This window comes from Arthrobacter liuii (genome assembly GCF_014639275.1).
GTDB lineage: Bacteria > Actinomycetota > Actinomycetes > Actinomycetales > Micrococcaceae > Arthrobacter > Arthrobacter liuii.
Window position 1 is genome coordinate 54,503 of record NZ_BMFW01000008.1, and the last position, 87,922, is coordinate 142,424.

An 87,922-nucleotide genomic window follows, 5' to 3' on the forward strand; every position below is an offset into this window, starting at 1 on the left:
CCGGAGGAACGGGGCGGCTGAAGTAGTAGCCCTGGGCGCTGCTGCAGCCCAGGGCGCGCAGGATTTCCGCCTGCTCCGCCGTTTCAACGCCCTCCCACACTGCTTCCAGGCCGCACGCCCGCACCAGCTGCAGCACCGCCGCCACCAGGGCCGGCTGGCTGGGGTCTGTCTCAAGCCCGGTGATCAGCGACCTGTCCACCTTCACCCGGTCCACCGGCAGCCGCCGCAGGTAGCTGATGGAGGAGTACCCGGTGCCGAAGTCATCAATTTCGATGCCCACGCCCAGGCCGCGGAGGCCACCGAGCGAATACCGGTCCAGCTCGTTGCCTTTGACGATTGCCACTTCCGTCAGTTCCAGGACAACCTGTTCGGGTTTGACGCCGGTCTCCTGGAGCGTGTTCCGCACGTCCTCGATGAACTGCAGGCTCTGCAGGTCGGTGGCGGAGATGTTGATGCGTACGGAGAACCTGCTGTCCACCAGGGACGCATCGATCCAGGCCCGCAGCTGCCCCACGGCCGTCCTGAGCACCCACAGGCCCAGCTCCGAGATCAGCCCCGCCTCTTCTGCAAGGGGAATGAACTCGTCCGGCATGATGAAGCCGCGGGTTGGATGGTTCCAGCGGACCAGTGCCTCCACGCCCTCGATCCGCCCCGTGCTGAGTTCCACCACCGGCTGATAGTGCAGCGTCAGCGCGTCATCCTTGATGGCAGCCCGCAGGTCGTCCACCAGTTGGCTTCGGAGCCTCCTCATCAGCAGCAGTGCGGGCTCGAACCGGTGCAGCCTGTTCTGCCCTTCGGCCTTGGAGGCGTACATGGCAACGTCCGCCTCCATCAGCATGTCTTCGGGGCTTTGGCCTTCACTGCCCACGCTGAGTCCGATGCTGGCACCGCAGCGCACGCTGCGGCCGGGGAGCTCGATGGGTTCGTTGAGGGAGGCCAGGATGCGGTGCGCCACGATGGCTGCCTGGTCCGCCGACGCCGACGGCATGACGATCGCAAATTCGTCGCCACCCAGGCGGGCGACGACGTCGGACACGCGCACGGCGTTCCGGAGCCTTTCGCCCACGGTCACCAGGACCTGGTCGCCGGCCGTGTGCCCGAGGCTGTCGTTGATGGATTTGAACGCGTCCAGGTCGATCAGCAGGATCGCCGGGCCTTCTTCCGTCGGCTCACCGTCCGCTCCGGCGCGGGCGTCCAGGGCGGTGCGAAGGGCCTCCAGCAGTGCGGAACGGTTGGCCAGTCCCGTCAGCGGGTCCTGCATGGCCATTTTCTGCATCTCGAGGTGAGCCTTATGCAGGAGTTGGGTCCGGACCTGGACCCGCTGCTCGAGTTCTTCATAAATGATCTGCAGGTCCTCGGCCAACAAATTGGTGCCCATGATGATCGCGTCGAGCTCGTCCCGCGCGGGTGAGACCTCTATCCGGGAGGTGAGGTCGCCGGAGGCAAGCCGGACAATGCCTTCCAGCAGCTGCGAAAGCCGGGGGTCGTCGTCGGCAAACATGGCCAGTCCTCCTTCGGCGCCTAGTTAACCTGGATGCGGTCAGTGCCGAGGGGAAGGCTGACGGTGACCGTAGTCCCGGCACCCAGGGTGGAGGCGACGTCGATCCGGCCGCCGTGTCGCTCCACGATATCCTTCGAAATGGCAAGGCCCAGGCCTGTCCCGGGGATTGCTCCGGCCATGGCGTTGGAGGCCCGGTAGAACCGGGTGAAGACATGGTCCACCTCGTCGCTCGAGATGCCGATGCCGGTATCGGCAACCCGCACGGTGGCCCACTTGGAGCCGTCCGCCGCTGCGTGGGATTCGCTGCCCACCTCGATCCGTCCGCCGCTGGGAGTGAACTTGATGGCGTTGGACACGAGGTTGGTGAACACCTGCTGCAGCTGCACCTCATCGGCAAGGATCTCCGGATCCTCCGGAACCGGGTCCACGTCGATGGTGACGTTTTGCAGCGTGGCCAGCGGGCGCAGCGCCGCGGCCACCAGGTCCAGGGTGCGTCCCAGGCGCACCGGAGCCAGCTGCATCCCGGCATTGTCCAGGCCGCCGCGCGAGACACTCAGCATGTCCTCGATGAGCGTCCTGAGCCGTTCGGTGTTGCGGACCACGATGTCCAGCATCTGGTGGACCTCCCGGGACACCGGGTGCTCGGTGCTTTCCTGGATCATGTCCAGGTACGCCATGATCGAGGTCAGCGGAGTGCGCAGCTCGTGGTTCACGGTGGCCAGGAAGTCGGTCTTCGCCTTGTCGAGTTCCCGCAGCTGCTTCACCACCTGCTGCTGGCTGCTGATCAGGTGGCTTTGGATGAGCCCGTACGCGGCGTTGCCTGCCACGTGCTGGATGAGGCCCAGTTCAGCGCTGGACCAGGTCCGTGGCCGGTCCATCATGGCGATCCAGATGATGCCAAGGGAGGAATTTCCTTCGCCGATGGGCACCGCCAGCGTCGAAGCCGCCCCCGCGACGGCAGGGGCCGGCTTATCGGTCGCCCGCGCCTCGGCTTCGTTTCCCTCGGCCGACAGCGTCTCCGTCCCCGCCCAGAGTGCGTCGGCCGTGGCGCGGGCTTCTTCCTCGCCGGGAAGGGCGTCCGGGGGCAGCTCCGCCAGGCCCGGCCCGTGCCATTCCGCCGTGATCGCCGGGACCCGGTGGTCCTCAAAGGTGATCAGGACAACGTGGTCGGCCCTGAAGGTCCTGCCGAACCCGGAAACGACGTGGTTGGCGATCTCCTGGGGATCGTTGGTGGCGCGCACCGCGGCAGAAACCTCACGCAGCTGCTCGCGGAGCCCCTCCGCCTCCTGGCGCGAGGCGCGGCGCCGGGACACCTGCTCGATGAGGACGGACGCGCGATGGACCAGCTCTTTGGGCGCCGAGGGTTTGGTGATGCAGTCGTGGACGCCGGGCGGGTTGGCGGCGGCGATCTCCGCTGGGTTGTCCAGGTCCAGCACCACCAGGACGGGCGCCGTGGATTGGACCCCGGACAGAGTGGACTGGACGCCGGACAGGGAGGCGTCGGCGACGACGACGGAGGGCTCGCCGGCGCCCAGCAACGCTGCCAGGTGGTCGGCGTCGGCCGCTTCCAGGACGGTGTACCCGGCGTCCCGCAGGGCCTGTGCGTTGCGGGCCAGCCGTCCGGGCTGGGGGTCGGCAACGACGGCGGTGCGGGGCAGGCGCGCGTCACTCGGCACAGCCGTCACAGTGCTCCCTTCCCTCCCAGTTGAGTACATTCTAGGGGGACGCAGGCCGCGCGGGTCCACAGCGGGTGCGCGTGCAGTAACACCGCTCCGTTCGGGTTCCGCCTCCGCGCCGACATGGGCGTCGGCGCGCCGTAATGTAGCCCAAGGTGCAACGGGTGCCGGGGAGGGAACATATATTTGAGCCGTGCCCTCTCCAACAACGCCGCCGCGGTCCACCTGGCAGAAGTACCTGATGATCCCCAGGCTTGTCAGGCTGTCACGGAGAGCGCCGAAGGACCGGCACCAGGCATGGGACACGTACTGGGCCGGTATCACCGCCACGGGACCTGGCGGCGAAGTCCTGTGGGACTCCGGCAGCGACCACGAGTTCCTGGGCTACAAGGACAGCCTCCTGCGCCATCTGGACCCGGCCCTTCCCGTAGTGGACACCGGCTGCGGCCATGGCAGCTTCACCCGCGCGCTCGCCGGGATTTTTCCCCGTGTCATTGGCGTGGACGTCTCACCACACGCAGTTGCCAGGGCACGGGCGGAGTCCGCGGTAAGCGGCAACGCAGCTTTTGCCGCACGCGACATGACGGCTGAGGGTGCCGGTGCAGCCCTGGCAGAATCCATCAACGCGGGTGTTGACGGGGCCAACGTTTTCATCCGCGGCGTACTGCATGTCCTCGACCCGGCCCACCAGATAGCGCTCGTCGAAAACCTGCGTCTCCTCGCCGGCCGCCGGGGCACCGTCTTCATGGCGGAAACCAACTTCCAGGGCAACCCGGTGGAGTATGTGTCCCACCTCGGCGCAACCACCCGAGGCATCCCCGCGCCGTTGGAACTGGCCATCCGAGGGCTCCCCATGCCGGGTCACTTCGGCCCCGAAGAACGCGAACGTGCCTTCCCGGCGTCGGCCTGGGACCTCCTTGAAGACGGCCACGTGGCCATCGAAACCAACCCCGTGACGGGCGTGCCGGGGCAGGACCGCGTGCCCGGGTATTACGCGGTGGTCCGCCCGCGCCGGTAGGTTGCCGCAAGCTACTGTATGGTCCCACAGGCTTTTCCCCTAAAGCCCGCAGGCTGTCCGCAGAGTACCCTCCCTTCTCCTTGACAGCGGCCCGATCCAGAGGCTCCATGGTACGTAGACTTAGGAGTCAGGAGGGCTGCCGTGGCAGAAGGCAAAGGCAACAAGACCAGCGAAGCGGACGACATCAGGGGCAGGAACTTCATTTACCAGGAACAGCGCAGCGACGGCACCCAATCGGATTTCTTCCGGTTGGAGAATCCCAACCGGCAAGACGCCTAAGCCGCACCCGCGCCACGTTCGGCCGCCACCGGATCACCCCCGGTGCCGATGCAGCGACCGCCGGCGCAAGACCTACAGGAACTATCATGAGCAACCTCATTCCATCCGGCGCACTCCGCCGGATGCTGCTTCCCCCCACCTACGGGCGGCACGTAACCCCGGACACTGAATTCACCATTCTGTCCGTGGAAGTCTGGGCATCAGGGCTGGTGGTCAACGTCCACCTTCCCTCAGATGACGCTCCCGAGCCCCGGCTGAAGCTCCAGGACCACTTCGGCACCGAATACACCCTGCAGGAATCGGCCACTGTCGGTTCGCGCAACCTGCAGGTGTTCACCCCGTCGGTGCCGCCGGGCACCAGGAGCCTGACCATCAGGTCGGCGCACGACTCCGACGGCCGGCCTGTAGTTACCTTCGCGGTACCGCTGATGGCAGTGGAGGGCGACGAAGGCGCGAATGCGCCCCGCCGGCAGGCCCCTGCAGCCGCGAACGACAAGCCGTACCAGCCGGAGCTCCGCCGTCCAGCCTGAACTGCAGCCAGCCTGGCCCACCACTCCAGCCTGGCCCACCACTCCAGCCCGACCTGCCAGCCAAGCCTGAACTACCTGACCGCCTGACCTACCGAAAGGCCCGCCATGCCGGACACCAGCGACTTCAAGCCCACCACTGCCATCGTCACCGCCTCCGATTCCGGGATCGGCAAGGCCACCGCCGTGGCGCTCGCCCGCGCCGGGATGGACGTGGGCGTCACGTGGCATTCCGATAAGGAGGGCGCGGAAGGGACTGCCGAAGAGGTCCGTGGCCTGGGACGCAAGGCAGTGGTCCGGCAGTTGGACACCACCGAACTCGGCGCCGCGGCGGCGGTCATCGACGACCTCGCCGAGGAGCTGGGCGGGCTGGATGTGTTCGTCAACAATGCGGGCACGGGTGCCAGCACCAGGTTCCTGGACATGGGCATCGACGACTGGATGCGGATCCTGGATACAAACCTGAACGGCGCGTTCGTCTGCCTGCAGGCAGCGGCAAGGCGCATGGTCAAGGGCGGCAGGGGCGGCCGGCTGGTGGCGGTGTCCAGCGTGCACGAGTTCCAGCCCCGCGTCGGCTCCTCCGCCTATGACGCTTCAAAGCACGGGCTGGGCGGCCTGATGAAAACCCTCGCCCTGGAGCTGGGCCAGTATGGCATCACCGCCAACACCGTGGCCCCCGGCGAGATTGCCACGCCAATGACCGGGCAGGAGGACCAGGATCCGACGACGACGGAACGGCCTGGGGTGCCGCTTGGACGGCCGGGCCACGCGCGGGAGATTGCGGACGTCATCGCGTTCCTCGCGTCGCCCGCCTCCAGCTATGTGACGGGCGCGGCCTGGGTGGTTGACGGCGGGATGCTGCAGATGGGCCCGCAGGCGGGTTCGCACATCACCGGCAACGACTGGCGCGAGGCTTAGGCGTCAAGCCCTGAACCGGGCTCATGCCGGTGAGGGTGCCGGTCATACGGTCCGCATTCCGGATTTGGCAAGCGCTTTCCCCAGCCGTGCTGGCATGATGGAGCGCATGCGCATTCTTATCGCTCCGGATAAATTCAAGGGGTCCCTCACGGCAGCCGAGGCTGCCGCCGCCATCGCCGAAGGGGCGCTGCGGGTGTACCCGGACGCCGTTGCCACCCAGTTCCCCATCGCCGACGGCGGGGAGGGCACCCTGGAGGCGGCCGTGGCGGCAGGCTACGACGAGCGGCTGAACGCTGTTGTGGGGCCAATCCTCGCGCCACTCGGCGCCGCCTGGGCCATCCATAAGGCCGGTAGCGGCAAGGTCACGGCGGTGATCGAGACGGCGCAGGCATCCGGCCTGGCTGAGATGGAGCCCACCCCCGCAAACGCCCTGCGCGCCCACAGCTACGGTTGCGGCCAGCTCATCGCCGCTGCCCTGGATGCCGGCGCCACCGAGATTGTCCTGGGCCTGGGCGGATCAGCCATGACGGACGGCGGCAGCGGCGCGCTGCGTGCCCTCGGCCTGAAGCCCCTGGACTCGGCAGGCAACGTGGTGCCCCTTGGCGGGGGTTCCCTGGCTGACGTTGTCGCTTTGGACACCAGCGGGCTGGACCCGCGGCTCTCCGCCACCAGATTCCGCATCGCCGTCGACGTGCGCAACCCGCTTTACGGGCCGTCCGGCGCCGCGCACGTTTTCGGCCCGCAAAAAGGAGCGGACCAGGACAGTGTGGACATGCTCGACGCCGGGCTGCGCAACTGGGCCTCGGTGCTGCGGGAGGCAACGGGCCGGGACGTGAATGTCCCCGGTGCCGGCGCCGCCGGCGGCTTCCCGGCGTCGTTCCTTGCCTTCACCGGCGCCACGCTGGAAGGGGGTTTCGCGCTGGTGGCCGGGCTGACGGGCCTGGCTGACCAGCTGGACCAGGCGGACCTGGTGATCACCGGCGAAGGATCCATGGACTCGCAGTCGCTCACCGGCAAGGCGCCCATCGCGCTGGCGGACGCGGCCCGCGAACGCGGCATTCCTGTCATTGTGGTGGCCGGCAGGATCCTGGTGAGCCTTGAAGACCTCGCCGGGCACGGCGTGGTTGCCGCGGCGCAGCTGCTTGATGTGGCATCGAGTCCGGAGGACGCCCTGGCGAACGCCGGCAAGTACCTGGCCTGGGCAACAAGCCAGGTACTCGAAGGGGCCTAGCCGACGATCGTGGTGTTGCGGGCCATCCGCGCCTGGCCTGCTGGATTGGACTGCGCCTTCAAGCGCCGGTTTCGTAGTGGGGTTCTGCAACAGGCTTTGATTCCGGGGACCCCTTCTCGCGGAGGTAGACCGACGCGCCCACCAGGACCCCGACGGCCAGGAACTCGCTCTGCCAGTTCTGGAAGGACTCGAACCAGAAGCGGCTGGTGCCCAGGTACTGCAGGAAACTGATGGTGGGCTGGTTGTGGCCTTGCTGGTCCTGGTTGTACTCGCCCCACGCCACCGGCAGCATGCAGCATGAACGATCCAAGGAACAGTGCGAACAGCAGGATCGAGAGCGAGTGTTCGTACACTTTGAGCACCACGCCGCCCCGCCGTAGCGGCCAGGGCGTGGCCCTGCTGAGGTTGGCTTCGCGCGGGTCTGCGTCCTGCGGCGCCTTCTTGCCCATTTGCGCATGTCTTACTCCTTCTCCGACGCGGGCGGCAGGATCTTCCCGGTGGCCCGCTTGTTCAGCCGAAGCGGAACGAACACCAGCATGACCACCATGACGCCCAGCAGTGCGCCGCCGGCGGTGATCCCGGCCGAACGTCCGGCGGCAACGTCGAACACCAGGGCGGCGGTTCCCGCGCTCAACAGCGCAATGCCACCCAGGGCAATCTTGGTGATGGTGTCGGCGCTGGACACCAGTGTTTCCTTGAGCCGCTTCCGGAAGAGCCGCCGGTGCACACTGACCGGAAGAAGGATGCAAGCAGTGGTCAGGGCTGCGATCACCACGTTGGTGAGGTAGAGGCCAACCTCCCAGTCATCCAGCTTTTCGAACCGCTGCTGGAACGGCAGCGTCAGCAGGAAACCGGCCAGGATCTGCACCCCCGTCTGGAGCACGCGCAGTTCCTGCAGGAGTTCCGCCCAGTTGCGGTCAAGCTGCTCCTCCCGGGTCTCATTCCGTCCCGTCCCGCCCGTGTAGTCCTCAATGTCGGACATCGGCCCTCCTTCCTCTACCGTCGCGGTCCTGGCCTTCTTTCTACTCCTGCCGTGCCCAGAAACAAGGCCGGCCGTTGCGCCGGGTACAACATTTGATAAGTTTACTGATTATTACCCGGAGCGGTGGACTTGGTCCTCCGCCCGGGATAGCTTCGAAGGGCCGGAGCATGACTGAGTTCTTTCCAACCGACACAGGTCAACCGACACAGGCAGGCGGACGATGAGCGACACGGAAAAGCAAACGGACCAGCCAAGGGATCCGCGAGGCGGCTACCACTCCGGTCCGTTCCCGGAGCAGGAACAGAAGCAGCCCGGGCTCACCGCGCCCATGGATCCCAAGCCGGACCACGGGGAGCTCAGCTACGAGGGGCACGGCAAGCTCGAAGGCAAGGCAGCACTAATCACCGGCGGCGACTCCGGGATCGGCAAAGCTGCGGCGATCGCCTTCGCCCGGGAAGGGGCCGACGTCGCCATCTCCTACCTGCCGGAGGAGGAAGACGACGCGCAGGACACCGCAGAGTGGATCCGGAAAACCGGTCGCCGGGCCCTGCTGTTTCCCGGTGACGGGCGGGAAGAGGAGTTCAGTACCCGCATCGTGGAGGAGGCCGTCTCCGAATTCGGCCGTCTCGATGTCCTGGTGCTGAACGCCGCCTACCAGAAGAACCGCGAGAGCCTGGAAACCCTCCCCACCGAGGAGTTCGACCGGGTCTTCCGCACCAACCTGTACTCGCTGCTGTGGTCCGCGCGTGCAGCCGTACCGCACCTCAAAGCCGGCGCCTCGATCATCACCACGGCCTCCATCCAGGCCTTCAACCCTTCGCCGGGGCTCATCGACTACGCTATGACCAAGGCGGCGCAGGTAGCATTCACAAAGGCCCTGGCCCAGGAGCTCGGCCCCAAGGGGATCCGTGTCAATGCGGTGGCACCGGGGCCCATCTGGACCCCATTGATTCCCGCCACCGAGTGGCCGGACAAGCTTCCCTCCTTTGGACAGGACACTCCGCTGGGGCGGGCGGGGCAGCCGGCGGAGCTCGCCGCGGCCTACGTGCTGCTCGCTTCGGAGGACGGCTCGTACATTTCCGGCGCAGTCCTTCCGGTCACCGGCGGCAAGGGGCTTTAGGCGGGGCCGCCTGCGCAGGACAACGCAGGACAGTCAAGGCAGAATCACAAGACCAGCAACATCGGCAACGCACAACAGGAGGAAGCATGACGCAGGAAAACCAGCAGGCTGAACCCGAGACCGCCCCGGGCGGCTACGGCACCCCCACCGCCGAGCAGGAAGCGGCCGGGACCCAGGGCGGCCAGGGCCAGCAGTCCAGCGGCGGCGCGTCGTCGGGTGGCGCCGACACCAACGAACCGCAGTCGGGAACGGGCCAGGACCCGGTCGCCCACGACATGGACCTCCCCTCCAGCGCCGCCGAAATCGATGAGTCCAATGACGATTCCCAGGGGTCGGCGCCGGTTTCCTCGGAGTCAGGCCAGGAAGCCACGGGCATCCCGGACGGCAGCGGAAACGACCTTCCGCAGGAGGAATCGCCCAATGACGACGACGAGAGCTTCGACGCCGGATAAGGCATCCCGACTTACAGGCCCCCGTTTCCACTGCCCGGCCGGCAGCCGAAGCGGGGGCCTTCGCCGTTCCTGGGTCCCCATCCCGTGGACCCACGCCTCCGGACCGCGCAGCCGGCATACATGACGCCCGGCTGGGTACGGAACAAGCGAAACCAAATCGCCGGAACAGGCAGCAGCAAGGGACTTCGTGCTGCCCCGGCGCCGATATCGACACCAGGGAGGCGGGGCTGTGGGCGGCAGATCTTCGGAGCAGTGGGCGCGGCAGCAGGACCGGCCGGACACGGTGGCGGTGGACGTCCTGGTGCCCACGTGCAACCGGCCCGCCGAACTCGCCGTCACTCTTGCGGGACTTGCCGCACAGCATGAACCCGCGTTCGCCGTCGTCATCAGCGACCAGTCAGCGGGGCAGCCCGCGTGGGAGCACCCTGCTGCCACGGCGATGGTGCGCGTACTGGAGGCGCAGGGACGGCCGGTTTCGTTGCTCCGGCACCTGCCGCGGCGGGGACTGGCCGAACACCGGCAGTTCCTGCTGGACCAGTCCACCGCGGACCAGTGCCTCTTCCTGGACGACGACGTCTGGCTGGAGCCGGGTGCCCTGGAGCGGCTGAGCCAGGCCCTCGAGGAGCTGCAGTGCGGTTTTGTGGGAATGGCGCCGCAGGGCCTGTCCTTCCTGGATGACCCCAGGCCGGAACAGACTGCCACTTTCGAGGCCTGGGACGGGCCGGTAACTCCCGAGCGCATCCGTCAGGGAGCCCCGGGTTTCGAGCGCTGGCCGCTGCACAGCGCCGCCAACCTCAGCCACATCAGTGCCGAACTGTCGCTGCGGCCGGGACAGTGGGTGCCCTATCGCGTGGCGTGGCTGGGCGGCTGCGTGCTGTACCGCAGGGAGGCACTTAACGACGCCGGCGGGTTCCGTTTCTGGAGCAGCCTTCCGGCCGACCACGCAGGCGAGGACGTCGTGGCGCAGTGGCAGGTCATGGAGCGGTGCGGCGGGGCGGGCATCCTGCCCTCCGGGGCGGTCCACCTGGAATCACCCACGACGGTCACGGACCGGCAGGTGGAGGCTCGCGACGTGGTCCTGAGTGAGGGCCCTGCCTGACCAGGGCCTCGTGGCGCCCTTAGTGGCCGCGTGCCGTGGGCGCGTCGAGCGGGTACGCCACGTAGGCGAAGCGCTGGGAATCCGGCGACCAGCTGTTGACGTTGAGCGTGCCCTGGCCGCCGAACACGGGCCACGTGTGGAGCGGCGAGGTCCAGTCGCGGGTTGAAACAAGCACGACGTCGACCGGCAGGTCTGCCGGATGGCCCCGTGTTCCCGAGGGAAAGCGGACGTAGCTGGCCAGGCGGCCGTCCGGGGACAGATGCGGGAACCAGTCAACGGTAGTGCTGCTGACGAGCCGCTCGAACTGGCTGCCGTCCGGGCGAACCCGGGCAAGTTGGGCGTGGCCCGGATCCGTGGTGAATGATTCCGTGTTGAGGTACAGCCATATTCCGTCCGGGGAATATTCCGGCCCGTCACAGTGCCCTTCGCCTACAGCCACGACTTCGGGCTGGCCGCCGGCTGCCGGGACGGTCTTGAGCCGGCCGGGTTGGCTGAAGTCGCCGCCTGCAATGTCCACGTAGGCGAGCCGGCGCCCGTCGGGACTGACGCCGTGGAGGAAATGGAACGACCCGTCGTCGCCCGTGATCCTGGTGGCCTGCCCGCCCGCAAGGGGCGCCCGGTAGATATGGCCGTCATCACCCGACAGGAAAATGGCCGTGCCGTCCGGATCCAGGACATGGTCGTTGTTCAGGTCCGGGGCGCCGGCGAGCGGAACCTCGCTGAGGGAACCGCCCGCCAGGTCGAACCTCCACAGCCTGCCATCCCCGTTGAGGATCAGCGCACGGCCGTCGAGCGTCCAGTTAGCCGCTTCCAGGAGCCTACTGCTGGTGGAGTAAACCAGCTCCCGTTCGCCGGTCAACGAGGCGATCCAGACCTCGCATTGCTGGCCCGCTTGAAGGGTGCGCATGCGTGACGGTCAGTCCTTGCTGCTGAACGCGGCGTCGAAGCTGGTCTGGGAGGCGGGGAAGTCGTACTTCTTCAATGCCTCCAGGGCTTCGGGGGCGCCGTGGAGGCGGTCCATGCCGGCGTCTTCCCATTCGATGCTTATGGGGCCGTCGTAGCCGATGGCGGACAGCGCCCGGAAGGACGCTTCCCAGGGGACGTCGCCGCGGCCTGCGGAGACGAAGTCCCAGCCGCGGCGGGGGTCACCCCAGGGCAGGTGGGAGCCCATGACGGTGTTCCGGCCGGTCTGGCGGACCTTGGTGTCCTTGCAGTCCACGTGGTAGATCCGGTCCTTGAAGTCCCAGATGAAGGAGACGGGGTCGATGCCCTGCCACATCATGTGGGACGGGTCCCAGTTCAGGCCGAACGCCTCGCGGTGGCCGATCGCTTCGAGGGTGCGGACGGTGGTCCAGTAGTCGTAGGCGATTTCGGAGGGGTGGACTTCGTGGGCGAAGCGGACGCCGTTTTCGTCGAAGACGTCCAGGATGGGGTTCCAGCGGTCGGCGAAGTCCTGGTAGCCGGCGTCGATGACTTTTTCGGGGACGGGCGGGAACATTGCCACGTACTGCCAGATGGAGGAGCCGGTGAAGCCGACGACGGTGTCCACGCCGAGGGCCTTGGCGAGCCGGGCGGTGTGTTTCATTTCCTCCGCGGCGCGTTGGCGGACGCCTTCGGGGTCGCCGTCGCCCCAGACCTTGGAGCGGACGATGGCCTGGTGGCGGAAGTCGATGGGGTCATCGCAGACGGCCTGGCCGGTGAGGTGGTTGGAGATGGCCCAGACTTTGAGGTTGTACTTGTCCAGGATTGCGAGTTTGGATTCGACGTAGCCGGGTTCGTCCCAGCGCCAGGCGTCCAGATGGTCTCCGGAGACGGCGATTTCCAGGCCGTCGTAGCCCCAGCCGGACGCGAGCTTGGCGACTTCTTCGAAGGGCAGGTCGGCCCACTGGCCGGTGAACAGGGTGAAGGGGCGGGGCATGTGGGGGTCCTTAACTGATGGGCGGCGCCGGTGGCGGATGCTAGTGGCGGACGACGGTGAGGGTGCTCTTGTTGGCAGCGGATTCCTCCACGGCGTCCAGGACATACTGGACGTTGAGTCCTTCTTCGAACGACGGCGAGGGCTGGGTTCCGTCCTTGATGGCCAGCAGGAAGTCGCGGACCTGGTGGGTGAAGGTGTGTTCCCAGCCGATGATGTGGCCCTGCGGCCACCACGCGTCCAGGTACGGGTGCTCGGGTTCGTTCACCAGGATGCGGCGGAAGCCCTGTTCGCGGACGGGAAGGGTGGCGTCCAGGAAGCCCAACTCGTTGAGGTTTTCGAGATCGAACAGGAGGCTGCCCTTATCGCCGTAGACCTCGATCTGGAGGGAGTTCTTCCTGCCGGTGGCCACCCGGGAGACCTCCACCGAGGCGATTGCCCCGGAGGTGAGGGACAGCGTGGCCCAGGCGGCGTCGTCGACCGTTACGTCCTCGATGCTGTCCTGGCCGGGGCGGCGCTCCACGAACGTGTGGAGCCGGCCGCTGACCTCGGTGACCTGGCCGCCCAGGAGGAAGAGGACCTGGTCGATGGCGTGGGAGGCGATGTCACCCAGGGCCCCGGAGCCTGCGGTTTCCTTCCGCAGCCGCCAGGTCATGGGTGCCTGGGCGTCGGCGAGCCAGTCCTGCAGGTATGCCGCGCGGACGTGCCGGACCGTGCCCAAGCGTCCTTCGGCGATCAGTTCCCTTGCCAGAGCCAGGGCCGGGACCCTGCGGTAGTTGAAGCCGATCATGGACTGCACGCCCTTGGCCCGGGCCTTGGCCGCGGCGGCGGTCATGAGTTCGGCCTCGGCAAGGGTGTTGGCCAGCGGCTTTTCCACCAGCACGTGCTTGCCCGCTTCCAGCGCCGCGACGGCGATCTCGGCGTGCATCCAGCCCGGGGCGCAAATGTCCACCACGTCGATGTCATCGCGGGTGATCACCGTGCGCCAGTCCGTTGCTGATTCGGCCCAGCCGTACTTGGCAGCGGCCTCGGCCACGGCACCGGCGTCCCGGCCAACGAGGACCTTCTGCTCGAAGGCCGGGACGTCGAAGAAGCTGGCCACATTCCGCCACGCGTTGGAGTGGGCCTTGCCCATGAAGGCGTAGCCAATGGCGGCTACGCCCAACGGGCGGGAGGCCGGGGGTTCTGACGGGTGTGCGGGTGCGGTCATGATGCGTTCCTGCGTGCTTCCTGCTTGCTGGATTACGTGCTGGATTAGAGGGTGGCGGTTTCCGGCGCCCAGTCCTCGGGGAGGGCATGGGAGGCCGGGGCCGAGCTTTCGACGTCGACGAACGTGCCCGAATCGACGGACTCCGAGATGGAGACCATCGTGTCCAGGACGTGGTAGGCCAGTTCACCCGTGGCACGGTGCGGAAGGCCGGCGCGGATGGAGCGGGCCATGTCCAGGACGCCCATGCCGCGGCCGTTGGCTGGCCCCGTGGCGGGGACGTCGGTCCAGTCCTCGTCGCCGGCACGCCAGAGCTTGATGTCGCCGGTGAAGTAGTTGGGGTCGGGCAGCGAGAGGGTGGCTTCGGTGCCGGTGATTTCCACGAATCCCATGCGGGTGCGCGGGGACTCGAACGAGAAGACGCTGTGCGAGGAGGCCCCGGACTCGAACTGTGCCATCGCCGAGACGTGGGTGGGCACCTCGACGGTGAACTCCTCGCCGGCCTTGGGGCCCGAACCGATCACCCGCACGTCCTTGGCCTTGGATCCGACGGCGGCCACCTTGCGGATGGAGCCGAAGGCCTGGACCAGCGCGGTGAGGTAGTACGGCCCCATGTCGAACAGCGGTCCGGCGCCGTGCTGGAACAGGAACGCAGGGTTCGGGTGCCACGACTCCGGGCCGGGGGTCTGGAACATGGTCATGGCCGTCAGCGGGGTGCCGATGTCGCCGCGCTGGATCAGGCGCAGGGCGGTCTGGATCCCGGCGCCAAGGAAGGTGTCCGGCGCGCAGCCCAGGCGGATGCCGGCTGCGTCGGCGGTCTTGAGCAGGCCCAGCCCGGACTCCCGGTCCAGGGAGAACGGCTTTTCCGTCCAGACGTGCTTGCCCGCGTTGACGGCCGCGGTGGCCACTTCCACGTGGGCGGCGGGGATGGTGAGGTTGACGATGATTTCGACGTCGGGGTGGTTCAGCGCCTTGTCCACCCCGCCCCACTCGGGGATGCCGTACTCCTTGGCACGGGCCTCGGCGGCTTCCTCGAAGAGGTCGGCAATGACGTGGACCTTGAGGTCCGGGAAAGCGGTGAGGTTGTCCAGGTACTGCTTGCTGATTACGCCGGCGCCAATGACGCCGACGCCGACCGGGCCGCTGCGGGACGGCTTGGCTGCGGGGGTGCTCATGCGTTGGCTCCTTCGGCGGCAGTGTTGTTCTCCAGGAAGGCCAGGGACTGGGCGATGCCCTCGAAGATGTCGCCGGCGTAGTCATCGAACTCCACCACGCCCACCTCCAGCGACTTCGCGGCAGCAATAACGTCCATGACCGGGACGCTGCCCTTGCCCGCCGGCTGCTGGGCCTTGTTGTCCTTGTTCAGGGGGCCGTCCTTGATGTGGATGAATTTCACCCGGTCCCCCAGCCTGGCGAGGAGTTCCACGGGGTCCTGGCCGCCGACGGCCGCCCAGTAGGTGTCCACTTCCAGGACCAGTTCGGGATCCAGCAGGGACTCGAAGTACTCCAGGGCGGTGCGGCCCTCGATGGTGGACTCCAGTTCCCACGCGTGGTTGTGGTAGCCGACGCGGATGCCGTACTCCGCACCTTTTTTGGCGGCGGCATTGAGCTTTGCGGCGGTGGCCTGGATGTCTTCGGCCTTCTGCCAGTGCTCGGCAGGCAGGAACGGGTCAATGACCGTGGCGATGCCCAGTTCCTTGGCTGCGGCGAAGATTTCGTCCTGGTCCTGGCTCATCAGGGGCGCGTGGCCGGTCGGCGCGGTGATGCCGTTCTCCTTCAGGGCCGCGCCCAGTTCCTTGGCCGTGGCCACGAAGTTGTAGGGCTCAACCTGGGTGTAGCCGATCTCCGCCACCTTCTTGATGGTGCCCGGAAGATCCTCGGCGATGGCATTGCGGAGGGTGTAAAGCTGCAGTGAGTAGGACATGGGTTTTCCTTAAGCGGTTCTGTAGTGATCGAAAGCGGACTGGGCCAGCGGCCTGGGCTTAGCGTCCGGCGAGGGAGCCGCCGATGCCGCCCACGCTGAAGTACTTGTTCAATGTGGCGAAGACGATGACGGGCGGGAGCATCATGACCACGGCCAGGGCCATGACGGAGGTCCAGTCCGTTGCGTTCTGCTGGAAGAAGGACTGCACGCCCATGGGGAGTGTGAAGATTTCATTCGACCGCAGGAACACGATGGCCACGAGGTAGTCGTTCCAGGCCAGGAGGAAAGCGAAGATCGCGGTGGAGAGGACGCCCGGAAGGGAGTTCCGGAGGACCACCTTGGTGAAGGACCCGAACACGGAGCAGCCGTCGATCCAGGAGGCCTCCTCCAGGCTCATGGGGATGGAGTCGAAGTACGCGGCCATCATCCACGTGGCCACCGTCATGGTGGAGCCGAGGTAGATGATGGTCAGGCCCAGGAGGTTGTCCACCAGGCCCATGCCGGCGAAAAGGATGAACAGCGGCACCACTGACGTGATGATGGGCAGGGACTGCATCACGAACAGCAGCAGGGAATATCCGGAGACCGCCTTGCTGCGGCCGCGGGAGAGGACGTAGCCGGCGGGCGCGGCCACGGCCACGGAGACCACCACGGTGGAAAGCGTGGTGACCAGGCTGTTCTTCAGCCATGTAGCGGCAAGGGTCTTGGAAAAGACGTTGCTGAGGTTTTCCAGGGTCAGGCCGGTGGCGGTGCTGTTCGGCCCTGGTGTGAAGGCCAGCAGGACGGTGACCATGATGGGTACCAGGACGATTGCGGTGATGATGAGGATCACCACGAAGCGCCACCAGCGGCCCCGCATGCCGGCTTCGGAGAGGGCCTTGCGCCGGTTGCCGGCAGCGACGCCCAGTGACGGGCCGGATTCGGGATGGGCGTGAAGGACTGCGCTCATTATTCGACGCTCGACTTTCGGATCTGGCGGTACAGGATGACCGAGATGACCACCAGGGTCATGGTCATGAGGAAGGCGATGGCCACGCCGGGGCCGGTGGCGAAGTCCTGGAACACGGTCCGGTAGGCCAGGACCACCAGGGAGGTGGTGGCGTTGACCGGGCCGCCGCCGGTCAACAGATAGATGGTGGGGAAGTCGTTGACGCAGAAGATGGTCATCAGGATCCAGCTGATGTAGGTGGAGCGGGCAATCAGCGGCAGGGTGATCTGGGTGAACTGCTGCCAGCGGCTGGCACCGTCCATGCTGGCTGCCTCGTAGACGGTGGTGTCCACCGAGGCCAGGGCGGCGGAGATCATCATCATCATGAACGGGAAGCTGACCCAGACCTTGAACACCATGACCGTGATGGAGGCCAGGGTGGGATCGGCCAGGAACAGCGGCGTGCCCAGGCCCAGGTTGCGGAACAGCGACGGGATCAGGCTGTCCGGGGTGGCCACGAGCCAGTTCCAGGCGGTGGAGGACACTACGATGGGCACCACCCAGGGCAGGAGCAGCAGGACCTTGAAGGTACCGCCGGCCGGGATCTTGGTGCGCAGGAGCAGGGCCAGGCCCAGGCCTACGAGCCAGGAGCCGAAGACGCCCACGATGGTGAACCACAGCGTGAACTGGGCGGCCTTCCAAAACGCCGGTGAGGTCAGGACCGTGGTGAAGTTCTGCACGCCCACGAAGTTGCCGGTCTGGAGCAGGTCGCCGTCGTGGGTTGCCTGGACCGCCGCATAGATCAGCGGGTAGCCGTGGATCAGGACGAGCAGGACCACGGAGGGAAGCAGGAGCCAGAAGAACGTCCTGGTGGCCTGGGCAGAGAGCTTGCTCTTGCGTTTGCCCGGGAGGGTCCCGGGCCCGCCGGGGGCAACCCCGCGGCGGGCCCGGGCCAGGCCGGACTGGGTGGTGGCGCTGGACATGACCGGTCCGTTCTACTTCTTCAGGACCGATTCGAGGCCTGACTGGAAAGTCTGCAGGGCAGTCTTGGCGTCGGCCTTCCCGGTGATCATGGTCTGGCTGAACTGGTTCAGTGCCTGGCCGCCGTCGAGCGCGGCGAGGTTGGCGTTCAGCGTGCTGCCCTGGGCGGCGAAGGTCTTGGCGATGGGCTGCCAGTCCTTGACGATCTTGACGTTGTTGGGGTCGTTCGCGAACTCGGGCATCTCCGTGATCGACTTGAAGACGGGCAGGGCGGACATGAGCTTCTTCTGCCACAGCTGCTTGAGCTGGCCCAGGTAGTACACCAGGAACTCCTCTGAGGCGTCCTGGGACGGGGTGTTGGTGTACATCATGATGTTGTTCGGGAACACGATGGTGGCCTTGTCGCCGTGCGGGCCCTTGATGGGGTCAGCCACCAGGAGGTCTCCCGAGGTGTCGCCGACGCGCTGCGGGACGTTCACCTGGAACAGGCCGTAGCCTGCTTTTCCGTCCTTCCATTGTGCAGACATGTTGTCCGTGGTGTAGCTGACCGCGGCGGGATCGATGATGCCGTTGGACACGAGTTCCAGGACGAACTCCATGGCTTCGACGTTGCGGTCGTTCATCAGGTCCAGCTCGCCGTCCTTGTTCCAGACGCCGCCGCCGTTGTTGACCATCATCATGATCATGGAGTGGTTGGCGTAGTTGTTGCCTGCGCCCGCACCGGTGGTGAACCCGAATGCGCCGACCTTCTTCAGGGCCTTGCCTGCTTCCAGCAGGGACGGCCAGTCCGTGGGCAGGGCCACGTTTGCCTTCTCAAACAGGGACTTGCGGTACCAGAAGACGCGCATGTCCAGCTGCCACGGGACCGCCACATAACCCTTGGAAGACTTGAACGGGTCCAGGGCGCCGGGCAGGAAGTCATCGAACTGCCCGTTCGCCTTCAGCTTCTCGATCACCTTGTCGGCATAGGCGATCTGGCCCTGCTGCTCGAACTGGAACGCCTGGAAGCCGCCGCCCGTGGAGACGGCCGGGCCCGTCTTTGAGGCGATCGCCGAGGAGAAGGTCTGGTAGAAGTTGTTCCACTGGATGATCTGGTAGCTCGCCTTGGCCCCGTTGGCACCGGAGAAGCCCTCTGCGACGCTCTTGGCTGCGTCGTTGTAGGCCGGCGTTGCCCAGGGCATATCCCAGAACTTGATGGTCCCGCCCGCGCCGCCTCCGCCGCCTCCCTGGCTGGCCGAGCCGCCGCCGCAGGCCGCGAGAAGGGGTGCTGCGGCAGCTGCCGCCGTCAGGCCCAGGAAACCGCGCCGGGAGAAGGAGCGGCGCTGTTCGGAAGTTGCGTTCATGATGTGTCCTTTCGGGACCGGCAAGCGCGGTGCGCCGTGGGTGCGGTCCTGCTCATCGTCGAGAGTGGAGGTGGGACTGACTTTTGGTTTGGTTGCGTATCGGTGGGACTGGTTACGTGGCAGCGAGGGTTGCGTAGAGGTCGGTCAGCCGGGCGAACCCGGCCAGGTCGTCCGGGCGGGTGCCGGCGCTGAGATGGTCCTTCAGCCGCCGCCACGCAGACCGGTGGGCGGATTCGTAGAGCGTGGGAAGGAAAAGTTCGCCGTGGGTACCCGTCACCCGGACTTCGGCAGGCCAGGCGGCGTCCGGATCGGGCACCTGGATGGCCACGCCGCCGTCGGCCGTGTAGAGGCGGATGTCGACGCCGGATCGACGGGCGGCGGTGAGCACGCCCTGGGCGGTGAACGGGGCACCGTTGGCCAGCCTGCCGCTCACCGTGTACCCGGTCGCGTCGCTGCGGAGGACGCCCACGCCGTCGAGCGCTCCGGTGACGGCAAGCAGCGCGGCGAGGTGCTCGCCCAGGAGCCGCCGCGGATCGGTGCCGGGCCCCGCCGTCGCCACGCTGTCCAGCAGTGATGCGGTGCCCAAGGCGCTGCGAACAGCCTCCCGGGCGTCGGGAGTTTCGCCAACCAGCGCAGGGTTGGAGGCCCAGCGCAGGTCCAGCACGACGGCGGTCCCTGCGGCGTCTGCCGCTGCGGCCAGTTCCGTGGTGTCCTCGGGGACCGGGTTGGCCACCACGATGCCGCGGGCACCTGCCGAGACGGCGCTGCAGGCCTCAGCGGTCCAGCCGGGGCCGCCCGCGATCACCAGCACGTCAGCCGTGCCCGGGTGGCCGGCCGGGGCGGGGCCGAAGGTTGCGGGCAGCGACGCCACGGTCTGGGTGACCGCCCCGGCTTCCCGGGCGTCGGGGGTTGCCGAAACGGTGTAATGGGCGCTCATGCCGAAACTCCTGCTTTTTCTGCGGCATCTGGGTGTCCTGCCGCGGCGCTTGCCACGGTTGCGTCGGCGATGGCGAGGGCAAAGGTGAGGTCGTCGATCAGGGTTTGCGCGGAGGGCGCCTGGCGGGTTCCCCTGGCGAGTTCCGCCAGTTCGCGCCATTCGCCCTCGTAGCCGTTGTGCCCGTAGGGGCCGAAAATGGTGGTTTCGCTGCCGTTGCCACAGGTGAAGGTGGCGACGGCGGAGCCGGCCTGGACGTAGGACGGCGTGAAGTCGATGCGGAGCGCGGAATCATCAGCGATGGCCTCGAACGTCCATTCGGGCTTCCACGTGCCGTTCATGACGGCCCGCAGTTCGATGACCCGTGTTGGGGTGCGGAGGGAGACGGAGTAGCCGAAGGGGCGGATGTGGGAGACCTGGAGGACTTCGATGTCAGCAAAGTCCGGCGTGAACCGGCGCACCAGGGGAAGATCGTGGATCGCCAGGCCCATGATCCCGCCCTGGAGTGCGGCTTTGATGACGTCGATGTCCGAGTAGTCGGGCCGGCCCGTGGCCGGGCGGGTGACGATTTCGGTTGCGAAGTCCTCGAAGCGGGCGTTGGGCGGCAGCACGATGGAGGAGCGGATGGTGTGCACCTGCTCCGGAAGATCGCCCCAGTTCTGTTCTGCTGCGAGCCAACCGGGATCGAACGTGTGCATGGCCCCCACGACGATCGGCACGCCGGTTTCGGTGCTGACTGCAGAGATGCGGGTGGCTTCCCCGGCGTTCATTGCAAAGGGCTTTTCGCAGAGGACGGCTTTCTTGCCGGCCCGGCAGGCGGCGATGACCTGGTCCGCATGGAACTGGTGTGGGCTGCAGATCGCCACGATGTCCACGTCGTGATCGCCGAGCAGGGCGTCCATGCTGGTGCTGGAAGTGGCACCCACGCGCGCCGCCACGGAGGAGGCCACGGCGGGATCCACATCCATGATGTGCCGAACTTCCAGGATGTCCCGGAGGCGGGCCAGGGCCGGAAGGTGGATGGCCTGGGTGACGGGTCCGGCACCGAGGATGCCGACGCCGAGGGGCCGGTCTGCTGGCGCTGTGTGGTGGGACAAGTTCAATTACCTCTTTGTAAGCGGACTCTGGAGTACCTGGGGATCATCGCGGCTGATGTCTTCCATCGGCCCGGCAGATGTGCCTTGAGTCACAACGTAGAGCTACTTTTGCCACGCGTCAAGCAAAAGTTGTTTGTTGCGCGTCATTCTTCTGCTGTGATGACAGCACTAAGTAAGAGTGTTATGACTTATGCATGACTCAAGCCATGGGCAGGCAGGCCGCAAAAGACTCGGAGGTCGGCAGCCTGTCGCGTGCCGGAGACCTCTTCCAGCTGCTGCGCGACGGCAAAGCCCGCACCCGTGCCGAGCTCGCCCTGAGTACGGGGTTGGCCCGATCAACCGTGGCCTCACGGATCGACGCCCTGATGCTGTCCGGCCTGGTGGGCCCCGCAGGTGAGGCCCTGTCCAGCGGCGGCAGGCCGCCGTCGCGCTTTGCCTTCAACCCATCCGCCCGCCTCGTGCTGGCCGTGGACGTGGGCGCCACGCACGTCATCGTTGCGGTCACCGACCTCAGTGGGAAGGTCCTTGCCGAACACCGGCTGGCGCAGCGGGTGGCCGACGGGCCGGAAGCGGTGCTGGACCAGGTGGTTGCGCTGGGCAAGGCCCTGCTGGCGTCGGCGGGACGAAGCGTTGCCGAACTCGCCGGGATTGGCATCGGCCTGCCCGGCCCGGTGGAACACGACACCGGCAAGCCCGTGAAGCCGCCCATCATGCCCGGGTGGGACGGCTTCGATGTGGTCAGCTACGTCCAGCGGTCCCTGCCCGTCCACGTGCTGGTGGACAACGATGTGAACATCATGGCGCTGGGGGAGCAGTCAGCCCATTGGCCCGAGCACAACAACTTCTTCTTCGTGAAGGTGGCCACGGGCATCGGTTCCGGCATCATCAGCAACGGCGAACTGCAGCGCGGCGCCAACGGCACGGCGGGCGACCTGGGGCACGTGCAGGTGGCGCGCGGTGGGGACGTCCTGTGTGCCTGCGGCAACTACGGGTGCCTGGAAGCGCTGGCGTCCGGGCCCGCCGTCGTGCGTTCCCTGCGTGACCAGGGACTGGAAGTGGAAAAGGGCGCGGACGTGCTCCGGCTCGCCGCCGACGGCAACCTGCAGGCCATTCAGGCGCTGCGCCAGGCCGGCCGGGACATCGGTGAGGTGCTGGCCACCGTGGTCAACCTGCTCAATCCGTCCGTCATCGTGGTGGGCGGCAGCCTCGGCGAGACGGGGGAGCACCTGGTGGCCGGCATCCGTGAGGTGGTGTACCGGCGTTCCCCGCCCCTGGCCACCTCGCACCTGCGCATCAACGTCTCGCGGGCCGCCGGCCACGCGGCCGTCCTGGGCGCAAGCAAGCTGGTCACCCAATACGTCCTCTCGCCGGCAATCATCGAAGCCACGCTCGCAGGCGCAATCGCCGGGTGACGCCGGAGGCTGCCGGCGCCACCCCCGGTTTTAGGCTTCCGCCTCCGGTACCGGTGCCTCGGTCAGCAGCAGCGCGGTTCCGCCGTAGGCAGGCAGTTCGAGGAAGAAGCTGTGGAGATCGTCCACCTGCCCCACGGTCTCGCCGCTGAACAGGTCCTGCACGTTGGCGCCGGAGGGCAGTTCGTTGGACTGGATGCTGCCGGCGATGTCCTGCCCGGAGAAGTTGAGCGCCGTGACCTGCAGGGTTCCGTCATTGAGCCGGTTTACCAGCACCAGGGCGCCACGGTTGGAGACCTCGGGCACGTCCAGCAGGGTGCCCGTGGCGATCCCGTTTTCCTCGCGCACGGCAAGGATCCGCTGGAGGCGCCGGGCGAACGAGTTCTGGTCCTTCAGCTGGTCCGGCAGCGCGCCGTACAGGCTGCGGGCCCTGGGCATCCCGGCGGAGGAGGTGGTGGCGTCCGGGCTGGTTCCCATGAGGTCGTGGGCACCGCGGTTGATCCAGCGCGTATCGCCCTGCGAGGTGAGTTCCCCGACACTGCTGCGGTCCAGGGCGAGGATGCCGGTGAGGTCCCAGCCGGAAAGTGCAAAGACACCGGGCTGCAGCGCGTTGTACATGGCCAGCAGCAGGTGGACGTCGCGGATTTGCGCCTCCTGCTCCGGGGTTACGGCTGCAGGGTCCTTGATGCCCAGGGCGGCCATGATGAAGCTGACCGTGGTGCAGGCAATGCCGTTGGTGGTGAAGACGGCGTTGTAGGGCCCGTTTTCCCCCGTCAGCCGGTCCCGCAGGGTCTGCTGCACGTTCTCGGCCAGCTGGGCGCCGGTGAGTTCCTCGCCGTTGAGCTCGAACATCTCGTCCCGGTGCCCGGTGGCGAAGTGCAGGAGCTCGTAGGTGAGTTCGTCGTGGTTCTGCAAAGCGTGCACCAGCGAGGCCTGGTCCACCCCGATTTCCATGGACAGGCGGAGCGTCAGCCGCAGGAACTCGGTATCGGCCGTGACCAGGGCGTAGTGGTATGCCGGCCTGGTGATGAAGTCGTAGGAAAGGTCCGGGCCGGACTCCGAGGTCGCCTTGATGTCATCAATGGTCAGGTTCAGCTCCTGGAAGGAGAACCCGCCCACCTTGCGGATCATGGACCCGATGAGCTGGTTGGCGGCCTCGGACAGCGGGTGCCCTTCGGACCAGCCGGGCTGCTCCTCGGCGCTCTTTTCCACGCCCAGGAAGCCGTTGGCATCCAGGCGCAGCGCGCCGGTGCCCAGGTCCACCAGCGAGTGCAGGGCATCGCCCACCACCAGGCGCATTCCGGCGAAGGTGGGGTCCAGCCAGTTGATGGAGGGCTGGCCGGCCTTGAAGTAGTGCAGGTAGACCCACCGGCGCGTCTTGCCGGTGGTGTCCACGATGGCACGGGTGGCGCTCCAGTTGGTCTCCTTCACCCCGGGTTCGTAGAAGATGACCCGCTGCAGCCGGCCGATGATGTAGCCGGCCTTCTGCAACGCCTGCTCCGAGTCCGGGCTGAGGTTGACCGAGTCGGCACCTTCGGGGACGTCCGGGAGGAGGTTCCAGTCCTCCTCCGGGATGTCCACCATGTGGTAGATGCCCGGGTAGTCCCGGAAGTTCATTTCGGCCAGGCGGAAATCGGCACCCTTGCCGGTGTGGCCGGGGACGATGTCGTCAATCACCGTACCTTCGTGCTCAGCGGCCACCTCGCACATGCTGCGGAACTCTTCCTCGGTGCCGAAGACGGGGTCGATTGCCATGCTGATGCGGTCGAAGTGCCCGTCAACGCTGGGCGTGTGTGACCAGCCGCTGATGCCGCCGGCCAGTTTCACGGGCCCGGTGTGGATCCCGCGGATTCCGATTTCGCGGAATGCCTTCCACATTTCCGGGTCACCCAGGGCGGAAAGGAACGACTGGCCGGTGCGGGTGATGAAGGACAGCGGGTAGGCGGTGAACCACACGGAGGCGCGTTCGACGGCGGCGCGCGGGTTCGGGTGCGCGTAGGAGTTTTGCCACATGCTGGCCTGCCCTGACAGCTGCCGGGCCAGCGTGTTCGCGTCCCCGAGCATGGCCTGGTTGCGCAGCCACTCCACATACGCCGCGTTCCGCCCATCGAATTCAAAGGACGGCCTGCTGCCCACGAACTGGCGGCGGCGAGCGATCGGCCGCAAAGCCTTCGGCCGGGCCGCGAAAAACTGCTCGTCAAAATTGACATCCAGTTCCGTTGTCGGCTCCGCAGCTCCTGCTTCCACTTCCCCATTGCCCGCGGCGGCTGCGTCCGCTTCCGAAGTGTGCTCGCTGGTGCCCGGCTCCCGCATTAGCTCCTCTTTCCATTGCTCGTTTCCGTGCTGGCATGGATGCTCCAAGACCCCCTGCCCAAGGACAGGTACCCAGGCGGGCAGGGAGTATTCGGCGATCCCTCTCCCGATGCTACTGCGCCCCGGAGCCGCCGGAGGGGACAAACGTGCCCGGGCTATTGGATGCTTTGTGCGATGTCCCGGCCGATCTGCCGGAGGAGGGCGGTGGACAGCTGGGGGTCCTTGGCCGAATCCCGGCTGGTGTAGTCAGCCAGGGCATAGACCTGTGTCAGGGCTATGTCAGCCCAGCGTTCGCGCGGAAGCAGGGACCGTCCTGCGACCGCGATGATGGGCCGCGTGCCGGAGCGGCGGGCGACGGCGGCCGGCAGTTTGCCGGCGAGGGTCTGCACATCGATGCTGCCTTCGCCCGTGATGACCACGTCGCAGGTGTCCCTGCGTGCATCGAAGCCCAGCAGGTCCAGGAAGAAGTCCGCCCCCGAGACCTGCCGTGCGCCCAGGAGCAGGCACGCGTAGCCGATTCCACCGGCACTGCCGGCTCCTTCATGCCGTGCCAGCCCGTGGGCCTCAGCAAGTCCGGCCTCCGCCATCCTAGCCACGAAGTGCCCCAACCCCGCATCGAGGCTGGCCACATCCTCCGGACCCGCGCCTTTTTGCGGCCCGAAAACGGCCGGAGCCCCGGTGGGACCGGTCAGCGGATTGGAGACATCGCTGGCCATGATCAGTTCCGTGGCCGTGAGGCCGGGAAGGGGGCAGCCCTGAACCGAGTGGATCCGGCCGAGGGCCTGCCCTGCCCCCTCCATGCGGCGGCCTTGGGCGTCGATGAAGTCATAGCCCAGGGCGGACAGCATCCCCATGCCCCCGTCGGTGCTGGCACTGCCGCCCAGCGCCAGCACGATCCGTGCCGGGGCCAGGGTGAGTGCAAAGCAAATGGCTTCGCCGAAACCGCGGCTGGACGAGTTGAGCGGATCAAGGTCGCCGTCCGGCAGGAGCGTGATCCCGCAGGTGTTGGCAACTTCCACGACGGCGGTCACCCCGTCGAAGGCAATGGACGACTGCACCTGCCGTCCCGTTGGTCCGGTGACGGCGCAGGTGTGGCGGGTGAAGCCTGCCGAGACCGCGGCGTCGACGCTGCCGTCTCCGCCGTCGGCCAGGGGGAGCAGCTCGCACTGGATGCTGCGGCCGGCCCCGGCCCCGGCGGCAGCGGCGGAGCGGAGTCCGGCCGCCAGGGCCTGTGCCACCTCGCCGGCGGTGAGGCTGCCCTTGAATTTGTCCGGCGCGATGAGGGCGCGCACGGGCGTCGTGGAGGTGCACATGTCAGACGGTCTCGGAGTAGGCCGGGCGGCGGTCGGCAGCAGGAGAATGCCGGACGCCGGCCGGAGCGTCTTGGAGGACAGGCACCTTGTGGAGGTCGTCGTCGTCGGAATCGCCGGGACCGTCACCGGGCTCCACAACGTCCACGGGCAGGGGTTCCACTGCCTGGCCCGCGAAGACGCGGCGTACGCGGTCGGCGTCGAGGTTGCGGTCCCACCAGGCGATGAACAGGGTGGCCACGGCGTTGCCGGTGAAGTTGACCAGGGCGCGGCATTCGGACATGAACTTGTCGATGCCGAAGATGAGCATGATGCCGGCCGCCGGGATGGTGCCGATAGTGGCCAGGGTGGCGGTCAATGCAATGAAGCCGCCGCCTGCCACGCCTGCCGCGCCCTTTGAGGTGAGCAGCATGACGGCGAGCAGGCCCAGCTGCTGGCCGATGCTTAGCTGCGTGTTGGTGGCCTGGGCGATGTAGAGGGCGGCCAGGGACAGGTAGATGGCGGCGCCGTCCAGGTTGAAGCTGTAGCCGGTGGGGACCACCAGGCCCACGGTCTCCTTCTTGACGCCGGCGTGCTCCAGCTTGCGCATCAGGCCGGGGAGGGCGGGCTCGGCGGTGGAGGTGCCCAGGATGAGCATGTACTCCTCCTTGAGGTGCCGGATCATGCTGAAGATGTTCAGTTTGAGGAACGCCATGACCGAGCCGAGGACCACCACGACGAACAGGATGGACGTGGCGTAGAAGAGCGCGATCAGGCCGCCCATGCTGGTCAGGGATGAGACACCGTACTTGCCCACGGCGTAGGCCATCGCGCCGAAGGCGCCCAGCGGGGCGGCCTTCATGATGAAGCTGAGGATCTTGAACATGACCCCGGTGAGGCGCTGCACGCCGTCCAGGACGGGGGCGCCCACCTTGCCCATGGCGTTCAGGGCGATGCCGAAGACCACCGCGATGAAGATGATCTGCAGGATGTCACCGGCCACGAACGGCTGGACGATGCTGGTGGGGATGATGTTCGTGATGAACTGCCACCATTCCTGGTGCTGGCCCGCGTCGATCAGCTTCGCGGCCGAGTCGGAGGTCTTGATGCTGCCGGGGTCCGCGTTCACGCCTTCACCGAGGCGGAAGACGTTGATTGCCACAAGCCCGAATGCCAGGGCGCAGATGGTGCCCACCTGGAAGTACGTCAGCGCCTTCAGCCCGGTCATGCCCACCTTCTTCAGGTCGGCCACGCTGGCGATGCCGCCCACGATCGTGAGGAAGACGATCGGACCGATGAGCATCTTCATCGCGTTCACGAAGGTGGTGCCCATCGGTTCCATGGCGATGCCGGTGGCGGGGGCGAGCCAGCCCACCAGGATGCCGATGACGATCGCTGTCAGTACCCAGAAGTACAGTTGCCGGTACCACCGGGTTCTGGGGGCCGCTGTCGTAGCCGCGGCGGTGCTGTTGTGGTCCATGATTCCTACCTCATTGTTGGAATGTCTTGCGAAAAGCTGTGACAAAGCGGCGTCCCGGGAGACCCGACGCGGGCTTGCGGGCGCCAGGGGAGGGACTTGTCAGAACGTACGACGGCGGCTGGCCGCCCACCGTCGTACGTTCCGGTGTGGAGGTTCCTGCGAAGGCGCGTTTCAGACGGCGGCGGGTGCCAGGACCAGCGCCTTGATGATGGCCTCGGTGACGTCCTCGGTGGTGCCGTCCCCGCCCACATCGCGGGTCAGGTGCCCCGAGCCGGTGGCCGCCTCGATGGCGGCCTCGACCCGGCGTGCTTCCTCGTGCAGGCCGAAGTGGTCCAGCATCAGGGCGGCGCTGGCGATGGCGCCGATCGGGTTGCTGATGCCCTGGCCGGCAATGTCAGGGGCGGAGCCGTGGACCGGTTCGAACATGGACGGGAAGCGGCGCTCAGGGTTCAGGTTGGCGCTGGCAGCCAGGCCCAGGCTGCCGGCAAGCGCGGAGCCGAGGTCGGATAGGATGTCGGAGTTCAGGTTGGAGGCCACCACCACGGAGAGTTCCTCGGGCTTGAGAATGAACTTGGCGCTCATGGCGTCCACCAGGACGCTTTCGGTCTGCACGTCCGGGTAGTCCAGGGCCACGCGGTTGAAGACTTCGTCCCACAGGACCATGCCGTACTGCTGGGCGTTGGACTTGGTGACCGAGGAAACCTTCTTCACGGTGCGGGTCCGGGCCAGGTCGAAGGCGAAGCGCATGATGCGCTCGCAGCCCTTCTCGGTGAACAATGCGGTCTGCAGGGCCACCTCGTTGCCGGGGCCGCGGCCGCTGAGGTTGCGTCCGCCCAGGCCGGCGTATTCGCCCTCGCTGTTTTCGCGGACCACCACCCAGTCCAGTTCAGTGTTGTCGGCCTTGCGCAGCGGCGACTGCACGCCTGGGAGGAACTTCACCGGGCGGATGTTTGCCCACTGGTCGAAGTTCTGGGTGATGTTCAGGCGCAGGCCCCAAAGGCTGACGTGGTCCGGGACGTTTTCCCAGCCCACGGCGCCGAAGTAGATGGCATCGAAGTCCTTGAGGGCTTCCAGGCCCCTGGGATCCATCATCTGGCCGGTCTTTTCGTAGTAGCCGCAGCCCCAGGGGAACTCGGTCCAGTCGAAGGCGAACTTGCCGTCGGAGTGTGCGGCCAGGGCGTCCAGGACTCGGCGGCCTGCGGAAACAACTTCCTTGCCAACGCCGTCGGCGGGGATCGAAGCGATACTGAATGTCTGGGTGGCGCTCATATGCCGGTCTCCTCGTTGAGTGGTTTTCAGTGCGTCCCTGTTATAGGCGTCACACTGATTCCTTCCTCTTCAAGTAGACCGGCCGTGGTCCCATAGCGTCCAAGACCAAGATTCGATCCGCCAGATAGGCAGGGCCTATCACCCCTTGCATCGATTGCTGAGTAACCGCCGTTTTCCACGCCCAAAACGGCAGTTACTCAGCAATCGATGGGGACTATTCCGACACGTGCTCCCCCGCGACCGCCAGGAAGGCACGGGCGGCGGGCGTGAGATCGTCCTTGCGGCTCAGGATGGCAACTTCGAGGTGGGAGACCGGTTCGGTCAGGAGCGTGCGCAGGCCGGCTTTGTGCGCGGTGGGCGCCCACGAGGACGGCATCACCGCGTGCCCCACGCCGGCCAGCACCAACGGGAGGATGGACGTACGGTGCGCCATCTCCACTACAATCTCGGCTTCGATGCCCCGGGCCAGGGCGTCGTCCACGAGCCAGCGCATGAGGGAGCCCCGCTGGCTGGCGATGACGCGGTGGCCGCCGAGGTCCTCCCGCACGATGGCGTCGCCGGCGCCAAAAGTATCGGCCCGGGGGTTGACGATGAGGATCAGGGGCTGGCGTTCCAGCTGCAGGACTTCGACGCCGGGCACGCGGATGGCGGTGGGGGAACCGGCCAATCCAATTTCCGTGCTGCCGCTGCGCACGGATTCGATGACTTCTTCCGGCGTGAATGCAGCACCTACGTTCAGCCGGACGGAGGGGTAGGCCTGGGTGAAGGCCGCAATCATGGAGGTCAGGGGTTCAATTCCCGGTGAGGGCATGGTGATGATGTCCAGCTGTCCGCTGCGGATGCCACGGAGGGCCTGCACGGCGGACTGTGCCGCGTCCAGGTCCCGCATCACCAGCCGTGCCGGCCCCACCAGCTCCCGGCCGGCGTCGCTGAGTACAGCCCTGCGCCCGATCCTGTGGAACAGGGGCACGCCCAGCTCCTTTTCCAGGCCGGCGATGGTCTGGGACAGGGAAGGCTGGGCTATCAGCAGCTGTTCGGCCGCGCGGTTGAATCCGCCGTGGTCAACCACCGCGAGGAAATACTTCAATTTCCGGGTGTCCAAAAGGCGGCTCCTACTCCGGCTGGCCGCTGCTGCGGTGCGCCTGAAGCCTATCCACGCGTGCCCCATTCGGCGAATCCCCTTCCCCCTTTGTTTCGTCGTTATTCCCCACCAAGGGGGTAGGGGGTCGTATTCTTAGAGCAGAGGTTTTGCAGTGGGCCCGAGCACTGATGGCAGGGCTGGAGCATGGCCGCTGATCCCACGGGGCAGGTTGGCTGGGGACCGCTTCCAGTTACCCCGGAGCCGGTTTTCGACAGCAAGGACGTCGAAGACTACCTCTGGGAAGTCACCCGCGACTTCATGGCGGGTATCAAAGGTGAACGCCGCAGCATCAGCTGGGCGGCCACCCTCTTTCGCCTGGGCAAGGCACGCACCCTCGCCGCCAGCACGGAGCAGGCGCGCGAAGCGGACCGGGAGCAATGCTCGTTTGCCGACGGACCGGTCGTGGAAGCCGTGCGCACCGGGGAATTCGTCCTGCTGTCGGACCTGAGCCGGGACCGCCGGTGGCCCGGGTATTCCAGCGCCGCCGCCGTTCACGGGGTGCAGTCCCTGCTCTCCGTCCCCATCCTCACCGAGGGCGGCACCAGCGCTGCCATCAACCTTTACGCGCCGTCCCCGCATGCCTTCACCAGCGACGACCTGGTGCGCAGCCAAAGCTATGCGCGCCAGGTGGCGCGGGCCCTGCGCGTTGTTGTCCGCGTGGCTGAGCGCGCGGAAACAACGGCCGGTCTCGCCGTCGTCCAAAGCTCCCTGGTCCTTGTGGACCTTGCTGTACGCAGCCTCATGAACGAATACGGATTAACCCGGGAGGGTGCGCTGCGGTTCCTGCAGACCCAGGCGCTGCACCACGAACTGGACCTCCGGGATGCGGCACTGAATGTCGTGGTCCCCGGTGGCATGGACCACGGGCCCGGGCATCCTTCCGGGCCGCGCCAGGAAACGTACGACGGCGTCGCGGAGCTCCCGCGGCCCTCGGCGGCAGGGCGGGACTTTCCAACCGGAACGTCGCCCCGCAGGGACGCTGCGGCGGGGTAGGAACCCCCGCCCGCTGCAGAAGGGAGGACGGCATGACCATCGAGAAGCAGGAACTGCACTCAGTAGCGCAAGGACCGGACAGGCACCCCTGGCATCGGTTCGTTGCCCTTGGGGACTCCTACACCGAAGGAATTGGCGACCCCGAACCGAACAGCCTGGGCGGCCTCCGGGGCTGGGCAGACCGGGTGGCCGAGGAGCTGGCCGCGCGCCAGCCGGACTTCGCCTATGCCAATCTGGCCATCCGCGGAATGCTGCTGCGGCAAATCCTTGACGGGCAGCTGTCACCGGCCCTGGCGCTGAAACCCGATCTGATCGCCATGTCCGGTGGCGGCAACGACATCGTCTTCCGCCACGGCGACCCGGACAAGCTGGCGGAAAAGATCGACGAGGCCGTCGGTATCCTGACAGCCACGGGCGCCACCGTCTTGCTGTATGCAGGTCCGGACTGGGGTAACACACCTGTTTTTGGCAAGATCCGTGGACGCGTGGCCATTTACAACGAGCACCTGCACAGAATCGGGGCACGGCATCACGCCATCATGGTTGACCTGTGGTGCCTGCCGGAGCTTCAGCACGCCCTGATGTGGGATCCTGACCGGCTGCACCTGTCACCGCTGGGCCACCACTCCGTGGCCGTGGCCACGCTCAACGCGCTGGGTGTGCCGCACGAACTCAAGCCGCTGCTGCCACGGCCGCTTCCGGCCCACGGGTGGACACAGGCCCGGGCCGAGGACCTGGTGTGGGCACGGCAGTACTTCGTGCCGTGGGTGCTGAAGCGGCTGCGTCCCCACCCGGGCGACGACGCACTGGCGGCGAAACGGCCGCAGCCCGGCCCCGTGTTCGGCCTCGGCCGGCCGGGTCCGTTCCCGGCTGGCCATCCGGCCGGCCAGGCGCCGGGGGCAGGCGTGGCTTCAGGCGTGCAGCGCGCTGCCGTACCAGGGGCGGCGACGGGCTGGGTTGCCTGACCGGCCTAGCGCTTTTTGGGCGAACGCCTCGTGGCGGCCCTCATGGCTGCCTTGGCTGCGGGCGGCAGTACGCCCAGCTCGGTTTCAGGTTCGGCCACCGTTCCGCGTGCCTTCGCGATGGCCTTCATGCCGTGGTAGACCACCAGGGCCGCGGCGGACCCGAGGGCGATGCCGTTGAACTTGAGGTCGCCGACGGTCCAGGTGTAGTCGGCGATGCCGATGATCAGCGCCACGGCTGCGGTGGTCAGGTTGACGGGGTTGGAGAAGTTCACTTTGTTCTGCACCCAGATCTTCACGCCCAGGATGCCGATCATTCCGTACAGCATGGTGGCCGCGCCGCCCAGCACGCCCGCAGGGACCGTGGCAATCAGTTCGCCGAACTTCGGCGAGAAGCTGAGCAGGACGGCGAACATGCCTGCCACCCAGTAGGCCGCCGTCGAATACACCTTGGTTGCAGCCATGACGCCGATGTTTTTCCGCGTAGGTGGTGGTGCCTGACCCGCCGCCGAAACCGGCCAGCATGGTGGCGGCGCCGTCGGCCATCAGCGCACGTCCGGAGACGCCGTCGAGGTTCTGTCCCGTCATGGCTGCAACGGATTTCACGTGGCCGATGTTCTCGGCTACCAGCACCAAGACCACCGGCACGAACAGGCCCAGGACGCCGATGTGGAACTCGGGGGCCTGGAAGTGCGGCAGGCCCACCCAGGCCGCGGCGTCCATCTTGTCGTACTTCACTTCACCGCGGAGCGTGGCCACGAGGTAGCCGATTACCACGCCCACCAGGATGCTGAGCCGCCCCAGGATCCCGCGGAACAGGACGCTGACCAGGATGATGGTTGAAAGGGTGACGACGGCGGTGACCGGCGCGGCGTCGAAGTTCTGCTTGGCCGCGGGGGCAAGGTTCAAGCCGATCAGTGCCACGATGGCGCCGGTGACGATGGGCGGCATGAGCCGGTTGATCCAGTCGGCGCCGAACTTCTGCACCACCGCGCCCACCAGCGCCAGGACCGTGCCGGCGAGCACCACGCCGCCGAGCGCTCCGGGGATGCCGAACTGCTGCTGGGAGGCCATGATGGGGGCGATAAACGCGAAGCTTGAGCCCAGGTAGCTGGGGATCCGGCCCTTGGTGACCACCAGGAACAGCAGGGTGCCGATGCCCGAGAAGAACAGCGTGGTGGCCGGCGGCATCCCGGTGATGATGGGAACCAGGAAGGTGGCGCCGAACATGGCCACCACGTGCTGCATGCCCACGCTGATGGTCAGGGGCCACGCCAAACGCTCATCAGGGGCCACCACCTGGCCGGGCTTGATGGTTTTGCCGGTGCCGTGCAGCTTCCATTTGATTCCGAGCATGCTCATGGGAAGGAATGCCTTTCAGGGGGGTGCCGCGAGGGGGCGAAGATCAACTCGCTCCAGAATACCGCCAAGTTTTCGCGCCGGCCCCCTGTGGCCAAGGTCACCCGCCCTTACGGGAAGAGGAGGAAAGAACTTGAAGTTGCAACTATAGACAGCATCAGAGGCCACCCCGGCAAGCGGGCGGCGCAGCGAAAGGTAAGCCAATGACTATTGCCCACGAAGAAGCGGTTATCGATTCGGCAGCCGTGGACGCCATCTTCGCCCAGGCCCGCACCGCCAACTCCTTTACCGGCGAGGTGACCGACGAGCAGGCACGTGCCATCTACGAGCTCACCAAGTTCGGCCCCACTGCCTTCAACTCCCAGCCGCTGCGCGTCACGTACGTCCGCTCGGACGAAGCCCGCGCCACCTTGGTGGACGCCCTCTCCCGGGGCAACCAGGCCAAGACAGCTTCCGCACCGCTCGTGGCCATCCTCAGCTACGACACCGACTGGGCCGGCAAGTGGGACAACTTCCTCCCCGGCTACAACGCCCCCAAGGCCATGTACGACGCCGACCCCGACCTCGCCGCCGCCACGGGCAACAACAACGCCCACCTGCAGGCCGGTTACTTCATCCTGGCCGTCCGCTCGCTTGGATTCTCCGCTGGCCCCATGACGGGCGCGGACTTCGCCGCAATCGACGCGGCCTTCTTCCCGGCCGGTGGCCAGAAGAGCTTCCTGGTGGTCAACATCGGCCAGCCCGGCGAGGAAGCCTGGGGCGAGGCAAAGCCCAAGTTCTCCTACGACGAGGCCGTCCGCACCGTCTAGTACCACCCCTCAAAACACCGGACGCCCGCTCACTTTTGACGGCCTTCCAACAAACGCCCGCTCACTGTGGTGAGCGGGCGTTTGTTGATTGACGGTCAGAGATGAGCGGGCGTTTGAACTTTCATTGCCAAAAGGGAGCGGGCGTCTGGGGCCGAGTGGGAGACTGTGGCTATGTCCCTGCGGAACCTGATTTTCGTGGCGTTCGTCGAGCCGGTTACTGACGGCCAGGTTTTCCCGCGCACGGACTGGCCGCTGCACATCACCCTGGTGAGGTTCGACGCCGCCTGTACTGACAGTGCCGACGTCGCCGAGCGCCTTGCCGGGCTGGCGGACGCGCACGCCGCGGCAGCGCTGGGCGCAGGGCTTGCGGTGGGGGAGGACGCGGCCTTTGGCCGGAACGGATCGGTCCCGGTCAGCCTGATGGAACCGACTCCTGCCCTGCAAAACCTGCATGGGCAGCTGGTCGCCATTGTCGAAGGCCTGGGCGGCAGGATCCCCACGCCTCGCCACACCCTGTCCGGTTACCGGCCGCACATCTCGCACCAAGGCGCTGCAGGCCCGGGTGGGAAGCGCCTCCACCCGGGCGACGCCGTCGTGCTTGACCGCGTCGCCCTGGTGGACATGGCTCCCGACGGCGACCACACCATCAGGCGCATCCTCCGGCTGTGGAGCCTCGAACCCGAGGCAGGCTAGGCGATGACGCTGTCCACCAGGGCCTTCGCCTCGGCCTGCACCTGCTTCAGGTGGTCCTCGCCCTTGAAGGACTCGGCGTAGATCTTGTAGACGTCCTCCGTGCCGGACGGACGCGCGGCGAACCAGGCGTTCTCGGTGACTACCTTCAGCCCTCCGATGGACGCGCCGTTGCCGGGTGCCTCGGTGAGCTTGGCGGTGATCGCTTCGCCAGCCAGTTCGGTGGCGGTGACGTCCGCAGCGGAGAGCTTGCCCAGCTTCGCCTTCTGCTCACGCGTCGCAGCGGCGTCGATCCTGGCGTACACCGGCGCGCCGAACTGGTCGGTCAGCCCCTTGTACAGCTGGGACGGTGACTTGCCGGTGACGGCGGTGATCTCGGAGGCCAGCAGAGCCAGCAGGATGCCGTCCTTGTCCGTGGTCCACACGCTGCCGTCAAGCTTGTTGAAGGACGCGCCGGCTGATTCCTCACCGCCGAACGCACCCTCGCCGGAGAGCAGGCCGGGCACGAACCACTTGAAGCCCACGGGCACCTCAACCAGCTTGCGGCCCAGGCTCTCGGCAACACGGTCGATGATGGAAGAGGACACCAGGGTCTTGCCCACCACGGAGGCCGGGTTCCAGCCGCTGCGGTTGCGGTAGAGGTAGTCGATGGCGACGGCCAGATAGTGGTTGGGGTTCATCAGGCCGCCATCGGGGGTGACGATGCCGTGCCGGTCGGCGTCGGCGTCGTTGCCGGTGGCCACGTCAAAGGCCGGCTGCCCGGAGGCAGCGGCATCGGACATGCGCTGGATCAGTGACGCCATGGCCGACGGCGAGGAGCAGTCCATCCGGATCTTCTCGTCCCAGTCCAGGGTCATGAAGGCCCACTGCGGATCCACGGTCGGGTTCACCACGGTGAGGTCCAGGTGGTGGCGCTCGGCGATCTCGCCCCAATAGTCCACGGACGCGCCGCCCATGGGGTCGGCGCCGATCCGGACGCCCGCGTTGCGGATGGCATCCAGGTTCAGGACGGACGGAAGATCGTCCACGTAGCTGCTGAGGAAATCGAACTTGCCGGTGGTATCGGCGGCCTGGGCGTCCGCCAGCGGGATCCGCTTCACGCCGCGCAGGCCGTTCTCCAGCAACTCGTTTGCGCGGTTGGCGATCCAGCCGGTGGCGTCGGAATCGGCAGGACCGCCGTGCGGGGGGTTGTACTTGAAGCCGCCATCGCCCGGCGGGTTGTGGCTGGGCGTGACCACGATGCCGTCAGCCTGCGGGGCGCCCGGTGCTGCCGTCCGGTTGTACGTAAGGATCGCGTGGCTCAGGGCCGGGGTGGGGGTGTAGCCATGCCGGGCGTCAACGAGGACCTGGACGCCGTTGGCGGCGAGCACCTCAAGGGCGGAGTTCTGCGCTGGCTCGCTCAGCGCGTGGGTGTCCTTGGCAAGGAACAACGGCCCGGTGACGCCCTGCGCCGCCCGGTACTCCACGATGGCCTGGGTGATGGCCACGATGTGCTGCTCATTGAAGGACGCCTTGAGGCTGGAGCCGCGGTGCCCGGATGTCCCGAACACCACGCGCTGGCCGGGATCACTGAGGTCCGGCGCGATGTCGTAATACGCATCGAGGAGCGCAGTGATGTCAACAAGGTCCTGGGGTTGGGCAACTGTACCCGCGCGGCTAGCCATGGCTACAGCATGCCAGAACCTGGCTCGAGTCAAAACGACCCGCCCAGAATCCGGACGGAATGACCTGGCGTGACGCCGCCGGCCAAGTAGTCCGCCTGAGTACACGGCACGGAAAGTACCTATATACCGGCCCTTCGACGCCCTGCTATTTTCAAGAAAATTCCTGGAAAACACCCTGGAGCAGGGCACGACGGCGGGCCGCCGCCGTCGTCCCGTCCGGCAAGGAAACGGAGACGTCCAATGGGGGCAGGAGACGGGGCAGCGGAGCAGTCCAGGCTGGCAGCCGAACGCGTGGCCAGGCTGAAGCGCCGGCTGGACCAGGCCGAACACTCCACCAAGGCCCTGGACGCCGGCGCGGCGGGGGCGGAGGTGGTGGCCGACAAGCTCAGCGAGTTGGTCCCGCGCGGCTGGTATGTGCTCCACGATGTCCACTGGCCGGGCCGCCCCAAAGCGAACCTTGACCACGTCCTGGTGGGCCCGGGCGGAGTGGTGGTGGTTGATTCGAAGAACTGGACCGGCGAAGTCCGGGTGGCCTCCGGTGTGCTGTGGCAGGGCCGTTATGCGCGGACCCAGGCCGTGGAAGGTGCCCTGGCCCAGTGCGCCGCCGTGGCCTCGGTGCTGTCTCCGCCGCACCGCCGGCTGGTTCGTCCGCTCATCTGCATGGCTGGGCAGCCGGACATTTTCGGGGTGACCGATTCAGATGTTGCCGTTGCAGGTTCCCAACGGGTGGTGGGCGCCATCGAGGCGCTGCCGGCAGTGCTCGACCAGCAAGCAGTCGTGGGCCTCTACGAGCAACTGGGCCAGCAGCTTACCCACGAGCAGGAACCAGGCATCACGGCCCTGCGCAACGTGAGTCCGGGAACTGTGGTGCGCCCGGCAGGAGCATTGCCGCCCGCGGGCCGGCAGCCAGGACAGCGGGCGGGAGTGGCGCCAGGAGCGCGGACAGGGGCGCCGGGAGGATCGGCCCGCCGCGGCCGGAACGCCAAGGCTCGGCAGCGCGGCGGTACCAGCGGAGCGGCGCTGGCACTGCTGGCGGTCTTCGTCATTTTTGCCGTCTATATCCTGCCCTACTTGGGCCATTAGGCTCCTGGCCGTCCCCAGGACGGAGGCTGTGTTTCGCAGCGCTGCGGACCGCTTCGGTGGCCCTGTTGAGCCGTTCGGAATCGAGGGCCCAGGACTGCCAGTAGAGCGCCACGTCCTGGTGGGCATCTTCCAGCCTGACCAGGGCGCCGTTTGCCAGCTCACCGGTGAGCTGGAGTTCCGGAATCATTCCCCAGCCCAGGCCGGCCTTCACTGCTGCGAGGAAGCCCTGGGAAGAAGGGACAGTGTGCGTGCGGGGAGGCTGCGGCACGCTCTTGGCGGTGAGCAGCTGCTGCTGCAGGTTGTCTTTCAGGTTGAACTTCAGCACCGGCATTGCTGCCCAGTCAACACTGCCGTAAGCCGAAAAGCGCCGGTGCAGTCCCGGGGCAGCCACCGGGATGTACCGCATGGAGCCCAGCAGTTCCACCCGGCATCCGCTCACGGGCACCGGGTCTGAGGTTACGGCGCCCATGACTTCGCCGTCGCGGAGGAGTTGGCAGCTGTAACCCTGGTCCTCCACGTGGAGATCGAGGGCCGAGTCCTCCCACCCGGCGGCCTGGTGCAGGACGGGGACAAACCATGTGGCCAGCGAATCCGCGTTGATGGCCACCGGCAGGTGCGCCCGCACAGCCGGCCCTGATCCCAATGCAACCGACGTCTCCGCCTCCAGCACCTGCACCTGGCGGGCCATCCGCAGCAGCAGCGCACCGGCGTCGGTGGCCGAGCAGGGCAGCCGGCGGCGCACCAGGACCTGGCCCACGGACGCTTCCAGCGCCTTGATGCGCTGGCTCACTGCCGACGGCGTGACCCGGAGCTGGTCTGCCGCCGCCTCGAACGTTCCCTCATCGACCACGGCCATGAGGGCTTTAAGGTGCTCAAGGTTCATGAAGATATTCTAAGGACAGGACAGAATCCTTTACTTGCCTACATCGCTGCGCGACCCTACCGTCGTTGCTATGTGGACCGCAGGAGTAACGGGAATGCTCACGGGGCTGGCGCTGATCGTGGCGATTGGCGCCCAGAACGCCTTCGTGCTGCGCCAGGGAATCCGGCGGGAACATATTGGCGCGGTGGTGGTTGTCTGCATGGCCGGCGACGCCCTGCTGATCGTGGGCGGCACCGCGGGCATCGGGGCGCTGGTCACCCGGTTCCCCGAGGTGCTGGAAGTCTTGCGCTGGGCCGGAGCGGCTTACCTGCTGTGGTTCGCGGTGCGATCCTTCATGGCGGCGGTGAAGCCCTCGGCCCTGGAAGAGGAGGCGCCGAATTCGAAGAACTCGGTGATTGCCACCACGGCGGCCCTGACCTTCCTCAACCCGCATGTCTATCTGGACACCGTGGTTCTCCTGGGCAGTCTTGCCAACCAGCTGGGCCCTGACCTGCGCTGGACCTTTGCCGCCGGCGCGGTGACCGGAAGCGTGCTGTGGTTCTCCGGGCTGGGCTACGGGGCGAGGGCGCTGGCAGGCGTGCTCAGCAGCCCCCGCACCTGGCGGTGGATTGACGCGTCCATCGGCGTGCTGATGGTAATCCTGGCCATCCGGCTGGTCCTGCACTGAAGTAGGCTGTAGCCAGATTCGCAGGGGAGAAACCATGAGCAGCCAGCCATCCCAGGGGCCCGAATACCAGCGTCCCGAAAACCAGCGCAACGGTTCGCCGTGGCCCAGCTACCAGCCGCCGTCCCAGTACGGGCAAGGGCCCGATTATGGCCAGCCCCAATACGGGCAGCCCCCGTCCAACCAACCGCAGTACGGCCAACCGCAGTACTTCGGCCAGCCGTCCTACTACGGCAGTCCGGTGGAACCGAAGACCCTGAGCATCGCCAGCATGGTGTGCGGCATCGCCTCGGTCATCATGGGCTGGCTGCTGCTTCCCCAGTTCGCTGCCATCATCACCGGCCACCTGGCCCTCCGGCGGGAACCCTCCGGCCGGGGGATGTCTATCGCCGGCTTGGTGCTGGGCTATCTGTGCCTGCTGGGGTACGGGGCCATCTGGCTGCTGTTCATCATTGGCCTCGCCGTCGCCGCCACCACAGGGTCGCACACCGGCACCTTTTAGCCACTCTTCCCCCTCAGAAGCGCTGGACCAGATCAAGGCGCACGGGCCAGCCGGCCGGCACCTACCAGGCGCGGGCATAAGTCCCCGCCGGATGGACGTTTCCCCTGCGCGTGACAGGGGGACTGGTCCGTGGGGTGGGGAGTTGTCTCGGTCGACTTACCTGGCCGACCTAGCGGAGCAGCTCGACGTCCGAGACAAGCTCGATATGCGCCAGCATGGCATTGGCAGCGCCGTCGGAATCGTGGGCGCGGACGGCATCGGCGATTTTCCGGTGCGATGCCAGTGACTGTTCGGGTCGCCCGGGCTGGCCCAGGGACTCCATCCTGGTTTCCAGGATCATCTCGGCGATGAAGGCCATCAGTTGCCCCAGTACCGAGGAGTGTGCCGCAGCCGTGATGGCTTGGTGGAACAGTTCATCGCCGTGGGTACCGCGGTGGCCGTCGCCGATTTCCTTGGCCATGACATCCAGGGCGTTGTCAATGGCAGTGAGGTCCTGGTCCGTCCGGCGTTCCGCCGCAAGGGCGGCAAGCTTCACTTCCAGCGTGCTGCGTGCCTCCACGATTTCCGGGAGCCGGCTCTGGTGCTCGCGCAGGCCCTTGACCACCGACGCCACGCTGGGCCGCCGGGCCAGGACTGCGCCGGTGCCGTGCTGCACGTCGATGACGCCAAGCACTTCCAGGGCCACCAGGGCCTGGGCCAGGGTGGCGCGGGAAACTCCAAGCCGTTCGGCAAGGTCGCGCTCTGCCGGCAGGAGATCTCCGGGCTTCAGCTGGGCGGACTCAATGTAGGCAAGGATCTGCTCCACCAGCTGCTCATAAAGCCGTGGGCGGGTGACTCGTTCCAGACCTGCCCGTGCTGTCTTCTCCACAAAGCCCTCCCATGGGTCGCTCGGATCAGAATACCTCCTTCATCTATTGACAGATAGACTCACTGTCTAAGAGGCTAGTCCAGTGAGCCAGTAACTCACGTCACGCTTCTCGCACCCCCCAACGGAGGACCAACGATATCCGCTCCTGTCTTATCGATCATCATCCTGGCGGCGATGTTCCTGCTCGCCACCGTCCTGCCCCTCTATATGGGCGCGCCCGCGTTCGTGGGCGCCTTCTTGCTTGGCGCCCTGGTGCTGGCCAACGCGCGCGGAGGGCGTGGACAAGGACCAGTTCTACAAGCGGATCCCCGGCTACAGCGGAGTCGTCATCGTGGCAGGACCCGTCCTGGCCTGGCTGGCACTGGTGGTCCTCGGCTGGCTCTAGCGCCGACCGCGCCCCAGCCCCGCCTGTTCTAGAAAGGAAACCCAGCATATGAGCACAGCAGAAACTTCCCAAGGCCCCCTGGCCGGGCATATCGTCGTCGACCTCAGCCGGGCACTGGCCGGGCCGCACGCCGGGATGATGCTGGCAGACCTCGGCGCCCGCGTCATCAAGGTGGAGAACCCCGGCACGGGGGATGACACCCGCGGCTGGGGCCCGCCCTTCGTGGGCCCCGAGGACGACCTCCAGTCCACCTACTTCATGTCCTGCAACCGCAACAAGGAATCCATCAGCCTGGACCTGAAGAGCGCTGACGGCCAGGCGGTGCTCCGCGGGCTCCTGGAGCGGGCGGACGTGGTGATCGAGAACTTCCGGCCCGGAGTCATGGACCGGCTGGGCTTTTCCACCGCCGCGATGCACCAGCTCAACCCGCGCCTGGTCATCCTCTCCATCACCGGCTTTGGCCACGACGGGCCCGAATCCCAGCGCAGCGGCTACGACCAGATCCTGCAGGGCGAAGCCGGCCTGATGTCCCTGACCGGCTCCGGCCCGGACGATCCCCAGCGCGTCGGTGTCCCCATCGCCGACCTGCTCTCCGGCATGAACGGCGCATTCGGCGTGCTGGCGGCCCTGGTGGAGCGGAACCGGACCGGCCAGGGCAAGGTGGTACGCGCCTCGCTGCTGGCATCACTGATCGGCGTCCACGCCTTCCAGGGCACAAGGACCACCGTTGCGGGTGAAGTTCCGCAGGCCCAGGGCAACCACCACCCGTCCATCGCCCCCTACGGACTGTTCAACTGCAAGGACGGGAGTGTGCAGATCAGTGTTGGCAGCGAGAAGCTGTGGCAGTCGTTCGCCGCGGCCTTTGGCCTGGACCCGGCCGCCCCGGGCTTTGCCAGCAACGCCGAAAGGGTGCGGAATCGTGCGGAGGTGATTGCCGCCGTCGAACGCGCCTTTGCCGGCTACGGCGCGGCGGAACTGCTGCAAAAACTTAACGACGCCGGGATCCCGGCAGGGAAGGTCCGCTCGCTGGACGAGGTGTACGCCTGGGAACAGGTGGCGTCCCAGGGGCTCGTGGTGGATGTGGAGCATCCACTGCTCGGAAAGGTAAGCCTGCCCGGGCCGCCGCTGCGGTTCTTCGCTCCCGGGGACGCGGCGGAAACCACGGTGACCGAGCACGACGCGCCGCCGCTGCTCAATGAGGACGGTCCGGCGATCCGCGAATGGCTCGGCCTGGCCGCGGCTGCCGGGGAAAAATAGCATGGCGACGGCGGAGAAGGTGCGGCATTTGAAGGCAACCGAATTGCTGGACGCGGTGGTGGACCCGGGTGCGTTCGTCTCGTGGGACACGGAGCCGCAGCAGCCACCGCTGTCCGGGGAGTACGCCAGCGACCTGGCCAGGGCGCGCGAACGCAGCGGCGCCGACGAGTCAGTGATCACCGGTGCCGGGCTCATCCGGGGCCGCCGGGTGGCACTGATCGTCAGCGAGTTCTCCTTCCTGGCCGGGTCGATCGGCCACGCGGCGGCGCAAAGGATTGTTGCCGCCGTCGAACGCGCCACCGCGGAGGGACTGCCGCTGCTGGCCGGCCCGGCCTCCGGGGGAACGCGCATGCAGGAAGGAACGCTGGCGTTCCTGTCGATGGTGAAAATCACCGGGGCCGTGCGGGCGCACCGCCAGGCAGGGCTTCCCTACCTGGTCTACCTGCGGCATCCCACCACCGGCGGCGTCATGGCATCCTGGGGGTCTTTGGGCCACATCAACGTGGCCGAGCCGGGCGCCCTGCTGGGCTTCCTGGGCCCGCGCGTATACGAAGCGCTGTACGGCGAGGCGTTTCCGGAGAACGTGCAGGTGGCGGAGAACCTCTTCCACAAGGGACTGATAGACGCCGTTGTGGAACCCGAAGACTTGGCGGACCTGGTGGGCCGGGCGCTGGACATCCTGGCTGCAGAGGAGCGCGTTGGTGTCGGCGCCACCGTGCCGGCCCCGCCTGAAACCCTGGATGTCCGGCCCTCGACTGTTGACGCCTGGACGTCCATCGGGATATCCCGCCGGCCGCGGCGGCCGGACCTGCGCCTGCTGCTGAAGTTCGGCGCCAGCGACGCCCTGCCCCTCAACGGAACCGGGCAGGGGGAGAAGGACCCGGGGCTGCTGCTGGCACTGGCACGCTTTGGCAGCCAGTCCTGCATCGTGCTGGGGCACGCGCGCCCGCTGCGGAAGGACGCCGCGGGCATGGGCCCGGGGTCACTGCGTGAGGCGCGTCGGGGCATGAAGCTGGCGGAGGAACTGCGGTTGCCCCTGCTCACGGTCATCGACACCGCCGGCGCAGCCCTTTCGCAGGAGGCGGAGGAGGGCGGGCTTGCCGGGGAGATTGCACGCTCGCTGCACGAACTGATCGGGCTCGAATCGCCGTCGGTCTCTGTGTTGCTTGGCCAGGGTGCCGGCGGAGGGGCCCTGGCGCTGCTGCCCGCGGACAGGACCATCGCCGCCCAGCACAGCTGGCTGTCGCCGCTGCCCCCGGAAGGCGCCAGTGCCATCGTGCACCGGACCACCGCCTTTGCCCCCGCCATGGCGCAGGCGCAGGGGGTAAACGTCGCCGCGCTGTACGCGAACGGCCTGGTGGACCACGTCGTGGATGAGCGCGATGACGCCTCACTGGAGCCGCGCGAATTCTGCACCCGGATGGCGCGGGCCATCGAGTACGAACTGGGCTCCGTGGCCGGCCGTCCGGTGCCTGAGCTCGTGGCTGCCCGGGCCCATAAGTTCGCGACCCTGGGCGCCCCTTAGGGGAACAGGCGCCCCTGGCAGCTACCTCCGCTGCCGGACCCTGGACCGGTGGGCGTTCCTGCGCAGCTGCAGGATGCGCGCGCCGCCTGCTGCGGCCACCAGCACGCCACCGCTGACGGCGGCGATGAACAGCGCCATGCCCAGCGGGACCGAACCCTCGAAGCCAAGGAACTTCACCAGGGCCAGCTCCTGGTTCTGCAGGATGAAGATGATCAGCAGGATCAGCAGCACCAGGGCGGCCACCACTGCTGCCCAGATGACACCGGTGCGCGTGACTTTGCGTTCAGGGGTCCCGTCGGCCGTGCGCGCGGGGCCGGTCCCGGCGGCCGGTGTGCCCGGCTGGCCCGTTGAGTAGGACGGGGCGTTGCTGTACGTCACGTTCCGGTCTGCTGACGGCTGGTCCGCGTTCGACGGCGGCGGGCCGGCTTCCGTCTCCGGCCGTCGGTCCGGTCCTGGCGTGTACTGTCCTGCGCTCATGCTTTGTCCCCTTTCCCAGAATGCTAAGCATGCTTACCGTTCAACCATAGACGCCGGTGTTGCCGCAGCACAACGACCGGCGCGACGGGATGCTGGTTCTGGGACTGTCAGGGGCAGCCTGCAGGAGGCGGTGACCGTGGGGGAGGGGTCCTCACTGAGAACCCCTCCTGACTTAGGTCCGGGTTGTTTGCCCGGACCTCAGACCCTCTCCTTGCTCCGTTCGGCAGATGGGGTGCGCGGCGCAGGCGTCCTGCGCCAGCTGGGGAAGGCCCAGAACGTGAAATTCTGTGCCTTTACCGGCTCCTCCGGAGTTTCCGCAGGGGTTTCCGGTTCCGCTTCAGGCCGGCGCTTGGTTTCCTTCCTTGCGCCCCACCCAAAGTCCTTGTTCGATGCGTAGCACATCACGGACCTCCTTATGGTGACTGCCCTTTAATCGTCCTCCTGCCCGGCGCGGGAGTCGAGTAGGGCAAAGGGCAAATGTCCTTGAGGCACGGGCGCAGTCCCGCCGGCGGCCTTCGAAGGCAGGCCGCTCGGATGTGCTAGCTGCCGCCGGCCACTACGTCCTCCGCCTCCTGCGGGCGGTGGAACTCGCAGGGCCCCTGATGGCGGAGGGGGAGGAGGCAGGTCCGGCCCGTGGGCAGGTGGACCAGCGCGCAGCGGCCGGCCATGGCCAGGTCCTCCCTGACGTTGGAGTTGCTCAGGTCCGGCCGTCCGTCGTCTGCTGTGTCGGTGGTTCCGGCGCTCACGGCATGATGTTCAGCATTCATTGTGGGGCAACTCCTCGTCGGGCGGAGGGCGGGTGGAAGGTGCTGAAGCGTGCCGTTCCAGTCTGCGCTGCGGGGGTTACGGGCGGGTTAAGCCGGCGTTAGGGTCACGTCAACAACAGCACCCAAGGTTTCCCTAGTAGCCCAGTTGGTGCGCCACCTGCAGGAGGAGGGCTTCCGATCCCATCGGACCCACCAGTTGGATTCCCATGGGAAGTCCGGTGCCGGTAGCGCCGCCGGTCCAGTGCACGGGGATGGTTATGGCCGGCAGCCCGCAAACATTCACCATGGAGGACCACGGGGCGTATTCGCACTGCTTCCGGTAGTCGCCGTCGGCATCCCCTGGCCATTGCGCCGACGGCCAGCGGTCACCGCCGTGCGCAGTGCCGGTGAACCAGCCGACCGGCCGCGGCGTCTGTGCCAATGCGGGCATCAGCATCAGGTCCCACTGCCCGTACTGAGTCACGGTGTCGTGCTGGAACTGGCGCAGGAACGCCAAGGCCTCGGCAAGCTTGGCAGGGCTCCGCTGCTGGGCGCGCCGCCGGAAGGTCCGGGTCAGGGGTGCCAGCAGTGCCTCCCGCCTGGGATTGATCCGGGCCGCGCCCACTCCCGCGGTCCAGGCGGTGGTGAAGGCGTCCGGGTAGCGGTTGTCGTAGCGGATGGCCGCGTCGCTGGTGGCATGGGCAGCCCCCTCCAGCAGCTTTTCGCCGATCCGGAGCGCGTCCAGTGCCTCCTGGTCCGGCGTGAAGGGGAACGTGCTGGACCACGGACTGTCCAGCGTGACGCCGATCCGCAGCCGCGGCGGCTCCTTCCTTACTGCCGCCAGGTAGCCGCCTCCCGGCACCAGGACGTCCATCATCAGCGCGGCGTCCTCCGCGCTCCGGGCAAGGGGGCCGGGCGCCACCAGCCGCGCAGGGTCCCCGGCGCTTTCCCCTGCCGCCACCAGCCCGCGGCCCGGCTTCAGCCCCACCAGGCCGCACGCGGCGGCTGGTATTCGGACTGATCCGCCGCCGTCGGTGCCCGGGGCAAACGGCAGCAGCCCTGCCGCCACGGCGGCCGCGCTGCCGCCGGAGGAACCTCCCGAACTCCTGCTGGGTGCATGGGGATTGCGCGACGGCGGTGCGATGCGGTTTTCGCTGTAGGCCGTCAGTCCGAATTCGGGCACCTGGGTCTTGCCCAGCGGGACGACGCCGGCGTCCTTGAAGAGGGAAACCAGCGGAGCGTCCGCCGGGGCAGGTTTGTGGGCCAGGGCCGCACTTCCGTGCGTGGTCACCACACCGGCTACGTCGGTGAGGTCCTTGAAGGCGAGTGGCATGCCGTGCAGCAAGGGCAGGTCATCGGCGTCGGCGCGGGACCGCAGGGCATCGGCGGCCCGTGCCTGCTCCATTGCCTGGTCCGCCGTCACCGTGACGAAGGCGCCGAGAAGGGGGTTCTGGTGCTCGATCCGGGCGAGGAAATGGGCGGTGGCATCAGTGGCGGACACTGTTCCACTCCGCAGGAGGTCCCGCAGGGCCAGCGCTGGGAGTTCGTGGAGTTCAGCCACGGTGGCGGGCCTCCGTCTGCGGGCCGGCGTTCCGGCGGGGACATGCCGGCGGCGCGGAAGGGGCGGTCAGCGGCTGGGACATGGAACCTCCTGGGGCTTTCTCCAGCCTAACCCGCAGGGTTTTTCCTGACCCGGTCAAGGTGGAAGGGGGAGGAAGGGCTAGGCTTAAACCTGACTCTGATCCGCCAAGACAGGACTCCGATGAGTGATTTCCATACCGTCCCCGTCCATGACATCCCCGCTGACGCCGTGATCCTGGACGTTCGGGAGGACTATGAGTGGGTCGCCGGACACGCTGACAGCGCCGTCCACATCCCCATGGACCAGATCCCGGCCCGGCTGGACGAAATCGACCCGGACGAGGACGTCTATGTCATTTGCCGCACGGGCGGCCGGTCCCTCCGCGTTGCCCAGTGGCTCACCGGCCAGGGGTACACCGCCATAAACGTCTCCGGCGGAATGGACCAGTGGCTGGAATCCGGCAAACCCTTGGTCTCTGACAACGGACTCAAACCGCTGGTGCTTTAGTGCCAGGTACGTCCCGCACCTACGCCTTCCTGGGCCCGGAAGGCACGTTCACCGAGGCTGCCCTGCTCCAGGTACCTGACGCACTTCAGGCAGTGCGGGTTCCGGCGTCGAACGTCAATGCGGCCCTTGACGCCGTGCGTGACAGTGTGGCCGACGCCGCCATGGTGCCTATCGAGAACTCGGTGGAGGGCGGCGTCACCGCCACGCTGGATGCCATTGCCACGGGCCAGGAGCTGTGGATCATCCGCGAGGTCCTGGTTCCCATCAGCTTTGTCCTGGTGGCCAGGACTGGCGTGCGCTTGGAGGACGTGCGGCGGGTATCCACGCACGGCCACGCGTGGGCGCAGTGCCGGCTGTGGATGGACAAAAACATGCCCGGTGCGGAATACGTCCCAGGCTCCTCCACCGCCGCTTCCGCCGTGGGGCTGCTGGACGGGGACTGCCAGTACGACGCAGCCATCTGTGCGCCGCTGGTCGCCCGTGAGCATGAGGGGCTGTCGGTACTGGCGGAGAACATCGGGGACAACCCGGGTGCGGTGACCCGATTCGTCCTGGTCAGCCGGCCGGGCGCGCTGCCGGCACGCACCGGAGCGGACAAGACGACGGTGGTTGTCCCGCTGCCCGAAGACCGTCCGGGCGCGCTCATGGAGATCGTGGACCAGTTCGCCAGCCGCGGGGTAAACCTCAGCCGGATCGAATCCCGCCCCACCGGCCAGTACCTGGGCCACTATTTCTTCAGCATCGACGCCGACGGCCACGCCGGCGAGGCGAGGGTGGCGGACGCCTTGGCAGGGCTGCACCGCATCAGCCCGGGGACCCGCTTTCTGGGCTCGTACAGCAGGGCGGACAGGCAATCCACGCCGGTGCCGGCGCACACCTCGGATGAAGCTTTCTCGGCAGCCCAATCGTGGGTTGAATCCATACTCGCCGCGGAATCCCTCGCAGGTGAAAACGGTTCCGGAGCTTCGCCCAAAGCGTAGGCAAATGCCCTCCGAAGTACTTCCGCGGGATGTGGACAATGCGTATGCTTGCCTGATCCACACGGGGTATGGCCCCTGATGAAGGGAGCGGGTCATGACCAGCAGCACTGACAACGACGGCCAGGGGATGATCGTCAACCCCAAGCCGGCCTCAGACAACCAGGACTGGGACGGGGACGATGCGGACCGTGCTGACCGCCTGCGCTTCGAAGAGGAGCAGGCCATGATCCGCGAGCAATCAGAAGCGCATGCTGCCGCCAAGGCCCGCGCGGAGGCGGAGAAGGAAACCGGCTCGTGACCAAAGCTACTGTCCTATTTGATCACCGCGCTGCGTCAGCCGCCGGGCTTGGTTGCCGCGGCTCCCGCGCCGCCGGGTACCAGGCCTTTGACCCTGACCAGGAGTGACCGCGGCTCCACCTGGACCGTAAGCTGCGTGGCTTCCCCCGACGTATCGCCGTCGATCTGTGTGGGCATCGGTTCGGGGCACTTGATGACAATCCTGGTTGACCGGTAGACGGTCATGATGGGCAGCTTCCCGCTGTGCTTGAACATGATCTTCACGTACATCAGCAGCCAGCCAAAGGCGCTGCGGGGGCTCATCACCACAACATCGAGCATTCCGTCGTCGATCATGGCCTGCGGAATGAAGTCGATGCCGCCTGGAACCAGGCCGCAGTTGGCGAAAAGCACGCTGCGGATGTTCCGGACCTGCTCCGGGCTTCCGTCCAGCACAATGGAAACCTTCTTCCGCCGCCCCGGCAGGTGGCGCACGCCCGCCTCCGTGTACGCGAGCCAGCCCACGGCCTTCTTCAGCCCCGCGTTGGTGTCCGCCAGGACCTCGGCGTCCATGCCGATCCCCGCGATCACCAGGAAGAGGTGCTCGGAGTAGTGGCCCGTACGGGAATTCTCAATGGCCATCCGTGCGGTGTCGATGTAGCGCTGGCGGCCGAAAAGCGCTGTCTGGACGTTGCCGTGGAGGTCGCCCACATCCAGGTCCAGATTCCGGGCCAGCAGGTTGCCGGTGCCCAGCGGGATCAAACCCATGGCAACATCGGTGTGCGCCAGGGCTTCGGCCACCACGCGGACCGTGCCGTCGCCGCCGCCTACAAGGACGACGTCAGGCTTGCCGGCAAGGGCGGCCTGCATCTGCGAGAAGCCGGGATCCTCCGCCGTCGTCTCGAAAAAGACGGGTTCTTCCCACCCGGCCGCCAGGCAAGCCCTGTGGATGGCGGCCCTCGCTTCATCGGCCCGCGCCTTGATGGGGTTCAGGACGACGGCCACGCGCTGCTGCGCCAGTCCTGAGTCGTAGGCATCCCCGGCCACGGCGCTGCGCACGTGCAGAGCTTTGAGGCGCCGCACCCCCCACCAACTGGATGTGGCGAAGGCAAGCGCCACCGCAATCAGCAGGTAGAGAATCCAGTCGCTCATGGTGGTTCAACACTAGCCCGGCGGATGGCGGCCGGGGGCACCGAGCCGGCTGCCCGCCGTCGTGCGCGGTATTGGATACCCTTGTCTGGTGATCGACGTAAAAGACCTCAGCGAAAACCCGGACAAGTTCCGTGCCAGCCAGCACGCCCGCGGCGCGGACGAATCAGTGGTGGACGCGATCATCTCCGCGGATTCAGCCCGCCGCGCGGCCCTGCTCCGCTTCGAGAACCTCCGCGCGGAGCAGAACGTGTTTGGCAAGAAGGTGGCGAAGGCCAAGGGCGAGGAGAAGCAGGCGCTGCTGGCTGAGGTCAAGGAGCTGGCCAACTCCGTCAAGGCAGCCTCCGCAGAGGCCGATGCCGCGCAGATCAAGCAGGAAGAACTGCTGCGCACCATCCCCAACCTGGTGGAGGACGGCGTTCCCGAGGGCGGCGAGGACGACTACGTTGTGGTCAAGACCGTCGGCACCCCGCGCGAGTTCCCGGACTTCGAACCGCGTGACCACCTGGAGATCGGTGAGCTGATCGGCGCGATCGACATGGAACGCGGCGCCAAGGTCTCCGGCGCCCGGTTCTACTTCCTGCGCGGTGTGGGTGCGCGGCTGGAGATGGCACTGCTGCAGATGGCTATGGACCAGGCCATCCAGGCAGGCTTCATCCCCATGATCACGCCCACGCTGGTGCGTCCCGAGACCATGCAGGGCACGGGCTTCGATGTAAAGCACGACGCCGAGATCTACCGTCTTGCCGAAGACGACCTTTACCTTGTGGGCACCTCCGAGGTTGCGTTGGCCGGGTACCACGCAGACGAAATCCTGGACTTCTCTGCCGGCCCCATCCGCTACGCGGGCCAGAGTTCCTGCTACCGCCGCGAGGCCGGTTCGCACGGCAAGGACACCCGCGGCATCATCCGCGTGCACCAGTTCAACAAGGTGGAGATGTTCATCTACACCACCGTCGAGGAGGCCGCCGCCGAGCACCAGCGGCTCCTGGCGTGGGAAGAGGAGATGCTGGCCAAGTGCGAGCTGCCGTACCGGGTGATCGACACCGCGGCCGGCGACCTCGGCATGTCCGCCGCACGGAAGTACGACTGCGAAGCCTGGGTCCCCACGCAGGGCGCGTACCGCGAGCTGACCTCCACCTCCAACTGCACCACGTTCCAGGCCCGGCGCCTGAACATCCGTGAGCGCATGGTGAACGCCGAAGGCGCCGCCAAGGGCACCCGCGCGGTGGCCACCCTCAACGGCACCCTGGCCACTACCCGCTGGATCGTGGCGCTGCTGGAGCACCACCAGAACGCGGACGGCTCCGTCAACGTGCCCAAGGCGCTGCAGAAGTACCTGGGCGGCCTCGAGGTCCTCCCGGTCCTCTAGGCACCATTACAACTCCCCGCCCCGTGGACTTTTCCTCCCGTCACGCACGGGGGTCTTGTCCACAGGGCGGGGTTTTCTGCGGCCGGATGCCTGCCGCGATGAGCCTTTGTCGCAGGACGTCGGGCGTGGACAAGGTCTTCCAGTCCCATCGGACCACTTTGTAGCCAAGGGCCCTTAACCGGTCTTCGCGTTTCTTCTCGGCCAGGATGGCTTCCTGGGTGCTTACTCCGGCGAGTAAAACCTCGTCGAGGTACTTTGCGTCGCCGTCGAACTCGCCGATCACTTTGGCCTCGGGCCAAAAGAAGTCGGTCCGCGCGATAAAGCCTTCCCGGTCATGGAACACGTGCTGAAGGACTGGTGCGGGCAAGCCCAGGACATGGATGAACGCCCGGCTGCGGGATTCCCCGACGGACTCTGACGCCTCATCGGCCAAAGCGAGCACTTCCTGGATGTGGCGGCGCTTGGCGGCCGAGGCAAGGCCGGCTGCTGCGTCGAGCAGCTGTTGGCGCGTCAGCGCTTCACCGGGACCGCGCCGTGGGCCAAGTACGGCATCCGCGATGGCTACGGCATCCGGAATTTCGAGCCGGACCATGCAGTCCATGACCGTCTGCGGCAGCGTAGTCACAGCGAACCCTTGGTACTGCACGGAATGGACGAGCCAGAAATGGCGGCTAAGCCCGTAGCTCCGGACGTGCTCTATTCCGGTCTTCCCGGTCTTGGCATCGCGTGCGGCGGCGGTGGTCGGTGATGCTTTGCCCGCTTTGTGCCGAGAGCTCGTGATGACGTGGATGTGGGTGGGCACCCCCGGACACGGAAGGTTCCAAATCCGCAAGGCCGTCAGATAACAGAAGGTCATGGACGGATCGACGGCGGCCACTGCTGCCATGGTGGTCCGGTACCGCTGCCACGGTTTGAGGGAAAGCCATGCCGCCTTGCCAAAATAGACGCCGGCCCGGACTCTGACCAGGGTCCCGTTCCTGTAGCCCCGGCTCAGCGAGCGGCTGCTCCCGGTCAGGGCCCGGCGACGGCTTGCCAGGACCAGGACCGCTTCATCGGATTTCATGACTCCATGCTCGATGGAACGCATGCCCACAGGGCGGGTCAGGACGGCCCATGTGGAAAACAGTCCGGGAATTCCCCGCACAACGGACTACTCCCCAGATAACGCGGCGGGGACTTGTCCGCGGCAGGGGGACTGCTGCGCGCCGCACTGCCCCAGCATGTGGGAACCCGCAGTTAACCAACAGTTCAATAAACCTGTGGCCCGCGTCCTAGCGCGTGTCAGTTGCGTCTGCTTCACTATGTGGATGACAACGCTGACTGAAACTTCAGTCGCCGGCAACGATGACCGGCGAGACAACAATCGAGACAACAACCAGGACAACGTCGGCTTCGCCGGCATCGACCAGAAGTTCATGGTCGCCCTGGACGTGGACGGCACCCTTGTGAACCATGACGGCCACATGTCCCCGGGCGTGCGGCAGGCCGCGCAGGCCGTGGTGGCCGCCGGGCACGAGGTAATGATCGCCACCGGCCGCTCCCTGAACGCCACCCTTCCCATCATCGAAAAGATCGGGATCGAACGCGGGTACGCCGTCTGCTGCAACGGCGGCGTGACCCTCCGGCTCCACCCGGAACTGGAAAATGGCTTCGAAGTGATCCACAAGGCCACGTTTGACCCCGCACCGGCCCTGCGCGCCCTTCGGGAACGGCTCCCCTCCGCCAAGTACGCATTGGAGGACGCAGACGGTAATTTCCTCTCCACCGAGCGGTTCCAGGATGCCAGCTTCGGGGTGGAAGCGGTGGGCGTGGACTTCCACACCATGCTGGAGGCCACCGCCGTCCGCGTGGTGGTGTTCAGCACCGAAAACACGCCTGAGGAGTTCACCGAGGCCATCAACCACGTGGGCCTCGCCGGAGTGACCTACTCTGTGGGCTGGACTGCGTGGCTGGACATCGCCGCCGCAGGGGTCACCAAGGCCAGCGCCCTGGAAAGCCTCCGGCTCCGGCTCGGTTTCGAAGAGCACCTAACGGTGGCAGTGGGCGACGGCCGGAACGACATCGAAATGCTCACCTGGGCCGGCCGCGGCGTCGCAATGGGGCAGGCCCCGGCGGAAGTGGTCGCCGCCGCGGACGAGGTCACCCACTCCGTGCATGACGACGGCGCCGCCCACGTCCTGCGCAGCCTCCTCTAGGTGGGAGGTGCTTTCGTTCGCCCCGATTCCAGTCAGCGCTCGCGGCCGAGGCAGAATAGAGGCATGACCCTTACGACGTTCGCCCTCGTCCGCCATGGCCAGACCGACTGGAACGCCGAGCGCCGGTTGCAGGGATCAACCGACATTCCCCTGAACGACGTCGGACGCGGCCAGGCGCGTGACGCCGTCGCCATCCTTGCCCCTTACGGATGGGACGCCATCGTCTCCTCGCCGCTGAGCCGCGCAGCCGAAACCGCGGACCTGATCGCCGAAGGACTCGGGCTGAAAGTGTCCCGCCGCGTCCCCGAGCTCACCGAACGCAGCTTCGGCCCGGCAGAAGGGATGCAGGCAGGCCCCGAGTTGGACGCGCTGCGTGTCCCGGGCGGATTCAAGGGCGCCGAAAGCGAAGGCGAGGCCGCCGACCGAGGCCTTGCTGCGCTTGAAGACCTTGCGGACGAGTTCCGCGGCCAGCGGCTCCTGGTGGTCACCCACGGGACCCTCCTGCGCGTCAGCCTCAGCCGCGCCGTCGGCCAGGCCCTCACCAGCGTGGACAACGCCGCACTCAACCTGGCCCACCACCACGCAATCGACGGCTGGAAGCTGGAGTACTTCAACGGCGAGCCCGTAATGGTGGCCACCGGCAGTTAGGGACCGGCGGCCATACGCCTACACGGCCGCGAGGATCAGCGCCAGCAACCGCGCGGCAGCAGGACGGGCAGCATGTTCCTCGTTCCACTGCGCCCGTGCCACAGCTTTGCTGACGGCCTGGGTGGTGATGCCCAGTTCCTGCGCCACCGCCTTCTGCTGGCCCCGGACCCCGGGCGTCAACAGGTCCAAAACCCGCCATTCCGCGCCTGAGCGGTCCCGGACGATGTGGCCCAGCAGCCGGAGGATGGCCTCGGCGTCGTGGGCAACATCGGCCAGCGGCCCCTCCACGGCAACCGGGACCCGCTCCTTGCTGTTTCTGAGCCGATCCACCGCCCTGCGGGCATAGACCAGGCTGTGGCCGGACGCGTCCTTGATCTGGTTGGGCAGCGGCTCGTTCACCGGCCCGGCGCCGATCCCCACGTACCAGTGCCCACTCCGCAGCGCGATCAATGCGGCTTCCACCGCCTGGTGCGGGCAATCGACAATCCCTTGGACCTCATCCTCCACGGACCGGTCAAAATCCAGGCGCGCGGGAATGTGCCGCAGCGCCTTGAGCAGCTGTGGGACCTGGTCGCCGTCGCGCCGGCTGTCCGTCTGGTTGATTGTCAACGTGAACATTCTGGGTACACACTACCCGGAAGCAGGAGCTGCGGAACGGCCAATGTTGCGAGTGCCCAAGACCCCAACTGGCGCTCCGCAACGGCGGCGGTACGACGACGGGGGTTGCCTGCCTGCCCCTCCATCTGTTGCGATGGGGGAACGGCCGCCTGCAGCGGCACACCCGACGTGAGGATGGTTATGGCCGGCAGCACTGGGCAGGACGAGATGCAGCAGGACGGGACGCAGCAGGACGACATGGGGCAGGAAGAACTTAAGCTCGTCGACCGGTGGTGGAGGGCCGCCAATTACCTCTCGGTGGGACAGATCTACCTGCGGTCCAACCCGCTGCTGCGTGAACCGCTCCAGGCAGAGGACACCAAGTCCCGCCTGCTGGGCCACTGGGGCACCACCCCCGGCCTCAACTTCGTTTATGCCCACCTGAACCGCGTGATCCGCCGGGACTCACTTGAAATGCTCTTTGTTGCCGGGCCCGGCCATGGCGGTCCCGCCGTCGTCGCCAATGCCTGGCTGGAGGGAACGTACTCCGAAATCTATGCCCATGTGGGAAATGACGAGGCCGGCCTTGCCGAGTTGTTCCGGCAGTTCTCCTATCCCGGCGGCATCCCCAGCCACGCCGCGCCGGAAAGCCCGGGCTCCATCAGCGAAGGCGGTGAACTCGGCTACTCCCTGGCCCACGCCTACGGATCGGTGTTCGACAACCCCCAGCTGGTGACCGCCGTCGTCATCGGAGACGGCGAGGCCGAAACCGGGCCGCTTGCCGCCAGCTGGCACTCGCACAACTTCCTGGACCCGGCAGTGGACGGCGCGGTCCTGCCAATCCTGCACCTGAACGGCTACAAGATCGCCAACCCCACCGTCCTGGCCCGCATGCCGCAGGACCAGCTGGAGCAGCTGCTGCGCGGCTACGGCCACGAGCCCTACTTCGTCACCGTGGCGGACCCGGACAACACCGAAAAGGCGCACCGCGACTTCGCCGCCGTCCTGGACCGCTGCCTGGCCGATATCAAAGCCATACAGGACGCCCACCGGCAGGATGCGGCCGGTGAACAGGAGGGGGAGGGCGGGCGCCGCTGGCCCCTGATCGTGCTGCGCTCGCCGAAGGGCTGGACCGGGCCCCGGACCGTGGACGGGCTGCAGGTGGAAGGCACCTGGCGGGCCCACCAGGTGCCGCTGTCCGAGGTCCGCACCAATGGCGAGCACCTGAAGCAGCTGGAGGAGTGGCTGCAGTCCTACCGCCCGGACGAACTGTTCGACGGCGACGGCCGGCTCCGGCCCGACGTTGCCATAGGTGCCCCCACGGGTGATTTCCGCATGAGCGCCACGCCGCATGCCAACGGCGGACTGCTGAGGCGCTCGCTGAAATTGCCCGCGTACCAGGACCACGCCGTCGAGGTCCCCGCCCCGGGCACCGACCGGGTGAGCCCCATGGTCACGCTCGGCTCCTGGATGCGGGACGTCATTGCGCAGAACATGGAGAACTTCCGGCTGTTCGGCCCGGACGAGACAGCCTCCAACCGGCTGCAGAACGTCTACGAGGCTACCGACAAGGTGTGGCAGTACCGGATTGACGACGTCGACGAGCACCTTGCGCGCTCCGGCCGCGTCCTGGAGGTGCTCAGTGAGCACCTGTGCCAGGGCTGGCTGGAGGGCTACCTCCTCACCGGCCGGCACGGGGTCTTCAACTGCTACGAGGCCTTCGTCCACATTGTCGACTCCATGTTCAACCAGCACGCCAAATGGCTGAAGGTGAGCCGCAGCTTGCACTGGCGCCAGCCGGTGGCATCGCTGAACTACCTGCTGTCATCGCACGTGTGGCAGCAGGACCACAACGGCTTCTCGCACCAGGACCCGGGCTTCATCGACCATGCAGTGAACAAGAAGGCAGAGGTCATCCGTGTGTACCTGCCGCCGGACGCCAACACCCTGCTGTCCGTCATGGAGCACTGCCTGGCCTCCACGGACTACGTGAACATCGTGGTCAGCGGCAAGCAGCCCTCGCCCACCTGGCTGGGTCCTGCCGACGCCGCCAACCATTGCCGCCGGGGCCTGGGCATCTGGACGTTTGCCGGCACGGAGGTGCCCGGCGAGGAGCCCGACGTCGTCCTGGCCTGCGCCGGCGACGTCCCCACTGTGGAGACGGTGGCAGCCGCGGAATTGCTCCGCGACGGCGCGCCCGGACTCAAGGTCCGCGTAGTCAACGTGGTGGACCTGATGCGGCTGCAGGACGACAGCGAGCACCCGCACGGACTTCCGGCGCATGACTTCGATGGCATCTTCACCGCGGACAAGCCGGTCATTTTCGCCTACCACGGCTACCCCGCCCTGATCCACCGGCTGGCGTACCGGCGCACCAACCAGCAGGGGCTGCACGTGCACGGCTATAAGGAAGAGGGGACCACCACCACCCCGTTCGACATGGCCATGCTAAACGGCATCGACCGCTTCAGCCTGGCCATCGACGCGATCGACCGCGTGCCCGGCCTGGCTGAGAAACACTCGCTCCTGCGCCAGGACCTCCAGGACCGGCGGATCCGCGCGCGCGAGCACACCCGCACGCACGGCGAGGACCCGGAGGAGATCCGCAAGTGGAAGCTGGGCGGCTGACTTACTGCAGGGGGAGTTCGTCCAGCCGGCACGAAGGCAGGTGGATCCAGCCTTCAGTGCACGCAGCCTTGGCATGGGCCTCATCAGGCAGGAGCGTACGACGACGGGCGGCGGCCCGGGCGGTCAACGAGGCGATGACCGCGTCGAACAGGTCGTCCGAAGCAGCGAGCCGGTCCCGGTGCCCGGCCAGGTCCAGCCACGGCGCCTGCTCTTCGAGGGCTGCCAGCAGTAGGCCGAGGCGTTCGGCTTCGGGGATGCCGCGGCCTTTGTAGCCGCGCCCGTTGAGGCCCCAGATCTTCAGCGATGCCGCCGGGTACACCTCGGCAAGCCGGCCTGAGCCGTCGCGTGGCTGCGGGCGGTGCAGCGCGGCGATTTTCGCCTGGATCACCGCGCAGCGCATGGCCGGGTGCGCCAGCCGGTCGGCGGAAACACTCAGCGGGATCAGCCCGGTCTCGCGCGTGACGAAGCGGTCGGTGTCCCGGTATGCCAGCAGCCTCCGGCCGGCGATCCCGTCGTGCTCCAGGACAGGGGCCGTCATGTTGTTCAGGTGGCCGGTGAGGAACGGGATCAGCGCGTCGGGCCAGCCCACGGGACAGTCGACGCCGGTCATTTCGCAGGTGCCGAACAGGTCCACGATCTCCTGGTCGTCCACGTCCAGGGCCAGGTGGGCGAGCCGCGCGGAGCAGCGGCCTGTGGTCCCACGATCCCATTCGATGACGGCCACGGCGGTCTTTTTGGTTGCCGCCGCAAGGTCTACGCCGAGGGTTTTCACGCCGCGTTCAAACGGCCCGGTACCGGAGGACCCCGGGGATGCCGCCGGACTTCCCGAGGTCCGCGCCCCGTGCGAAGCCGGCCCACAGCGCCCGCGTCGCGCGGCCTGCCGCCTCCACATCCTCCCAGCGGGCACCGGCGATCAGTCCCACCCCGTCCCACGTCTGCCGGCTGCCGAGCAGCAGGGGCAGGTCTACTGTGTGGGCGGCGCCGAAGATGTTGTTGGGAGCGTGCCAGTCCAGGACATAGCGGTATGCGTGTCCACCGGCCTTGGCGTGCCGGCGGGCGAAGCGGCGGGTTGCCCGGCCGTACACGGTCTCAGTGACCACCCAGTCGATGGCGCGCACGGCGGCGGTGCCCACCAGCGGCAGACCAGCCAGGCGCATCAGGCGCGGACTGCGGGGGAGGAACAGCCGCGCCTCCTCGGAAGTGTGGCCGATCAGCACGTCAATTGCTGGTGCCGACCGCTCCCAGGCCGTTTCGATGCCGGATTCTTCCGGGAGCGGATCGTGGCCGTACTGGGTTCCGAACGGCATGGCGGCAAGCATGCCGAACTTTTTGGCTACCTGGGCCACGTGTTCCTCACGTGCCACCACGTCCATGGCCGGGGTCTCCTCCGTCACGGCGTCGGCGGCGATTCCCATGGCATGGTTCATCTTCGCCCTTCCGCGGGCGATGCCCAGCGGCGCGCTCTGGATGATGGCGCGCCGAAAGAGCTGCGGTGCTTCCGGTGTTGCCATCAGGTGCGCAATCGCGTCGCCGCCTGCGGACTGGCCGAACGCCGTGACCTGGCCTGGGTCGCCCCCGAATGCCGCAATGTTCCGCTGCACCCACCGGAAGGCCTCGAGCTGGTCAAGGAGGCCCAGGTTGCCGGGGCGGCCTGCCGGTGTTGCCAGGAAGCCAAACAATCCAAGCCGGTAGGTTACGGAAACCACGATGACCAGGTTTTCGGTCACCAGCCTGGCCGGGTCGAAGATCGCCAGGTCACCCGAGCCCGTGGTGTAGGAGCCGCCGTGGATCCAGACCATCACGGGCAGCCGCTCTTCCCGCGTGACGTCGCCGGGCATGGTGATGGACAGGTTCTGGCAGTCTTCGCTGCCGGGCAGTTCGCCGTACCGGGTGCCCAGGACGTCATCAAGGAACGGAACGGGCCCCTGCGGGCAGGCAGGAGCGGGAGATGTGGCGGAAAGCTCGGTGGTCCAGTCCGGGGCCGGCGCAGGAGGCTGGAAGCGGGCCGCCGTGGCGTAGGGGATTCCGGTGGCACGGATGACGTCGCCGTCCCGCCAGCCGATAACCGGGCCGCAAGGGGGGTGGAACAAGAGCTGGGAAGTCAGGGCTGGCTCGGAATACACAGCCCCACCATGCCACAGATTCACGGAGGTCGGACAACGGAAAATCCCCGCCTACCGGACAACTCCCCCTTGCGTGAGGCGGGGATTTGTCCGGCAGACGGGGATTTGTGGCGAAGCCGCGCTAAGGCGGCCTCCGGAGGGACTAGTGGCTGGTGGGCACGTAGCGCTTGATGGACGCTTCCAGCTCGGCTTCGGCGGCGGCGCGGTCGCCCCAGCCTTCGGCCTTGACCCACTTGCCCGGCTCCAGGTCCTTGTAGCGGGTGAAGAAGTGCTCGATTTCCTTGATCAGGAACTCGTTGACGTCGCTGACTTCCTGGATGTGGTCGAAGCGGGCATCCACGGGAACGCAGAGGATCTTGGCGTCTCCGCCGCCGTCGTCGGTCATGTTGAAGACGCCGATGGGACGGGATTCCACGATGACCCCGGGGTGCAGGTCGAAGTCCTGCAGGAGCACCAGTGCGTCCAGCGGGTCGCCGTCCTCGCCAAGGGTGTTCTCGAAGTACCCGTAGTGCGTGGGGTACTGCATGGAAGTGAAGAGGACGCGGTCCAGGCGGACCCGGCCGGTCTCGTGGTCAACTTCGTACTTGACGCGCGATCCCTTGGGGATCTCGATGGTCACATCGTGCTTCATGGAATGCTCCTCGGCAATTGCAGGGGGTGCGCGGCACACTTGACGGGCCCACAAAAAAGAGTGTCGGTGCCGCCGACTATTATTGAGGATATAGCGAGAGGCCCTGGAATCAGGAACTTGTGGGGATATTTCAGGACTTGAGGACCAGCACCAGCATGACCAAAACAACCGGCCAAGGATCCTTGCGCGCCCGTCGGTCCAGGCGGGCCGGGAGCCGGGAGGGGCCGCGCAGGTCCTGGCCCCTGGCCCTGGCGGCCCTACTGCTGCTCGTCCTTGCCATCCCCGCAGTCCTGCTGGTGGCCCCCGGATTCCTCGGTCCCGGCGCCCCCGCGCCCACCCCGGCGCCGCCTGCGTGGCAACAGGCTCCCGCCACCCTTTCGGCCCCGCAGGTGCTTGCCCCGCTTCAGCCTTCCGCCCCGGTGCCCGTGCCGGCATCGGTGACGGCCCAGGTGGAACCTGTATTGATGTCCGACGGCGGCGGTACTTTCACGGGCATGGTGCAGGACGCGCTCACTGGCCAGGTCCTCTTTGACCGGGGCGCCGCGGAAGGCCGGGTGCCGGCGTCGAACCTCAAGCTGCTGACGGCGGTAGCCGCGCTGCGCACCCTGGGACCGGACCACCGGTTCACCACGAAGGTGGTGCAGGGCCCTGCCGCCGGACAAGTGGTGCTGGTGGGCGGCGGGGACGTCCTCTTGGGTGCCGGCGACTCGCAGCCGCAGCAGGTCATGGGCCATGCCGGCCTTGCCACCCTTGCCGCCGTTACCGTGGAAGCCCTGAAGACCGCCGGTGCCACTGGCGATATCAAGGTCCTGGTGGACGACTCCCTCTTCACGGGGCCGGCGCTGAATCCCAACTGGCAGTCCGGCGACGTGGAGGCCGGCGAAATAACCTCCCTGTACCCGCTGGCCCTCAACTCTGCCCGCTTCGACTCCGCCGTCACCGCGGGTCCCCGGCCCCAGGACGCCGCCGCGACCGCGGCGGAGGAGTTCGCAGGGCGGCTCCGTGCGGCAGGTGCCGGGGCGGGACTGACTGTGGCGGCCGGCGTCGAACGTTCACCCGGCGCTTCCCCAGCGAACGCCGCAGCCCTGGCCAGCGTTGACTCGGCAACCGTGGCGGAGCAGGTTGACCTGATGCTTCAGGTTTCGGACAACTACCTGGCCGAAACCATGGGCCGGATGGCGGCGGTGGCCACAGGCCGTCCCGGAAGCAACGACGGGGCCGCGGCTGTGGTCGCGGCCGAGGTCCGGGCCGCGGGCGTACCCACGGACACCGTAAAGCTCGTGGATGTGTGCGGGCTGGCCATGGGCAACCAGGTTTCGGCCCGCCAGTTCACGGAGGTGGTGCGGGCCATCACAACCGGCGCCGATCCCAGGCTCCGTGCCGCATTGGACGGCTTTCCCGTGGGGGGCCTGTCCGGCACTCTGGACACCCGCTACGGGGACGCCACCACATCGGGCGGCGCCGGCCTGGTCCGGGCCAAGACTGGGACGCTGAACACCGTGCTGGCGCTGAGCGGCTATGTGGTGGACGCCGACGGCCGCCTCCTGGTGTTCTCGTTCATCGGAAACGGCCTGACGCCCGGGGCGGCGGGCAACAAGGAAGCGCTGGACCGGGCGGCCACAGCCCTGGCCGGCTGCGGCTGCCGCTAGCGGAGGCACCAGGGACAAAACCGGGTGCCCCCGGACTCCGTTGGACCTCGGCGCGAGCAATGCGGTAATTTTGCCGAGGTGCTGTGGGGGGCTGCTTCCGCCGGAACCGGCGAAAGCCGATCTCGACAGGAAGGCCATTCATGGATGCCGGTGCGCTCAAAAGGACATGGTCCATGGCAGCCGCGTGCGGGGATGAAGTCCCCCTTTACTTCTATTCACACCTCTTCGTGTCCCACCCGGAGCTCCGCGAAATGTTCCCGGTCTCAATGGCCGGTCAACGGGACAAACTCTTCGCCGCCCTCGGACACATCGTGAGCCACGCGGACCAGATCGACCAGGTGGGCGGGTTCATCGGGCAGCTCGGCCGGGACCACCGCCGCTTTTCGGTGGAGCCGGAGCAGTACTCGATGGTGGGGGCTTCCTTCCTGGCAACCTTGCAGAAGTACCTCGGTCCGGAATGGACCGATGACGTGGCCCAGACGTGGGCTGAGGCGTACGGGCTCATTGCCAAGGTCATGGTCGTGGCCGCTGAGGAAGCATCGGATACAACTCCCCCTTGGTGGGAAGGCGAAGTCACCGCCGTCGAGCGCCGAAGCCTGGACATAACGGTTCTGGAGGTCCGGACCGCGGGTGGCTTTGAATATTCACCCGGCCAGTCGGCAGCCGTCGAAGTTCCTTCGCTCCCGCGGACCTGGCGCTACCTGAGTCCGGCCAATGCGCCCCGCCCCGACGGCACCATCGAGCTGCATGTCCAGCTGATCCCCGGCGGTCTCTTCAGCACCGCCGCAGTCCGGCGGACCAAGGTGGGGGACACGGTGCGCATCGGAGCCCCCGTCGGGGACCAGCTCACCCTCCAGGGACAGAGGGACCTGCTCATGGTTGCCGGCGGGACGGGGCTCGCCCCCATGGCCTCGCTCGTCGACGAAGTGCGGCAGCAGTGGAGCGAGCACGGCGACGGGCCGCGGGTGGACCTCTACCATGGGGCGCGCGTCCCATGGAACCTTTACGACCAGCAGCGGCTCACCGAACTCGCTTCAACGGAGCCGTGGTTCCGCTACCATCCTGTCGTTTCCGACGACGCGACCTTCCCGGGCGCCAAGGGCTATGTGGGCAGCGTTGCAGCCGCCCATCCAGAGGCGTCCCGGCGACTGGCCCTCGTGGCGGGATCGACAGCCATGGTGGGGCACACCATCAGTGAACTGGTCGCCGCGGGCACTCCGCGCAGCGACATCCGGTACGAAGACTACGCAGGCGTCGAGGACAACTCCTCGGCCACGGGCGAAGACCAGGAAGAGGAATACCATGAGCACCGCTAGCCCAGAAAACCGCATCAGCCCCTCGGATCTTCGCAACGCCTCCTTTGAAATAGTGGAACGGGGGTACGACCAGCGGGCGGTCCACGAGTTACTTCGGACCGTGGCCGAGCAGCTCGAGGCGGACCAGGTCCAGCCGGGTGGGGCAGCTCCTGCGGCGAAGGATGAGATGGTCAAAATCATCACGCAGGCCCAGGTCCTTGCGGAGAAGTTCGTGGCCGAGGCCGAGCAGTACTCGAAGGACCTCGTCGCCAGCGCACGCACCCAGTATGGCGAAATCCTGCGCCGCGCCGAGGAAGCAGCAGCCACGCACCACCCCGTCGCGGCTCCGTCGAATGAAGCGGTTGCCTACACCACCCCCATCAACGAGATCGAGTATGTCCGCACCTACACCAAGGTGGCCCAGGTCCAGCTCCGCGCGGTCATCGACGCCCTGGCCGAGCAGGTGGACCGCCTCGGGGACCTGCCGGCGGCACGGACCGACCGCAGCGGCAACAACGGTTAGGACTCGCCGCGCAGCTGCCCCGCAGCGGGGAAGGGAATCCCGGCAACAGTCCCCAATCCCGGACTTTGAGCGGAAGCAGTATCAACGGCGACATCGGTGCTTGCGGCAGTCCCCAGGAATGCAGCCATGACGACGGCGGCAAGTACCGATGCCCAGCCCTTGCGTGGGCCAGCGGTCAGGGCAGGGATGGGACGGTAGGGGATCATGGTGGCCTCCTTCGTAGCGGGATTTCTTCCGTGGTTCCACGGTGCCGGACTGGACTGGGACGGCGCTTTCGCCCTCCTGTGCAGCGGCTGTGGAAGTTCGCCGGTCAGCGAACTTAAGGACGTTCCCCGGCCTGCTGTGTTCTGATGGGAACCATGGAGTCCACTGCTCGCGAGTCCGCATCGACGTTGTCCCCAACAGCCCAGTCCCTGATCAACTGGGATCTCGCTGCTTCTGCCGCGGCGCGGCTGGCTCCTGCCGGCCCGGTGCTCGACGAAGCGGCCATCGGCGCGGCAGTCGACAGCCTCCGCCGGCTCGCGGACGCATCCGTTCCGCACGTCCACGAAATTACCGGGCTGGAAGCGGCGCGGGACCTGCGGGACTCATCCGTGCTGGTGGTGGACCGGGCGTCCTGGGCCAAGGCCAACACCCAGAGCTTCGCGGTGATGCTCAAGCCTGCCATGCAGAAAATGCTGGACAGCCGCCGCGGAAACCTCAGCCCCGGTGCCGCCCAGGTCAGCGGGGCCATCACCGGCAGCCAGCTGGGAGCCGTCCTGGCCTTCCTGTCCAGCAAGGTCCTGGGCCAGTACGACCCCTTCGCGGCGCTCGCTGAGAACTCCACTGCCCCCGCCGCCGGCAGGCTCCTCCTGGTGGCGCCGAACATCGTCTCCGTGGAGCGCGAGCTCAACGTCACGCCGGAGGATTTCCGGCTCTGGGTGTGCCTGCACGAGCAGACCCACCGGGTGCAGTTCGCGGCGGCGCCGTGGCTGCGCCATCACATGCTGGAACAAATCGATGAACTGAGCGGCCACCTCCTGGGCAACGTTGATTCCCTGATGGAGCGCGCCTCGGCTGCCGCGCGCTCGCTGAAGGACCGTTCCGCCACGGGAAATACGCCCGGCCGCGGCGCCATCCTGGACCTGCTGCAGGACCCGGAGGAAAAGGCCGCCATCTCGCACCTCACGGCCGTGATGAGCCTGCTCGAAGGGCACGCGAACGTGGTGATGGACGCCGTGGACGCGAGCATCGTGCCCTCCGTCAAGACCATCCGGCAGCGGTTCAACGACCGCGGCAAGGACCGCGGCGTGATCGAGAAGTTCATCCGCAGCCTCCTGGGCCTGGACGCCAAGATGCGCCAGTACTCCGACGGCGCCCGCTTTGTCCGTGCCGTGGTGGATGTGGCCGGCATGGATGGCTTCAACAAAGTTTGGGAGTCGGCGGACCACCTGCCCACCGAGCCCGAAATTCACGACGCCAAGCTCTGGCTCGAGCGGATGGGCCTCTGATCAATACCGCTTCCCAACCTGGCCGGCCAGCAAAGCCCGGCCAGGGCACGGCTTCCCAACGCAAGAGCGGACGACGCCGGCCGGGCAGGCTCGAACCGGTCGTCGGCACTGCGCGCAAAATGCTGCAAAGCGCCCTGGCCGAGGCCGGATATCCCCGCCACGTCGTGGTGGCCTGCAGTGGCGGCCCGGACTCCCTGGCGCTGGCCGCCGTCGCTGCGTACTTCGCTCGGCGCGGCCACGTGGATGGCCGGCCCCTGACGGTGGGCGCCGTGGTGGTGGACCACCAACTGCAGGAGGGGTCCGACGACATTGCCGCCCGCACGGCCGTGGCGCTGCAGGACCTGGGCCTGTCGCCGGTGGAAATCCGTACCGTCACCGTGGCAGGTGCCGGCATGGGCCCCGAAGCCGCGGCCCGGGAGGCGCGCCATGCCGCGCTCGAAGCCGCCGCCGCGGACCAGGGCGCGGAGGCAATCCTGCTGGGCCACACCCTCGACGACCAGGCCGAACAGGTACTGCTGGGCCTGGCCCGGGGCTCCGGCACCCGGTCCCTCGCGGGTATGCGGCCGGCCCGTGCCGGAACCGGGAATGCCGTCCTGCTGCGCCCGTTCCTTGGACTGCGGCGGCCCGACACCGAGGAAATCTGTGCCGTGGAGGAGCTGGACCCGTGGCACGATCCCACCAACGCCGACCCCTCCTTTGCCCGGTCGCGGACCCGGGTGGAAGTCCTGCCGCACCTCGAGGAAAAACTTGGTCCCGGCGTCGCCGAATCCCTGGCCCGGACCGCTGCCATCCTGCAGCTGGACGCCGACTACCTGGAGGATGTGGCAGAAAGCACGTACGCCTCCCTGGTGGTGCGGGACGGCCGGGAACTGAGCCTGCCGGAGGAGGCGTTGCGCGCCCTGGCTCCGGCCATCAGGTTCCGCGTCATCGCCAAGGCAGCGGCCGACGTCGGCGGGCAGCAGCCCAGCTACCAGCGCCTTTTGGCGGCGGAAGCGCTGCTCCGGCGGCAGGGCTCGGCCGGTCCCGTGGAGCTTCCCGGCGGCGTGAGTGTGTACCGGCTGTCCCTGGCCCAGCTGGACGGATCGAAGGATGCTGCCGTTCCGGGGACCACGGCCGGCGCCGATTCCGTTCCCCGCGATCGCGCGCGCTGTGGGAAGCTAGTATTCCGGCCTCAAAAACCGCCCGTAAAATAGTCGCACCCCGCATCTAAACAGGAGCCATTGGTGGATTCAAACGACGTCCAGGCAGATCTCAAGCACGTTCTCTACAGCAGGGAACAGATCCAGCAGCGCATCACCGAACTCGCCGCCCAGATCGACAAGGACTACGAAGGGCGCGAAATCCTCATTGTGGGCGTCCTCAAAGGCGCCGTGATGGTCATGGCTGACCTGGCCCGGGCACTGCACAGCCACATTTCCATGGACTGGATGGCAGTGTCCTCCTACGGCTCGGGTACCCAGTCCTCGGGCGTGGTGCGGATCCTCAAGGACCTGGACACCGACCTGATGGGCAAGGACGTGCTGATCGTTGAGGACATCATCGACTCCGGCCTGACACTGTCCTGGCTGAAGACCAACCTGGAATCCCGCGGCACCGCCTCCGTGGAAATCTGCACAGCGTTCCGCAAACCCACCGCCGCCAAGGTGGAGATCGACGTCAAGTACGTGGGCTACGACATCCCCAACGAATTCGTGGTCGGGTACGGCCTGGACTACGCCGAGAAGTACCGCAACCTGGACTTCGTGGGCACCCTGGCCCCGCACGTCTACGAGTAAGCCCTTCCCCGCGAGATGGCAGTTCAAGGCAATGGTGCCGCCTGGGACTGCCGTCAAATGCCATCTCGCGGAGGCTTTGAGGTGAAGTCCGGGAAACGTGGGTAGCAGCAGCGTGGGCATCCGGGACGTGGCGCGGGAGGCCGGCGTTTCAGTCACCACGGTCTCGCACGTCCTCAACGACGTTCCCTCTGCCCGGGTCAGCCCGGAAACCCGCGAAAAGGTAAGGACGACGGCGGCCCGGCTGGGTTACGGCCCCAACCGCCTGGCCCGGGCCCTCCGCAGCCGAAGGTCCGGGGTATTGGGCCTGGTCAGTGAAGACATGGCCGCCACGCCGCACGCCGGCAGCATCATCCTTGGCGCAGACCATGCGGCCCGCGCCCGCGGCTACACCCTGATGGTCATCACAACCGTGGGACCGGGCGGCCCGGGCTCCCGCGAAGCCGATGTGGAGTCCCTCCTGGAGCGGCACGTGGACGGGATCCTTTACGCGTCCAGCCACCAGCGGATCCTGCGGGCCCCGGCCAACCTGGGCAACGTCCCTGCGGTCCTGGTAGATGCTGTTGCCGCGGACGGAGGCCTCCCGGCTGTTGTCGGCGACGAGTACGGCGGCGCCGCTGCTGCGACCGAGGCGCTGCTCGCCGCCAACCACACGCGGATCGGATTCCTCAACAACGCGGAGGACATTCCCTCCGCCCGCCAGCGCCTTCGGGGGTTCCTGGACACCATGGCCAGCGCGGGAAGGGAAAATGCTGTGCTGAATGGGGCGTCGGCCCCTGTAGAGACCTCATCCCCCGATGCATCAGGCGGGTACGCAGCTGCCCGAAGGATGCTGGCAGGCGGCCACCCGCCGTCGGCCCTCTTTTGCTACAACGATCGGATGGCCATGGGCGCCTACCGCGCCGCCGCGGAACTGGGCCTGTCCATCCCTGGCGGCCTGTCCGTCGTCGGATTCGGGGACGAGGAACTGATCGCCGCCAATCTCCACCCGGGCCTGGCCACCGTGGCACTGCCGCACCGTGAAATGGGTGCGTGGGCCGCCAACCGGTTGATCGATGGGATTGAAAGCGCTGCGGTGGAAGCTGGTGCAATCCAACGCCCCGGCGTGCCGGACCCCGTGCTGCTCGCGTGCCGGCTGGTGACCCGCGGATCCGTGTCGGCGCCAAACACCGCAGTGCGCCAGTCCTGAGGCGGGCGTTCGGCGGACTGCCGGACCCACTACGCCCACAGGGAACTTTTGCTTTTCGCTATGCGTGATCTACTCCGGACGGTGTATAGCTAGAAGCTGACGCAGCACCATCACGCGCGCAGACTACTCGCCGTGAAGCACTACCGGAAGGGACGGGGCCAGCCCCGAACAGATGAAAGCTAAGAACTTCTTCAAAGGCCCGGGCATCTGGATCGTCGTTGTGGTCGGTCTGCTCCTTGTGGCTTTTGCAACGCTCGCCCCCGGCGGTGCCGCACGCATCGATACGGACAAGGGCCTGGAACTGCTCTCCAGCAACAAGGTGGAGCAGGCCAAGATCTTCGACGGCGAGAACCGCGTTGACCTCACGTTGAAGGACAACCTGCAGGTAAACGGGCAGGACAAGGGCAAGAGCGTCCAGTTCTTCTTCGTGGACGCCCGCGCGCAGGACGTGGTGAGGGCTGTCACCGATGCCAAGCCGGCCCAGGGCTTCACCGACCAGCCGATTGAGAGCAACTGGTTCTCCGGCCTGCTCTCCCTCCTGATTCCGGTCATCCTGCTGGGCGCCCTCTTCTGGTTCCTGATGACCCGCATGCAGGGCGGCGGCTCCAAGATCATGCAGTTCGGCAAGTCCAAGGCGAAGATGGTCAGCAAGGACATGCCGCAGGTGACCTTCGCAGACGTCGCAGGTGCCGACGAGGCCGTGGAGGAACTCCAGGAAATCAAGGAATTCCTGCAGGAACCTGCCAAGTTCCAGGCCGTTGGCGCCAAGATCCCCAAAGGTGTGCTGCTCTACGGTCCGCCAGGCACCGGTAAAACCCTGCTGGCCCGCGCCGTTGCCGGTGAGGCCGGCGTCCCTTTCTTCTCCATCTCGGGCTCGGACTTCGTCGAGATGTTCGTCGGCGTCGGTGCTTCCCGCGTCCGCGACCTTTTTGAGCAGGCCAAGGCCAACTCGCCAGCCATCATTTTCGTGGATGAAATCGACGCCGTAGGCCGGCACCGCGGCGCCGGCATCGGCGGCGGCAACGACGAACGTGAACAGACCCTCAACCAGCTGCTGGTGGAGATGGACGGGTTCGACGTCAAGACCAACGTAATCCTCATCGCTGCCACCAACCGGCCCGACGTCCTGGACCCGGCACTGCTGCGTCCCGGCCGGTTCGACCGCCAGGTGTCGGTGGAAGCGCCGGACCTGATCGGCCGCGACCAGATCCTCCAGGTCCACGCCAAGGGAAAGCCGATGGCGCCGGGCGTGGACCTCAAGGCTGTGGCGAAGAAGACGCCCGGCTACACCGGTGCCGACCTCGCCAACGTCCTCAACGAAGCCGCGCTGCTCACGGCCCGCTCCAACGCCAACCTGATTGACGACCGCGCCCTGGACGAGGCCATTGACCGCGTCATGGCAGGCCCGCAGAAGCGCAGCCGCGTCATGAAGGAACACGAGCGCAAGATCACCGCCTACCACGAAGGCGGCCACGCCCTGGTGGCGGCCGCACTGCGGAACTCGGCTCCGGTCACCAAGATCACCATCCTCCCGCGCGGCCGGGCCCTGGGCTACACCATGGTGGTTCCGGAAAACGACAAGTACTCCGTGACCCGCAACGAGCTCCTGGACCAGATGGCCTATGCCATGGGCGGCCGTGTGGCCGAGGAAATCGTCTTCCACGATCCGTCCACCGGCGCTTCCAATGACATCGAGAAGGCCACAGGCACTGCACGCAAGATGGTCACCGAGTACGGCATGAGCGAACGCGTCGGCGCTGTCCGGCTGGGCCAGGGCGGCGGCGAACCCTTCCTGGGCCGCGATGCAGGCCACGAGCGCAACTACTCGGACCAGATCGCCTATGTTGTGGACGAGGAAGTGCGCCGCTTGATTGAGCAGGCCCACGATGAGGCCTACGAAATCCTCACCGAAAACCGCGACATCCTGGACTACCTGGCCCTTGAACTGCTGGAGCGCGAAACCCTTAACCAGGCCGAGATCGCCGACATCTTCCGGGATGTGCGCAAGCGGGACTTCCGCGAGGTGTGGCTGTCCAAGGAGACCCGTCCCGTGCAGCTGACGGGACCGGTGGAGAGCCGACTGGAGCGCGCCGAGCGCGAGGCGCAGGAAGAAGCGAAGAGGGCGCGGATGGACGAGCCCCTGGACGCCCAGCCGCCGCACGCCCAGGGCGTTTCGGAGGATGCTCCGTTCCACGGGGGTACCCCCGACTCGGGGCCTGACACCCTTCGCGGCTAAGCTTCTCCTGTGACTTCATTCGACGACGACGACGTTCCCGCCTCCGCCGGATTCCCGGCGGAGGACGGTTCCCACCCCTCCAAAAAGGAAAGGGTCGACCGGCCACGGATCGAGGCAGCCGTCCGCGAGATCCTCATTGCCATCGGTGAGGACCCGGACCGGGGCGGCCTCGCGGACACCCCGAAAAGGGTTGCGAAGGCGTACGCCGAGGTGTTCGCCGGACTGCACCATGATCCCGCGGACGTCCTGTCCACCACGTTCGACCTGGACCACGAGGAACTGGTCCTGGTCAAGGACATACCGTTCTACTCCACGTGCGAGCACCACCTGGTGCCGTTTCACGGGGTGGCCCACGTTGGCTACATCCCCTCGCACGACGGTAAGGTGACCGGGCTGAGCAAGCTGGCCCGCCTGGTGGATATCTACGCGCGCCGCCCCCAGGTGCAGGAACGGCTTACTACTGAAATTGTCGAAGCGATGGTGCGCCACCTCAAGCCCCGTGGCGCCATCGTCGTTGTTGAATGCGAACACATGTGCATGTCCATGCGCGGCGTCCGCAAGCCCGGAGCGAAGACCGTCACCAGTGCGGTCCGCGGGCAGCTTCATGACCCGGCCACCCGTGCCGAAGCCATGAGCCTCATCCTCGGAAGGTAACCACAGACCATGGATTCACTCGCCGCAGCCCCCGGAACGGGGCCTGCAACATCCCCGCTGCCCATCCTGCGCAAGCCCCGCCCGGCCGCACGCTTCGAAGACCTGCCTGCTGACCGCACCCTGGTCATGGGAATCCTGAACGTCACGCCGGATTCCTTCAGCGACGGCGGGAAGCATGCGACGGCGGACACCGCCATCGCGGCCGGCCTGCGGATGTTCTATGCCGGCGCAGACATCATCGACGTCGGGGGCGAGTCCACGCAGCCCGGTGCTGAGGATGTGACGCCGGACGAAGAGCAACGCCGCGTCCTGCCCGTGATCGAAGCGCTGGTGAAGGCCGGCGCGCTGGTCAGCATCGACACCACCCATGCCTCCACCGCAGCCGCTGCCCTCAAAGCCGGCGCGGCCATCATCAACGACGTCTCCGGGCTGACCATCGAACCGGAGATGGTGGAGTTGGTAGCGGCGTCCAGGGCCCCCTACATCCTCACGCACCGCCGCGGGGACGCCAGGACCATGAACTCACTCGCCGAATACACGGACGTTGCAGGGGAAGTGGTGGCAGAGCTGGCAGGAGTGCGGGACAAGCTTTACGCCGCAGGGGCCAGCCAGGAACAAATCATCATCGATCCGGGCCTGGGGTTCGCCAAGAACGACGCCCAGAACTGGGAACTGCTGCAGAACCTTGACCAGCTGGACAGCCTGGGCCACAAGGTCCTGGTGGGTGCATCCCGCAAGCGTTTCCTCGGCACCCTGCTGACGGTGGCGGGCAAGTCCGCCGCTCCCGAAGAGCGGGACGGCGCCACGGCCGCGATCACGGCAATCAGCGCCCACCGCGGTGCATGGGCCGTCCGCGTGCACGACGTCGGTTCCAGCCTTGACGCCGTCAAGGTGGCTGCGCGCATGGCCGCAGTCTCCACGGCACAAGCCGTACCCAAAACACAATAGGGCCGGGGGACCCATGGACAGGATTACGCTGACCGGAGTGACCGCCGTCGGCCATCACGGCGTCTTCGATTTTGAACGCCGGGAGGGCCAGCCCTTTGTCGTGGACACAGTGCTCTACCTGGACTTCACGGAAGCGGCGCAGTCCGACGACGTGCGGGACACCGCGCACTATGGTGAGGTAGCGCAGCGTATTACCGACTGGATCTGCGGGGAGCCCCTGAACCTTATCGAGGCCCTCGCGGTGCGGATCGCGGACAGCCTCCTGGCGGAATTCAAGCTCCAGGCCGTGGACGTCACCGTCCATAAACCCCAGGCCCCCATTGAGGTCCCTTTCGGTGACGTGGCGGTCACCGTCCACAGGACACGGGTCCCTGCCGGCCAAGAGCTGACCGGGGCGCAGAGGTGAACAGGAGCTACACCAAGGCCGTGCTTGCGCTGGGCAGCAACCTTGGGGAACGGAACGAGACCCTGACCGAGGCCGTGGCGGACCTGGTGGATCCGCCGGAGGTCCGGCTGCTTGCCGTCTCGCCAATAGTCCAGACCAAGGCCGTGGGCGGCCCGGCCGGCCAGCCGGACTTCCTGAACATGGTGGTCACCGTGGAAACCAGCTTGACTCCGCAGGAACTGCTGGCTCACTGCCAGGCGGTGGAGAACAAGCACCTCCGCGTCCGAGAGGTCCGCTGGGGGCCGCGGACGCTCGACGTCGACATCATCACCTACGGCGAGCTCCGCAGCCAGGATCCCGCCCTTACCCTTCCGCATCCCCTGGCGGCGTCGCGTGCGTTCGTCCTCTACCCGTGGTCGCTCATCGAACCCGCCGCCACCCTGGACGGCGAACGGATCAGCACCCTGGCAGTCCAGGCGGACGATTTTGAAGACCTCTCCCCGTTCGACGGGTTCGGCGACTTTGACGGGATGCCCACTGCGGGAGCGGTGGAGGAGCGATGAAGCCCATCAACCCGCTCCGCCTGCTGCTGATCTGTGTCATCCTTGCGGTCGCGGGCTGGTCAGCCACGGTTGTGACCAGCCGGTACGGCATCGCGACGCCTGTCCTGCCGCTCACCGCCCTTGCCACCATGGGCGTCATCGTCATCATCACCTTGATTCTGGGCCTCCGGGTCCTGAAGTGGCGCAACAGCCACAAGCCGGACAGCAAGGACAGGAAGACACAACTGGATCCCCTCCTGGCCGCCCGGACCCTGGTCCTGGCGCAGGCGTGCGCCTACGCCGGAACAGTACTGCTGGGCTGGCACGTGGGCATCTTCCTGGACCAGCTGCGGATCTGGAGCTTGCGCAGTGACCAGGGAATCACCTGGCTGGCCCTGGCCATGGCCGGCGGGGGCCTGGTGATGATCGTGGTGGGGCTCCTCGTAGAGCGGTTCTGCAGAATTCCCCCGGAGGACAGCGACACCGGCGTCAACGGGAAGAAGGGCCGCCCTGCCCGCGGGGAAGCCGCAGGGGAAGGCGAATATGCCTACCGAGGCGATTGACCCGCCCGATATCGCCTGGCAGCGGGTGTCGCCGACATACTTGACGGTCCGGCTGGTGGAATGGGCCCTGGCCAACCTTTTAGCGGTGCTGGTCTTGTCCGCGCCGCTGGTGTTTGTCCTCCTCGGCTGGTGGCTGTGGCCGCCGCTGTGGCTGGCCGTCACCATTCCGGCCGCTATGCTGCTGGTTGCTTTATGGCGGCTGGCGCTTATCCCGCGGCAGGTCCGGGCCATCGGCTACGCCGAGCGCGACGACGACCTGCTGGTCAGGAGCGGCATCTTCTTCCAGCGAACCTTGGCCGTCCCCTACGGCCGAATGCAGTATGTGGACATTGCGGTGGGGCCGATGGAGCGTGGACTGGGCCTGTGCACCGTAAAGCTGCACACGGCCTCACCCGGCACCAACGCGCGCATCCCCGGCCTCCCGGCGGCGGAAGGCGCCCGGCTCCGGGAGCAGCTGGCCGCCCGAGGCGAAGCCAGGCTGGCAGGGCTGTGACCACTGACGGCCAGCCGCCCGGGCCGCCGGCGGTGCCGCCTGCTGCGGACAGCCTGGAAACAAAGGGACCGTCCGACGGCGAGTGGCTGCGCGTGCATCCCGCCTCGCCTTTCGTCCGCGGCTGGGTTGCGTTGGCCGCCATCACATTCTTTTTAGGCCGGGACGTCGTGGAGCGGACACTGCAGGGCCAGCCCGTGTTCGAGGACGGGTTCGCCAGGCGGGCGCCGTGGCTCCTGGGCGGCGGTGCGGTGGTGCTGGCAGTGGCGGTGCTCGGGTTCGTCCTGACCTGGTATTTCACCAAGTACCAGGTGTCCGGCGGCTACGTCCGGGCCAAGTCCGGCCTCCTGTTCCGCCAGCACCGGCAGGCGCGGCTGGACCGGGTGCAGGCCATCGACATCGTGCAGCCACTGCTGGCCCGCATCTTCGGCCTCGCCGAACTCAAGTTTGAGGTGGCCGACGCGGGCGAATCCGCGGTGCGCCTGGCCTACCTCAAACTTGACGACGCACGCCAACTGCGCGCCACCATCCTGGCGCGTGCTTCCGGCGCAGTTTCCTCCGGCACTGTTTCCGCGGCGGCCGCCGGGGCCGGCACTGTTTCCGCGGCGGCCGCCGGGGCCGGGGCTGGTTCCGCGGACTCCCCGGGGGCCCGGCACTTTGCCCAGCCCGCACACGAGGCGCCGGAATTTACGGTTCTTGCGGTGCCGCCGTCGCGCCTTATTGGATCGCTGCTGCTGAGCGAGCAAAGCTTCTTTATTGTGGTGGGCGGCTTCGCTTCGGTGGCCCTGTCCGTGCTGACGGAGAACCGCGCCTTCTACTTCTACCTGGTGCCCGCGGCCCTGGGCCTCGCAGCCGGCTACTGGAACTTCTTCAACAAGGGGTACAACTTCACGGCCGCGGTCTCGCCGGACGGCATCCGGCTCCGGTACGGGCTGCTCGACACGCAGGCGCAGACGCTTCCCCCCGGCCGGATCCAGGCGCTGAAAATTGCCCAGCCGCCGCTGTGGCGTCCGTTCGGCTGGTACCGCATGCAGGTAAACGTGGCCGGCTACGGGGCGTCCGGCAACGCAGCGGAAGGCAACACCAGGACAATTCTCCTGCCCGTGGGCAAGCTCGCCGAGGTCATGGCCATGCTCTCCCTGGTCCTCCCGGACCCGGGAACGGACAGGCCGGCGGCGGTGTTTGCCGCGGGCCTTACAGGCAGGGATTCGGACGCCGGATTTGTCACCACCCCGCGGCGCGCAAGGCTGCTGGCACCCTTGGCCTGGCGGCGGAACGGTTATACCGCCACGGACACGGCCCTGTTGATCCGTGCCGGCCGTTGGTGGCGGGAGCTTGTGGTGGTTCCCCACCAGCGTACGCAGTCACTGGCCCTGCACCAGGGGCCCGTGGCGCGACGGTTCCGGGTGGCGGACCTGGTGCTGCACACCACCGCGGGTCCCGTAGCCCCGCGGCTGACCCAGGCGGGGCTGGACCAGGCGAGGCAACTCTTCAACGAGCAGTCGGCGCGTGCCCGGCTGGCCAGGAAGCGGCAAACCACCGAACAATGGTTGCGGCAGGTTGCTCCAGGTGCGACTGTGCAGTTGCCTGTCAGGCAGTCGCCTGGTACGCCGACGCCTGGTGTGCCGTTGCCGGGGGCGGCCGCCAGTGACGCCCGCATCCATCACCAACAGGAAGGCCAGCAGCATGGCTAAGCCCGGGCGCCTCGGCGTCGGAATCATCGGCGCCGGAAAGGTGGGTGCCGTTCTCGGTGCGGCCCTGCGCGCGGCCGAACACGCCGTCGTCGGGGTCTCAGCGGTCTCCGACGCAAGCCGGGAACGCGCTGAAACGCTGCTGCCCGGGGTGCCGATCCTGGAAGTGCAGGACATCGTGGAGCGCGCGGAACTGGTGCTGTTGGCCGTGCCGGACGATGCCTTGCCGGATCTGGTCGATGGGCTGGCGAAGCTCGGGGCCTGGCAGCCCGGCCAGCTCGTTGCGCATACCTCCGGCCGGTTCGGCGTGGGCGTGCTGCATCCGGTGCGTGCCGCCGGCGCCATTCCGCTGGCGCTGCACCCGGCCATGACGTTCACCGGCATGAGCCTGGACCTTACCCGGCTGCTCGACTGCACCTTCGGCGTGACGGCGGATGCCGCCATGCTGCCCATCGCCCAGGCGCTGGTGGTGGAGATGGGCGCGGAGCCGGTCGCGATCGCGGAGGCGGACCGAACGCTGTACCACGCAGCCCTGGCCCACGGTTCCAACCACCTTGTCACGCTGGTGGCCCAGGCCTCGCAGCTCCTGCGGGAGGTGGGTGTGGAATCGCCGGGGCGCATGCTGGGTCCGCTGCTGCGGGCCACCCTGGAGAATGCCCTGGCCTCGGGGGAGTCGGCGCTGACCGGCCCGGTGGCCCGCGGGGACGTGGGGACGGTGCGTGCCCACGCCGAGGCGTTGCGGGAGTTCGACGGCGGCGGGCACGGCGACGTGCTGGAGGCCTACCTTGCGATGGCACGCGCCACCGCCCTCCGCGCCGGAGGGCGCGGACTGCTGAAACCTGACCAGCTGAAGGGGCTGCACGAGGCCCTCGATCCGAAGGAGGACTGAATGTCCATTCAACTCGTCACCACGGTGGCCGGCCTGCGGGCCGAAAGCGCCAGGCTCCTCGGCGCCAAGCGGGGCGTTTCACAGGGGCTGGTGCCCACCATGGGCGCGCTTCACGAGGGCCATGCCGCACTGGCCCGCGCCGCCGTCGAGAACAATGACGTGGTGGTGGCCAGTATCTTCGTCAACCCCCTGCAGTTCGGCGACGCAGTGGACCTTGACCGCTATCCACGGACGCTGGATGCGGACCTTGCCCTGCTGGAGGGGCAGGACGTTGACCTTGTGTTCGCGCCCACGGTCGAAGAGGTTTACCCCGGCGGGGAGCCCCTGGTCCGGATCACGTCCGGGCGCCTTGGGGACAAGTGGGAGGGTGCTTCCAGGCCCGGACATTTCGACGGTGCCCTGACCGTTGTGGCCAAACTGCTGCACTACGGGATACCTGCGGCGGGTCTTCCAGCTGGCGCCGCCGCCGGTCCCCAACGTGGCAGCCTGCCTGCCTACCGGGCTTACTTTGGGCAGAAGGACGCCCAGCAGTTGGCCTTGGTCCGGCGGATGGTCTCCGATCTGGACTTCCCCGTGGAGATCGTGGGCGTGCCAACGGTCCGGGCGGAGGACGGGCTGGCGTTGTCCAGCCGGAACCGCTTCCTGTCCGGCGACGAGCGGGACGCCGCACTTGTTCTGTCCCGGGCCCTGCGGCTGCTGGAAGAGCGGGCGAACGCCCACGAGCCGCTGGACCTTGACTCAGCCCTGGCGCTGGTGGAGTCCCAGCCCCTGGTGGAACTGGACTACTTCGACGTGGTGGATCCGGGAACCCTTGAGCCGCTGGCCGAGAACTGCCGGGAAACACCTTTCCGCGGCGATGCCTTGGCGCTTATCGCGGCCAAGGTGGGTCCGGTGCGACTCATCGACAACGTGGTGCTCAATTCATAGCCCCCTGCGTTGGTAACCGCCATGCCCGGTGGCGCCCGTTACAGGCCTGGGTGGTCCCGGCAGGTCATGAGCTGTTCGAGGAGGGCGCGTTCGGGCCGGCCCGGATTCCGGGCGACGCAACGGCGCAGGCGTGCCCGGACCAGTTCTTCACATGGGTCCTGACTGTCGAGAAGCTCATCGATAATTTCCTGCGCCTGCCATCTGAGCGACTCGATGGCGAACTGCCTGACTTCGGCCGGCGTTTCGCTGGACATCCAGGGATCTGGGTCCGACGGGACGCTTTGGAACATCCGCTCTGCTGACATTGGGGCCTCCTTGCTCCAAAACTGGCCACCTGGGTGGGCCTCTGCGGTGTTCGAAAGCACTGCGTAGGAGAAACACTACAGCGGGAAAGACAGGTCTGTCTCCCCCTGCGATAGACTTTAAGTCCTATGAGTACAGAGGCGAAGGTCCCGGTTTCCCCTGAGTCTTCACGCGTGGTGCCGTCAGAGGGTCACGCACATGCCGTGGAGCGCATCCTTTCAGTGGCCTACGAGCTGTTCTCGCGGCGCGGAGTCCGCGATGTGGGCGTCAATGAGCTCATCGAACGATCGGGCGTGGCCAAGGCCACCTTCTACCGGCACTTTCCGTCAAAGGATTCCCTGGTCCTGGCATTCCTGGAGCAGCGGGACAAGCTCTGGACCGTCGAAGCCATTGTGAGCCAGGCGCGGCGCCGGGGGACAAGCCCCGTTGAGCATTTGCTGGCAATATTCGACGTCCTGGAGGAATGGTTCCGGCGCGAGGACTTTGAGGGAAGTACCTTCATCCATGTCCTGCTCGAAATGGGACCATCGCATCCGCTGGGCCAAGCCAGCATCGATTACCTGGCGAAGCTCCGCGGGCATGTTCAGGCTTTGGCGGAAGAGGCCGGACTGCTGAGCCCGGACGAGTTTGCGCGCTCCTGGCAGATTCTGATGAAAGGCTCCATCATTTCGGCCACCGGTGGCGACCTGCAGGCCGCCAAGCGCGCCCAGCAGATGGCCGGATGGTTGATCGAGCATCACAGGGCTTAGCCTTGGCGCTGGGCAGCAGGGCAATCACTACCCACCTCCGCGCAGGGCATGGGGCCGGATGGGTTTTAGCTGCGCCATGCGACTTCCGGACCCCTTCACCACTGGTAATTCCCATAGCGGTATCATCCGTGGAGCCCCTGACATTCACGCTGGGAACGCTGTCCGCCAAGGCGCCCCCAGCCAAAGGTGCCTCAACCTAGAAGCCGCGTGCCGCCGTCGTACGCATGGCCGCCGCGCGGATTCCTGCCAGCACCCCAAATACCCGAAGCGAAAAGGAATGTGCGCAGCGTGGATAACCATCCGCGGCGGAAAGCCGAACATAATAGTCAGCTTGCTTATTACTTTCTCCTTTCCTAGGCTGGAAGGCGTCAGGCAATCAACTCTCGAGCGGGACCCGGCGCGCCAAAAGAACGCGCGGCCCCCTCAGGCGAGGAGGAACAATGTCAGAGCACAGCATCGCAGGCAAGAAGGTGGCATTCCTGCTGACAGACGGCGTAGAGCAGGTGGAACTCACCAGTCCCTGGCAGGCCGTGAAGGACGCCGGCGGCGAGCCCACCCTGGTCGCCCCCAAGAGCGGCAAGCTGCAGGGCTACAACGGCACGGACAAGGGCGATACCTTTGACGTCGATCTCACCGTGGCGGAAGCGAACGCCTCCGACTACGACGCTTTGGTGCTTCCCGGCGGCGTGGTCAACGCCGACCACCTGCGCGTCGACAAGGACGCCCAGAGCTTTACCCGCAGCTTCTTTGAGCAGCACAAGCCGGTCGCATCCATCTGCCACGGACCCTGGCTGCTGATCGAGGCCGGAGTCATCAGGGGCCGGAACGTCACGTCCTACTTCACCCTTGAAACCGACCTGAAAAACGCGGGTGCAAACTGGACGGACCAGGAAGTGGTGGTGGACCAGGGCCTGGTGACCAGCCGGAACCCGGATGACCTCCCGGCGTTCAACAGCAAGCTGGTGGAGGAAATCTCCGAAGGCCAGCACGCGGGCCAGACAGCTTAGGGCCCCCAACTGTTCCCTCAGGGTTAAAAAGATCCCGTCCGGAGGAATTACTCCAGCGGGTAGAGTGTTGAAACCTGCAGCGGCGCCGACCGTGCATCACTCACAAAAATCCCTGAGGGAACACCCATGTCTACCGAAGTCTCTCCAAACGCCGGCGGCCAGCCCGTTCCGGCAGTCGAAGTCCGGGAAGCAATCCGCCCAGGAACCCAGCCCGCTGCGCCGGAGAAGATGTCCCGGGAGTCCGTAACCATCATCAGCACGCTGCTGGTGGCGACGTTCGTGGTGATCCTGAACGAGACCATCATGAACGTCGCCCTGCAGCGGCTCATGGTGGACCTCCGCGTTGACGCGCCGACCGTACAGTGGCTGTCCACCGGGTTCATGCTCACCATGGCAGTGGTCATCCCCACCACCGGCTTCATCCTCCAGCGGCTCTCCACCCGGGCCGTCTTCATGCTTGCCATGGGCCTGTTCGCCGGCGGAACAGCACTTGCAGCAGTGGCCCCCGGGTTCGAGGTCCTGCTCCTGGCGCGCATTGTCCAGGCGGGCGGAACCGCCATCATGCTGCCGCTGCTGATGACCACCATCCTCACCCTGGTGCCGCTGGCCAAGCGCGGAGCCGTGATGGGGAACGTCAGCATTGCCATCTCGGTGGCCCCCGCCATGGGTCCCACCGTCTCCGGGCTGATCCTCGAGCACTTCACCTGGCGCTTCATGTTCGTCTTCGTCCTGCCGGTGGCCCTCGCGGCGCTCGCCATTGGCGCCAAGTACCTCACAAACGTGGGCGAGGTGGAAAAGGGCAAACTCGATTTCCTGTCCGTGCTCCTCACCGTTCCTGCCTTCGGTGGCCTGGTCTATGGGCTCAGCCAGATCGGCGGCGGGCACGGCGGCCAGGCAGGTCCCAGTACCGGCGCCATCGCTGCCCTGGTCATCGGTGTCGCTGCCCTGACGGTTTTCGTGCTCCGCCAGGTCCGGCTGCAGAAAGCCGCCGCTCCGCTGCTGGACCTGCGCGCGTTCAGCTTCCGGATGTTCACCGTCTCGGTCCTGCTGATGGTGGTGGCCATGATGGCCCTGTTCGGCGGCGTCATCCTGCTGCCGCTCTACCTGCAGCAGGTGCGGGGCCTCGGCTCGCTTGAAACCGGCCTGGCACTGCTCCCCGGCGGCCTCGCCATGGGCCTGCTGGGCCCGGTCATCGGCCGCGCGTTCGACAAGGTGGGCCCGCTGCCGCTCACGGTCACCGGATCCATCCTGATGGTGGTGAGCCTTTGGCAGTTTTCCATGCTCGACGCCGGCACGGCGGTTTGGTGGATCGTCACCTTGCACGTGGGGCTGAGTTTCGGCCTGGCGCTGCTGTTCACACCGGCGTTCACCACCGGGCTGAACCCGCTGCCCCCGCACCTCTACTCCCATGGTTCGGCGATCATGAGCACCACGCAGCAGGTGGCCGGCGCCGCCGGCACGGCACTGCTGGTGTCCATCTTCGCGGTTGTCAGTGCGGCGTCGGGACTCGTTGCCGGGATGAGTGCCGCCTTCATGACGGCAACCGTCATAGCCCTTGCCGCCGTCGTGCTTTCCGCCATGATGCGCAAGACCGAAGGCACAGGCGCGGGCCACGGTCCGGCGCACTAGCCCAACTGGGTAGCAGCAACTGTCGTTTTGAGCCTCCAAAACGGCAGTTGCTGCTACTTACATGGGTCAGCCGGCGAAGAACTCGCTCAGTTCCTTGATCAGCTTGTCCGGCGCCTTGATAGCGCCGTCGTGGCCGAATCCGGGGAGGATGGTGTAGCTGGAGCCGGAGAGCACGTCGTGGATCTGGCCGCAGGCGATGCCGAAGTAGGCGGGGCTCTTTTCGCCCACAACAATCAGCGTCTCAAGGGGCAGTGCCTGGAACGGTTCGGCCGGCATGTCCGCGGCGATGATCGCCTTGATCTCGCGGACGCCGGTGCGCATCAGCTCGCGCTGCTGCTTGCCTTCCGTGGTGCCGGCCGTCAGCTTGTTGGCCAGGGTGAGCATGGACAGAGGCATGCGCGATGAGAAGGCGCCGCCGGCTTCCAGGCCCCGCTGGATCACCGCGAGGGCACGGTCGTCGTCCCCGGCAGCGATGGCCCGCTCGTATTCAGTGATCCAGTCGGCTGTGACGCTGCCGTTGACGGAGACCGCGGGGTCGTAGACGGCGAGGCGTTCCACTGGAAGGGTCCGCGCGGCGTGCAGGGCAACGGCGCCGCCGAAGCTGTGCCCGAAGACGTCGGTGCTGGCGGTGTGCCTCATGACCGTGTTCAGGTCCCGGATGTCCACGTCCAACGTATAGTTGTCCGGCTGGGGCGACGAGGAGCCGCGGCCGCGCCGATTGAAGGTGTGCACGGGGCGGCCCAGTGCGACGCTCAGTTTTTGGGCGAATTTGGTGTAGTCCGCGGCCGTCACCATGGAGGGCGGAACAACCACCACCCCCGAACCTGCCGAAGCCAGTTCCGCACCCGTGGAGAAGAGCTCCACAGTGCCGCCATCGGGGGTCCTGATGTTCTCTCGCGTCATGTTCCGAGCCTAGCCGAGCAAGCTGGGTGCGGGCATCCCGGACGCCCGCTCAGCCCTTGAAGTACGCCGCGATGTCGGTGACCAGTTCCTTCACGGCAGCCGGGATGGAGCCGTGGAAGCACTTGGGTGAGAGCTGGTAGGTGCTGCCTGGTACTGCCGCGTGGAGCCGCTCCGCCGTCAGCTTGTAATAACTGGGGCTTTTGCCGCCGGCCATGAAGTGCGTGCCGGGGGGCAGCACGCTGAAGTCGCGGGCATGGTCCTTTTCGTCGTACGCAGCCCGCAGTTCGCCCACGCCGCTGGGCATGACCTGCCTGAAAACCTTGTTCACCTTGGTGCGGGACACGACCGCCATCAGTCCTGCCAGGACGGGCTCCGGGATCCTGGCCATGGGGGAGCCAGGACTGGTGGCCCTCCTCATATGCGCCAGTGCGTGGCCCACCCGTCCGTTGTTGACGGCATCCTCGAACCCGTCCAGCCACCGGGTATCAATGCTGCCGTCGATGTTCACCGCCGCGTCATACACGGCAAGCTTGTCCGGAACGAACGCGGTTCCGGTGAACTCCTGCACCGCGTTCAGGGCCACTGAACCGCCCAGGCTGTGGCCCAGGATGTTCCGTGCGCCAGTGGCCTCCATGACCGTCCGGACATCCTCGATTTCGGTGGCCATGGAGTAGTCCGCCGGCTGCCCGGAGGAGCTGCCGCGTCCCCTGCGGTCGTAAACGTCCACCGCCCAGCCGTCGCCCAGACCCTTCGCCAGCGAATTGGAGAACGGCCGGTAGATCAGGGCCGTCAGGAACGCCCCGCCGATCAATAGCACCCGTTTTTCGCCCGGCGCATCCTCGCTGCCGTAGCTGTACAAAGCCAGCCTGCCGCCGTCGTGCGTTGGAAGTACCTGTTCTTTCACCAGCCCATAGTAGGGCCCACCCCTGCGGGGGAGCTGGGAGCCCGGCTTGGTAACGCCCGGTAAACTTGATGATTGTGACTTCCCAAAACACCCCCGCGCCCAAGAATGCCCCAGAGCCCCTCGACGCCAGCGAGCAGATGCGGATCCGCATGGAAAAGCGCGCCAAGCTTCTTGAGCGTGGCACGGAGGCATACCCCGTGGGAGTGGAGCGCACGCATTCACTTGCCGAGATCAGGGAAAAGTACTCCCACCTTGAGGCGGACGACACCACCGGGGACATCGTGGGCGTCACCGGCCGTGTGGTCTTTGTCCGGAACACCGGGAAGCTCTGCTTCGCCACCCTGCAGGAAGGCGGCACGGACGGCAAGGGGACACGCCTGCAGGCCATGCTGAGCCTTGCCAATGTGGGCGAGGAAGCGCTCGCGGAGTGGAAGGCCCTGGTTGACCTGGGCGACCACGTATTCATCAAGGGCGAAGTCATTTCCTCGCGCCGCGGGGAACTGTCGGTCATGGCCGAGTCCTGGGCTATGGCCTCCAAGGCCCTGCGTCCGCTGCCTGTGCTGCACGCGGACCTCAACGAGGAAACCCGCGTCCGCCAGCGCTACGTTGACCTGATGGTCCGCGACGAGGCCCGCGAAATGGTCTACACCCGCGCGGCCATCACCCGCTCCATCCGCGAAACACTGTTCCGGCACCGCTACGTGGAAGTGGAAACGCCCATCCTGCAGCTGGTCCACGGCGGCGCCCTGGCACGGCCGTTCGAAACCCACATGAACGCATTCGACCAGCGAATGACCCTGCGCATCGCCACCGAGCTGTACCTCAAGCGTGCCGTGGTGGGCGGGATCGACCGGGTGTATGACATGGGCCGCGTGTTCCGCAACGAGGGTGTCGACTCCACCCACAGCCCCGAGTTCACAACCCTTGAGTGCTATGAGGCCTGGGCCGACCAGTTCGTCATGGCGGAGAGGATCAAGGAAATCATCCTCGACGCCGCGGACGCCGTGGGTGCCGGGCGCGTCCTCCAGACGGAGGCGGGGGAGATCAACCTCGACGGCGACTGGACCTGGCTCCCCGTCTACCCCGGACTTTCCGACGCCGTTGGGCAGGAAATCACGCCGGACACCCCGGTTGAGGTGCTGCGGGAAATCGCTGCCAAGCATGAGGTCAAGGTGGACCCGAAGTGGGACGCCGAAAAGCTGGCGGTTGAGCTCTTCGGTGAAATCGTGGAACCCACCCTGCTGAACCCCACCTTCGTCTACGACTACCCGCCGTCCGCGCAGCCGCTGGCCCGCCCGCACCGCGAGGACGGCCGGCTGATCGAGGCCTGGGACCTGATCATCGGCGGCATGGAACGCGGTACCGCCTTCTCCGAGCTGATCGACCCCGTCATCCAGCGCGAGCGGCTAACCGAGCAATCACTGCACGCAGCCGCCGGCGACGTCGAGGCCATGCAGCTGGACGAGGACTTCCTGCGGGCCCTGGAATACGGGGCTCCGCCCATGGGCGGCATCGGCCTGGGCATCGACCGGCTGGTGATGCTCTTCACCGGGGCCGGCATCCGCGAAACCATCCTGTTCCCCCTGCTGAAGCCCGAAGGGCACTGATCATGGAATACGTAGCAGTTATTCTTCCCTCCCTCGTGGTGGGCCTGCTTTTCTGGTTCGCCATGAAGGCGATCTTCAACGCGGACAAGGCTGAACGGCAGGCGGAGGCCCGCGCGCAGGCCGAAGCCGATTCCCTCCCGGTGCGGCCCTCGGATCCCGAAACCAAATAGATAAACCCCCTACTTTCCGGATTTATCCCCAAGGAACCATTAGGCGCTTTGACGCGTTGCCAACATAAGAGTCATACTTTTTTTGGGAAACATCCTGCTTTTCTGAAAACCGACTTTCCAGCAAGAGGAAGACTTTAATGGCACAGAAAGTAAACATCATCCTCGTTGATGATCTGGATGGGGGATCCGCAGACGAGAATGTTAAGTTTGGCCTCGACGGGGCCAGCTACGAGATTGACCTGTCGGCAGCCAATGCCGCTGAACTCCGGTCTTCATTGGAGAGGTTCATTACTGCTGCACGCAAGGCATCCGGAGGCCGCACGCAGCGGACGAAGGCTGCAACCGGGGGCCGCAGCCATGATTCGGCGCAAATCCGGCAATGGGCGCGGGATAACGGCTACACGGTTAACAGCCGCGGCCGAATTCAGGCCGAAATCCAGGAGGCCTACCAAAAGGCAAATTCCTAGGACTGCCTTTAGCTCCACCGAAACCCCGCTTACCGCCGCCAGGCGGGGCGGGGTTTTTCAATTCCGGACATTGCTGCTACGGGAAGCCCGCGAGCCTGTCCATTGACCCAATTAGGAAGTTCGCCTGAGCACCCGATGTGCGCGAATTTTTGTGGACTTTGAAACCGCCCTGCCGACGCATAGCCGGCTGCTGGTTCGCCTTGCGGGTCCGGTTCGCCACGCTGCAACCGGCCGCCGCCGTTATTCCCGCAACGGGCCCGGTTTCCCCTGTGGCGAACACGCTCCACAACTCCGGAGCGGGCACGTAGCATCAAAGTACGTCGTAGCTAGGAGTGTGGCGAAATGTTTGAGCGATTTACGGACCGTGCCCGTCGCGTAGTTGTGCTTGCCCAAGAAGAGGCACGCATGCTGAACCACAATTACATCGGTACCGAACACATCCTCTTGGGTCTGATCCATGAGGGTGAGGGCGTTGCCGCCAAAGCTCTTGAGTCCTTGAGCATTTCGCTCGACGGCGTTCGCGAGCAGGTGCAGGAGATCATCGGTCAGGGCCAGCAGGCTCCCTCCGGCCACATCCCCTTCACCCCACGTGCCAAGAAGGTGCTGGAGCTCTCGCTGCGCGAAGCCCTGCAGCTGGGCCACAACTATATCGGCACGGAGCACATCCTGCTCGGCCTGATCCGTGAAGGTGAAGGCGTCGCCGCCCAGGTGCTGGTCAAGCTCGGCGCAGACCTCAACCGGGTCCGCCAGCAGGTCATCCAGCTCCTCTCCGGCTACCAGGGCAAGGAAACCACCGGCGCAGGCGTCGGCGGCGGACAGCCCGAAGGCGCACCTGCCGGTTCCGTGGTCCTGGACCAGTTCGGCCGCAACCTGACCCAGGCTGCGCGCGAGAACAAGCTGGACCCGGTCATCGGCCGCGAGCAGGAAATGGAACGCGTCATGCAGGTCCTTTCCCGCCGCACCAAGAACAACCCGGTCCTCATCGGCGAGCCTGGCGTCGGCAAGACGGCCGTCGTCGAGGGCCTGGCCCAGGCGATCGTGCGCGGCGACGTCCCGGAGACCATCCGCGACAAGCAGCTGTACACCTTGGACCTCGGTTCCCTGGTGGCAGGTTCCCGCTACCGCGGTGACTTCGAAGAGCGCCTGAAGAAGGTCCTCAAGGAGATCCGCACCCGAGGCGACATCATCCTGTTCATCGACGAGATCCACACCCTGGTGGGTGCCGGAGCCGCCGAAGGCGCCATCGATGCAGCCTCGATCCTGAAGCCCATGCTGGCCCGCGGCGAGCTGCAGACCATCGGTGCCACCACGCTGGATGAGTACCGGAAGCACATCGAGAAGGATGCCGCCCTGGAGCGCCGCTTCCAGCCGATCCAGGTCAAGGAACCCTCTGTGGCGCACGCCATCGAGATCCTCAAGGGCCTGCGCGACCGGTACGAAGCACACCACCGCGTCACCATCACCGACGGCGCGCTGGCCTCAGCTGCCAGCCTGGCCGAGCGCTACATCTCGGACCGCTTCCTGCCCGACAAGGCGATCGACCTGATCGACGAAGCTGGCGCGCGGCTGCGCATCCGCCGCATGACTGCTCCTCCGGAGCTCAAGGCCATGGACGAGCGCATCGCCAAGCTGAAGATGGAGAAGGAATCCGCCATCGACGCGCAGGACTTCGAAGGCGCCGCCGCGCTCCGCGACAAGGAGCAGAAGATGATCTCTGAGCGGTCGGAGAAGGAGCGGCACTGGAAGTCCGGCGGCATGGACGACATTTCCGAGGTGGATGAGGATCTCATCGCCGAGGTGCTGGCCAACTCCACGGGTATCCCGGTCTTCAAGCTGACCGAGGAAGAGTCCTCGCGGCTGCTCAAGATGGAAGACGAACTGCACAAGCGTGTCGTCGGCCAGGACGAGGCAATCAAGGCACTCTCGCAGGCCATCCGCCGCACCCGTGCAGGGCTCAAGGACCCCAAGCGCCCCGGTGGTTCGTTCATCTTCGCCGGCCCCACCGGCGTCGGCAAGACCGAACTCGCCAAGGCCCTCGCGGAGTTCCTGTTCGGTGAAGAGGACGCCCTCATCACGCTGGACATGTCCGAGTACTCCGAGAAGCACACCGTTTCGCGGCTCTTCGGGGCCCCTCCGGGCTACGTGGGCTACGAGGAGGGTGGCCAGCTGACCGAGAAGGTCCGCCGCCGTCCGTTCTCCGTGGTGCTGTTCGACGAAGTGGAGAAGGCCCACGCGGACCTCTTCAACTCGCTGCTGCAAATCCTGGAAGACGGCCGCCTGACCGACTCCCAGGGCCGCGTGGTGGACTTCAAGAACACCGTGATCATCATGACCACCAACCTGGGTACCCGGGACATCTCCAAGAGCGTTGCCACCGGCTTCCAGTCCGGCACCGACACGCAGACCGGCTACAACCGGATGCGGGCCCGTGTCACGGAGGAACTTAAGCAGCACTTCCGCCCCGAGTTCCTAAACCGTGTGGATGACGTTGTGGTGTTCCCGCAGCTCACGCAGGACGAGATCATCGAGATCGTGGACATGTTCGTGACGCGGCTGGAGAAGCGCCTCAAGGACAAGGACATGGGCATCGAGCTCACCAAGGCGGCCAAGGTGCTCCTGGCAACGCGCGGTTACGATCCCGCCATGGGTGCCCGGCCGCTGCGCCGCACCATCCAGCGCGAGATCGAGGACCAGCTCTCCGAGAAGATCCTGTTCGGCGAGATCCACGCCGGTGACATCGTCGTGGTGGATGTCGAAGGCGAAGGCGATGACGCGAAGTTCACCTTCGCCGGCAACGCCAAGCCGCGCATCCCGGAAATCGCCCCGACCCACTAGGTCCAGGCCTCCAGCAGAACAGCGAAAGCCCCGCCACTCCACAAGGAGCGGCGGGGCTTTCGCTTGCCCTCTTCACCCCAGCAGTGGTTCCGTCCGCGAGGGCACCGGGGTCATTTGCCGCTTGCTGCTCGTTCCTCGCTTTGACGCAAGCTACACAAATGGCCCCGGCGCCCTCGCTCGGTGCCTCGCGGGGAGTTTGTGCCACGCTGCACACGAGGAGCCGGCATCGGGGATTTATGTAGGCGCCGTCAAAGCGACGAAGGAGCAGGCGCCGGGAAATCTCTGATGGCCGGTACCGGACCCAGCCAAGGAACCGCGCCAACGCCCGGCCTGGAGGGAAGGGGTGCGTGGCGACTGTGATGGCGGGCACAAACCGTGTTGAATCGGGGGCACCTGACTTGGCTCATGGGCCGGGATATTTCGGGAGCGTATCGTGCTGACCTGCGGTGATGCGGGCTGCTTCATGGTTTTTCACGCACTAATGGGATTTGTTCTAGTGTCACGGTGTGGCATTCAT

Annotated in this window: 84 protein-coding genes and 2 pseudogenes (1 of these 86 only partly in view); 49 read left to right on the forward strand and 37 right to left on the reverse strand. The window is 66.8% G+C overall.

Annotation, left to right across the window (positions count from 1 at the left end; genetic code table 11):
- Window positions 1–1,501: the 5' portion of a putative bifunctional diguanylate cyclase/phosphodiesterase gene (locus IEW19_RS10735; protein ID WP_188571619.1), read on the reverse strand. It extends 50 nt beyond the left edge of the window; the window shows 1,501 of its 1,551 coding nt (coding positions 1–1,501); its start codon is at window positions 1,499–1,501; its stop codon lies beyond the left edge, outside the window.
- 20 nt (window positions 1,502–1,521) lie between these two features.
- Window positions 1,522–3,186, reverse strand: a complete 1,665-nt coding sequence (locus IEW19_RS10740; RefSeq protein ID WP_229748428.1) for an ATP-binding protein — start codon at window positions 3,184–3,186, stop codon at window positions 1,522–1,524.
- A 232-nt stretch (window positions 3,187–3,418) separates the two neighbouring features.
- Between IEW19_RS10740 and IEW19_RS10745 the strand changes: the two genes are divergently transcribed.
- The 5 genes from IEW19_RS10745 (at window position 3,419) to IEW19_RS10765 (ending at window position 7,150) form a co-directional block, all read left to right on the forward strand.
- The gene (locus IEW19_RS10745) at window positions 3,419–4,195 is read left to right on the forward strand and encodes a class I SAM-dependent methyltransferase (RefSeq protein WP_188571701.1); all 777 of its coding nucleotides are present in this window, start codon (window positions 3,419–3,421) and stop codon (window positions 4,193–4,195) included.
- 141 nt (window positions 4,196–4,336) lie between these two features.
- Complete coding sequence (locus IEW19_RS10750) at window positions 4,337–4,474, forward strand: hypothetical protein (protein ID WP_188571621.1); 138 nt, start codon at window positions 4,337–4,339, stop codon at window positions 4,472–4,474.
- Between the two features lie 86 nt (window positions 4,475–4,560).
- On the forward strand, window positions 4,561–5,004 hold the full coding sequence (locus IEW19_RS10755) for a hypothetical protein (protein WP_188571622.1): 444 nt from the start codon (window positions 4,561–4,563) through the stop codon (window positions 5,002–5,004).
- Window positions 5,005–5,109: 105 nt separating this feature from the next.
- Window positions 5,110–5,919, forward strand: a complete 810-nt coding sequence (locus tag IEW19_RS10760) for an SDR family oxidoreductase (RefSeq protein WP_188571623.1) — start codon at window positions 5,110–5,112, stop codon at window positions 5,917–5,919.
- Window positions 5,920–6,025: 106 nt separating this feature from the next.
- Entirely contained in the window at window positions 6,026–7,150 is a 1,125-nt protein-coding gene (locus IEW19_RS10765; protein ID WP_188571624.1) for a glycerate kinase, read from the forward strand.
- 58 nt (window positions 7,151–7,208) lie between these two features.
- Here IEW19_RS10765 and IEW19_RS23490 read toward each other — a convergent pair whose 3' ends face one another.
- The 3 genes and pseudogenes from IEW19_RS23490 to IEW19_RS10775 all read right to left on the reverse strand — a co-directional run bounded on the left by IEW19_RS23490 (window position 7,209) and on the right by IEW19_RS10775 (window position 8,132).
- Window positions 7,209–7,442 (reverse strand): DUF6766 family protein, encoded by a 234-nt coding sequence (locus IEW19_RS23490; protein WP_229748429.1) that lies wholly within the window; start codon window positions 7,440–7,442, stop codon window positions 7,209–7,211.
- Between the two features lie 37 nt (window positions 7,443–7,479).
- Window positions 7,480–7,599, reverse strand: a pseudogene (locus IEW19_RS24125) (DUF6766 family protein); the annotation flags it as partial.
- A gap of 11 nt (window positions 7,600–7,610) precedes the next feature.
- Window positions 7,611–8,132: a DUF6328 family protein gene (locus IEW19_RS10775; RefSeq protein WP_188571625.1), complete on the reverse strand. Its 522-nt coding sequence runs from the start codon at window positions 8,130–8,132 to the stop codon at window positions 7,611–7,613.
- A gap of 220 nt (window positions 8,133–8,352) precedes the next feature.
- On the opposite strand from IEW19_RS10775, the gene IEW19_RS10780 reads away from it, so the two are divergent.
- From IEW19_RS10780 to IEW19_RS10790, 3 genes are all read left to right on the forward strand, one after another.
- Window positions 8,353–9,252: an SDR family oxidoreductase gene (locus tag IEW19_RS10780; RefSeq protein WP_188571626.1), complete on the forward strand. Its 900-nt coding sequence runs from the start codon at window positions 8,353–8,355 to the stop codon at window positions 9,250–9,252.
- 86 nt (window positions 9,253–9,338) lie between these two features.
- A complete protein-coding gene (locus IEW19_RS10785; RefSeq protein WP_188571627.1) occupies window positions 9,339–9,704 on the forward strand; it encodes a hypothetical protein in 366 nt (121 codons plus the stop codon).
- Between the two features lie 229 nt (window positions 9,705–9,933).
- The gene (locus IEW19_RS10790) at window positions 9,934–10,803 is read left to right on the forward strand and encodes a glycosyltransferase family 2 protein (protein WP_188571628.1); all 870 of its coding nucleotides are present in this window, start codon (window positions 9,934–9,936) and stop codon (window positions 10,801–10,803) included.
- A gap of 19 nt (window positions 10,804–10,822) precedes the next feature.
- On the opposite strand, the gene IEW19_RS10795 is transcribed toward IEW19_RS10790, so the two are convergent.
- The 10 genes from IEW19_RS10795 to IEW19_RS10840 form a co-directional block, all read right to left on the reverse strand.
- Entirely contained in the window at window positions 10,823–11,710 is an 888-nt protein-coding gene (locus IEW19_RS10795) for a TolB family protein (RefSeq protein WP_188571629.1), read from the reverse strand.
- Between the two features lie 9 nt (window positions 11,711–11,719).
- Window positions 11,720–12,721, reverse strand: a complete 1,002-nt coding sequence (locus tag IEW19_RS10800; protein WP_188571630.1) for a sugar phosphate isomerase/epimerase family protein — start codon at window positions 12,719–12,721, stop codon at window positions 11,720–11,722.
- Window positions 12,722–12,761: 40 nt separating this feature from the next.
- Window positions 12,762–13,928 carry a Gfo/Idh/MocA family protein gene (locus tag IEW19_RS10805; protein WP_188571631.1) on the reverse strand — a complete coding sequence of 389 codons (1,167 nt, stop codon included), beginning with the start codon at window positions 13,926–13,928 and terminating at the stop codon, window positions 12,762–12,764.
- Between the two features lie 44 nt (window positions 13,929–13,972).
- Window positions 13,973–15,100 carry a Gfo/Idh/MocA family protein gene (locus IEW19_RS10810; RefSeq protein WP_188571632.1) on the reverse strand — a complete coding sequence of 376 codons (1,128 nt, stop codon included), beginning with the start codon at window positions 15,098–15,100 and terminating at the stop codon, window positions 13,973–13,975.
- Window positions 15,097–15,849: a sugar phosphate isomerase/epimerase family protein gene (locus IEW19_RS10815; protein ID WP_188571633.1), complete on the reverse strand. Its 753-nt coding sequence runs from the start codon at window positions 15,847–15,849 to the stop codon at window positions 15,097–15,099. The genes IEW19_RS10810 and IEW19_RS10815 overlap by 4 nt, the downstream gene beginning before the upstream one ends.
- A gap of 58 nt (window positions 15,850–15,907) precedes the next feature.
- Complete coding sequence (locus IEW19_RS10820) at window positions 15,908–16,798, reverse strand: carbohydrate ABC transporter permease (protein ID WP_188571634.1); 891 nt, start codon at window positions 16,796–16,798, stop codon at window positions 15,908–15,910.
- Complete coding sequence (locus IEW19_RS10825; RefSeq protein ID WP_188571635.1) at window positions 16,798–17,760, reverse strand: carbohydrate ABC transporter permease; 963 nt, start codon at window positions 17,758–17,760, stop codon at window positions 16,798–16,800. The genes IEW19_RS10820 and IEW19_RS10825 overlap by 1 nt, the downstream gene beginning before the upstream one ends.
- A 12-nt stretch (window positions 17,761–17,772) precedes the next feature.
- Complete coding sequence (locus tag IEW19_RS10830) at window positions 17,773–19,101, reverse strand: ABC transporter substrate-binding protein (protein WP_188571636.1); 1,329 nt, start codon at window positions 19,099–19,101, stop codon at window positions 17,773–17,775.
- 112 nt (window positions 19,102–19,213) lie between these two features.
- Complete coding sequence (locus tag IEW19_RS10835) at window positions 19,214–20,038, reverse strand: hypothetical protein (RefSeq protein ID WP_188571637.1); 825 nt, start codon at window positions 20,036–20,038, stop codon at window positions 19,214–19,216.
- Window positions 20,035–21,132 (reverse strand): Gfo/Idh/MocA family protein, encoded by a 1,098-nt coding sequence (locus tag IEW19_RS10840; protein WP_188571638.1) that lies wholly within the window; start codon window positions 21,130–21,132, stop codon window positions 20,035–20,037. Before IEW19_RS10840 ends, IEW19_RS10835 begins: the two co-directional genes overlap by 4 nt.
- Before the next feature lie 194 nt (window positions 21,133–21,326).
- Between IEW19_RS10840 and IEW19_RS10845 the strand changes: the two genes are divergently transcribed.
- The gene (locus tag IEW19_RS10845) at window positions 21,327–22,544 is read left to right on the forward strand and encodes an ROK family transcriptional regulator (RefSeq protein WP_188571639.1); all 1,218 of its coding nucleotides are present in this window, start codon (window positions 21,327–21,329) and stop codon (window positions 22,542–22,544) included.
- A gap of 30 nt (window positions 22,545–22,574) precedes the next feature.
- Here IEW19_RS10845 and treS read toward each other — a convergent pair whose 3' ends face one another.
- The 5 genes from treS to IEW19_RS10870 form a co-directional block, all read right to left on the reverse strand.
- Complete coding sequence (gene treS, locus IEW19_RS10850; protein ID WP_188571640.1) at window positions 22,575–24,854, reverse strand: maltose alpha-D-glucosyltransferase; 2,280 nt, start codon at window positions 24,852–24,854, stop codon at window positions 22,575–22,577.
- A 155-nt stretch (window positions 24,855–25,009) separates the two neighbouring features.
- Entirely contained in the window at window positions 25,010–26,167 is a 1,158-nt protein-coding gene (locus tag IEW19_RS10855; RefSeq protein ID WP_188571641.1) for a glycerate kinase, read from the reverse strand.
- A 1-nt stretch (window position 26,168) separates the two neighbouring features.
- Window positions 26,169–27,623, reverse strand: a complete 1,455-nt coding sequence (dctA, locus tag IEW19_RS10860) for a C4-dicarboxylate transporter DctA (RefSeq protein WP_229748430.1) — start codon at window positions 27,621–27,623, stop codon at window positions 26,169–26,171.
- A gap of 171 nt (window positions 27,624–27,794) precedes the next feature.
- A complete protein-coding gene (locus tag IEW19_RS10865; protein ID WP_188571642.1) occupies window positions 27,795–28,892 on the reverse strand; it encodes a tartrate dehydrogenase in 1,098 nt (365 codons plus the stop codon).
- A gap of 214 nt (window positions 28,893–29,106) precedes the next feature.
- The gene (locus IEW19_RS10870) at window positions 29,107–29,994 is read right to left on the reverse strand and encodes a LysR family transcriptional regulator (protein ID WP_188571643.1); all 888 of its coding nucleotides are present in this window, start codon (window positions 29,992–29,994) and stop codon (window positions 29,107–29,109) included.
- Window positions 29,995–30,177: 183 nt separating this feature from the next.
- Between IEW19_RS10870 and IEW19_RS10875 the strand changes: the two genes are divergently transcribed.
- Both IEW19_RS10875 and IEW19_RS10880 read left to right on the forward strand, forming a co-directional pair.
- Window positions 30,178–31,026, forward strand: a complete 849-nt coding sequence (locus tag IEW19_RS10875; protein ID WP_188571644.1) for a GAF domain-containing protein — start codon at window positions 30,178–30,180, stop codon at window positions 31,024–31,026.
- 32 nt (window positions 31,027–31,058) lie between these two features.
- Window positions 31,059–31,991, forward strand: a complete 933-nt coding sequence (locus IEW19_RS10880) for an SGNH/GDSL hydrolase family protein (protein ID WP_188571645.1) — start codon at window positions 31,059–31,061, stop codon at window positions 31,989–31,991.
- A 5-nt stretch (window positions 31,992–31,996) separates the two neighbouring features.
- On the opposite strand, the pseudogene IEW19_RS10885 reads toward IEW19_RS10880, so the two are convergent.
- Window positions 31,997–33,350, reverse strand: a pseudogene (locus IEW19_RS10885) (uracil-xanthine permease family protein).
- 200 nt (window positions 33,351–33,550) lie between these two features.
- Between IEW19_RS10885 and IEW19_RS10890 the strand changes: the two are divergent.
- Together IEW19_RS10890 and IEW19_RS10895 are read left to right on the forward strand one after the other, a co-directional pair.
- On the forward strand, window positions 33,551–34,156 hold the full coding sequence (locus tag IEW19_RS10890) for a malonic semialdehyde reductase (RefSeq protein ID WP_188571646.1): 606 nt from the start codon (window positions 33,551–33,553) through the stop codon (window positions 34,154–34,156).
- Window positions 34,157–34,327: 171 nt separating this feature from the next.
- Window positions 34,328–34,849 carry a 2'-5' RNA ligase family protein gene (locus tag IEW19_RS10895; RefSeq protein WP_188571647.1) on the forward strand — a complete coding sequence of 174 codons (522 nt, stop codon included), beginning with the start codon at window positions 34,328–34,330 and terminating at the stop codon, window positions 34,847–34,849.
- Here the strand turns inward: IEW19_RS10895 and pgm are convergent.
- Window positions 34,846–36,510 (reverse strand): phosphoglucomutase (alpha-D-glucose-1,6-bisphosphate-dependent), encoded by a 1,665-nt coding sequence (pgm, locus tag IEW19_RS10900; RefSeq protein WP_188571648.1) that lies wholly within the window; start codon window positions 36,508–36,510, stop codon window positions 34,846–34,848. The genes IEW19_RS10895 and pgm overlap by 4 nt on opposite strands.
- A 240-nt stretch (window positions 36,511–36,750) precedes the next feature.
- Between pgm and IEW19_RS10905 the strand changes: the two genes are divergently transcribed.
- Window positions 36,751–37,593: an NERD domain-containing protein gene (locus IEW19_RS10905; RefSeq protein WP_188571649.1), complete on the forward strand. Its 843-nt coding sequence runs from the start codon at window positions 36,751–36,753 to the stop codon at window positions 37,591–37,593.
- Here IEW19_RS10905 and IEW19_RS10910 read toward each other — a convergent pair.
- The gene (locus tag IEW19_RS10910; RefSeq protein ID WP_188571650.1) at window positions 37,553–38,476 is read right to left on the reverse strand and encodes a LysR family transcriptional regulator ArgP; all 924 of its coding nucleotides are present in this window, start codon (window positions 38,474–38,476) and stop codon (window positions 37,553–37,555) included. The two genes, IEW19_RS10905 and IEW19_RS10910, sit on opposite strands and share 41 nt — an antisense overlap.
- A gap of 70 nt (window positions 38,477–38,546) precedes the next feature.
- Between IEW19_RS10910 and IEW19_RS10915 the strand changes: the two genes are divergently transcribed.
- On the forward strand, window positions 38,547–39,143 hold the full coding sequence (locus tag IEW19_RS10915) for a LysE/ArgO family amino acid transporter (RefSeq protein ID WP_229748431.1): 597 nt from the start codon (window positions 38,547–38,549) through the stop codon (window positions 39,141–39,143).
- A gap of 34 nt (window positions 39,144–39,177) precedes the next feature.
- Window positions 39,178–39,642, forward strand: coding sequence for a DUF4190 domain-containing protein (locus IEW19_RS10920; RefSeq protein WP_188571651.1), 465 nt, complete (start codon window positions 39,178–39,180; stop codon window positions 39,640–39,642).
- 169 nt (window positions 39,643–39,811) lie between these two features.
- Here the strand turns inward: IEW19_RS10920 and IEW19_RS10925 are convergent, their stop codons facing one another.
- Entirely contained in the window at window positions 39,812–40,510 is a 699-nt protein-coding gene (locus IEW19_RS10925) for a FadR/GntR family transcriptional regulator (protein WP_188571652.1), read from the reverse strand.
- A 433-nt stretch (window positions 40,511–40,943) separates the two neighbouring features.
- Between IEW19_RS10925 and IEW19_RS10935 the strand changes: the two genes are divergently transcribed.
- Together IEW19_RS10935 and IEW19_RS10940 are read left to right on the forward strand one after the other, a co-directional pair.
- Window positions 40,944–42,152 (forward strand): CaiB/BaiF CoA transferase family protein, encoded by a 1,209-nt coding sequence (locus IEW19_RS10935; protein ID WP_188571653.1) that lies wholly within the window; start codon window positions 40,944–40,946, stop codon window positions 42,150–42,152.
- A 1-nt stretch (window position 42,153) separates the two neighbouring features.
- Window positions 42,154–43,677, forward strand: a complete 1,524-nt coding sequence (locus IEW19_RS10940) for a carboxyl transferase domain-containing protein (RefSeq protein ID WP_188571654.1) — start codon at window positions 42,154–42,156, stop codon at window positions 43,675–43,677.
- A 21-nt stretch (window positions 43,678–43,698) separates the two neighbouring features.
- Here IEW19_RS10940 and IEW19_RS10945 read toward each other — a convergent pair whose 3' ends face one another.
- From IEW19_RS10945 to IEW19_RS10955, 3 genes are all read right to left on the reverse strand, one after another.
- The gene (locus IEW19_RS10945) at window positions 43,699–44,154 is read right to left on the reverse strand and encodes a LapA family protein (protein ID WP_188571655.1); all 456 of its coding nucleotides are present in this window, start codon (window positions 44,152–44,154) and stop codon (window positions 43,699–43,701) included.
- A 539-nt stretch (window positions 44,155–44,693) separates the two neighbouring features.
- Entirely contained in the window at window positions 44,694–44,921 is a 228-nt protein-coding gene (locus tag IEW19_RS10950; RefSeq protein ID WP_188571656.1) for a hypothetical protein, read from the reverse strand.
- Between the two features lie 133 nt (window positions 44,922–45,054).
- Window positions 45,055–46,461 (reverse strand): amidase, encoded by a 1,407-nt coding sequence (locus IEW19_RS10955; protein WP_188571657.1) that lies wholly within the window; start codon window positions 46,459–46,461, stop codon window positions 45,055–45,057.
- A gap of 201 nt (window positions 46,462–46,662) precedes the next feature.
- Between IEW19_RS10955 and IEW19_RS10960 the strand changes: the two genes are divergently transcribed.
- The 3 genes from IEW19_RS10960 to IEW19_RS10970 all read left to right on the forward strand — a co-directional run bounded on the left by IEW19_RS10960 (window position 46,663) and on the right by IEW19_RS10970 (window position 48,267).
- Window positions 46,663–46,989 (forward strand): rhodanese-like domain-containing protein, encoded by a 327-nt coding sequence (locus tag IEW19_RS10960; RefSeq protein ID WP_188571658.1) that lies wholly within the window; start codon window positions 46,663–46,665, stop codon window positions 46,987–46,989.
- Entirely contained in the window at window positions 46,989–47,969 is a 981-nt protein-coding gene (gene pheA / locus IEW19_RS10965; RefSeq protein ID WP_188571659.1) for a prephenate dehydratase, read from the forward strand. The genes IEW19_RS10960 and pheA overlap by 1 nt, the downstream gene beginning before the upstream one ends.
- A gap of 94 nt (window positions 47,970–48,063) precedes the next feature.
- Window positions 48,064–48,267, forward strand: coding sequence for a hypothetical protein (locus IEW19_RS10970; RefSeq protein WP_188571660.1), 204 nt, complete (start codon window positions 48,064–48,066; stop codon window positions 48,265–48,267).
- 35 nt (window positions 48,268–48,302) lie between these two features.
- Here IEW19_RS10970 and IEW19_RS10975 read toward each other — a convergent pair whose 3' ends face one another.
- On the reverse strand, window positions 48,303–49,397 hold the full coding sequence (locus tag IEW19_RS10975) for a diacylglycerol/lipid kinase family protein (RefSeq protein WP_188571661.1): 1,095 nt from the start codon (window positions 49,395–49,397) through the stop codon (window positions 48,303–48,305).
- Window positions 49,398–49,485: 88 nt separating this feature from the next.
- Between IEW19_RS10975 and serS the strand changes: the two genes are divergently transcribed.
- Window positions 49,486–50,766, forward strand: coding sequence for a serine--tRNA ligase (gene serS, locus IEW19_RS10980; protein ID WP_188571662.1), 1,281 nt, complete (start codon window positions 49,486–49,488; stop codon window positions 50,764–50,766).
- A 40-nt stretch (window positions 50,767–50,806) separates the two neighbouring features.
- Here serS and IEW19_RS10985 read toward each other — a convergent pair whose 3' ends face one another.
- Window positions 50,807–51,829: a PDDEXK family nuclease gene (locus IEW19_RS10985; RefSeq protein WP_188571663.1), complete on the reverse strand. Its 1,023-nt coding sequence runs from the start codon at window positions 51,827–51,829 to the stop codon at window positions 50,807–50,809.
- A 244-nt stretch (window positions 51,830–52,073) separates the two neighbouring features.
- On the opposite strand from IEW19_RS10985, the gene IEW19_RS10990 reads away from it, so the two are divergent.
- Complete coding sequence (locus IEW19_RS10990) at window positions 52,074–52,961, forward strand: HAD family hydrolase (RefSeq protein WP_188571664.1); 888 nt, start codon at window positions 52,074–52,076, stop codon at window positions 52,959–52,961.
- A 63-nt stretch (window positions 52,962–53,024) separates the two neighbouring features.
- Window positions 53,025–53,609: a histidine phosphatase family protein gene (locus IEW19_RS10995; RefSeq protein ID WP_188571665.1), complete on the forward strand. Its 585-nt coding sequence runs from the start codon at window positions 53,025–53,027 to the stop codon at window positions 53,607–53,609.
- 18 nt (window positions 53,610–53,627) lie between these two features.
- Here IEW19_RS10995 and IEW19_RS11000 read toward each other — a convergent pair whose 3' ends face one another.
- Window positions 53,628–54,227 carry a MarR family transcriptional regulator gene (locus IEW19_RS11000; RefSeq protein ID WP_188571666.1) on the reverse strand — a complete coding sequence of 200 codons (600 nt, stop codon included), beginning with the start codon at window positions 54,225–54,227 and terminating at the stop codon, window positions 53,628–53,630.
- A gap of 180 nt (window positions 54,228–54,407) precedes the next feature.
- Between IEW19_RS11000 and IEW19_RS11005 the strand changes: the two genes are divergently transcribed.
- The gene (locus tag IEW19_RS11005) at window positions 54,408–56,834 is read left to right on the forward strand and encodes a phosphoketolase family protein (protein ID WP_188571667.1); all 2,427 of its coding nucleotides are present in this window, start codon (window positions 54,408–54,410) and stop codon (window positions 56,832–56,834) included.
- 1 nt (window position 56,835) lies between these two features.
- On the opposite strand, the gene IEW19_RS11010 is transcribed toward IEW19_RS11005, so the two are convergent.
- The 3 genes from IEW19_RS11010 to IEW19_RS11020 all read right to left on the reverse strand — a co-directional run bounded on the left by IEW19_RS11010 (window position 56,836) and on the right by IEW19_RS11020 (window position 59,588).
- Window positions 56,836–57,606 carry a DUF429 domain-containing protein gene (locus IEW19_RS11010; RefSeq protein ID WP_188571668.1) on the reverse strand — a complete coding sequence of 257 codons (771 nt, stop codon included), beginning with the start codon at window positions 57,604–57,606 and terminating at the stop codon, window positions 56,836–56,838.
- A 7-nt stretch (window positions 57,607–57,613) separates the two neighbouring features.
- Window positions 57,614–58,957, reverse strand: a complete 1,344-nt coding sequence (locus IEW19_RS11015) for a carboxylesterase family protein (protein ID WP_188571669.1) — start codon at window positions 58,955–58,957, stop codon at window positions 57,614–57,616.
- A 142-nt stretch (window positions 58,958–59,099) separates the two neighbouring features.
- Window positions 59,100–59,588: an inorganic diphosphatase gene (locus IEW19_RS11020; protein ID WP_188571670.1), complete on the reverse strand. Its 489-nt coding sequence runs from the start codon at window positions 59,586–59,588 to the stop codon at window positions 59,100–59,102.
- A 155-nt stretch (window positions 59,589–59,743) separates the two neighbouring features.
- Between IEW19_RS11020 and dacB the strand changes: the two genes are divergently transcribed.
- From dacB to IEW19_RS11035, 3 genes are all read left to right on the forward strand, one after another.
- Complete coding sequence (gene dacB / locus IEW19_RS11025; protein ID WP_188571671.1) at window positions 59,744–61,237, forward strand: D-alanyl-D-alanine carboxypeptidase/D-alanyl-D-alanine endopeptidase; 1,494 nt, start codon at window positions 59,744–59,746, stop codon at window positions 61,235–61,237.
- Window positions 61,238–61,410: 173 nt separating this feature from the next.
- Complete coding sequence (locus IEW19_RS11030) at window positions 61,411–62,553, forward strand: globin domain-containing protein (RefSeq protein ID WP_229748432.1); 1,143 nt, start codon at window positions 61,411–61,413, stop codon at window positions 62,551–62,553.
- Window positions 62,540–63,055, forward strand: a complete 516-nt coding sequence (locus IEW19_RS11035) for a DivIVA domain-containing protein (RefSeq protein WP_188571673.1) — start codon at window positions 62,540–62,542, stop codon at window positions 63,053–63,055. The genes IEW19_RS11030 and IEW19_RS11035 overlap by 14 nt, the downstream gene beginning before the upstream one ends.
- On the opposite strand, the gene IEW19_RS11040 is transcribed toward IEW19_RS11035, so the two are convergent.
- Entirely contained in the window at window positions 63,052–63,261 is a 210-nt protein-coding gene (locus tag IEW19_RS11040) for a hypothetical protein (protein ID WP_188571674.1), read from the reverse strand. The two genes, IEW19_RS11035 and IEW19_RS11040, sit on opposite strands and share 4 nt — an antisense overlap.
- A gap of 153 nt (window positions 63,262–63,414) precedes the next feature.
- Between IEW19_RS11040 and IEW19_RS11045 the strand changes: the two genes are divergently transcribed.
- The 14 genes from IEW19_RS11045 (at window position 63,415) to IEW19_RS11110 (ending at window position 76,831) form a co-directional block, all read left to right on the forward strand.
- Entirely contained in the window at window positions 63,415–64,545 is a 1,131-nt protein-coding gene (locus IEW19_RS11045) for an Rv3626c family coenzyme F420 biosynthesis-associated protein (protein WP_188571675.1), read from the forward strand.
- A 119-nt stretch (window positions 64,546–64,664) separates the two neighbouring features.
- The gene (gene tilS, locus IEW19_RS11050; protein ID WP_188571676.1) at window positions 64,665–65,738 is read left to right on the forward strand and encodes a tRNA lysidine(34) synthetase TilS; all 1,074 of its coding nucleotides are present in this window, start codon (window positions 64,665–64,667) and stop codon (window positions 65,736–65,738) included.
- A 30-nt stretch (window positions 65,739–65,768) separates the two neighbouring features.
- Window positions 65,769–66,320, forward strand: a complete 552-nt coding sequence (gene hpt, locus IEW19_RS11055; protein ID WP_142042755.1) for a hypoxanthine phosphoribosyltransferase — start codon at window positions 65,769–65,771, stop codon at window positions 66,318–66,320.
- Between the two features lie 97 nt (window positions 66,321–66,417).
- The gene (locus IEW19_RS11060; protein WP_188571677.1) at window positions 66,418–67,506 is read left to right on the forward strand and encodes a LacI family DNA-binding transcriptional regulator; all 1,089 of its coding nucleotides are present in this window, start codon (window positions 66,418–66,420) and stop codon (window positions 67,504–67,506) included.
- Window positions 67,507–67,678: 172 nt separating this feature from the next.
- Complete coding sequence (gene ftsH, locus IEW19_RS11065; protein WP_188571678.1) at window positions 67,679–69,742, forward strand: ATP-dependent zinc metalloprotease FtsH; 2,064 nt, start codon at window positions 67,679–67,681, stop codon at window positions 69,740–69,742.
- 9 nt (window positions 69,743–69,751) lie between these two features.
- Window positions 69,752–70,396, forward strand: coding sequence for a GTP cyclohydrolase I FolE (folE, locus tag IEW19_RS11070; RefSeq protein ID WP_188571679.1), 645 nt, complete (start codon window positions 69,752–69,754; stop codon window positions 70,394–70,396).
- A 9-nt stretch (window positions 70,397–70,405) separates the two neighbouring features.
- On the forward strand, window positions 70,406–71,344 hold the full coding sequence (folP, locus tag IEW19_RS11075; RefSeq protein ID WP_188571680.1) for a dihydropteroate synthase: 939 nt from the start codon (window positions 70,406–70,408) through the stop codon (window positions 71,342–71,344).
- 13 nt (window positions 71,345–71,357) lie between these two features.
- Window positions 71,358–71,750: a dihydroneopterin aldolase gene (gene folB / locus IEW19_RS11080; RefSeq protein WP_188571681.1), complete on the forward strand. Its 393-nt coding sequence runs from the start codon at window positions 71,358–71,360 to the stop codon at window positions 71,748–71,750.
- Complete coding sequence (gene folK, locus IEW19_RS11085) at window positions 71,747–72,292, forward strand: 2-amino-4-hydroxy-6-hydroxymethyldihydropteridine diphosphokinase (RefSeq protein ID WP_188571682.1); 546 nt, start codon at window positions 71,747–71,749, stop codon at window positions 72,290–72,292. The genes folB and folK overlap by 4 nt, the downstream gene beginning before the upstream one ends.
- Window positions 72,289–72,834, forward strand: a complete 546-nt coding sequence (locus IEW19_RS11090; protein ID WP_188571683.1) for a DUF3180 domain-containing protein — start codon at window positions 72,289–72,291, stop codon at window positions 72,832–72,834. Before folK ends, IEW19_RS11090 begins: the two co-directional genes overlap by 4 nt.
- Window positions 72,815–73,327: a PH domain-containing protein gene (locus IEW19_RS11095; protein WP_188571684.1), complete on the forward strand. Its 513-nt coding sequence runs from the start codon at window positions 72,815–72,817 to the stop codon at window positions 73,325–73,327. The genes IEW19_RS11090 and IEW19_RS11095 overlap by 20 nt, the downstream gene beginning before the upstream one ends.
- A complete protein-coding gene (locus IEW19_RS11100) occupies window positions 73,324–75,018 on the forward strand; it encodes a PH domain-containing protein (protein ID WP_188571685.1) in 1,695 nt (564 codons plus the stop codon). Before IEW19_RS11095 ends, IEW19_RS11100 begins: the two co-directional genes overlap by 4 nt.
- Window positions 75,011–75,904 (forward strand): Rossmann-like and DUF2520 domain-containing protein, encoded by an 894-nt coding sequence (locus tag IEW19_RS11105; protein WP_188571686.1) that lies wholly within the window; start codon window positions 75,011–75,013, stop codon window positions 75,902–75,904. The genes IEW19_RS11100 and IEW19_RS11105 overlap by 8 nt, the downstream gene beginning before the upstream one ends.
- Window positions 75,905–76,831, forward strand: coding sequence for a 4-phosphopantoate--beta-alanine ligase (locus IEW19_RS11110; RefSeq protein WP_188571687.1), 927 nt, complete (start codon window positions 75,905–75,907; stop codon window positions 76,829–76,831).
- Window positions 76,832–76,869: 38 nt separating this feature from the next.
- On the opposite strand, the gene IEW19_RS11115 is transcribed toward IEW19_RS11110, so the two are convergent.
- Window positions 76,870–77,136, reverse strand: coding sequence for a hypothetical protein (locus IEW19_RS11115; RefSeq protein WP_188571688.1), 267 nt, complete (start codon window positions 77,134–77,136; stop codon window positions 76,870–76,872).
- A 126-nt stretch (window positions 77,137–77,262) separates the two neighbouring features.
- On the opposite strand from IEW19_RS11115, the gene IEW19_RS11120 reads away from it, so the two are divergent.
- From IEW19_RS11120 to IEW19_RS11130, 3 genes are all read left to right on the forward strand, one after another.
- On the forward strand, window positions 77,263–77,883 hold the full coding sequence (locus IEW19_RS11120; protein ID WP_188571689.1) for a TetR/AcrR family transcriptional regulator: 621 nt from the start codon (window positions 77,263–77,265) through the stop codon (window positions 77,881–77,883).
- 440 nt (window positions 77,884–78,323) lie between these two features.
- Complete coding sequence (locus tag IEW19_RS11125; RefSeq protein WP_188571690.1) at window positions 78,324–78,890, forward strand: type 1 glutamine amidotransferase domain-containing protein; 567 nt, start codon at window positions 78,324–78,326, stop codon at window positions 78,888–78,890.
- Between the two features lie 126 nt (window positions 78,891–79,016).
- The gene (locus tag IEW19_RS11130) at window positions 79,017–80,519 is read left to right on the forward strand and encodes a DHA2 family efflux MFS transporter permease subunit (protein WP_188571691.1); all 1,503 of its coding nucleotides are present in this window, start codon (window positions 79,017–79,019) and stop codon (window positions 80,517–80,519) included.
- 66 nt (window positions 80,520–80,585) lie between these two features.
- Here the strand turns inward: IEW19_RS11130 and IEW19_RS11135 are convergent, their stop codons facing one another.
- Together IEW19_RS11135 and IEW19_RS11140 are read right to left on the reverse strand one after the other, a co-directional pair.
- The gene (locus tag IEW19_RS11135; RefSeq protein WP_188571692.1) at window positions 80,586–81,422 is read right to left on the reverse strand and encodes an alpha/beta fold hydrolase; all 837 of its coding nucleotides are present in this window, start codon (window positions 81,420–81,422) and stop codon (window positions 80,586–80,588) included.
- 49 nt (window positions 81,423–81,471) lie between these two features.
- The gene (locus tag IEW19_RS11140; protein ID WP_188571693.1) at window positions 81,472–82,326 is read right to left on the reverse strand and encodes an alpha/beta fold hydrolase; all 855 of its coding nucleotides are present in this window, start codon (window positions 82,324–82,326) and stop codon (window positions 81,472–81,474) included.
- Between the two features lie 68 nt (window positions 82,327–82,394).
- Here IEW19_RS11140 and lysS point away from each other — a divergent pair, with 68 nt between their 5' ends.
- The 4 genes from lysS to IEW19_RS11160 all read left to right on the forward strand — a co-directional run bounded on the left by lysS (window position 82,395) and on the right by IEW19_RS11160 (window position 87,405).
- Window positions 82,395–83,933, forward strand: coding sequence for a lysine--tRNA ligase (lysS, locus tag IEW19_RS11145; protein WP_188571694.1), 1,539 nt, complete (start codon window positions 82,395–82,397; stop codon window positions 83,931–83,933).
- A gap of 2 nt (window positions 83,934–83,935) precedes the next feature.
- Window positions 83,936–84,103 (forward strand): hypothetical protein, encoded by a 168-nt coding sequence (locus IEW19_RS11150; RefSeq protein WP_188571695.1) that lies wholly within the window; start codon window positions 83,936–83,938, stop codon window positions 84,101–84,103.
- 137 nt (window positions 84,104–84,240) lie between these two features.
- Entirely contained in the window at window positions 84,241–84,570 is a 330-nt protein-coding gene (locus tag IEW19_RS11155) for a histone-like nucleoid-structuring protein Lsr2 (protein WP_188571696.1), read from the forward strand.
- Window positions 84,571–84,912: 342 nt separating this feature from the next.
- Window positions 84,913–87,405, forward strand: a complete 2,493-nt coding sequence (locus tag IEW19_RS11160) for an ATP-dependent Clp protease ATP-binding subunit (RefSeq protein ID WP_188571697.1) — start codon at window positions 84,913–84,915, stop codon at window positions 87,403–87,405.
- Window positions 87,406–87,922: the final 517 nt, after the last annotated feature.

Coding starts and splice junctions, on each gene's coding strand:
- IEW19_RS10855 (WP_188571641.1), bottom strand. CDS start 26,167: ATGTGCACCTCCACGACGCCCGTGCGCGCCCTCATCGCGCCGGACAAA.
- IEW19_RS10960 (WP_188571658.1), top strand. CDS start 46,663: ATGAGTGATTTCCATACCGTCCCCGTCCATGACATCCCCGCTGACGCC.
- IEW19_RS10815 (WP_188571633.1), bottom strand. CDS start 15,849: ATGTCCTACTCACTGCAGCTTTACACCCTCCGCAATGCCATCGCCGAG.
- IEW19_RS10745 (WP_188571701.1), top strand. CDS start 3,419: ATGATCCCCAGGCTTGTCAGGCTGTCACGGAGAGCGCCGAAGGACCGG.
- lysS (WP_188571694.1), top strand. CDS start 82,395: ATGATTGTGACTTCCCAAAACACCCCCGCGCCCAAGAATGCCCCAGAG.
- treS (WP_188571640.1), bottom strand. CDS start 24,854: ATGCGGGAGCCGGGCACCAGCGAGCACACTTCGGAAGCGGACGCAGCC.
- IEW19_RS10805 (WP_188571631.1), bottom strand. CDS start 13,928: ATGACCGCACCCGCACACCCGTCAGAACCCCCGGCCTCCCGCCCGTTG.
- IEW19_RS10865 (WP_188571642.1), bottom strand. CDS start 28,892: ATGAGCGCCACCCAGACATTCAGTATCGCTTCGATCCCCGCCGACGGC.
- IEW19_RS10935 (WP_188571653.1), top strand. CDS start 40,944: ATGAGCACAGCAGAAACTTCCCAAGGCCCCCTGGCCGGGCATATCGTC.
- IEW19_RS10890 (WP_188571646.1), top strand. CDS start 33,551: ATGACTATTGCCCACGAAGAAGCGGTTATCGATTCGGCAGCCGTGGAC.
- IEW19_RS11150 (WP_188571695.1), top strand. CDS start 83,936: ATGGAATACGTAGCAGTTATTCTTCCCTCCCTCGTGGTGGGCCTGCTT.
- IEW19_RS10945 (WP_188571655.1), bottom strand. CDS start 44,154: ATGAGCGCAGGACAGTACACGCCAGGACCGGACCGACGGCCGGAGACG.
- IEW19_RS11005 (WP_188571667.1), top strand. CDS start 54,408: ATGGCCGGCAGCACTGGGCAGGACGAGATGCAGCAGGACGGGACGCAG.
- dctA (WP_229748430.1), bottom strand. CDS start 27,623: ATGGACCACAACAGCACCGCCGCGGCTACGACAGCGGCCCCCAGAACC.
- IEW19_RS10970 (WP_188571660.1), top strand. CDS start 48,064: ATGACCAGCAGCACTGACAACGACGGCCAGGGGATGATCGTCAACCCC.
- IEW19_RS10875 (WP_188571644.1), top strand. CDS start 30,178: ATGGCCGCTGATCCCACGGGGCAGGTTGGCTGGGGACCGCTTCCAGTT.
- IEW19_RS10950 (WP_188571656.1), bottom strand. CDS start 44,921: ATGAATGCTGAACATCATGCCGTGAGCGCCGGAACCACCGACACAGCA.
- IEW19_RS11110 (WP_188571687.1), top strand. CDS start 75,905: ATGTCCATTCAACTCGTCACCACGGTGGCCGGCCTGCGGGCCGAAAGC.
- IEW19_RS11125 (WP_188571690.1), top strand. CDS start 78,324: ATGTCAGAGCACAGCATCGCAGGCAAGAAGGTGGCATTCCTGCTGACA.
- IEW19_RS10780 (WP_188571626.1), top strand. CDS start 8,353: ATGAGCGACACGGAAAAGCAAACGGACCAGCCAAGGGATCCGCGAGGC.
- IEW19_RS11000 (WP_188571666.1), bottom strand. CDS start 54,227: ATGTTCACGTTGACAATCAACCAGACGGACAGCCGGCGCGACGGCGAC.
- folB (WP_188571681.1), top strand. CDS start 71,358: ATGGACAGGATTACGCTGACCGGAGTGACCGCCGTCGGCCATCACGGC.
- pgm (WP_188571648.1), bottom strand. CDS start 36,510: ATGGCTAGCCGCGCGGGTACAGTTGCCCAACCCCAGGACCTTGTTGAC.
- IEW19_RS11160 (WP_188571697.1), top strand. CDS start 84,913: ATGTTTGAGCGATTTACGGACCGTGCCCGTCGCGTAGTTGTGCTTGCC.
- IEW19_RS10915 (WP_229748431.1), top strand. CDS start 38,547: ATGTGGACCGCAGGAGTAACGGGAATGCTCACGGGGCTGGCGCTGATC.
- IEW19_RS10910 (WP_188571650.1), bottom strand. CDS start 38,476: ATGAACCTTGAGCACCTTAAAGCCCTCATGGCCGTGGTCGATGAGGGA.
- IEW19_RS10785 (WP_188571627.1), top strand. CDS start 9,339: ATGACGCAGGAAAACCAGCAGGCTGAACCCGAGACCGCCCCGGGCGGC.
- IEW19_RS11020 (WP_188571670.1), bottom strand. CDS start 59,588: ATGAAGCACGATGTGACCATCGAGATCCCCAAGGGATCGCGCGTCAAG.
- tilS (WP_188571676.1), top strand. CDS start 64,665: ATGCTGCAAAGCGCCCTGGCCGAGGCCGGATATCCCCGCCACGTCGTG.
- IEW19_RS10880 (WP_188571645.1), top strand. CDS start 31,059: ATGACCATCGAGAAGCAGGAACTGCACTCAGTAGCGCAAGGACCGGAC.
- IEW19_RS11045 (WP_188571675.1), top strand. CDS start 63,415: ATGGAGTCCACTGCTCGCGAGTCCGCATCGACGTTGTCCCCAACAGCC.
- IEW19_RS10995 (WP_188571665.1), top strand. CDS start 53,025: ATGACCCTTACGACGTTCGCCCTCGTCCGCCATGGCCAGACCGACTGG.
- IEW19_RS10845 (WP_188571639.1), top strand. CDS start 21,327: ATGACTCAAGCCATGGGCAGGCAGGCCGCAAAAGACTCGGAGGTCGGC.
- IEW19_RS11105 (WP_188571686.1), top strand. CDS start 75,011: ATGGCTAAGCCCGGGCGCCTCGGCGTCGGAATCATCGGCGCCGGAAAG.
- IEW19_RS10975 (WP_188571661.1), bottom strand. CDS start 49,397: ATGAGCGACTGGATTCTCTACCTGCTGATTGCGGTGGCGCTTGCCTTC.
- folP (WP_188571680.1), top strand. CDS start 70,406: ATGGATTCACTCGCCGCAGCCCCCGGAACGGGGCCTGCAACATCCCCG.
- IEW19_RS11115 (WP_188571688.1), bottom strand. CDS start 77,136: ATGTCAGCAGAGCGGATGTTCCAAAGCGTCCCGTCGGACCCAGATCCC.
- ftsH (WP_188571678.1), top strand. CDS start 67,679: ATGAAAGCTAAGAACTTCTTCAAAGGCCCGGGCATCTGGATCGTCGTT.
- IEW19_RS10830 (WP_188571636.1), bottom strand. CDS start 19,101: ATGAACGCAACTTCCGAACAGCGCCGCTCCTTCTCCCGGCGCGGTTTC.
- IEW19_RS23490 (WP_229748429.1), bottom strand. CDS start 7,442: ATGCTGCCGGTGGCGTGGGGCGAGTACAACCAGGACCAGCAAGGCCAC.
- IEW19_RS11155 (WP_188571696.1), top strand. CDS start 84,241: ATGGCACAGAAAGTAAACATCATCCTCGTTGATGATCTGGATGGGGGA.
- IEW19_RS11090 (WP_188571683.1), top strand. CDS start 72,289: ATGAAGCCCATCAACCCGCTCCGCCTGCTGCTGATCTGTGTCATCCTT.
- IEW19_RS10940 (WP_188571654.1), top strand. CDS start 42,154: ATGGCGACGGCGGAGAAGGTGCGGCATTTGAAGGCAACCGAATTGCTG.
- IEW19_RS10905 (WP_188571649.1), top strand. CDS start 36,751: ATGGGGGCAGGAGACGGGGCAGCGGAGCAGTCCAGGCTGGCAGCCGAA.
- IEW19_RS10795 (WP_188571629.1), bottom strand. CDS start 11,710: ATGCGCACCCTTCAAGCGGGCCAGCAATGCGAGGTCTGGATCGCCTCG.
- IEW19_RS11135 (WP_188571692.1), bottom strand. CDS start 81,422: ATGACGCGAGAGAACATCAGGACCCCCGATGGCGGCACTGTGGAGCTC.
- IEW19_RS10895 (WP_188571647.1), top strand. CDS start 34,328: ATGTCCCTGCGGAACCTGATTTTCGTGGCGTTCGTCGAGCCGGTTACT.
- IEW19_RS11130 (WP_188571691.1), top strand. CDS start 79,017: ATGTCTACCGAAGTCTCTCCAAACGCCGGCGGCCAGCCCGTTCCGGCA.
- IEW19_RS10920 (WP_188571651.1), top strand. CDS start 39,178: ATGAGCAGCCAGCCATCCCAGGGGCCCGAATACCAGCGTCCCGAAAAC.
- IEW19_RS11120 (WP_188571689.1), top strand. CDS start 77,263: ATGAGTACAGAGGCGAAGGTCCCGGTTTCCCCTGAGTCTTCACGCGTG.
- IEW19_RS10985 (WP_188571663.1), bottom strand. CDS start 51,829: ATGAAATCCGATGAAGCGGTCCTGGTCCTGGCAAGCCGTCGCCGGGCC.
- IEW19_RS11030 (WP_229748432.1), top strand. CDS start 61,411: ATGGCAGCCGCGTGCGGGGATGAAGTCCCCCTTTACTTCTATTCACAC.
- IEW19_RS10825 (WP_188571635.1), bottom strand. CDS start 17,760: ATGTCCAGCGCCACCACCCAGTCCGGCCTGGCCCGGGCCCGCCGCGGG.
- IEW19_RS11095 (WP_188571684.1), top strand. CDS start 72,815: ATGCCTACCGAGGCGATTGACCCGCCCGATATCGCCTGGCAGCGGGTG.
- IEW19_RS10760 (WP_188571623.1), top strand. CDS start 5,110: ATGCCGGACACCAGCGACTTCAAGCCCACCACTGCCATCGTCACCGCC.
- IEW19_RS10835 (WP_188571637.1), bottom strand. CDS start 20,038: ATGAGCGCCCATTACACCGTTTCGGCAACCCCCGACGCCCGGGAAGCC.
- IEW19_RS10990 (WP_188571664.1), top strand. CDS start 52,074: ATGACAACGCTGACTGAAACTTCAGTCGCCGGCAACGATGACCGGCGA.
- IEW19_RS11040 (WP_188571674.1), bottom strand. CDS start 63,261: ATGATCCCCTACCGTCCCATCCCTGCCCTGACCGCTGGCCCACGCAAG.
- IEW19_RS10800 (WP_188571630.1), bottom strand. CDS start 12,721: ATGCCCCGCCCCTTCACCCTGTTCACCGGCCAGTGGGCCGACCTGCCC.
- IEW19_RS11035 (WP_188571673.1), top strand. CDS start 62,540: ATGAGCACCGCTAGCCCAGAAAACCGCATCAGCCCCTCGGATCTTCGC.
- IEW19_RS10765 (WP_188571624.1), top strand. CDS start 6,026: ATGCGCATTCTTATCGCTCCGGATAAATTCAAGGGGTCCCTCACGGCA.
- IEW19_RS10820 (WP_188571634.1), bottom strand. CDS start 16,798: ATGAGCGCAGTCCTTCACGCCCATCCCGAATCCGGCCCGTCACTGGGC.
- IEW19_RS10775 (WP_188571625.1), bottom strand. CDS start 8,132: ATGTCCGACATTGAGGACTACACGGGCGGGACGGGACGGAATGAGACC.
- IEW19_RS10810 (WP_188571632.1), bottom strand. CDS start 15,100: ATGAGCACCCCCGCAGCCAAGCCGTCCCGCAGCGGCCCGGTCGGCGTC.
- IEW19_RS10755 (WP_188571622.1), top strand. CDS start 4,561: ATGAGCAACCTCATTCCATCCGGCGCACTCCGCCGGATGCTGCTTCCC.
- dacB (WP_188571671.1), top strand. CDS start 59,744: ATGACCAAAACAACCGGCCAAGGATCCTTGCGCGCCCGTCGGTCCAGG.